The sequence below is a fragment of the Neobacillus vireti genome, from assembly GCF_001026695.1.
Classification (GTDB): domain Bacteria; phylum Bacillota; class Bacilli; order Bacillales; family Cytobacillaceae; genus Neobacillus; species Neobacillus vireti.
The window spans coordinates 1-98,913 of record NZ_LDNB01000005.1 but is presented as its reverse complement, the minus strand read 5'-3'; the positions used below and the strand labels follow the sequence as shown (position 1 = coordinate 98,913).

Genomic DNA, 98,913 nt, shown 5'->3' with positions numbered 1-98,913 from the left:
ATTCTTTTACAAGCATTAACTTAAACTTTTCACTATATTTTGCCATAAAAATACACCCCAAAGGTTAGATTTCACTCTAACTTTTGGGGTGCAGTACATAATCTGGAAGGTGCCTGGCACTTTTTCTTGGTCGAAGGATCACTGGGGCTGGAATTGAAGGAATGGAAGATTCTGCTGAAGGAATAATGGGGAATCTAAACCACTGCAGCTTTGATTTGCTTGGTATATGGTAGTGGTTTAGATTTTTCGAAAGGAGTGAAAAGCATCGATTTGAAAAAAACAGCTCCCATCTTCTATAGCTGGCGCTGATGCCCCCCATGCCGAAGGATTAGATACCTTCGCCTCAGGAATTGCCTCCCACGTAGAAGGAAGAGGCACACAAGCGGAAGGGGAGGGTGTGACCAGAATGGGTGGAGGTGGGTCTAATTGGACAAATTCTTGTACATGATGATGGTACTTGTAAAACCCATGGTTATTGTTGGGCAAATGATGAGGGTATCGCCACTACTTCAGATAAAGGCTATTTTGTATTGAAACGTACAGGAGAAAATCAAATTTTAATTCTAGTAAAATAGTTATTAGCATATTTGGAGGGGGAAAAGTTGAGTAAAGAAATTGAAAAAGAATGGCTCAGCAAGGCTGATCATAGAATAAAAAACGCCCAAAAAATTTTAGAAAATCGAAAAAGAAACAAAATTAAATCTTTAGAAAATAGATTAATCGCTCTTCAACAAAGGGTACCATTCGAATTAAAACAATCATAAAAATGTAAAAAAAGGATCAGTCCTTTGGTGAAATAATTTCCTTAACTCGCCGAGTGTCTGACCCTTTTTTCCGTGCTTCATTAAGCTGCTTTCGCTTCTCGCTGTGGTGTTTGCTTCGGCAAACATGCACTGACAATCGCTGCAAGCATCAATAGGATTGCAGCTGTGACTAATGAACTCGTATAGCTTCCGGCACGGTCAAAGAAAACTCCTGGAAGAAACGAGCCGATTGCTGACCCAAGCTGATGGCTCATGTAAAGGAAGCCAGTCACAACACCTAAGGAAGAACCGCGAAAATAGCCTGCAAGTAATTTTACGGTAGGCGCCACAACGGCAAAATCTACGATACCGAAGGAAATGGAAAAGACAAATAACAGCCAAGGATTTTCTATGAAAAAGCCTAACCATTTTGCACTTGTTAAAAAGATTACTAGAAAGACAATCGTCATTCCTCGAAAAAAATAAATCCAAGCGATCATTTTGCGATTATCAAATCTGTCTGCTAAGATTCCGGCAACAATCGTTCCACCAGTGTTAAATGCAGCCAGAAGGCTTACTGCCGTGCCCGTTACAGCAACAGAAAAGCCACAAGCCTGGGCGAAAGGTATTAAATGTGTATCCATAAGCCCGGTAGTAGTAAATCCACAAATAAAAAACGGAATAATCAGAAACCAGAAACCGCGATGGAAGAGGTATCCCTTTTTTAAAATAGGCTGTGTTTCTTTCGTTTCCATTGAATCCTGTTGCTGTTTTTCAGCGGTCCCTGCAGCTCCTAATGCTTTGATGCCCATTTCAGCAGGATCCGATTTTAAAAAGATTGCTAGAAGCGGAAAAACAATCAGAAGGAGAAAGCCACCTAAAAGTAAAACGGTAGATTTCCAGCCGAACGCATTAATTAAAAACAGCGAGCTCGAAACCATCACCATTTGTCCAGCACCAAAGCCTGCTTCTACTAAACCAAGGGCAAAGCCTTGTTTTTTATGAAACCATTTTGTTACAGCGATGGTGGCGGTCACCCCGGATGCCCCGCCAAACCCGAGCGAAGAAATCACTCCGTATAAAATCAGAAGCTGCCAAATGTTTTGGGAGAAATAGGTGAGAATGGTTGTCACGCCTAACAAAACAATGCTGTAAACAAAAATCCGCTTCACGCCGTGTTTGTCAATGAGCTTTCCAATCACAGGCTGTGAAAGCGCGAAGACAATGAAGCTGACAAATGAAATGGCGGAAACCATGCTCCTTGAAGCGGTAAATTCTTGCTCCCACGGCTCCATAAAAGCACCGAAACAATAACGCAGGCCTTGAGCGGCTAAAACTCCGATAAAACAGTAAAATAACCNAATAACCCAGCCATAATGTATTTTTTTTAACAACCCGAGCCCTTCTTTCCAAACCAAGTTATTCTTCTATTATAAGGAAAAGAGCGCTCTCACGGCAATTAAAATACTTTAATGCAGAAAAGGGGTAAAGGGGTTTAAAAATAGTGCCTGGCAACACCCGATAATTGATGAATTTAAATCGACAAATTCTCAGATCAAACCCTCAGTGCGCTAAAGCGTTAGCACATCGGGGGTCTGACCCTTTTTTCCGCAGTCCTTCAAACCTTTCCATGGCACGTTCATTCATATAACCGTGTGCTGTGATGACCGTTTTCTTGCTTTTTTTGGAAACTGATTTGTCGTCTTTGTCGGGAATGGATGAGTTAGATACAAACCGGATCCCTAATGGGGCAAGAAAAAATAAAGCTGGTGCTGCCAAAAGCGGTTTCCACAGGGACTTACCTGATTTACTTGATTCCCCCTTTTCCTCACTTAACATGAACTCCTCCTTTCCATTTGAAGTCATCGGTACATTATCATATGTAAGTCGACATAAAAATGGAAAACTCTAAAGTCCTATTTTATTCCTGTTTTTGAATAGGAGTGGGGGCAATTGGTTTAATGCAGCTATGACATAAAGGATAAAATTTCCTGAAAACCTCATGATAAGAGGAAATAGAAAAAAGGTGTGAGTATTAAATCAATAAAGACCTAAATTTCGAAAAAAAGCTAACCAAAAACATTATAATAGATATGAGAAGAACACTTAAATGTATTATATTGGCCATATCAATTTTAGATTAAAAACTAGCGATTTTATATGGATCAATAAGAATGAAACTAATAATTTACCATCTGGGGTGATTATATGAAAGTAAGGGATATATTTTCATTAAGTGGTCTCAAGTATGCGTCCATAAAAGCGGGTATTGATGGTCTGGACAATAAAATATCCTCAGTAACCGTTTTAGAAGTTGCTGAGACAAAAGAGCAAAGTTGGTTAATAGAAGGACAACTTTATGTAACTTCTCTTTATGCAATAATGAATAACAAGGAGAAGCAACTAGAAATTTTTGAATCACTTATAGAAGCTAAATCTGCAGGGGTAATTATTTGCCACTTAGAATTTTGGCTTAAGGATATTGACCCAAGAATCGAAGAACTATGTAACAAGATGAAATTTCCTTTGATTATTGCTAAAAGTGAGACAACATATATTGAGATTTTGAATCCAATTATTTTGAAGCTTATGGAAAATAAATCTGATGGATATTTAGATGCAAATCACATGCAGAATAAGTTAATTGAATATGTAGTCTCTAAAAAGGATGTTAATGTGATTTATAAAACAATGACAGATTTTTACGGTGGGGAAATATGGTTTTTAGATATTAACAATAAGCTTATTTATCCTAAATACAATACCGAGTTTAGTGAATTATCAAATTATTTATTCGAAAGAAGTAATGAGATACAAACTATAGATGATGAAAATAAGATTTTAACGATTAATGATAAAAAATACATATTAAAATTTGTCAGATCACGAGGTATGTTTTTTGGTACAATCCTTGCAGAATTTGAGGATAATAATTTACAGGACTCATATTCAATACTTGATATAATATCCAGAATCTATACATTAATATCTACCAAAAATAGCAGAGTATCAGAATTTGAAATGCAAAGGCAACAAGAGTATATTGGGGATCTCATAACATGGAATTTTAGATCTGATGAAGTTGCAATAAAGATGGGGATGGATATAAATTGGGATATACAAAAAATCAGTCAGATTATTGTCCTTAACATTAACAAATTCCAGGAAGATCCTAGGGGGAATCTGAGAGAATTAGAAAGATATATAGAAAATGTTCAGTACCAAAAAACAAACGACATGATTAAAAGAGAGAATAGGGATAATTTAGTTGGGTTAAGAAGTGATTTAATTATTGTACTAATTGCGAAACAAACAATAGAAATAAAAGACCGGATAAATAGAATATGTAACCAGCTGCTTGAATATTGGGATAATGATTTAGCGGGTGACATTTCTATTGGTGTAAGCAATGAATTTAATGATTTCAGGGATATTCCCAAAGCATATATAGAAGCCATAGATGCATTTAAATTTGGAAGAAGATATTTTGGTGAAAATGAATATACCCTATACAAGGACTTAGGTTGCTTTGGATTGATTAGAGAGTTCAGAGAGAATCAAAAATTGACTGCTTCTTTGGATAATATTTTTCAAAAACTTAAAGAATATGATGAGAAGAACAAACAAGATTTGTATAATACTTTGAGCCAACTTATTATTAATGATATGGACGTGGACAAAGTGGCTAACTCTATGTATATTCACAAAAATACTGTCCATTATAGAAAAAATAAAATTATTGATTTATTAGGTTTTGAACCTTGGAAAATGCCTTATTTACTAAATACATTGATAGTAATTGCACTTGAAAATAAGTAAGTATTTTAGATCTTGTGGTTAGCTGTTTGTGTTACAGCACAAATAGCTAACCTTTTTTTGTTTTTTAGAACATTCAAATAGTTCACTCAATTGTTGTAAAATTAGGCTAGATGAATAAAAAATAACGGAGGGAAATCATGGCACAATTTTTAGATATGGAACTTACAAAAAGCGCTTACAAACTAATGCACGATATGGTGAAGGTAAAACCTGGTGAAAGCGTGCTAGTAACTCTGGATTCAATTGGAGATTTCCGAGTAGCTGAGGAAATAGTAAAAATGGCTGATGCACTAGGTGCGAAGGCAATGCTTGCCTGGCATTCAACTCCAAAAGGTTATGGGGCACTTACCATGGAATACTTACCAGAGCCACTTAAAGAATGTGTGGACAAAACGGATGTATGGATAGAACTAAATGACCAATGGCTTTTATACTCTCCAATATGGGATAAAGCTGTTACTAATGGAAGAACCAGGCAAGTTATGCTTGGCGGATTAGGAATAGAAAGAATTGTAAGGAATATAGGTCTGGTCGATATGAAAGCACAAAATGAGTTTCAGACAAGACTTACTCAACTAACCAAAGAAGCATCAGAAGTAAGAATAACAAATAAAGCAGGTACCGACGTAACCTTTCAAAATGATCCAAACAGACCAATAAACAATGAGATCGATTATAGTACACCGGGAGCACATTTTCTTATTGGCCAGATAGGTTGGGCACCCATTGAAGGCAGTATAAATGGCAGAATAGCTTTTGATGGGGCGCTTAGTGGAGGTGGAGATCTCGAATTAGGTGTTCTAAGAGAGACGATCACTTACGTTGTAGAAAAAGGACGAATAGTTGAGTTTGAAGGTGGAGCGCTTGCAAAACGAGTTAAAGATTATTTCGCATCCTTAAATGACCCGAATATGTATATTGCAGCACATGTTTGTTATGGATGCAGCCCTAATGCTAAATTAGAGGGATGTACCACAGAGGATGAGCGAATTTGGGGAAGTACTGAATGGGGGTTTGGTCATCAAGGACCTAATTATTCAGGAGGAGCACCCAGAGTTGCAAAAAGCCATGTTGATGGAATATCATTGGCTTGCTCTGTGTGGTTGGACGGACAGTTAATACTGGATAATGGGATATTCATACATCCGGATCTTGCTAAACTAGCGAAAAAGTTAGGAAAGTAGGGGGTGTGATGAAGAAATATTTAGTAGGGGCTGATCCTTTTCCACCATATCAATTTTATAATGCGATGGGAGTTTTAGAAGGATCTGATTACAGCCATGTAGAAGAAATAATAAATAAAATGGGAGCTACTGCAGAGTTTATCTTGGATGATTGGAGTAGAATTGAAAAAAAGCTTATTGATAAAGAAATTGATATGGCATTTCAGGTTCAAAAGACTCAAGAAAGAGAAAAACTCTACTACTTTTCAAATGTCTTTAGGAATGCCGTAACCACGATCATCTCCCGTACAGATGAAGATATGAAGTTTGTTGAAGAAATTGATCTGTTTGATAAGAAGTTGGCTGTAATTAAAGGCTATAAATATGGAGAAGTGATAGATCTGCTGCCAGAAAGAATAAAAGTTTACTGTAATGATCAACAGGAACAGGTTGAGTTTGTAATGCAAAATAAAGCTGATTTTGCAGTAGTTGATCTTGGAGTCTTTGAATATCAGGCACTAAAGAGAAATTTTAAAGGAGTTAAGATATTAAGACATCTTGACTTCTCAAGACCACTTTACGTTGTATTCAATAACCCTTCTATTAGAGACGAATTTAATAGGTATCTAAGAAACAATTTGACAAGGGAAACGCGGGAGTTTTAAATACTTCAAAACTCTTAATCTAATTTATGAATTTACAATAAGTCTCTTAATCAAAAATACGAATCAAAAAGGGGTGTTTGTATGGCAAAAATGCAAGAAAATTTTGAGTCCCATGATGATCATTCCTTACGTCGTGTTCCTGATTCCGACAAAAGGTCAATGTGGCAGGTATTAGTGGTGAGACTTGGTTTTTTTGCCTGTGTATCCCAATTGATGCTGGGTGCAACATTAGGGTATGGAATGCCTTTTTGGGATGCATTTTGGGCGGTAATGTTTGGAAGTGTAATCTTGCAAATTATAGGCTTTGGAATTGGCTTCGCAGCTGCTAAGGAAGGTCTGTCAACCGCATTATTAACAAGATGGTCAGGGTTTGGGAATATAGGTTCATTACTAATCGGACTAGTTATAGCCATATCATTAACAGGATGGTTTGGTGTTCAGAATGGTGTATTTGCGTTAGGAATTTACGAAGCGACAAATATGTTTAATGTACAGATATGGTCAGTAATTACTGGGTTGGGTCTTACATTGCTAGTTGTCTTTGGATTTAAGGTTTTAAGTTATACGGCAAATATTGCATTGCCTTTATTTTTAGCTGCAGTTGGCATTGCTGCATACAAATTGCTTGCAACTGCTGATATTGGCAGTCTGCTGGCTTCTCCGGCACCTGGTACGGCACTTCCAATGGGGGTTGCGATCACAATGGTTACTGGTGGGTTTGTTGTTGGAGTTGTAACTACGCCAGATATTAGCCGTTATGTACGGACATGGAAAGATGTATTTTGGATGACCGCAATAAGTACTTTTGTAGGAGAGTTAAGTATATGCTTAATTGCGGTATTAATGGCGCATGTTGTTAAATCCCCAGATGTTGTCACAATTATGCTTTCTTTGTCAGGCTGGATTGGAGCTTCAATTGTACTGTTTTCTACTATTAAAACGAATGATCTTAACCTTTACTCATCTAGTCTCGGTTTAACAAATTCTATGAATATATTTTTCAAGAAAAATTTTAATCGTGTTACTATGACGATTGTAGTTGGTTTATTCGGTACTTTCATGTCAGTTGTAGGGATTCTTGACAAATTTATAGGTTTTCTTGTTTTACTTGGGGTAGTTATTCCACCAGTTGTAGGTATAGTTATTGTTGATTATTTTATTTTAAAGCGTAGTAGGGCTGTGCTGGATGAGAGTAGAAGAAATAATGAACTACCAAAGCAATGTGAGAGTTGGAATCCTATATCAATTGTTGCTTGGATAGCCGGTTTTGCTGTAGGTTACTTTGTTACAGATATTGGAGTTTCATCATTAAATTCATTAGTAGCATCTGGTGTGGTTTATTATATTTGCATGAAACTGTTTGGTTCAGCTATAACTATTAATAAAGTAGAAACTGGGATCTCTATTACAAAAGTAGATACAGGAATCAGTAAATAACTGTGATTAGATCGATCACTTGTATTAATGGCTCAAACGAATTACATAAGTGGCCCTTAATATTTTCACTAGTGTCCCAAAATTGTGGATTTCCTGTCTCTTTTTAATGGCATAATACTGGCTATCGTGTGCAAATGGAGGTAGAATTCGGAAAGGTACAGAATCGATGGTGATTGTGGTTCTTCCGGATGCTTCTGTAATAGAACCGCGCAAAAGAGTGAGTGCTACCATCAGTCATTTTTATATGGAACTTTTAGGACACCAGATGCGCGATTTGGCCGGTTACGAATTCGTAACCGGCTTTTTATTATACTTAATTTGCTAAGTAAACGAGAGCTGACAACACTTATCCAATATTGGTAAGTAAGTGAAATTACGAGAAGTTAACAAACTGCATGTCAGAGCGATTAAAAAATACATTTTTGAAAACGTCTTACTTCATTCAAAAAAGCCTATTAAATCACCCAAATTGCAAAAAACGCCTTCAAAAATGATTTTTGAAGGCGTTTTTTGACGTTTTCCTCTAAAAATGCCCTCCTAAAATGAAAAATGGAGATTCGCTTTACCCGGCCTTTCTCGCTATCGTAGAAGTACAGAGACGCGGGCTTTTTACATATTGCGCTCGCAAAGGAGAAGGGGAGGAATAGTGTCATAAAATATTCAGATTCAATTGAAAAATATATGACCATTTTCTTCATTTAACTATAAATAAGTAATGAAGAAATTTAATTAAAAGAAAGGCAGTGGTTAAAGATGGCAAAGTTTAGAATGGTACGTACTGATTTTTGGAAGAATCCAATTGTTTCAGAAGAGATGACCCCGGAGGATAAGTATTTTTACCTATATTTGCTTACAAATCCGCAAACTACGCAAATTGGAATCTACAAAATTACCAAAAAGCAAATGGCTTTTGATTTGGGTTATTCGATTGAGAGTGTTCATTCGTTAATGGAACGATTTATCTCGCATCACAAGTTGATCCGTTACAATCCGGAAACGAGAGAGCTGGCGATGAAAAATTGGGGGAAGCACAACCTTGATAGAGGCGGGAAACCAATGATGGATTGTATTTTTTCCGAATTAAGGGATGTCGAGGATCTCTCACTTATTCAATATGTTTCGGAAGCCATTCAAAAACAGGAAATTCGCAACCTCTTTGAATCGTTTTGTAAACAAGAAGAACTGATATTTGACAACGAAGTGAGTGGACAAGAAGAAAAAAATACATATCTAGAATCTGAAAGTGGAGAGCATGACGATACGTTGACGCATCGTGATACGAGAGGGGGGCAAAAAGAAGAAGAAAATGAAAAAGAAATAGAAAAAGAAAAACAACAACAAGAACAAAAAGCTTTCCATCCAAATTGTGAGTACAATCCAGAATTCGAGAATCCATTAAAGAGTAATCAAAATGATGTGAAAGAAATCATGGAGTTATGGGACAACAATGGATTTGGTTTTTCGAACGTGAATGCGAAACAGCAGCTGTTAGCTTGGTTGGATGATTCTCGTTTTTTACAGCCGAAAGATGTGATTTTAAAAGCGATGAATATTGCCTGTGCCAATAACAAGCGAAGGCTTAGCTATGTGGTTGGGATTCTTAAAAACTGGGAAAATGAATCGTTACTAACCGTAGGAGAGATTGATTCCTATCATGAGAACCAAAAGTCCGTTCCAAAGCATAGGCAAGCAACCGAATCGTTTAAAGCGGGAAGAGATATTCCAAGTGGCTTTGAATACGACCCTACGGCAGGTGAAGAGGATTGAGTATCGCGGAAAAAGCGTTTTTAGGAAGCTTGATGAAGGCGGAGTACTTACTCAAGGACACAGTGGTTCAACCTGAGCAACTGGAAAGCACTCGGCATAAAGAAGTCATGAGAAGAATGGTGGAGTTAACACGAGCTGGCAAGAATATCGATTTGATCACATTGTCAACCCTACCTGACCTCGAATCATTTGGGGGAATGTCTTACCTTGCTGAATTGTTATCGTTTGCGGATCCCGAGAAGTTTGACGGGATGGAGAAGCTCATTCTTGATTTGTGGAAGGAACGGGAAAAGAGAAATATCTTAACGAAAGCGGCATTGAATGATTGGGAGATTGCCAAAGTCATTGCTGAATTGGATAAAATAAACCAAATGAAGATGGATGATCACACGCCCTTACAACAGGCGTTGGTAGATATTTATGAGGCACCATGGGAAGATCTAATACTTCAGAAAAGCGCAACAACGGGCATCAAAGAGCTCGATAAAATGACGGGGGGCTTTCAGGGCGGAGAAGTGACGATTCTAGCGGCAAGACCATCGATGGGAAAAACCGACGTGATGCTTCATTTTGCCAAAATGTCAGGTTGGGCAGGATTTCTGCCACTTGTATTTTCCTTAGAAATGCCTGAAAAGCTGATTACCTCCCGATTAATGGCTTCCACAGGGGGATTTAACCGCACCAAAATGCGGGATCCGAAACGAATGCTAAATGAAAATCAAAAGAATAGATGGTCAGATGTGATTGGTGACCTCAGTGAAACCCATATGCAAATTTTTGATGGGGCTGGACAAACAATTGCCGAAATAAGAGCGAAAACGAGAAAGCTGATGAGTCAATTTCCATACAAGAAGCCGATTATTTTTATCGATTACTTAACACTGATTCGAACAGGCGAATTTTTCGGAGGTAATTCCCATTTACAAGTAACGGAAATATCGAGATCACTCAAAACGATGGCAAAGGATTTTGATTGCCCCGTCATTTGTTTGGCGCAGCTCAATCGATCGGTGGAATCCCGAGCCGATAAACGGCCAATGATGTCTGATATTCGGGAATCGGGCAGCGTTGAACAGGATGCCGACGTCATTTTGTTATTGTATCGTGAAGCCTATTATGACAAGGAATCTGATAACCATTCCCTTGAAATCATTGTCTCGAAAAACCGAAATGGTCCAGTAGGAAGCATCGCAGTGAATTATAACGAGCATACTGGGAGACTAGAGGATCAAAAGGAACAGAATCTTGCATAAGAATAACTTTCAATTGGCACTTTAAGGACGAAGCCGCAGCTAATAAAAAATCTAATATCGAGGTGTTTACACATGCTTGTGAGTGACGTTTATCGGGATAGTTTAATTTATGAAGAATCTGCATTGGCTCATTACATCTACTATCTATTAAAAGAAAAGATCATTTCATTAGATGACGATATATCCAAAATAGACTTAAATCAAGCCAATCACCAGAAAGTGAGGGAAATGATTCAAACAAATGTGCTAGGATTTCATAAAATTTGCGTCTTCTCATTGAAGATGGACCAGAATAATTTTGTTTTTATCTTTGCAGCAAGCGAACAAGAGGCAATCCAATTCTATAGCAAAACCTTTCAGCAAACCCCACTGAACTGTCACGAATATACGCTAGATTACCAGCTCTCTAGAGGAAATGATGTGATTTCGTTTCGGGATCTGAGGAAGGAATTCACTATTTTTCCAGCAATAGCTGGGTATTTTAAGTGGGAGAGATGACACTCCGCAGGCATAGATGCGGCGGCTCATGAAGGAGACATTAAAGGAGACCAAATATCCCAAAATAGATCAAAAATTTAGAAAAAAACTGACCCAATAGAGTCGTCATTCAACGATCTTTTGAGTCAGTTTTTTTTATGATTCATTTAGCTTATTGACCAGAATTGCTATCTTCTTCAGTTTGTGACCCATCATTTTGGGTGCTGTCGTCTGTTTCTTCTGTGTTGGGATCATCTGTTTTTGAAGCATTTGAACACGCAGTTGCAGCTCCGAGTAACATGAATGCGGACATCAAAGTAAATAACCATTTTTTGAAAGATTTCATTTTTATTCCTCCTTGAATGTTGCATTTTGTATTACAGTCTCATCATACAGGCTTACAAGGATAAAAGAAGTCAATTATCCATTTCTTAACACAACTTAAAGTTATCGAAATGTTCCTTTAATAGTTCATATTCAAAATTTACATATAATTCACGATAACTACTTCTTTTTACCTTTGACACGGTGCCGCTCCTATTTAATGGTTGTCATTTTCATTATTTGTAGTGCAGACGTTTTAACAAACGAAAGAGCAGTTACTTATTATTTTCCTTGAGTTTATTTTGCTCTTCCACTTTTATGAATTGAATATCATCACTTATTATCTTCTCATGCTGATTCTTCAATGTGAGTGCTGCCGCCTTCCCGTCACTGGGCGATCCATCCGAAAAATCCATAGGAAATAGCGAGAAAAATATCATATAAAATGAAATATAGACAAACTGATACTAAAAAACTGAATTATCTAGAATTCCTTGAGAAATGAGGGTATTTACCAGAAATATACCTGCCAGATTGAATAAAGACCCGCCAAGGAAAATTTTGGTGTTCGTAACACGGGTATCATGCCTTAACGATTTATACTCACAAGCTCCATTCCAAAAGTAGTATCTTCTTACTTCAATATTCCAAAAGGAAAATAGTCTTTTCCCGCTTCCGATTGTAATTTTTTTCTCTGATCCTCCGAAAAGTGTAACGAAAAAAATATGTCCGCTTAAATGGATAAGAGTAACAATAGGCAGGATCACGAAAAAAGAGATTAGAAATTTAATAATGTCAGCCAATCCAAACATGCTATCTCCCTAAAAAAGTAGAATAGGTCAACTCGTTCGAGTGTGTAAAGCTTCATAAATTATGTACCCTGTAGACAAAGAACATAACTGAAAAAAATGACAGTATAAGAGGAAAGCTTGATACATAGATATTTCTTATCCTTCAAGCCAGATGAAAGCCTCGGCCTGATGTATTAGCGGGACAAGTGGTAGCCTATGTAAAGACAAAAGGCTTTTAAAGTTTACTTTTTCGAAACCCTTAACTTTAGTTAAGATTTACTAACAGGATTGGGAAGAGGTAAATGGAATTTTTGTAGACTGCTATCTATAATTTTGAAATCATTGAAAATTAAAACTACTCTTTATTCGACCAGCTTTATAGCTGTTATTTTAATAAATTTTTAGAAGTAATGTTGAGAAGGAAGAAGGTTTCGGAGGATAAATCTGAAAACTAATGAATGCTGTTTTATAGATTATGGAATTTGACTAAGCATTTTGTTAAAAGGGTTACAACTATATTTGTAGAATTTTATATAAAGTGGATTTTATATAGTGCATGAATATTTTGGTTTTTAGATTTTTATAGGAGATGAATTTATGCTAAATAAGGTAGCGAATGCTTTAGAAATGCGGGGATTTCTTGTAAAGCCAATTGATAACTATATCTACTTTTCACTTGGGAATTCAAAAGAGGAATTAGCGAAATTAGAAGAATTGTTAGATTCGCTTAAATTAAATATAAAAATAGAAGGGAACAAAATTTTCATCAACGATGATTGTGTTGACCAGGACACACTAAATAAAATAATTTGGTATCATACTAGAAATCATGAAACAAATGGCGGCAACGGCTGGTATAGTTGGCGATATTTTATTAAAAGAAATCATGGACCGAAAATTAATACGTTTGTTTTGGAAACTGGAGTTGCCTTGTTGGTTAAAGCGATTAGTGCAGCCGGGATGGTTACAGATTGTAGCTGCGATGGACATGGACGAAGAGCGCCTATGATTTCATTTTGCGGTAAATATAATGCTGCTTGGTTCCATCTTCTTTATCAAAAGCATTTTAAACAAATTGCATTTCATTATGAGTGGTTCCTTAAAAATCCTGAAAGTAGAAGTATTCATTTAACTGCAAGAAGCAGCAATGGAAAATGGGATTTAAATTATGTATTAGAAGATACAATGCTGATGGCACGGTACTTTTTGCATGAGTCCCAAAAACTTAGCCGGATCAAAAAAGAGATCTTTAAGGGAAATTATAAAACGAAGCGAAAAATGGTGAAGGAAATGGATTTCGATGAACTATCAGGGTGGATGAAGAAAAAATATGAAGTATACCTGGATAAGGAGAGGGAAATAAATGGATTTCAGGAACTAGGCTGAATGGTCTGAGACGTTATTCTCTTATTTGACTGCGGGATGGTATGTTTGAAACGTTTCTCGGAAACTATATGATAGGCTCTAAACTTCATGGAATTAGAAGTTTAGAGCTTCTTGAAAACGATAATTCATTTAGTGACTTTCATGAATATTTCGAAACTCGTTTTTCATGTTTGCTAGGTTTTCAAAAATATTGTTATTTGCTAGCTTAGAAAGTGATTTTTTCATTTCATAAAGATCCTGTAAAGAAACTTTACTTGTATGTGCAGCTTTATTTCGTACATGATGAATCTTTTTCCATTCAGATAGAAAAGCTGTTGAATTACTAATGCCCATTAATTCCCATTCGTTTTTGTTTAGGTTAAATTGTGCAATTATTTTTGAATTTCCTAACTCAGGAGGCTGCCAGTTACCGAATTTTTCGAGATTAAAATCAATTGGTTTTCCAGCAGGCCCTGATGGAAACTTTGCTCTTAACTTAACTTCTTTACCTGGTTGAACTTTATTGTAATACTTAGGTAATTCAATGGAGTATTTTTTTCTAAACCAATGGACTATAGAATAATTAATTTCACTTTCAAACATCTTGGCAAGACAAATAGCACTAGGAGAATAATCTATATTAATATTCCTGCTTTGTAGATAGGCTTCTACATCCAACCCTGTTTGTAAAAGGTGAAAGGAATTTTCATCTAAAAAGTCCTTTTTAATTGGTGAAATATAGGATGGTTCAAATTTATTCTTTTTATTCAATAAGGCCAAATAAATTCCAATTTGTATATTTAAATCTTCAATAAGTGGATATAAATTATGATTGCCAATTTCATCTAGATCAACTAATTTTAGATTTTGTTGTAAACGCCCAAAACTTTTAATTGCCTTTTCAAGCGTAATCTTACTTTGTTTATTTGAAATTCGAATAATTTCGCCCTCTTGATTATAATAGTCAGTTTCCCGTTCTTCTTGAATAATGAAACTGAGAACATCAGATAACGCCCTTGCCATGCTTTCATTTAATTCAGTCGTTCCCATCCCCTTACATAAATCAAGGTCCGTGTCGTCTAATAAGCTATATAATATTTCTTGTTTTTTGTCTAAATCCTTTTCAACTTCCTTGTAAAGATACATTCGATTAGCTATTCCAGTAAGTCGATTCATTTGTATTTCGATTTGATTAGGACAGGTCTTATACCATCGATAATTTCTTAATCGAGTATCATGTGTAACAACAATTGCAGGCAGCATTTCCGGTTTGATGTTTAATTTATTTGCTAGTGCGAATGCAGAGTAACTATAATCATACTCATTTAATTGATTATCTTCGAATAGTTCTAATGCATCTCTTACGTCGGTATAAAAGGGTTGATTACCGGTAAGGACAAATTTTTTGGGAGAATCCACTAAGCCAAAAAAGACCAGATGCTTGCCGGAACTATAGTGCAAGTTCGCAAACTGTTTTTCAAAAAAATCATGAAAGTCTTTATGTACTGCAGGATCGTGGAGAATGAAAGCAAAGACACTATAATTTTCCATTGCATCTAAAGCATATTCCAGTTCAAAACTACGTCGATTTTCTTGTTCTCTTTCGGCTCCATCGGCCAATAATTTAAGAACTGTGTAATTTGAAAGAGGTACACCCATAAAGATCACCATCCCAAAAAGAGTATGTTACATCCATTATTTTACACTGATTATATAGTGTGATAAAAGCTTTAATTTACTAAATTTTTTATTTTTGGGTCAATGGTCAAATTGAATACTTTCGCAAGCCTCTAGGGTTTGCCCAAGTTTATCGAAATCAATGCAACACAAGTGAAAAAATAATAAATAAGAATAATAGACTGAAAAAAAATAGATCCGACAAACCATAGCAAAGGGATTGTTTTTTATTTGCTAATAGCAATTATCGATAGATTTGTTTTACAATTAAATAATACAGATATGTTAAAATATATCTATAATTGGGTAAATTAGGGGGCTTTTCCGAAAATGGGTAAGTGGATATTCCAGGGTAATCCTAAACAATTTGATGTAAATACATACGTACAAGAAAATGAAGTAGTAGAATGGTCTATACGTCAAAAGCAATTTGTTGATGAAATAAGTAAAGACGATAATATTTTTATTTGGCGATCAGATGGAGGAAACAAAAACACTGGTGGAATTATCGCATTATGTGAAGCTGTCTCAGATCCCATCAAGGAAGAAGAGGATTATAAGGTTAAATTGAAAATATTGGAACGTCGGTTAACTGTTGAAAAAGGTATGTTACTTCGCCATGAGCTAAAGGAAATTCCAGATACAATGAATCTGCAAATTTTTAAAATCAGTCAACTGACAAATTACAGATTGTCGGATGAAGAATACAATCGAATAATAAACTTATGGAATGCACCAATGGAAGTGAAAGAAAGACTGAAACTTTCGAACGTTGAAAAGTATCTTCATTTATTTAAAGAAGATGCAGCCAATTGGTTCAAAGAAAATGATGATTACATACATAAAAGTTATCATTTTTTTGAACAGTTCAAAGAGAAGGAGAACCTTGAGAAGGTAGAGTGGGAGGAAATACAAGAACTGGGAGAACATATCAATGCCTTTCGAATGCCACTTGCTAAAAAAAGAGCATTAGGCAATATGAATGCTTCTATTGAACATTATCGAAATAGCTTTGATTACTTAATTTACGGTACCGCTCCAATTGTTGAGCGAATTGACCATTTTATCTCAGATGAGAAGTACAAGCTTTTTGGATTTGGGACAAGCGTGGTAAGTGAATTAATTGGCAACCTATTCCCTGAAGATTATTGCTTTTATAATCAAAGAGATAAAGTAGCGGTTGAGAATATCCTTGGACTGGTCCCAAAATACGCTCGTGGTGACACCTACGGCGAAAGATTGTTAAAATTCCAGAACTGTTTAAAGGAAAATGAATTGGTTCAAAAATATGTAGAGATAGTCGGCAAGCAAACAAGCCTTCCAATTTACTATGAAGTCGATCAATTTTTTAGTTTTCTTTTTGAAACCTTTGGAAAAAAGGAAAATCTTCCTGAAGATACGGACAGCCCCCAATATTGGCTTTTGGGTGCCGGTAAGGGGAGTTTTATGTGGGAAGACTTTTATCAAAATGAAATGATTGGAATTGGGTGGGAAGAGATAGGGGATGTAAGGCAATATACTAGCCAAAGAGAAGTAACAGCTGCATTAAAGGAAGCTTTCCAACTTGATCATAACCCGACAAACGATGCACTTGCTAACTATCAATTTGCGAATGAAATGAAAATAAGGGATTATGTATTTATCAAAAAAGGGACTAAAAAAATTATCGCTTATGGAAAGATTATCTCTGATTATAAATACGATCCAACTCGTGAGCTATACCATTCCATACGAAAAGTAGAATGGATTACGACCGGAGAGTGGGATATCGTCCATGAGCAGGATCGTCTAAATACCAAAACTTTGACTGATATTACACCATTTGAAGACTATGTAGAAAGATTGTTAGAAATAATCGGGAAAGAACCAAAAACAGTGGACTATCCAGAAACAGACACACCAGTTGAAATCATATTGGAAAATAGAGCCCCTTATCAGCTTGAAGAACTGCTTGCAGAGCTATTTATAAATGCGGATGACATAGAAGAAATCCTTGAAACACTGGATTATAAGAAGAATCTTATTCTACAAGGACCGCCAGGGGTTGGTAAAACATTTGTGGCGAAGCGCCTTGCATATCTTCACTTAGGGTATAAAGATGATAGCAAAATTGAAATGATACAGTTCCATCAATCGTATTCGTATGAGGATTTTATACGCGGATATAAACCAAATAATCAGGGAAATTTCTCTTTGAAAGACGGGATTTTTTATTCTTTTTGTAAAAAGGCAATCAATGATCAGGAAAACAGTTATTACATGATTATTGATGAAATCAATCGTGGAAATTTATCAAAAATCTTCGGTGAACTTATGATGCTAATTGAAGCGGATAAGCGTGGCAAGAAATTTGCCGTCAAGCTTGCTTATAGTGAGGGTGAGGAAACCTTTTATATTCCGAAAAACCTTTATATAATTGGAACTATGAACACAGCCGATCGTTCTTTAGCTATGGTGGATTATGCACTAAGAAGAAGGTTCTCCTTCATTAATATAGAGCCTGCATTCCATACCGAGCAATTCAAGGAATTTTTAATCAATAAAGGGATCAGTCAAGGATTCATTGATAAAATAGTGACCGCAATAAGTGAAGTGAATAATGAAATTATTAATGACATGATCAATCTTGGAAAAGGATATGAAATCGGTCACAGTTATTTCTGTCCAACAATTGAACAAGTAGATGATGAGCAAAAATGGTATGACCGCATTATTCGGTTGGAAATTGCTCCATTACTGCGAGAATATTGGTTTGATCAGGAGGAAAAAGTGAATGGACTCCTTGACAGACTCAAATAAGATCCCGATAAAAAATCTCTATTACATGCTTTGTTATGCATGGGGGCATTTGGCTGAAAAAGAATTTGCCAAGATAGCACGCGAAGATGAAAAGGATATCAAACACTTATTAACTAGAATCCTGCTGGTTAAATTGCGATCCCTCATTAAGCGTGGTTATTTTAAGGAATATATAGGCTTTCGGGAAGAAACGTCTACCTTAAGAGGTAAAATACTGTTTCAGGAATCCATCAACACTTTTTCCTTTAAACGAGCCAAAATGCATTGTGAATTTGAGGAAATGAGCCATGATATTCTTCATAACCAAATCATTAAATCGATATTATATTATTTAATACAGAGTGTAAAACTAGAGAAAGAGCTTAAAGATGAAGTGATTCAGGTATACGAGCACTTTGGAGGAATTAGCCGATTACAGCTCCATCCTAGTATATTTAATAAAGTGAAGCTGCATAGAAGTAATCAGCACTATCGTTTTGTATTGGATATTTGCCGATTTCTCTATGAGTCCCTTTTAATCAATGAAGGGAATACGGATGAAAAGTTTGCTGATTTTGAAAGAGAACCAAAAGCAATGGCCAGATTGTTCGAGGATTTTGTACGGAACTTCTACAAAAAAGAAACACCTGAATACCGTGTTTTTCGTGAAAATATTTATTGGGAAGCAGAAGGTGAAGATTTATCCTACTTACCGCTAATGCAGACTGATATTTCACTAGAGAGTCAAACTAGAAAAATCATTATGGATACAAAATACTATCAACATTCCTTGACGCAATACAAAGGATCACAAAAACTTATTAGTGGAAACCTGTATCAGCTTTTTGCTTATTTAAGTAATCACAAAAAGGCTAGTGAGAAAGAAACTATTGGTATACTTCTGTATCCGAAAACAGGTCAGGAATTAAATCTTTCATATGTCGTTAAAGGGTACCAGATGCAGGTTTATACTGTCGACCTAAATCAAGACTGGCGGTCGATTCATGAGAGGTTGGTTGAGATTGTAATGAATTGCCAAGAAAGTTTATCTAACATAGCTAGTAAATAATTTCTGAGTAAACAGGAAAGATTTTTGGGATTTTATGGGGAGTGTAATATTTCAACGATAAGAAAGGTCTCAATGGTCTCAAACTCAGCTGTATAAAGTTAAGCTTTCAACTATTGGAAGTGCCAGGTACTATCCAGGAATTTGGATGGTGACTGGCACTGTTTTGTTAGACAGGTAATACCATCAACTTTCGGTAATTTAAAGGTGACAGAATTATGGGAGCACTCTATAGCTTCACCCAGCCGCTTGGTGAAAATCGTCGGAAGTATCCGATTAAAATACATGCTTCATTAGACATCTGGCTCTTTCCAACAAAATCATACAAAAATGAAAATTGCATCTGGTTTGCACTCAATCATGTAAAGGGGATACGACCGCTAGGTATCAAATTCACAAAAGTTTTCTTTAGTTATGGACATACATTTGAAATTGTCATGGGGGAAGTTGCATTTCGTGATAAACGACTGACCGCAGAAGAATTAAAAGAAAAGATCACTTATAACACAAAAAACTCCATGAGGTTTATGGACGAACCTAAGAAAGGGTTTATTATTACGGTGGAAAAAGGTCGGGAAAAATGTAGATCTAGAAAAAGAGAAGGTAATGAAGTAATTATTGGAAATAAACTTTACCTTCATGGTGAAATGATAAATTGGGTGAAAATACCAAGGTTAGATCCTTGATGCCCTAACGCTTTAGCGCACCTGGGGTCTGACTCTTTTTTTGTCAGACCTGAGACAGGGCGGCAAAACCGAGCAGAATGCCGATCTCATTGCTTTTCTCTATCGCGATGAATATTATGATTAGCAATTTAAGAGGCAGGTACAGTGGAAGTGTTGCAAGCCAAGCATCGGAACGGACCGATTGGTATGATAAAACTAGGTTTTGATAAGGATTGCAGCTGGTTTTTCAATCTTGATGGCGGGAGAAAAACATCGTGCTAAAGCATTTCATATAGCTCCCTAATTATAGTAACAATTTTAGTCAGGAACAACCGGTGTAGCAAACCCAGCTAGAATTTGATTGGCACTTTGCCGATTTTTTATTGTCCACTTCATGATCTTTTATAGATGCAGATTATAGCTAGGCTAAGTTTGAAAAAAATAAAATCCTTCTTTTAATCCATAATTAATAGTATTATTTACATATCTATTGGTATAATATTCAAAAAAGATAGAGTGTTTTGTATAGTTTTTAAAGGTGGGGGAGTTTTTTGGGGGAAGTTTTATTTATAGGGTGTATATTGGTGCTTTTGATAATCTATTTTATGATTATATCCGATGTATACTCACCAATTAAAGATGATGAAAATAGGCTATCGGATATAGGGATTAAGGGATTAACCATTTTTGGAATACTTTTGATTATTATCGCAATTGTAATGCCTTTCAGGGTAAGAAACTATTTTATGTCCAGAATAGAAAAATATGAAACAATAGCAGATTTGGGACCAATAGGGGATTTCATAGGAGGGACCACCGTTGCTTTTTTAACCGCAGCAAGTGTCGTCTTATTATTAGCAACCATTATCATGCAGCGTAAAGAAATAAAAATTAGTCAACAAAGTATTGAAGAGTTAGTTAAACAAACTGAAGCTTCGGTTAAGCAAGCGGAAGAAGCGAGAAAAGAAACTCAAATCACTAATGATACAATGAAAAAACAGCAATTTGAAACAACTTTTTTTAATATGCTTAACTTACTCCAAGAAATAGTTAATAATATGAGGGGATATGAATACCCTGATCCTCAAGATTATGAAAAAAAGATTGAATATATTGGAAGGGAAGTAATTAAGAGATTTAAGAAGGCTTACGATACTGTACTTTCTTTTAATCCTATTAGTAATAACTATATTAGCCAAGTGGAACTAGATAATTAATATAATCAATTCCATGATAATTTTGGCAATGAAATTGGTCATTATATGAGGTTTAACTATCGAATCGTAAAATTTATAGTAGCTAACATAGCTAATGATGAAAATGAACAAAAGAAAATTAAAGAAGAAACAGGGCGGGAAACAATAATTGGAGATAGGAGATTTTACTTTGGTATGTTGCGTGCTCAATGGTCGAATGTTGAATTTGAATTAATTCTTGTTAATTCGTTATATAGCGAAAATCATAAGTTCAAAGAGCTGATATTAAAATATGATGTTTTAGATATGGAGGTTACAGATAACCCTACGCCTGAAATTTTTAAACTTAAAGATAGTATGGATAAGTTCGTAGCATATAGGGAGTTAATTGAAATAAAAAAATAAATTTCATAATTAACAGTAAGATACGGAGCAACAAGGTGGGGAAAATCGCTCGAATGTTGCTATTACAAGGGCAAAGGAGCAAATTCATGTTGTGTCTAGTATTGAGCCTAGTGAACTTTATGTTACTAATTCCAAAAATGATGGTCCAAAATTACTCAAGGATATTTGGAATATGCAAAAGCTGTTTCGATGGTAAACAAAGAAGAAGTAGAGACTGTACTTGTGCAGTTTAATGAAGAGTTAAATATGAAGAAGCAATCTGATAAAGCGTTAACTTTTGAATCACCATTTGAAGAACAGGTTTAGCAGCACCTGATTAATTTGAATTATTCAGTTGATACAACAGTCGGTATGTCTGGATATAGAATAGACTTGGCAGTAGTTCATCCAAATGACCCACATCGTTACTTTTTTGGAGTTGAGTGCGACTGGGCTATGTATCACAGTTCGCCTTCGGTTAAAGAAAGGGATTTGAACCGTCAACAATTTTTAGAAAACAAGAGCTGGAATAACACAAGGATTTTGAGCTGTAATTGGTGGAAGAATCGAAGTGTGGAAATTGAGAGGATTGAACTAATTATTAAGGGGATTTTGGAAGAAGAAATGATACTACAAAAGGTGTAGAATAAATTTATTTTGAAAATCAGAAATTTAGCGAAGATAAGTTCAATTTAGATAAGAGCTTGAGAAAAAGAAATGTACATTAAGAAATTGCAACATGAAAATAATATTCAAAAGTGCGAGTGAAAAATTTCCTTTCAAGGTAACTGTTCATGACAAAACTTAGTTTTTATTTTTCTAGATCAATGTACTTATTCATCTTTTTTTAATTCGATATTCCTCTGATTTGTTATAATTTAAGCATTAGACTATTTAAAAGAAAGAGGGGATATTGTCGTGATTGACTCATTATTTGATGAAACAGATTTTGACGAAAGTATTGATGTCAGCGAGAACAATATTCTTCGTGAGTCACCTGAGCTCTTGAATATTTTGCTCAAGGATAGAACAACTAAAAAGAATATTATGTGGGCAACCGATAGTTATGAACGAATGGGGACAGGATTTTCTGCGGAAGATCCGATTAAACCTGAATTGATTACCGGGAAGAATTCAACTATTATTCGTCCTCGAGTTGAGAAAGCTAAGCATGAGCAAAAGGCACGAACGAGAGAACGAGCGGAAGTATTCACGCCAACTTTGATTGTGAAAAAACAAAACGATATCATCGAAAAAGATTTCGAGGGACTTGCTCTTGAAGAATATATAAATAAGTTTTGGCTGGAAATTACTTGTGGTGAAGCACCATACATGGTAACTCGATACGACACCGTGACAGGTGATGAAATAGCTATAAATGAACGGGTGGGCTTTGTAGACCGCAAGTTACAACGAATAAATCATGAAGTAAGTGACAAGGAAGAATGGATAGCATTAACCACTAAATCCTTTCAAACAAGTTTCGGATACGAATTCCAAGGAGACTCGCTATTGCTTGCTCGTGAGAACTTGCTTTACACCTTCATTGATTACTATGAAGACAAGTTCGGCGAAAAACCAGACATGGAAACCAAACAAAAAATTGCCAAAATCATAAGCCATAACGTATTTCAAATGGACGGTCTGCAATATACTGTTCCATTTAAAGAATGGAGAAAATTCAACACATTGACCACGCTTTAGAATGTAAAAATTGCAAAGACGATGCTTTTCAAAAAGTGCAATCATAAGAATGAAAACGACTGTGAGTGGAGAGAAAGAAAGAGTTCGACAAAAATAAATGAAATATTAAAGATAAAATCTGATGAAACCCAAAAAACAGGCTCTTAAGTTCTTATTTGCGCAATTGAATGCAATTGTAATGACATAGAATTCTAAATCAAAATGAAAAAGTGTCAGGTATGTGTAGGATTACTATACACACCTGACACTTTTTTAATATAGGAAATAAGTTAAATGATAACATGATCAGCATGGTCCTGCTAACAATCATCTAAGGAAATTTTGTAGGTGGGTTTTTACCATTTCTATTTTAAAAAACAGGATAATTGTCCTAATTTATCGAATATAATAAATATGTCCCAATAGTATAGTGATAAACATTTTTTATATTCGAGGTGAAAATATATGAAATTATTTACTGAAGATAGCTCACTGAAATCAATGAATGAAGTGTTAGCTGCCCGGATATCTAGTTACAATTTGATTGGGGACTTGCCATTATCAAAGGAAGACTTTATCCATCTAGCTTCAATCGTCACTGCGGTTTATGAAAGTGATGTAGGCTCAAGGATACTTTACAGGTATAAAGAATGTTTGGCAGTTTTCCTTGTTTTTTGTGCTGTATATGAATATGACAATGGAGCTTTCTGGAAACAAATGGAAAAATATATTGGTAATTTAACGTATAACCGAAGAATGGATTTGTATTCTATTTTCTCCGAGGTCGTAGATAAATACCAATTAAATAAATTTGAAAATGAAAGTGAAGACGGGTTTACCTATGTTACGCCAATATTGTGTCATGCGGGTATTCCCATTAATGCTTTGGATAGTTATTTTGCTGCTATTAGTAATACCGTTAATGATTATTTTTATGATGATTTTGACGTCGATGATTTCCTCATTTATTTGAAGAATAAGACGGAAATGCCAGTTAAACGCTATATTAAATTATCTAATAAAAGAGATTCATATAGTTTTATTCAGAATAGCAGAAATTTAATTTTAAACGATTCTGTTGAAAGTGATGTAGAGATAGATAGCGGAAATTATACTCGTATGTTTGATCAGATTTCATCGTGGAAGGAAAAGCCCAAAAACAAGAAAACTCTGCAGGCACGAAGTAATGTTCAAATTACTGCCCCGAAAATAAAGGTTGACCTAGATGGTGTGGGTATTTATTGTGAATTCCCAAGAATAGTCGTTAAGGACTGTTATGATTCTTATCTTATCTGGGAAATCACAAGTGATGAAACAACCAATCTTGTTAAATCTGACTTTTTTAGAAGAAGTGGTGTTTTAGTTTCTGAGGAGAAGATCTTTACCTTACGACCTGCATCTTCTTATACCATTACTTTGAAAGTGGACGATAATCAAATATCCAAATGGGAATTTGAAGGAGTAAAAAATAACTATATTGCCTTTGCCCAAAATGGGAATATCATCAAGTCAGAAGGTCTACCTAATAACTCAGTTATTCTTTTATTAAACAAAGACATAGATATTAAAGGAAAAGAGCAATTATCCATTATCGAATTACCTCCAATACCTTCGTGGACTGCATTTAATGTCTTTAAAGTGGACTTGTCGAATTTGAAGATGCTTGAATGTATTGGATTTACGATACGGGTAAATGCAGAAACTAAACCGTTGATTATCGGGGGGGAAACCTTATTTCATCAGGAAAACTCCAGAGCATACATAACATTACCTTACATAAAAGTCCCTGTTATAAATGAAGGTGAGTGGCATATCGAGATTAAGCATCGGTCAGGGAGCGAAGTGATTACTAAATCAAATGTGGTGGTTCCATCAGATCGTGAAGTCATTCCGCTTAGCTCCTATATAAATAAGGGAACATATGGAGAGTATGAAATTAAAATATGGAATCGAACCGGAATGAATGGAAAGCTGGCTATAGAATATGTGCCATTTGGGACACTTCAAGTGGATAGAAATGATTATTGGCCCAGCAGCTACCAGGGATATGTAAATCAGATTCAGCTATTACGGACCAGTAAAAACGTAGAATTAGAGATGTATAATGCAGAAAAGGTATCGGAAATCCATCAGGATGATTATATTCTTCACCGGTATAAAGTGAATGAAAAGGATCGTTTCTTAATCGGTGAATATAAATATACATACAATGAAAAGGTTTTTTCAACTTCGATTAAAAAAGGTATGTATCCGATTTCATGGGGGATGATTGGGCTTGAAAATGAAATCATCGAATTTTCCAACAAGTTATACACTTTGACAATTGAGGATTTTAGTCAGGCAACTAATCCTTACCTATTGTTTGCGTTTAACTTAGATGCCACTTATGATATTCAAGATTTAAGAATTGATTTGGTTGGCGCGGATAAAAAAATTGTCCAAAGTAATAACATCTCGATTAAAAACAAGGATGGGTTGAGAATCCCATTGAATTCTTACTTATTTGAAGTTCAAAATACCACAACTGAGATTGATTATCATCTAAGGGTAACATTAATCGATTCAAACGAAAATATAGTATCAAGTTTCTTGGTAGCTCGATTTCAGGATGAAGTGGTGGTTAAAAATGCTACATTTAAACAAAATGAGAATGATATTTTCTTTGGATGGGAAGAAACGGGGACACGCTGCGGAAGAGAAATTGTCCTGTTCAATTTCCTAAAACCGTGGTTAAATCCGTATCATTTCAGAATCGAGGATAAAACCAGTGAAGTAAATATTCCTACACAGGTGCTTGAAGAAGGTGTTTATAAATATCTAATACAAAAAGAAACAGATGACTTATTTATTGATGAATCCGAGTCGGAGATTTGTTCCCTACGAGATTTTCAAAAGGGGATCATTGAAGTAAAGGGAAAACAGCATTATTCCACAGATATGGAGAGAATTTTATATCAGATTTTGAGGACTAGATATTTGAAAAGGGAGTCAGCGCTTAAAAAGTTGACGAAGATTGAATCGGAAATTAGTAGTATTCGTATAAGAGTGCCAGAAGATATTACCCTACTGGCAAATGCATATATTCTGCATGATAGATTCTTCTTAGGAAAAGAAGATGCATCCATAGTTATGAAACTATTTGGGATGCTGTTTGATTTGTTTTCAAGTTGCGGAAATGAAACGATGAAATATGTTTTAGAAAGCGATTTCTCCACTAAATATAGGAAAGAATTACTTCATAAGTTTTACTGTAATAATTTGACTTCCCCAACAAGGATGAATGAATTTCAATATAACCTGCTTGCGGAAATTGATGAGGATATGGCTGGATTTATCAATTTAATCCAATCTGAACATAATGCTAAGGGACTGAATTGGGCAGGGATTTCAGGTATTGAAGTCTTGAGGGAAGAAGATATATTTGGAGAAGGTGATTCAAATGCTACGTTTCTTTCCGATGAAAATCTAGGGAAAAGTTCGTATATTACAAACTATTTTCAGTATGTTTCTACCAGTTTGCTGCGTCCTAAAAATATGACGAAAAACACCGCTGATTTTTTAAGAGAATTTCAAAGAGATCATGCCGTTCAGGAGACGTTGATATTTGGAAAAACAAGGCTTCACTTACTTGCGGAATGGAAGAATCATAATAAGTCAGCTTCACTAATCCAAGAAAGACTAGCACAAGTATTAGATTTTCCCTGTGATAGAGATCTAAAAGACCAATTTAAGGATGTATTCAAAGCTATATCCAAGCGACGAGCGGATGATGAATTGGGTTATTATATTGGATTAATTGCGTTATATGCTTCTTTTATTCGAAACGGCAGGATGACGGAAAGAAAAGGGTTCAGCCATTTATTGCATTATACGATTAGATCATGTGAGAAATTATATTATAGAGATGCCATTATTATTGAATTATACATGCATTTAGAAAGGGGATATTCATGGGTTTAAATCCTATTACCACAACTAAGAAAATAAAAAATGAATATGTAGAATACTTAAGTTCGATGTTTTTCTTTCAAGACAAAGATTTAATGAATCAGGCAAGGCAGCAGCTTAGTGAGGAAGGTAAGTTTGTCAAAGGTCCCTTTATTGAAATAACCCAACCGTTTATTACAGGAAAAAGTATCAAGGAGTTAATGGATGAAGAAGTAGTTTCTAATGAGTTTAATGCTTTGAAAGCACACTTCCCTCTTGATAGAACATTATATATTCATCAAGAGACTGCTATCCATAAGGTAGTAAAAGGGAAAAATGTAATTGTTGCTACAGGAACTGGCAGTGGGAAAACTGAGTGTTTTTTACTTCCCATTATAAATGAGTTAATGCGAGAAAAAGAGGCAGGAACTTTAAATAAGGGTATAAGAGCTTTATTACTCTATCCAATGAATGCTCTCGCTAATGATCAGATTGCAAGGTTAAGAGGCATTTTAAAAGATTATCCGGATATCACATTTGGGAGATATACAGGAGAAACCGAGGAAACACAAAAGAAAGCAGAAGAATTATTCGCTAAAACCAATCCGGATATAGAACTAATTCCCAATGAATTGATTTCAAGGGAAAAGATGAGAGAAACACCGCCACATATATTGCTGACAAACTATGCCATGTTAGAATACTTACTTTTACGTCCAAATGATAATGTGTTTTTTGATGAGAGAAATGCAGAAAACTGGAAGTTTATTGTATTAGATGAAGCCCATACCTACAATGGTGCGAAAGGGACAGAAATATCTATGCTTTTACAAAAATTAAAAGAAAGGATATCCAAAAATCAGAAGCAAGAATTAACATGTATTGCTACCAGTGCCACTTTAGGTGGTGGAAAAGATGCCTATAAGGAAGTAGCGAAATTTGCCTCTGATTTATTTCACGAACCTTTTTATCCAGAAGATATTATTGAATCCAAACGAGTAAATCTAACAGATCGGAAAATACATGGTTTAAAAAGAAGAAGCCAAGAATACTTTGACTTAGGAAAAAACAAGACGAACTCTGAGTTATTTGAGTTGCTTAAAGATGATCTAAATGTAATGCAATTACAGGATAGTCTTCAAAAGAAGCCACAGTTACTGAATGAAATAACCAAGGGCTTTTTCCAAGACGAAAATCTATCAAACTCTGAAAAGTTGGAGGCTATAGTAGAAATCGTGAATCTTTGTTCAATGGCCAAAGAAGATGATGACTCGATGCCGTTATTACCCGCTAGATATCATGTGTTTGCTAAAGCCTTGGAAGGAGCTTATGTATCACTCTTTAAAAAAAGAAGATTATTTTTAGACAGAAGAAAAACGTATCGTTTAAATGACGGGAATACTGTTGCTACATTTGAACTAGCAAACTGTCAAAGATGTGGACAAGAATATATCACAGGGCGTACAGAAAATGAAACATTGATTCATGCTGATGCAGATGTGGATATTGAAGGGGTGGTTAAAAGAAAACAAGAATATTATATGCTCAGTGGAGTAGAAGAGGAGATCGATATCTCGTCCATCGATGGTGATGAATCCATCGTAGAAGGCGGCGGGATTTCATTAGAGAGCGATGAGTATATTTTATGCACAGCATGTGGTCATATAGAACCTGACGGTAAAGTGAAGCGGACACGTTGCTGCGAATTCCCAAGTGAAAAGCTTATCAAAGTTCATAAAATTAAAATGCCAGACTACACAGTCAATACGTGCTTGAAGTGTGGAAATCATTCAAGGAACATTGTCAAACAATTTAGAACAGCAGATGATCCGGCAACGGAGGTATTGACTAGATCTTTATATCAATGTATTCCACCAAATAAGCAAAAGGTTAATGATGACGATTTGTTTGGAGAAAGTGAAGATATTGACGAAGATTTACTAGGTAGGAAGCTTTTAGTTTTCTCAGATAGCCGTCAAGAGGCAGCATTTTTTGCTTCCTTTTTACAGACGAAGTATAGCAATATTCTATGGAGAAATGCGATTATCCACGAACTTGGCAATCTCCAAGAATACGATGACATTCGCATAGATAGTCTGAGCCATGCTTTAGTAAAGTATGGAAAACAACATGGCCTCTTTGAAACTGGTCTTGACGATATAGAGAAACAAAAGCAAATACAGACTGTACTTTTAAAAGAATTCATGAACACCGAACGACAGATTGGTCTAGAAGGTTTGGGACTCATAACATTTGTCCCGGAAAAACCGGATAAGTGGTCGAAATTAAATATGAACAAACTTGGGATTAATGCAGATTTAGATCTTTCAAATGATGAATTATGGGAAATGTATAAAGTGTTATTTAATTCCTTGAGAGATACCAATGCGATTACGTTTCCAGATTTAGTTTCCATAACTGATCAAACCTTTGCACCACGAAATAAGGAAGTATATTTTAAGATAGAAGCAGAAGAAAGTGCACGAGGTAATTTGATTCTAGGCTGGTCACCAAAGGAAAAATCGAATAACAAAAGGCTTGATTATATCCAAAAGATGTATAAGTCAAAAGGGTATTCCAAGGAGGACGCCTCTAATAAGGCAAGGAGTCTTTTAAAAGAACTGCTTGCCGGTAAGTTATATAAACAATTCTGGGTGAGAGATGGATACATTTCTGAAACACCACTTGCAAGAGAAGGAACAGTTTTAAAACTGAACTATAAAAAATGGCAAGTAGTGAAACCGGAGAATTTATATATTTGCGATAAGTGTGGGAGCATAGTTTCGAATAATGTAAGAGGAATCTGCCCTACCTTTAGATGTGAAGGAAAATTGGTTGATTACCAAGATGGTATGAGCAGATTCTCCTATTATAAAGATTTGTATACAAAGATGAAACCATTACCTTTAATCGCCAATGAACATACTGCACAATTAACAAGTGAATATGCCTCTAGATTGCAGAATCGATTCGAAAACGGGGAGGTTAATGTATTGAGCTGCTCTACAACTTTTGAGATGGGTGTGGATGTTGGACAGCTCGAAGCCGTATTTATGCGTAATGTACCACCTGAAACGGCAAATTATATTCAGAGAGCAGGACGCGCAGGTAGAAGGACTGAATCAACGGCATTTTCTTTAACTTATGCCAAACGAAGATCACATGACCTAACATACTACCAATTTCCTGAAAATATCATTGGAGGTATGATTAAGGCACCGTATATTGAAATGAACAATGAAAAAATAGTTTTGCGGCACATGTTCTCCGTCGTGTTTGCCTGGTTTTTTAGAAAGTATCAAACGTATTATGGTAAGGTAGATAATTTCCTTAATATTTCTGGCGAGGGTGGAGAAAGTGCTGTTGAAGTATTAAAAGAGGTGTTAAATGAACAACCAGAGGATCTTAAGAATTCATTAAAATATATTGTACCGAACTCAAAGTCGTTACAAACATTTGTAGATATTGAGAATTGGAAATGGATTGATTATCTCGTAAAAGAAGATGAGGGAGCACTGGTTATTGCCGAGTCGAATGTAAAAGAGATTATAGATGAACTTGAGGAATTGAAAAAAAGACTGGATTTGGAAAGAAAACCTAGTGACAATATATTAAGAATTCAAAATACCTATTTAAGAAAGGACGTATTAAGTTTCTTATCATCAAGTAATGTTCTGCCGAAATATGGATTTCCTGTGGATGTAGTGAATTTAAATATTCTTCATAATGGAGAAAATGCCAAAGTAGTTAATATTTCAAGAGATTTAAAACTAGCCATTTCCGAATTTGCTCCAGGTTCTGAGATTGTGGCGAATAAAAAAGTTTGGAAACCGTATGCATTAAATATGAATAGAATGAAAAGCTGGCCAGTTCAAGAGTATGCTATTTGTAAGAACTGCGGCAGATTGTATGGTTATCATGTTGATTTGGGGACACATTATGACGATCGAGAAATGGATTGTTGTAATGTGCCATTAAACTATCATTATTATCTCCAGCCAGTTTTCGGATTTTCAACAAAGGCGGACGATTTACCTGGGAATCCGGGGGAAAGACGTAAAGCCAAACCATTGCCTTCAAGGGTAAAGTTTGATACCTATGTGGATGAAGAATTAGAACTGACTGAGACGATGCAGAATGTAGTGAAGATTGGAACCCATGAAATCGATGTTAAATATTCTTCCAGAGGTAAAATGGTTATTGTTAATAATGGTGGAGGGATGGGATATTCACTGTGTAAACGCTGTGGATATATTACCCAAACAAAATCGACGAGGACTAAAAAGTCTGATGAGAAAAAAATAGAGCACAAAACTAAACTTGGAAAAAATTGCGACAATACCTACTTGCATAATATTCACTTAGGTCATGATTTTATCACGGATGTTGTAGAAATCAACTTGCCCTTAATTTCAAGCAAATATATTCAGAAAAGCTTTTGGCCATCTCTGCTTTATGCAGTAATGGAAGGAGCAAGCATTGAATTGGGAATAGCCAGAAGCGAAATCGGCGGTTGTTTATACCGAGCTGATGGTGTGGATGTAACGAATACGTCCATTATCTTATACGATGATGTACCAGGTGGTGCAGGCCATGCCAAGAAAATATCCCAGCATCTTAAAGGGGTCTTGGAAAATGCTAAAATGAAGGTCGCCGGATCATGTGGCTGCGGCGAAGATACAAGTTGCTATGGCTGCTTGAGAGGCTTTGAGAATCAGTTTTATCATGAAATATTACAGAGAGGTATTGCTCATGAATATCTAACGGAGTTGTTAAAGTTTAATGATAGCAGGGTGGAATTTGATAATCGGGAGCTAATATTGTAAAGCCAATTATTACTTTGTAAAAATGAAATAATAAAAAGGGGAGATGGCTGAATTTCCCCTTTTTTAGTGGAGAAATAATATTATGCGGGAAGTAATAGTAAGAAATTTAAGCTTACCAATAGGGATTTTAAAGAAGTCCAAATAAATGTAATATTGGACAAATTGTTACTCAGTGATTGCCCCCGCTGGGTAAAGCATTAAAACTCCGGGGGCAGTCACCAATTTTTTAACTTATGACCACTTTATTTAATACTGAGATAGCCGTTCCATTTGGAAGGAAGAAGACACTTAAAACTCTTTTTATATGGAAAATAAAGGGGTTACATTCTGGTTCACCGAATATTAAATAAATGATAAAGAGGTGAATGCAATGAACATTTTTCAGTATCAGGGACAAGAGGAAGACCACTATACAAATATCTTGATGTGTATTTTGGATTATAAAGACCAATTAATTCTTCCTCAATTTATTAAGGGATTAATGGCTTACCATGCTAATGATTTCCAATTTTCTAATCAATCAATTAATATTCGAACAAAATATTGTCCCCAACAGTCAAAACCTTACGAATATATTATTGGCATTGCGCCGTATAAAAGTGGGGTAATTCATTCAGATCTAGAAGACAATTCTGGTTCGATACCAGATGTATGGATTTGTGGAAACAATTTTAATTTACTTTTTGAATTTAAAATAAGAGGCACTTTAGATGAAGGACAAATTTCAGCGCATAAAAGATTATTTATTAATGAAGATGTTCAGGTTATACGCCTTACTTGGGATCATGTTATGGAAAGCCTGGAAAAAATAAAAACGAATGATTCCGTTCTTCAATATCTATTAAAAAATTTTTTTGAAATTAAAAATAAATTCAAGTCAAAAAGGCGTTCCTCTGGTATGCCAAAAGAAATTATCAGCCACATAAATCGAAAAAATGAGCTTCATTTTATTATAACAGGAAGTAGAGCGTATAAACCCTATAAAGTAGAGATGGTTTTTAATGAAAAAACAGAATTATTAAGGAATGATTTAATAGGTATTACTGCTGCTAGAAGGTATATTGCCGAATATGTATACCTTAATAAAGATTCTCTTCCTTTTACATATAGGGGTGATAAGACTGAAATAAATGATTATTGTGTTGCTCCTGGAAGAGCCGAAAAAAAGAATTTGTGGAATCAATGGAGACTTGGGTCTTATTTTAACAAGTGATGAGGAATAAACAAAGTAGAAACAAGTGATATTCCAATATACGGAAATAAACGAAACAACAAAATCATTCATTGAATGATCAGAAACTTACCATATTCCGTACGAAACCATTATATTTACAAATCTATATTTCTAATGGTTATAATAGGAATATAACTATATGGGGGTTATCTCAAAATGCCTGTTTACAACAAACTCGTCCGCGACCGTATTCCCGAAGTAATAGAGAGCACTGGTAAAAAGTTTAGCACAAGAATTTTAGCCAACCAAGAATACATAACGGAACTTAAAAATAAAAGTTTCGAAGAATTAGAAGAGTATGTACAAGCTGAAAATGATAAAGATGCAATTGAAGAGTTAGCAGACTTGTTAGAAATTATTCACGCGCTAGCTGAATGTCACGGTGCAACAATTGAGACCGTTGAAGTGGTCCGCCAACTGAAGGCAGAAAAGCGTGGCGGCTTTAAGGAAAAAATCTTTTTAATCGAAGTTGAGGATGAGTAAGGTTCAACTGATAACTGGGGATCTAGGAAATCATTTAATTGAAAAGCTAGAAGAGGCTTCGACCATTTGTATTCTAACCTCATTTATTATGAAATCTGGAGTCCAATTTTTAAAAGAGGGCTTAAAAAGGGCTGCGGTAAATGGGGCAGATATTAAGATTTGTACCGGAGATTATTTATATATTACCCAGCCCGAAGCACTTGATGAACTACTTGTCATTGACGAACGAATAAAAACAAGGATTTGGAAAAGTAGTGGGGTTTCCTTTCATCCAAAGGCCTATTTGTTTCAATCAAGTGAGCATGACTACTTGTTTGTTGGATCGTCTAATTTATCAAAGTCAGCACTAAATCAAGGGATTGAATGGAATCTGGCAGTCAGTGATGAAATAGAGGTTTTTGAGGAAGCACAATCAGAATTTCTGAACTTATTTTACGACAGTCAATCAGTACCATTAAACAAAGAAACTTTAGAAGAATATAGAGATAATTTTTATAAATATCAACGGAAATATCCAAATCTAACACAGAAATGGACCGAGCTTGAAGAACTGGATTTAATGCTACCGAAGAAGAAAGCGATTCCATTTAGACCAGAGGTTATATTTGAAACGTCTGAATCATATGGGGAAATAAAGCCGAGATTTGCACAGATTGAAGCGCTTGAAGAGTTAAATAAAACACTTGAAGAAGAGTATAACAAGGCGCTTGTTGTAATGGCTACTGGTTTGGGTAAGACTTATTTGGCAGGGTTCTTTGCCCAAAACTTTAAAAGGATTCTCTTTATTGCCCATCGTGAAGAAATTCTCATCCAGGCTAGAGACTCTTTTAAAAGAATCATGCCTGAAAAGCAATATGGAATATACAATGGAAAAACGAAAGAAAGCCATGCTGATGCAATCTTTGCTTCGATTTATACACTAAGTATGAAGAAGCATCTTGAGCAGTTTCAACCGGATGAATTTGATTTAGTCATCATTGATGAATTTCATCATGCTGCAGCTGATTCATATCAACGGGTACTTGATTATTTCAAACCGCGCTTCCTTCTAGGAATTACGGCAACACCAGATCGTAATGATAACAAGGATGTTTATGCCATTTGTGATGGTAACGTTGCTTTTAGACTTGATTTCTTAGAAGCTATTAACCGGAAATGGTTAGCGCCATTTAAATATTTTGGCGTTTATGATGATACGGATTACAGCCAGATAACCTGGTTAGGAAATCGCTATGATGAAGAGGAATTACTCCAAGCTCAATTAAGAGAAGATGTAGCTTCTAAGGTTCTAGCTGCATGGGAAAATAATAAACAAACAAGGACATTAGGATTTTGTTCTTCAATCAAACAAGCCAACTTTTTATCACATTTTTTCAATAAGCATGGATATCAAACAATTAGTTTACATTCACAGCAGACCGGTATTAGTAGAGAACAGGCGATATCTGAATTAGCAAAGGGTGACCTGGACATCATTTTTACAGTTGATCTCTTTAACGAGGGAGTTGATATTCCAGCAGTCGACACATTATTGTTTGTCCGCCCGACTGAGTCATTAACCGTTTTTACTCAGCAAATTGGTCGTGGTCTACGTTTACACCCGGGTAAAGAAACATGTGTGATTGTGGATTTAATAGGAAATTACCGAAATGCTGACATTAAGCTCAGTTTATTTGATACCCAACCTACTGAAGGGAAAGTCAGAAATATTCAACCAGCTCTGCCGGAATTCTGTGAGATGAATTTAGATGTAAATGCTATTAATCTCCTCCAAGAAATGTCCCGGAAAAGACAGCCAAGAAGAGAAAAGCTATTTAATGATTATATGGATTTAAAACGGGAGCTTGGCAGGAGACCTGCATATTTAGAATTGCATTTAAAGGGATTTTCAGACTCCCCGCAATACAAACAGGAATTTCATTCTTTTTTCGGATTTCTAAAGTGGGCTGAAGAATTAAGTGAGCAGGAGCTATCGGTATATAATCGATACGAAAATTGGCTTGTTGAAGTTGAAAGAACTGGTATGGCAAAGAGTTATAAGATGGTCGTTTTATTGGCCATGTTTAGTCGAGAGAAATCCAACTGGAATAAACCAATTACATCAAAAGAAGCTGCACCATTCTTTCATCAATACCTAATGGAAAAAGAGCACCGGAAAAGGATTGATTTTTCCGACAAGGGTGCTAGAAAACTATGGGACTATGATGAAAAGGGTGTTAGCAAATTGATTGCTACAATGCCAATGACAAAATGGAGTGGCAGCTCAAAGGGATTAATTTCATTTGAAAATGATATGTTTGTGTTAAACTTTGATGTTGCTGAAGAAGATGAGGAAATTCTTTTCTATTGGACTAGGGAAATATGCGAATACCGTCTTCATTATCACTTTGAACGGAGAGCAAAGAATTACGGAATCCAATACTAGCAAAGGATCTATCCAAGAATAAATCAAGGAAGATTAATTTATCGATTTAAGGGTGAATACAGTACATTATAAAGCAGGTGACGTCATGTTAAATCTTACATATTATCAAACACTTTTTAACGAAGACAACACTGAGATTCGGTGTCGTAATGTGCTTGATGAAGTATCCCCGGCCATAAAACCGTTATTTCAACGATTGATTGACAAAATCGGGATTCGCCTTGGAAATGAGTTTACTATCAAAAGTTATGATACGACTCTTTCAACCACTTACAGTGATGCCAGAAATCCCACTTATGCCGAAAAGAAAAAGGAATCTGACATTGGCCGTAAATATTTTGTTAAACTTAACCGTAAAGTGGAGGAAAAAGAATACAATTTATTGACGCTAGAGCTTGATGGGATTAGCCAAATGATACTTTTTCACATAGAGCTAAATTTCATACCATTTTGGGCATGGGTAAGAAATAATCAAATTCATAATGTTTTAGAAGCTATACCGCCAACTTATTCAATTTTTACAGGATGGAAGGAAAAAACTACTTTAGCAAAAGATGAAATGATTCAGTTCATAAAAGGGTGTGTTAAGCCTAGAAAACGACCTTGGTTCCAAATTGGAACGAGTCTGCCATTAGAGGGACAGGTAGATGAAGAAGACATATTAAAAGAACTTGTTAAGGTCTGGGACAAATTAGCTTCATTCCGCGATTTTTATAATGAAGATATCGATCTTTCAAAAAAGGCGTACGATGCCTTATTGCTCTTAGGAGCGTCGCGAAACATAAATGAAACCCGCTTATTAGGTCGTGAGTATACAGTTGATATTTCTGCCTTAGAAGATTACAAAACAACTGGGAAACGCCAGGCCTTTACTATTCATGATGGGGAACAAATGCTCACGAAAGGATATATTAGCTACCTTGAATATCATGATAAGAATTCACCATTTCAAACCATTATCGTTCAACTTGAAGGTCACAACCATATTTTTACCAGTGCTAGAGAAATTATTGGAAATGGCAATATAGAATGGTGGATTACCAAAGTATTTGCCACCCACAGTCAGGACAACCAGTCAGTAATGAATGGTGCCATGCGATTGTTAAAAGAACATCATTTTCATGTGAACGGAACAAGGTATTGTGTCGGAACCTACAATAATGAAACTCAATCATTTGTTGAAGGTGCTGAGAGTGTTAAGAAACACTTTATAGATTCAGCTTTGTTATTTGCCCATGCAAGTAAAAAATTGGAGCTGCCATCTGATGATTCTTTATCACCAACAGTGGATGAAGAAGGGACAGAATCTGCCGTAGGCTTGGAGCCAAATTTCACCTATCATGAGATCATCAACACCATTTCCAATAGTCAATTTACTTTTTCTAATGAAATTATTCGTGATTTACATCTAAATCTTACCGCATTGGATGATAAACATTTTGTCCTGTTAAGTGGAATTTCGGGAACTGGCAAAACACAACTGTGCCGGTTATATGCAAATGCAGTTTATGGACTAGAATATGAGAGTGAAAATCCATATTTCACGATTATTCCTGTACGCCCGGACTGGACCGATGCTGCTGCACTCTTCGGGTACTATAGTTCATTTGAAAAGCGCTATGTAAAAACAGAATTCCTGAATGTCCTATTGAATGCGTTAAAAGAGCGAGAAAAACCGCATTTTATTTTATTGGATGAAATGAACTTGGCCCGGGTGGAGTATTATTTAAGTGATTATTTAAGTGCTGTTGAATCGCGTAAAGAAATTCCTTTACATCAAGATGATCAGATTACGGATATTCCTAAGAAACTATTAATTCCGCCGAATGTCTATGTTTTGGGAACCATTAATGTGGATGAAACCACTCATTCCATTTCTGATAAAGTCCTTGATCGTGCATTTGTTATGACCCTATCCGATGTTGATTTTGATTCCTATTGGGAACAAGTAAATCAAGAGGTAAGAGCAGCGCTTACAAAAGAATTTCTGCTGCTAAAGGCATTGCATCGAAACCTATCCAACTATAACCTTCATTTTGGCTATCGCTCGATGGGCGAAATGCTGCAAAAATTATATGCCAATCATCAGCTTCCTGAAGAGCATCAGATGGATCCAATCGATGCGCTAGATCGGGTGATCTCTGAAAAGGTGCTAACAAAAGTTCGTGGAGATGAACGGATTACGGAAATGCTGGAACAGATAGAACAATGGCTGACAGGAAATTTACAGTCTTCTTCGATTTCTCTTCAGCATGTAAGACGGATGAAAGAGGAGCTGGAATACTATGGGGCAACACAATTCTGGAGATAATAGTCTGGAATTATGGGATGTCCAGCAAGGATGGATCCCTTTTTTAGATGCCTATCTGACGGAAGCAACGGAATATAGGTTACGTTATAAAGGAACTCAGGTGGATGTTCGGTTTCATAATATTCCCTTGCCTTTTTATCAGGAACAAAGTTGTTGGTTTGCTACGTTAATTACTCCGTTCCAGTCCGGCTTAGTAAAGATTTTCATCAATGGTCAAAACTATGAAACCTTTATTTACCCTGATGAACGCAAGCTGACTGAAGAACAGTTCAATTGGATGCTGGAAGAAATCTTGGAGGAGGCAAATAGCTGCTTTCAGTTAAGCGGCTTAGAGACAAGTGTTTCGGCATTCGGAAGAAATTGGGATATCAGCTGGACACAATGGAGCTATATTGACCAATCCTTCTATCTATTAAAACAAATTTTTTCATGGATTGAAAAGCAGCCCATTCAGCGTTTAGAAAAATTTTCAATGACCATGAAAAGAGAGAAAGTGCAGCACACCGAACACGTAACCTTACGCTGGCTAGATTTTAAAGGCTATGGTACTGATATTCCAAGTAATGTACAAAATGTTAAGACACTTGAAACGAGAAATCTTTATGAAAATCAAGTGTTAAAGCAACAACTGCAAGATTTGTATCGACTTCTCCGGAAATATGAGGCTGTAGAATATGAGGCGATGGCTCGTAAAGCTAGGAAGTATAAGGCGGTTGTCCAACGATGGTTGAACAATCCGTTTATCAAAGAAATTATCGCAAATACCGGTCCTTATACGATTACACAAAAGTTTCGGAAACATCCTGTCTACCGTCTTTGGTATCAATGGTTTGACCGACTCAATAAGCATAATCGCGAGGGTATAGGCTTTGACTATCCGATATCATTAAAGGACACCTTTCAATTATATGAAATGTGGTGTTTCATGAAGATTGTCAAAATTCTTAGAGAGACCGATTTTGTGTTAGATATGAGCGGATTGTTTCGAACAACTAGAGAAGGAATTTTTCTGAATTTAGCTGAAAATAATGAAAGTCGAATTAAGTTGAAGGGAGCCATATCACTCTATTATCAAAGATCCTATCAATATAACTCAAAGACTTTCCATACTTATACGCAGAAAATGATTCCCGATATCGTACTGGAGGGAAACGGAGGAATTATTGTCTTCGACCCGAAATACAGAGTACCCAATAATCTCGGGACGGCTCTTGGGGAAATGCACAAATATCGGGATGGCATCCTTCATCGGGAAACAGGGAATAATGCAGTCCAAGAGGCTTACATCCTAACACCTACTCATGAAGAGCATGCGGAAGGGATGAGGTATTTTCGAAATGATTTCCATGAAAGATTCCGGATGGGCGCTATTCAGATGCTTCCAGGGGACGAGGATCAAAATCTAAAGATGTTGTTGACACTGATACTGAATGGAATGAATAAAAATCCTCAAATCTATTAAAGATTTTGAGGATTTTTTTTTGCTTTTTTCGTAAACATTGTTGTTTTTTATTAAATTGAAAATAATGTTCAATAATAAAGATAAATACAACAAGGTCTATTTATTATTACAAAGATGATTACGGCCATTGAAATGTACCACCTCTGACATAGTTTTTACCACCGAATGACAAAGAATGTACCAGAGAATGACAGACTGTTTACCGCTGAAATCCATCTGGTGATAAAAGATATAAAACCATAGTTTTGAGAATCAAAATGTTCAATAAGAAAAGTCTTCTGCAAACGGTCCAGATTAACTCTTGTTTTACGTAGTAGACCTATACTGCGCAGCAAATTTTTTATTAATTAAAGTTAACATTCGGTCCAATTTGTTAAATAAAGGATTGTTAACATTTTCTAAATTTGAAATAATTGTAATGAACGAGCAGATTAGTTTAGTAACCAATTTATTATTACAAAGTAATTTTTTATCGTCAGCACTTTCCACATGTGCAGAGTGTATGTGGCAACACATGGGGGGGTTGGTGAGTACATTTTTCCTATTACATTCAATTAGCTGCTTACTATCGAATACTTCAATATTATTCTCGTAAACTTCTTTAACAAAAAGGGACAATATTTTCTCAAAGGTAAAAAAATCATTGAATATCATGGAAGTATTGGTGTTAATGGATTTATGAGCTTTTTGAGTTTCTGGTTTTGGAGCCTTGAAATGCTCATTTTCGGGCAAAAAATGTATAGCGAAGATGTTATGATTAAGATAATTCGGCATTACGTGAATAAACTTTGTCAGGAGAGAAAGTAATGGTCAAAGCAGAATTGAGCTATAACCCATATTTGCTTGAAACTAAAGTGAAATTTAATGGGCAAGAACCAAAAGTAAATTGTCTTGTTGAGAAATACCAAGAAGGGAAATTGCATGCTTGGATTACAGAAATTCCTGCTGTTTTCTATAATGAGATGAATGGTTACGATTTTGATCTAGATTTTTCTGGCACAAAAGCAGATTTTGAGGGATTGGAACAAGCATTTTTAGATTCAGGGGTTAGCACCAAGCCCGAAACAAAAGTTAGTGGCGAAACAGCCCCTGCTGATGTGAGAATTTTTTTAAAGAATGAATTAGAAGATTCACGTACAAAAAGTAAAGAGATTGATGATTTATTAACATGGCTGAACGCAACGCCAAACAGAAAATTTGATAATGCTAGTTTTAGATTTAAGAATTCTGAGTTATTCGATGAACCATTTTCATATTTGTTTATTCAAGCTCCAAATATAGATACTTCTATATTTGATGGGTTAGATCTTACCTTAGAAAATGCAAATACTGTTAAAGAGTTACCTAAGGATTTAACCAACACACCTATTCTTTTTTATATTGATGAAAACACCAGAGAAGAATTTCTAAATTTCTTAGAGATTATTCAATCAAGACAAGATGTTAATGAAAAACAAATATTTTTCTTTATCCATCCCGATTTGAATAAGACGCAAATCGAACGAATAATTCAAGATAAAGGAATAGCGCGACCTCAAATTGTTTCTGCTGTGAATGATAAAATGGTAAGCGATTTCTTAGGTGTTTATCCAATTGCAGATTATGTAGTGAAGTCAATAAAGGTCTTTAGGAGAGAGTTTGATTCACTTTCAAAAATTCTTGAAGTGGAAAATGAAGAGTCAAGAATTCAAAACGCCGATGTTCACAAACAAATTGATTCATTGGAAGAATCAATTCAAAAATTAAAGGATGTCAATGAACGCTTCATCCAAAGAGATAATTTGGAAATTCCATCAACGTTAACTGCGGCAAAAATTACACTTTACGATAAGATTCAAAACTGGCGAAAAAAGAAAAATAAATATAATAAAGACGTAGAAGCTACAAATGCAGCAAGAGAATTCTCAGCGGATTTATCTATCTATTTTGAAATCTTTATCACTGAAGTGAATGCTATATTCAAATCTGAAACGGATGAAATTTTCAGATCGTTTTCTGCGTTATATTATTGTGCAGATGCATATGATGGTTTTAAATCGTCGGTAAAAAATGTTTTTGATTTCACTAGATATTATATTAATGATTTAACAAATGAATTCTTATCTTTTAGGGAAGAACGAATGGTAGAACAACCAGAAGATTTGTTTGGTTTGGCAAAGAAATTGTTTGATAAACAAGTGGAACCAAGACCATTAGTGTCTGAAATTACTTATTCGATTAGTAAGTGGCGTGAAAAAGCTAGTGAAATTACTATTCCTAAAGCAGAAGAGATGATAGACGCAGTTTCAGATGCCTTGAAAATATTCTATGATGATGTTGCTAAAGATTATCATGAACACCTTGAAAAATTGATTACTGAAAAGACATCACAAAAAGAAGAGATAACGAATCGACTCTCCGATGAAGAACGTAAATTACAAGAAGATAATGATTGGTTGGCGAAATTTGACGATCAGTTGAAATTAATTGAGAGAGGATAAGTTGATGATAAATAATGAATTAATGCAAGCACAAGGTGGAGAACTTGTTTACCAAGATTTATCACCAGCAGAACAGCTAGATGTCAAGTTAGATATCATTGATGAAACGATTCGTCGGAGAGAACTTTCTCGTTTGACAGAGATGGAGATTGTCCCATTTGAGAATTTGGGATTGCCGGCGCTTGAAGAAGATTTCATTAATAATGTTCGTTTATATAAAATCACGGAGATGGTTTATAAAAAAGGTGAGCCAGTAACCGATAAATTTACGACAGTTTTTAATACGCTTCAAACCTATAAATCATCCGTGTTCGTGGTGATTGACTCTAACGGTAAGCAAACGAATTTTTATTTGGGAGTTCGGTCTAATGGCGATAATCGTTCAACAGTAACATTAGGAGATACCTTGAAAAATACACTTGTGGGGCATTTTCCTGGTGTGAAAATCGAAAATGAGGATCGTTCAAAAATTGCAGCATTATCATCTAGAATAGCTAAGCAACATAATGTAGCTTCAGTAAGTGTTGTCGGTAACAAAAAAAATGATAAGGAACAAGGAAATGAACAGTTTGTTCAAGGGTTAGAGAAACTTGCTCTAGCGATGCATGGTCGTCAATTTACAGGAATAATTGTTGCTCAGAATTCTTCTTCTGATGAAATTCAAAGGGTGAGAAAAAGCTATCAAAGACTTTATACAGAATTATCTCAATTACAAAAAGTACAGTTAAATGACAGTATTTCAAATTCCGAGTCAAAGAGCAAATCATTCTCTGAGATGAATGGAAAACAAAAGGCAGCAATGATTGCTGGAACGACTTCGGGAGTCATTGGTGCAGTAGTTGGTAGTGCCTTTGCTGGCCCAGTAGGAGCTATGGTAGGTGGTCAAATTGGTGGAACATTAGGTGGACTTTTACAATCACTTGCACCAAATGCTCAAGTTACTGAATCATCTTCAAGTTCGGTTACAAAAACGGCAGAGAATAAAGCAATCACGGATATGCTACAGCTTATCGATAGTCAGCTTAAAAGAACAAATGAGTTTGATAGTTATGGGATGTGGAATATTGCGGGATACTTTATTTCCGATGATATGTCTGCTGCCGAGATTGCTGCAAGCAACTATCGCTCGTTAATGAACGGTGAAAACTCTGGTCGTGAAGTGTCTGCTATCAACTCTTGGCGCAGTAACTTCAATAACTTTGGGGACTTGACTCAATACTTGTCACGATTTGTTCATCCACAGTTTGTATATGGTGGGAATGTGCTCACCAATGCGTCAACAGCTGTTAGTGGTAAAGAACTTGGACTTCAATTGGGCATGCCTCGAAATACAGTGCCCGGTATGCCTGTAATTGAACATGCTGAATTTGGTAAAGAGGTTAACTCGTATCAATTGTTCCCGAAGAAGTCTAGTGATAATCCAAAAGAACGCATCACGTTAGGTAAAGTGTTTGATTTAGGCCAAATCACTTACAAAACAGTTGAACTTGATAATAAGAGTTTGAATATGCATACCTTAATTACTGGTTCAACTGGATCGGGTAAGAGTAACACTGTTTATCAATTGCTTAATGAATTACACCATGACGAGATTCCATTCCTAGTTGTTGAACCTGCCAAAGGGGAATATAAGGATGTATTTGGAAATTGGGATGATGTAAATGTTTACTCAACAAATCCAAATATCGCACCTTTGATTAACTTAAACCCATTCAAGTTTCCAGAATCAATTCACGTACTAGAACACGTAGATGGTTTAGTAGAAATATTCAGTGTATGTTGGCCAATGTATGATGCAATGCCAGCGTTTTTCAAAGAAGCAATTTTGAAATCATATGAAGAAGTTGGTTGGGATTTGGGCTCTTCAACTTTTGAAGGCGATGAAGTCGAATACCCTGACTTTGAAATTCTTGCGGAACAACTTGAAAAATTAATAGATGAAACTGATTATTCTGCGGAGGTCAAAGGAAACTACACCGGCGCCTTAACTACTCGAGTCAAGTCTCTTACAGTTGGATTGAACAAATTCATCTTTACAAATGAACAAACCTCATACGAAAAACTTTTTGATGAAAATTGTATCCTAGATATTAGCCGTGTTAAATCTAGTGAAACTAAGGCGCTCATCATGGGGCTTATGGTTTATATTTTAAATGAATATAGGGTTGATCAGAAGTCAGAAAATAATGTTGGGCTTAAACACGTCACTGTACTTGAAGAAGCGCATAATCTTTTGAAGAACACATCAGCTGGTGGAGAATCTGATTTAATTGGTAAGTCAGTTGAAATGTTGACTAACACTATTGCAGAGATTCGTACTTATGGTGAAGGTTTCATCATTGTTGACCAATCACCTTCATCAGTAGATATCGCTGCAATTAAGAATACGAATACCAAGATTGTTTTGCGTACACCTGAAGCAAACGACCGAGAAGCAGTAGGACGCTCTATGGGATTAACGCCTGATCAAGTTAATGAAATTGCTAAATTGCCCAGTGGTGTGGCTGTCGTCTATCAAAATGACTGGATCAGTCCGGTTCTGACGATGGTTGATAAAGCTAATGTCAAAGTGAGTCCATATATCAATGAGAATCCAACTGTAATCAGACCGATTCGTGAGTCTCGAACGGAAATAATTAAAGCAATCATGGAACCGTGGTTGCAACATGATGACCAAATCAAACATGAAGAACTTATTAGTGCTTTGAATAGTTTAGAAGTTTCTCGTGTAAATAGAAAACTTTTGAGTATTATGATTGCAACATATACGAACCATCAAGGTCATATTATATGGGATGAAAGCTCAATCCCTACGCTACAAAATCTGTTAATCGACATTCTTTCATTGTCCAAAACGACATTTGATGGCTTTGTTGATTCAGGCAATCCAGATACATTGAGAGCATTCGTTCAAAAGAAAACTAAAGGTATTATGAAAGAACAAATTGATGAAATTTGTAGTGTGTTAACGATGGAGGGAGCGAAAGATGGGAATTGATTTTGGCAAAACTCTTGACGTTGTTGGCGATGGCGTTAAAAATGTTGGAGAAGTAGCACATAAATCTATGGAAAATTTCCATAAGAATTATGTCTCTAAAATTACTCCTAAGGATGGAAAGTTCGGAGATGCAACGAAGTTTGTGGCAGAAATGGTTCCTGGTGTTTCGGAATACAATGCAGTCCGCGAAGGAGATTGGAAAGCTTTTGCCATAGTGGCTGGTATTGATGTTGCATTGATAGGTGTAACTGTTGCGACTGCTGGCTTAGCAACTGGCGCAGCTGTTGGCGTGAAGGCAGGAACAGAAGTTGGAAAAACTGCGGTGAAAACAGTTATGAGAGTAGAAACAGAAGCTGTTGCTAAAAAGGTAATTAAGGAAGGAAATGAAACTGTTGCAGAAAAAACAGTTCAAGAAGGTGTCGAAGCGATAGCTAAAAAAGCGGTTAAAGAAGGCACTGAAGAAGTAGCTGAAAAAAAGGAAGCTGTTACACTTGAGTCAAAGGAAGTAATTCTTAACGAAGGGAAAAGATTTAAACCTTTAGATGAGGCTTTAAAAGATGCTAGCCCAGAAGAAATCAATATTTATAAGGAAGCTAAATTAAAAGTTGCAACTGTCAATAGACGTGAAGCATTAATCCGAACAGACATTAATTATGAAGTGACAGATCAATTTGGGAGAACCAATTTAGAACGCATAGAAGAAGGCTATGCTCCATTAGTAGACGGTCAACCTATTGAATTACATCATATAGGACAGGGAATGGATTGTCCTTTAGCGGAATTAAAATGGACTGAACATCGTGGAGAAGGTAATTACTCAGTGTTACACGATGTTACAAAGGAAAGTGAAATCAATCGTCCCCTGTTTAACTTAGAAAAAGAAGCGCATTGGAAGGCGCGTGCTGAACAAATTAAGTAGCTGGAGGTACATGATGAATTTAAAAACAATATTTGAAAACAAGAAAGTTCTTTTTACAGGAGGAGTGGATATTCAGGCAGTTGAACAGGCTGAAATGAAGTTAGCATTTAAAATACCTTCCGATTATAAGGAGCTATTACTGCAATATGGAGCACTCGCATCAGGTGGCCATGAAATTGCAGCACTAGGGGTTGATGGCTACTTAAATGTAGTAGAATTAACCAAAAAAGAGAGAGTATTAGCTAATAATCAATTAGATAATTATATCGTTATTGAAAATTTAGCTACAGAAGGGTTGTTAATTGTTCTTGATGAAGAGGGACAAGTGTACCAATATCAGAAAAATGCTCTTGTAAAAATCTATTCTGATTTTAAGGCTTATTTAAAAGAAGAAGTTCTTTAAAATGCGAAAAAAAGAGGTGTTAGCACAACTTGGTGCCTGACACCATAGTTTGAAAAACGGTAATATTAATCTTATTATGGATATGCTAAAAGGATTGCTGAGTTCAGAAATAAAATGGTCAATTTACCAACAGTCAGGATATAGAAATATACAACGAGTTTGATAACGATAAACTCGTGTTTTTTGAAAGTAATAAAACGGCATATTTTTTAATAGGTTTTTCAAAAGAAATTATGGACAAATATATTATTACGATAGAATGAACTTTAAGAAGAACAACTAACAAAACAAAGTCATTTGATGCATAGTACAAATTTACTATTCAATAGAATATAATATTCCACAATCAGAGTGATTGCGGAAGACCAAAAGCCTAAATCTTCAGTAAAAATAAGCAGGATTTAGGCTTTTTAACTTTAAAATTGTTGCCGTTTTTCCATTGTAAAGTACTTTGACAGCAAGTGGTAAATTTCGTGGCAACTGCTGGTAAAAACATGGCAGAGAGGGTACATTCTCGCGGCTGTAATCAGTCAAAAAAAGGACACGATGCACCTCTTGTCAAATGGTTAAATGAATGATAAGATTTTGTTGCAGTAAAAATAAATCGTAATGAGGTGAGGATCATGATAGCAAAAAATTATACGTCTAATCCTCATATTGCTTTTTAGTTATTTTTTATATAAATACATTAGGCTCTGAGGGTAGGATTTACTCTCAGGGCTTTTTATATTTAGGCAGAAGGAGAAGGGAACGGAACGTTTATGCCTTCTTGCCGATCTATGACAGCCACTTATGGAGTGGCTGTCATTTTTTTTGGACAAAAGGTTGGTCAAGGCAACAATAGTGGATTTTTGATATTGGGTAGGATTTAATCCTTTGTCAGAAAAATTGATCTGAACTTTATTAGGGGGAATATGAATTGAACTTGGATTACGTGAGAATATATTCATTTTTCGCGGAAAATTTCAAACAATGCCGGTTTATGTTTGAGCAGGCTTATTCCTGGAGAGTAGGGGTCGACCCGTTTCGTCGTTACCTTGTTCCAAAGGATAAAGGGCCCCCTTCTTGAGATATCGTTTCCCGTTATTCACAGCTTTGCAAATATGAAAGGATGATGCTTTATTAAAAGACTCGCTCAATATTTTCGCTCGTTACAATCCGGACAGTCCTCTTACGGTATGATTTATGAAGATCCAATCTATTGGAATAATGATGTTGCCTATTACATTGAACCGACACATAAACTCACACTGGATAAGCCATGTATCACCATAAAAATACCTTTTGATCGTCTCTGCTTAGATGAACAGATGGGTCAAGTTGTTCTCCCGGATTTTGCATTAAGAGAATGGGTTGATCATATGGAGGTATTAAATAAATCGATTTATAACCGCTCACGTACTGATAAAGAAAATGGTGCTTTTTATTGTTTTCATCCAACCAATGCGGTGTTGCAACGTAATGCATCCTATGTCGAAGTCATCTCGGAAAAATGGTATATATGCTTAATGATTACCGTTCAACTTCCATTTAAGAATAATAATAAAGCGATGCGCATGCTCTGCAAAATGCTTCCAAAAGAAGTGGAGAAGTTTATAGCCAAGTTTGATCTCAACAAATTAAAAGCAGCCTATGAATTGGTAAAAAACCAAACTATGATTCGCGAATGGCTGAAATCCAGTGGTTATTGTGCCTTTATAGGGAATGGCAGCATTTTGCCAAAAAATAAAGACAACAGCGGGCCACTTGAGGGTGCCTTGCCTTTTACATCTCCGGAAGATGTTGAAGTTGAAATTGGTGGTTTGCGAGGAATGGGAATAAAACAGGGTGTTACGGTCATTACCGGCGGTGGTTATTCGGGTAAAAGTACAATGCTGGATGCACTCGATTCGGGGATTTACAATCACATCATGGGTGACGGAAGGGAATTTGTGATCACAGATCAAAGTGCAATGGAAATAGCTGCAGAGGAAGGCCGTTCCATAAAAAATATAAATATTACGCCTTTCATAAAATGGGTACCCAATAGTTCGGCTGAACAGTTTTCGACTGACTTCGCCTCAGGTTCCACTTCTCAAGCTGCCAATATTATGGAGGCAATCAACTTCGGCTGTAAGCTACTTTTAATTGATGAAGACAGAAGTGCGACGAATTTTATGATTCAAGACAGCAAAATGCGTTCATTAATCAAGCATGAACCTATTACACCTTTTACGGAACGGGTCAGGGAGCTTTATGAGGCTGTTGGGGTATCTTCCGTTCTTGTGATTGGCGGTAGCGGTGAATTTTTATCCGTTGCTGATCAAATCATCCTGATGGACAATTTTGTGCCGAAAAACGTAACCCAGGAAGCAAAAGATTTATGTAAACACGACAAACCACGTGAACCTATCGCCCATACAAAATGGGAGATAGATAGAAACATAACCACAGACCACTTTTCGAGCTATCCACAGGGCAGTGGTACAGAAAAGCTGATCGTTTCACCCATGGGATACATGGTGATAGGTGATGAACAAATTGATATCAGAGGGCTTTACAATATTACATCACATGCCCAGCTTGCAGCTATTGCCTTTTTAATTCGAAAAATCGCGATAAGTAATCAGGATCACCACATCTTTCTTCATGAAAAGATTAAAAAAGCTCTCGAAGATATGGAAAGAGAAGGAGTGGATCGTGTATTTTCTTCCTTTTTTCCTGGTTTCGAAAGATGGCTTGAATTACCAAGAATCAATGAAGTATTATCGGTCATAAACCGAATGAAACAGTTGGATTTTATACAGCTTGAGCCTTCTGAACACCGCTAATTACGAATGTTGGGTGGTGCCTGGGCTTTTTTTCGTTTAATTTTCAGTATTTTGTCATTTTTCGACTAGCGCGGTGGGAGTCAGGCACCGATTAATTCGTGGGTTTTTTGTCAGAAAACTCGCATGTAAGGACATCTCCCATAATAAAGTAGATATAGACGGGTGTAACAAGTCTTTTAGTTGTAAAACATCTGGAAAGTTTCGTATGGCGGTAATAAAGAAACCATGGGCTTTTTAAGTTAGATGGGAGGGGTTTAATGTTTCATATTGTAGCCTGTATCAAGCAAGTGCCTGACACTAAAATTATTAAGATGAATCCAAAAACTAACACGATGGATCGGAGGACAGCGCCTGCGATTTTGAATCCGTATGATGCTCATGCAGTTGAAGAGGCCGTTCGTTTAAAACAACGATATGGTGGGACGGTATCGGTTGTCACGATGGGTCCACCTCCAGCGGTGTCCGCTATAAAGAAATGTATTGAAATAGGCGCGGATGAGGGGTATTTAATTACGGATCGCCGGTTTGCGGGTGCCGATACATTGGCAACGAGCTATGCCGTGACAAAGGCGATTGAAAAAATTGCAAAAACCAGACCCGTCGATTTGATCATTTGCGGAAAAATGTCCATCGATGGAGATACCGGGCAAGTCGGACCCGGAATAGCTAGAAGGCTCGATATACCACCACTCACTTCTGTGAACAAAGTCGTGGATATCAATCAAGAAGAAGGATATGCCGTTGTACATCGCAAGCTGGAGGATGGATATGAAGTCGTCCAATCCACCTTGCCGTGTTTATTTTCCGTTGAAAAAACTATTAATGACGTGCCATATTCCCCGCTGCCGAACATGCTCAAAGCTGCGAGATACAAACCACATATCTGGTCTGTTGATGACCTTGAAGATGTAGATATCAAGCAGCTTGGTTTAAAGGGATCACCAACAATTGTTTCCAAAGTATGGGCTCCGCAAAAACCGGCAGGGGGAACATTCCTTGAAGGCAACCCAGCAGCACAAGTAGAGCAATTGCTTCAGATCCTGCTTGAAAAGAAGGAGCTGTTTGAAAGTAAGGAGGGAATGTAATTGGATTTTAACGATTACAAAGGTGTTTGGGTCTTTATTGAACAAAAGGATGGAGAGGTTGCCTCTGTATCCCTTGAATTATTAGGTGCTGGTAGGAAATTAGCTGATAAACGAGGTGTGGAACTAGCTGGTATTCTTATCGGGGAACATGTTAAACCTTTAACAAAGACCGTGTTTGAATATGGAGCAGATACCGTGTATGTCTATGAACAACCTCTCTTTAAGCATTACCGGACTGAAACCTACATGAAGGCCCTGTTAGAGTGCAGTGATAAATATAAACCGGAAATTATTCTCTACGGGGCCACCTCAACAGGAAAAGACCTGGCAAGCGCAGTGGCCACCGATTTGCCGACAGGGTTGACGGCGGATACGACGGAGCTGGATGTAGAAGAGGAAACGGGGTTACTCCTTGCGAGTAGGCCGGCGTTTGGCGGAAATATTATGGCGACCATTTTATGTAAAAAATACAGGCCGCAAATGGCGACCGTACGCGCCAATGTCATGAAGGCGCTGCCCCCAGAGGTGGGGAGAATAGGCAAGGTCGTCGAAGAAACCGTCTCATTAAAGGAAGAAGATATCCGGACAAAAGTTTTGGAAATTGTAAAGGAAACGGTTAAGAAGGTCAGAATCGACGAAGCGGACATCGTTGTGGCAGGCGGAAAAGGCTTAGGCAGCTACGAGGGATTTCAGTTAATACACCATTTGGCTGAAACGCTTGGAGGAGCTGTTGGTGCGAGCAGGGATGTGGTGGAAGCGGGTTGGATTGACCACCCCCATCAAGTAGGGCAAACCGGTGTGACGGTAACGCCAAAGATTTATTTTGCGATCGGGATTTCTGGCGCGATTCAACATATTGTGGGAATGAAAAATTCTGGTTTAATCATTGCCATTAATAAGGACAAAGAAGCTCCTATTTTTCAAAACTGTCATTATGGAATTGTTGGCGATGCATTTGAAATCGTTCCTGTCCTAATCGAACAGTTTAAACATGCACTTTCTAGTAACAAGGTGATGAAGTAAGTTAGTGCTGAATTATTACCATTATTCTTCTCTCATTCGTGAGTGAATTCTTCCCAAGGCTTCTGCTAGCGTTTAGCCTTTCGGATTAACAATATTTGTTTATCCTCCAAAGGCCTTAGAAAATTTCATTTAATCGCTAAACACTTTTTTCTTTACTTCACTAAGGAGTAAAGCTTTTTTTTATGCTATAATTAGTACCAGATAATAGCACTTACTAGTAGGTTTTGGTCCTGTTAAGCAAAATAAATACGCCTAAACTGGAGATAATACTATGTTTGCAAATGCCAAATTAAAATCACAAAGTTTCTCAACCTATTTTAAGTCACTGGGTATCAAGGAATGCCAAACCAAAGAGGACTTCTGGAAGCATGTAACCGAGGTCGATCCCTTCTTGGCTAAGGAACTCCAACCCATTATGGACCGCAAATTAAAAGGGAATATTTATGAGGTGAAAAACCGAACACTGCCCTTCAGTTTGGCAGTAGAATCATGGACGATGAATTTCCATCAGGCCTTGCTCAACTGGGTCAGTCAGCAAACTTATTTAAAGCCGAAACGGATTTTGGAAATTGGCTGTGATAATGGGTTGCTGTCTTGCAGGTACGCCACCATGTTCCCAGATGCCGAGATTGTAGGGATCGACCTGTGTGGATATGGGATTCGATGCGCTCGGGAGTTGGCAATAAAGCAAGGACTGAACAACGTGAGTTTTTACCAAATGGATTTTATGGAGGTATCTGAGCACTTTTCCCTGAATTCTTTTGATTTAATCATTTCTGCACGGACCTTTCATGAGATCATGGGGCCTATCATGATTTCAAACTATTGGTCACTTCTAGCGTACTTGAAGGAGAATCCAACCTATGGTGACAGTCGTTATTTAGAAATAGTCCATCGTTTGTTAACGGAGGATGGATTGTATCTCTCTTGTGAACAATTGAAAAATTCCGCAGATCTCGGAAGGTGGGCGAATGTGCTTCAGGATGCGGGTCTCCATATTCAATGGGATGACAGTGGTACTATCGAATACCATGAAATAGGAGTAGATAGGCTGTCTCCTGTGATTGTGGCCACAAAAAGGGAGACAAATCTCGAAACCTTGGAAGGGATGGAACACCTTTATACGAAAGGTTACCCACTTGTATTTGAGGAGGGGAGGTCTTATAAAGGAGGGACAGCGGAATTTGCATATCAACGGCTGGGGGAGAAAACATTCGTCAAAGGGATTCAATTGAAAGTGACGAACCATTGGCATGTGTTTCGACTTGAGCTTTGGGAGACAGATGGGTTTCTGCTTGTCTATAACTATGGAAATATGGGGTATCATGAATTGGATATTTTACCTGCCTGCGCATATGAAGAGGCACACCAGTTAATGGAGGAGGCGGTCGGTAAGTTCGGTCACCTTGGTCCGCTTGTTTGGTATTACAACCTGGATGAACGACCAGAGTAGTTCAAAAAAACATTTTTAAACTAGAAAGGAATATGGTTTCCAAAATTGTTTCGATTGCCGAGATTTCATATTGCTTATTTTAAGAGATATTTTTGCACTACTTGAATGTATAAACTATTTTCATAGACGCCTAGCAGTCCCCCGGTAATCTAAAGCTTTAACGAACCGGGGGACTGACCCCAATCTTTCCAATTTACACGGAAGGATTTCAAGGTTAATACATACGATAATAGGCGAAAAACGGCTTTGTACAAATGGCAAAGTCGTTTTTTTTATGGCTCCTTTTTTCTCACAAAATTGACTGCAAACTTTTTATCCTCATTTCAAAAGCTAACAAAAATGAATTGATCTACTCTAATTTTCTTTTTCCTGTTTTGATTACAAATAGGCAAGTGACAAAATTTGTGGTCTTAAATAATGTTGCCCTGCATGATAAAATGAATAAACTATATTAAAAAAAGAATGGTATCTTAGATTAAGATCTTCCGATACTAATAGGTGTGATGAAGTTTGAAAAGAAAAAAAGTAATCATCATGATTATGGGTCTATTCACTATGTGTATTCTTCCTTCTATTTTTCTTATAGATCGAAATCAAGCAGGCCTTAAAACAGTTACAACCGTCGCGTCAGTTGAATCTGAACAAGTGGAAAATACTAAGGAAGTTGCTTCTAAAGGAGAAGAGAAACCAGTAGAAGACCATTCCATTAAGCAGGAAAGTCCTAAACCATTCACCGCTGAAATCAAGAAAAAGGTAAGGGAAGTAGTGGATGGTGTCATTGATTTCTTCGAAAAAGATCAAAAGATGGTCGCAATCGGAGACTCACTCACGGAAGGTGTAGGAGATGAAACAAAGAGCGGTGGATATGTCGGGATCCTTAATCACACGTTTGAGGATCACAACCTTGCGATCAAAATAGAAAATTTCGGTAAAAAGGGAAACCGGTCGGATCAATTACTAAAGCGGCTGGAAAATAAAGAAATTGCCACTGCGATCTCAAAGGCTGATATTGTTTTAATCACCATTGGCGCCAATGATATTATGAAAGTCTTAAGAAGTAATTTTACAAACCTTACGCTAGAACCTTTCCAAATAGAAAGAGTGGAATATATTGAACGATTAACGGCCATATTGAATAGATTGCAAGAATTGAACCCAGATGCCCAAATTTATTTAATCGGGTTTTATAATCCTTTTGAAAGTCAATTCGCAAACATTAAAGAATTAGACATGATCATTGATAATTGGAATGAGGCAGGAAAATTATTGACAGAAGAATATGAGAATGTGAGCTTTGTTCCCACAGAAGATCTATTTACTAATTCCACGATGAATTTATTAGCAGGAGATCAATTCCATCCAAACACCAAGGGCTATAAACTTATCGCCCAGCGGGTCTTAGAATATCTAAAAGTGACGGAGGAAACAAGGGTCGCCAAAACCGATTCAGATCCAAACTAAAAAAATAGACGGAATAATTTCGTTAATTTTTTTTAGTGAAAAAAGCTTAATTAGACGGCGAGTTCCGCCTATTGACTCGAAATTAAATATATAAAGAAGGCCCTTATTTCAAGATAAGGGTCTTCATAAACTTTATTTACCAATACTGGTTGGGCTGTATTTACGATCCTAGTCCACCTCCATTAAGGGAACCGTCTTTTGCTGAACTGGACATGTAGCAGCATGTTCGGTCTTTTTTTTTCTGATCATTCCGACCGATATTTGTTCCTTTTCTACCTCATTTCGTAACTTAGTAAATTGATTAGCAGATAATAAATAGGAAGCATTAACTTTGTTTTCTCTTCTAAAAGTTTGTTATCATCAAATTAGTAAAATAAGGGAGATGGAAGCTGATGACCAAACATATTAAAATTGGTAAGACAGATTTATCTGTAAACCCGATTGGTCTTGGAACCAATGCCGTTGGGGGACTTAACCTTTTTCCAAACCTTGATGATAAAGCAGGAAGAGAATTGGTCCGAACTGGTCTGGAACAAGGGATTAATTTCCTAGACACAGCCTATGTCTACGGTTTGGGGCGATCAGAAGAAATAATTGGTGAAGTTGTGAAAGAACGGGGAAATCGTTCAGAAATAGTGATCGCTTCCAAGGCAGCACATCGATTAGACGGTAATGATATGGTTTTAGATAACTCACCTGCATTTCTAAAACAAGCCGTCGAAGAGAGTTTAAAACGGCTTCAAACAGATTATATAGATTTGTTCTATATTCATTTTCCCGATCATGATACACCTAAAGATGAAGCGGTTGGAGCATTAAAGCAATTAAAGGATGAAGGAAAGATTAGAGCCATCGGAGTGTCTAATTTTTCCCTTCAGCAATTAAAAGATGCCAATAAAGATGGCTATGTGGATGTCTATCAAGGGGAGTACAACTTGATCAGCCGCGAAGCAGAGAAGGAGTTATTCCCATACGTAACTGAGCATCAAATTTCTTTTGTCCCATTTTATCCCTTAGCTTCCGGGTTGTTAACAGGTAAATATAATCTAGAAACTGAAATTAGTGAAAAGAATCGAAAAAGACCGCAATTTCAGGTAGGTGTTTTCGAAAAAAACTTGGAAAAGATAGAGCGGGTTCGTCAAATTGCAGCGACAAAGGGTGCGGAAGTTTATCAAGTGATTCTTGCTTGGTATCTGTCCCGTCCATGCATCGACGTAATTATTCCAGGTGCAAAGCGAGCTGACCAAGTACTTCATAATCTAAAAACGTTACAGATTCAATTAACTGATGCAGAGATTCAAGAAATTGAACAGATATTCCCTTTATAAGGAAAATTGTCTTCACACCCTTCCCAATTGGAAACCTGAGGTCGAGTGATTTTTAGATTAACAATCAATCGGTTGTTGTTGAGTTTTAAAAATTTACAACTGTCGGAAGCAATGGATTTGGATTATTCGTGGAAGGAGATTTATCAGAGGGTGATGAGGGGTTTTAAAAGATAAGATTATAACGAACTAAATTTTTTAGCTAAGTAGACCAAAATTTGAAATCTATTTACCCTGATGTAAAAGTGTAGCATGGTTTTATTACTGCACTATTAATCAGTAACATAATTAAGATTAAAAGGACACAATAAATATTGAACTGCACCCCAATTGTTAGACACCACTTAACAATTGGAGGTGCAGTTTTTTATGACCAAATATTCTTTAGAAACAAAATTAGCAGCTGTTAATGCTTACCTTGACGGTATAGAATCCTTTAAAGATATAGCTCATAAACACAATGTAAATATGACGATGTTAAAAAAATGGGTATTATTAAAAGGCATGAGTCCGGTTCAATACCGTACTCATGCCTAGGAAGTTGCCTAAAATTCGTGTCTAACTTTTTGGGTTCAGATCATAATATACGTTCCTTTTATTACTTTGCTGTTGCTACTATTCTATGCTATGCATTAGTAAGCAAACCAGTTAAAAAGTGACTTGAATAAATTATTTCAAACATAAAGTAAAAATAAAAGTTCGCTCTTAGTCTGCAGTGATCAATCGCTTTTTACGAGCAAAGCAGTTTAGTGCGGAAATAGAAATAAATGAAGCTATTTGTAAAAGGAAATAAATAGCTTCATTATTTAGTAAGTTTAACTCAAAAGTGCTTTTAAAGATTTCTTTTTCCAGAAGAATTGATGGTAAGAAGATTGAGCTAAGAAATTGACGATGAACGCAATTGGATAAGCTAGCCATACACCATTTAAGCCCAGAGTTGTGAAATGTGATAAGAAGTAGGCTGCCGGAACTTGGATCAGCAGAATACTAATGATTGTAAATATTGTTGGCCATAACACAGTACCTGTTGCTCTCATTGTTGCTGAGATTGCCTGAGTGTGGCCTAAAATAATGTAACTCCAAAATGAGATCAGTATAAGACTTTTTGCTATATTAATTGTTTCGGTGTTGTCTAAAAAGATTACTAATATAGGATTTGGTATAAGGTAAAGAATGAGAATGAGAATACCACCAAAGAGATAGTTCAAGGAAATCGCTATTTTTTTTATCTCTTTGATTTTCGAAATGTTCCCAGAACCTACGGCTTGTGCAACAAATACTGAAATGGCGATTGAAATACTCATCGCTGGGATTTGAACGTAGCTTGCAATTTGATTCACGATTCCGTACGCTGCTGTTGCATTAGAACCATAATTATTGACAAAAGTGATGACTGCAATTTCAGACAACGCGATCGAAACCATACTAATACTAGTAGGAATGGCTAATTTCAGTAAGGATTTCAACACCGACCCCCGTAAGTGAAGATGTCTCAAAATATCCGAGTCTAATTTGAGTATATGGTTTCTTTTGTGTAAGTACCCTAATAGAATCACAAATGTTATGAAATTGGCTAATCCTGCAGCATATTGCCGATAAAGGCTTCCCAATCGATTCAGTACTTGCTGGTGCAATTGAAGATAACAAGGAAACCCTGTCCAAAACAGCAGCGAAGAACGTCTTTCTGCCAAATGGAAAACCGATTCAAGAGGGAGAAATTCTTGTGCAAAAGGATTTAGCCAAAACTTTCAAATTGATTCGTGCTAAAGGTCCAGATGCCTTTTATAAGGGACCGATTGCTGAAGCACTGGCCAGTACGGTGCAAAAATTTGGCGGTGCTATGACAATTGAAGATTTGAAGAAATATGATGTGACCGTTGATAAGCCGATCTGGGGTGATTACCGCGGCTATCGGATTGCCAGTATGCCACCACCAAGCTCAGGCGGCGTATTCCTATTACAAATGCTGAAAATCTTGGACGGTTTTCATCTTTCACAATATGATGTGAAAGCTTGGGGGAAATACCATCTATTGGCAGAGACCATGCATCTTGCATACGCAGATCGCGCAGCCTATGCTGGTGACCCTGAATTCGTGGAAGTACCGCTGACGGGACTTCTGCATCCGGACTATATTAAGGAACGGCAAAAACTCATTAGTCTAGATCGCGTTAACCCTAATCCCCAATCAGGCGATCCGTGAAAGTATGAATCAACTCAAGCAAACTACCAGCCTAAGAAACAGCCGAATGACCAAAAACCTGGAGAAACGACCCATTTTACGGTTACGGACAGATGGGGAAATGTCGTTTCATATACGACCACCATTGAACAAGTATTCGGGACAGGCTTCATGGTTCCCGGTTATGGTTTTATGTTAAATAATGAATTAACCGATTTTGATGCCATTCCAAGAGGCGCAAATGAAGTGCAGCCCAATAAACGTCCATTATGCAGTATGACGCCAACCATTGTATTCAAGGACGGTAAACCCGTTTTAACCGTGGGATCCCCTGGCGGAACCACCATTATTACATCTGTGCTGCAAACTATTCTGTATACTATTGAGTATGATATGGAACTGAAGCAAGCTGTAGAGGAACCAAGAATATATACGAACAACCTAAACTCCTATCGTTACGAGGATGGAATTCCAACAGAGGTATTCAACCTGCTAACAAGTATGGGCCATAAATTTGGAGCTGAACCTACAACAATCGGAAACGTCCAAAGCATCTTAATAGATCATCAAAACAACAGCTTCAAAGGAGTAGCAGACTCCAGCCGCAACGGAGCCGCAATCGGCATCAATCTAAAAGGTAAAAAGTAACCATGGGAACCATTCCCTGAAGCAGGGGGATGGTTCTTTTGTTTCATAATAGCTTGTTTGCATAGTCAGAAAACGATTCTTTTGATTTGGATAGTAAAATTTTCATTACAATTTTAAAAAAAACGCAAATTTCGCACCAATAAGGTAGAAGTGGATGAATCCTTTACCTGGGATGAATGAATGACGATGGTATTGCTGAACTTGAATTTAGAAGATTCTTTGAAGGAGATTTATCGGAAGTTGATGGGGGATTTTTAAAGGATAATGATATCTTAATCGAGCCTATGATAGAACAAATCTGTCAGTAGGCAGTGTAAAAGATCTATTAGTCGGTTTCCTTTAACTTCCACTATAAAGGAATTAACTTTTGAAAAGAATAGTTGATGAAAACGGCTTTAACGGTTATAAGCGGGTATATTAATACAAAGTTAATCTAGAATTTGCCATAACAGTCGGAATTGATCGTTTCAGTACTAAAATTGCTTTTAAAAGGAGTTGGCTATATATGAAAAACAAGAACAGGAATAGAAATACTGAGCCTTCAATCGCTCCGGGAATGGATGACAGCGAAGAGCTAGAGCAAGCTGCCACAGAGGATGAAATTGATAAAGGCGAATATACGGAAGTGACTATACTATCTTTTGACGAAGTAGACCCAAGTTGAGAACGATTGCCGGTTTTAAAGTGCCCAGCCAAGCTTAGATGGATTTGCGCAGAGACTGAAAATCAACAGGGAAGTCTACTTTATCAAAATATGGCTTAACTAACACAACTTGTCATAGACCAATTAGCTTTATTTAAATTGAAGGGATTGTATTAACCCGGAAACCATAAACCGAGAAATGGATATATCGACTTATAAAAAATGCCCTCTAAAGCAAGGGCATTTTTCCTATTTGGATTTTTGTTGGGGAAAAATTCTTTAGAAAACTCAGTTAATCCAGCAATATTCGGCGTCAGGCTTGTTTTTCCCTTACCAAGATTATTTAATAAATTTTGTATTGGGCGCCCCATATGTCTGTTTCCATATCAGCCTAATCCATATGCTGCAACACTTAATCCCAAACCTGTTCCTTAAGCTACGAATCCTCCTATAAGTTTGAATAAACTAAAAAAGCTCCTCCTCATTTTTAATCCTTGAACTCCCCATATTGCCCAGCTTTTAAAAATTCCAAACGACCCCGTTTTCAATATACTTTGTGTATTTTAAACCTGTCTGGTTGACCAAATAGTCAAATAGCTTCTTTGCTGTGTTTTTGATCATTATGGTTAGGCCTAAACTGTCAAACACACGTGCATAGCAGCGGATAATCAGCGTATCAATTTCTAAAAACAAATGATAATAGACAATTTCTTTCTGCTTTTTTGCAAAACAGTTGATAAATAGATAGTCATCTGTTGGTACGATCGCTTTTATCAAAAATTCCTTTTCAACGATTCGTTTGACTTCCGTCATTTGTACCTCTGATAAATTTATTCTCATATCTGCTTCACCAACTTATTTTTTTAACAATCCATCCTTCTTCTATACGAAATTATTAGTTCGACTGTCGCATAGCCATATTCTAAAATTATATTTCTTGTTATGAAAGAAATTTACCATGATTTAGAGATGTGAGACCATCCCTGTCCATGGGGGCTGTTCTTATGGCTAAGATATCCTTACCAAATGAAGGAGAAATCATTGCTCCGCAAAGTACAAAACGAAAAGGGCCGGAGCCAGGGATCATAAAGGCTGCCAATTTCTTTGATGAAATGAGATTAGTTGCCAGGCAAATGAAAAAACTGCATGAAGAGCGGAAGATTCCTTTTGATGAAATGGTCATTTTGTATCGGGTGAAAAAGAATCATAAATATCCGTTTGTGGATATTATTCAACGGATGTTAAAGGAGTCGGGCTTACCGTTTTATTGGATTACTGAAAATGATGTATCGAAGCGATCCTTTAAAAAGGATGATGGCAAAATTAAAATTAGTACGATAGATAGCAGTAAAGGCCTAGATTTTCAGGCAGTATTTATCGTAAATATTGACTCTATGCCATTTGCGCTTGAAAACGATAAGGAGAGAGAAGTTTCCTTATTTTATATCGGGATGACCAGGGCAAAAGAATATCTTTGTTTGTCGTACTCTGGTGAATCAGAATTTACGCAGTATTTGGATCAAATCATCAATAATAGGCACCGCAAAAAGGCAGAGATAGTGAACATCAATTAAAAATAATCTGGTTCAATTATAAATAAAAAGAGCTTGTTTTGATCAATCTATTTTTTCAAAACACGCTCTTTCATATGGACTATATTACCGTCTAGTTCTGGACAGGCAACATCGTCAACTTACGGTCATTTGGGTATGGCAAAAACATAAAAAGCCTAATCGTATTTTTAGCGAGGAATTAGGCTTTTGATCGATCACAAACGCGCTCTATACTTGAACAAATAATTTAAAATAGAAACCTTAGAAGCAGGATAATCCTGCTTCCTGAATTTCAGATTCTAAGCTTTAATTTTTGGTCCTCAAGCACATACACTTCATCAGCCACCCGCTCAATAAAAGCTCGGTCATGTGATACTCCAACCATCGTGAGCTACGAAACAGGCGGTGGAGGGGCCGGGATTATGGAAGCAGTCGAGGAAAGACTTATCCATATCTTTAAAAAGGGATTAGGAATACTGAAAGCCTGCCCATGCTCAAGTGGCTTTCCGAATTGTACACATTTGCCAATCTGCGAAAAGTTTTTAGCTTCGCTATTCCAATTAAATAATCTTGGTGAAATTGTTGTTAAATAACAATAAATAGAAGTAATGCACCTCGCAAAAAATGCGATGTGCATTACTTTTTTGGCTATCTTTTTGTTCGGGAATGAGTGGTAAGCCTTACCATCGCACTCTACGTTTACTTTTTAAAAGTTAATAGTGTCAAAACCCTTCCCATCTTCGGATTAAAGATGGACTGTTCAAAAACCATTTCATTTTCAACGGCATCGTTGAACCAGCAAGAAGCTGGCACCTCACCTTTTCTAATCTCTTCCTTCACACTTGGGTTATTAAAAAAGCTCGCAGCTTTACTTCTACTATCAATCTCACCAAATGAAATTAGGCTACGCTTTCCTGGAAAACTTTTAATAATTTTAGAATCTTGACTTTGAACCACCGAGTATATTTCATCTGCAAAATCGACTAATCTGTTCAAAAGCACGAACAAAGATACATTATATTTTTTATCAGCAAGTTCTTTTAATTTTTCCATCGTATCATTTTTATCAATAATATCGGATTTTAAATCTTTTGCAGGCATAAGAAGGTTAAAAGCAAATTGGTTCGCTTCCATTTCTTCTACTTCTTCGGTTAAAAGGGTAGAGTGACCGAATAATGTTTCTTCATGTTTTCCTTGTTTGATCTCTTCATTGTGTTTGGTATTTTTATCGTATTTTCTTGAAATATAGCTTGATTTTAAGTGCCATGGAAGAATGTAATGTCCAATTAACAATGCTAACGTAAATTTTCTTCTCGTTTCATATGGAATTTTACGATCCAATAGGATGATGGGGTGGTCTATTTGAATGAGAATTCCCTCACCCTCATCTAAATCATCTTCAAATATCCTTATTCCTAAATCTTTTGCAAGACGATAGATATCGATTGGTAAACTATGCTCTATTTTTTCTTCAAGATAGTATTTCGCATATTCTGAGGGAGTTTCAAATAGAGCATCGATTTTTACTTTTCTACCAGTCGCTAAAAAAGTAGCATACTCCACTAATTTTTCCTTATTCTGTTGCGAAAGTGAATTCACAATCCGAAGCATCACCCGGTCATCATGTTCAAGGGGAGATTGCGTTTGTTCTGTGTTAATACCAGAAACTAAATATTCAGTGGATACCTTCAATGCAAAGGATAATTTCCTTAAAGCTTCATAGGAAGGTCTCCGTGCTCCAGATTCATATTGGCTAATTGCTGGCGGTTTCAGTCCTACTTGATTTGCCAGGTCAGCCTGGGACATATGCAATTCTTTTCTTCTATTTTTAATTCGTTCATTAATCGAATTGGGCATCTCAGAAAACCCTTTCTTAACATTTGTTAAGTCCATAATAACATACAGCAAAAATTATTGACAACAATATTAACATGAGTTATCTTTATGTTAACAGCTGTTATTTTTTTGTTGATTTAAGTAAAGTTGACATCATTTGTTACCGCTAAACATTATAGAGGAGGAATGGAAATGTATTTTAAAAATTATGAGACCAGCCTAAGGGAGCTACCATTAAAAGGGGGATACGAAAAGGAGGATTTACTAACAGAAGAGTTTCTGTATGCAAAGGATGGAAAAGTAGAAGTTTACTGGGCTCCTTTTGAATTTATAAACAAAGATGCGAAAGTCATTATTCTAGGGATTACTCCTGGATGGACACAGATGGAGCTTGCCTTTAATTACGTCCGTCACCATATTCAAGAAGAAGAATATGAACAAATGATTTGTAACGCCAAAAAAAATGCTAGTTTTGGCGGTACCACGATGAGAAAAAACCTCATTGATATGCTGGATGGGATAGAATTACACAAGTTTTTAAATATTGAAAGCTGTGAACAGCTTTTTAATGAGAAGCATTCTTTACTACATACCTCATCGGTTCTAAGATATCCAGTGTTTATTGATGGTGAAAATTATAGTGGCAGCAGTCCAAAGCTTTTTAGTCAAAAACTTTTCTTAAAAATGATCGATGAATTATTAGTTCCTGAACTAAATGATCTAAAAGATGCTGTGATCATCCCTACAGGTAAAGTAGTCTCAGATGTATTGAAGTATTTAGTGGACGAGGGGAAAATCATGAATAAAACGATCCTTTATCATTTTCCACATCCATCTGGAGCGAATGGTCATCGGAAAGAGATTTATGAAACGAATAAAAACATCTTTAAAGACCAGTTGAAAGATGCTGCAAGTAGGGGGCAATTTCAAGAACCAATCAACCAATTAAGACCGAATGAAGATCAAATGGCTGAATTAATTAAGCAATTAAAAATCATTGGGGAGGAGTTAAAAAGAGGGAATGATCTGAGGGAAAGAGATGCCTATTATGAAAAACGTGTAGCACACCTTGCGGACGAGATTGAACCCTTTGATCATAAGATTGCATTGGTCATTGATCACTTGCTGAGATAGACGAAAAGGAGTGTTAAGTAACATGGAAAAGAAGCTGAAAAACATTTACAAAAAGCAATTATTTATTGATTTAGTGAAACTTGGCCATGATTTTCACCACAGCATGCGAAACAAAAACAATCCCAAATATCAAGTTTACGTCATGGTGGATACTCCTAAATTAAGGCAAGACTTGGTTTGGCTTTCAGGTCAAACTTACATCGAAGGTTATTATGGGGAAAAATAAGCTTGCACTCGGGATTGTATTTGCCATTCTTATCTTGGGGATTGGATATTATGTTTCAACTAGTTTCATGGGAGCTAAAGAAATGGAAGTGAAAGAGCCCATCGAAAAAAATGAAAAAAAGGATGGTAAGGAATCCGTGACTACTGTTGCTGATGTTATGGAGGATGACGAAAAAATTGAATCCCAAGTGGAGAAAGAATTCCCTTTAGGAATGACTGAAGCTGAGATTCAAAAGGCGATTCATTCTATGAGTCATTCTAAAGTATACGCCGAGCAGAAATGGACTCATTTAGAACCAACTCAAGAAAGAATTGATAGATTACTAGATGTTCTTGATCGTAATCATCTGGATTTGAATCATCGTGACCTATACATAAGCATTTTAGAAAGATGGAAAGTAGGTGACTTTAGTAAGGCTGTTTCAGACCATAATAAAATTTGGAATCTTCAAGGAGGAACAGTAGGGAAGGCAACAAGATTACTAAGGGAAGAAGAGGAGGCGGAGTATAGAAAAGAAAACTTTGAATAATGAAATCCTTGCTATATTATTTCTTTGGCTAGCGCAATTCAGCAAATGAATAACAATATGCTGAATGCTTCATGCTGTCTTAGTATCCGTCCGAAGTAACACCTGGGAACTTATAGCACCACAATTGTTGTGTTTTTGTATAAAAAAAATATAGCCGAATTCATAACGATTGAATTCGGCTAATTACTATCGTATTTATTTTCAATCGTTCTTCCAGTGAACTTCTCCTATTAGTACAACAAGAAACACGACTTAAATTTTTTTCTATTGTAGTGATTAATTATTAAGATGCGAGGCAAGACCACGACCAATAAGGTTCGCAGAAACAGGCTTTTTCCCTATTTCCCTTGACCAAATGGATAATTGTCCTATATGGTGAATTTCGTGGGCAATGACATGACGGATAACCTCTCCCCATGTATCTGTTACCTTGCTTCCATCTGGCATAGTATCATAAAATAAATTATTTTCCATGCTTACATCCCAGTTGTTTACAAATTCCTCCACTTCCTTACGAAATTCAGCGTCCAATTTTCGTACCTTATTCAAGCTATTGTATTCATCAAAACTCTCCTGAAAGTCTGGTTTACCTTCTAAAAGGCGTATCCAGCTCCACTCCACATCAATAATATGGAATAATGTATGCAATATGCTGCCTACTCCGCCAGTTCGATTGCGTAGTAGTTCTTCTTCACTTAATTCTTCGCACCATCGATACCAATCTTCCCTGACCATCCAGTTGTATTGAAAAAATGTTTGCAATCAAATCCCTCCATATTCTATAAAAAAACAAAACTTACTCCGTTATTACAATTTCAACTAACTTGGTATAATTCCTCCCTTAATTTTTGTTATTTTAACAAATAACCAACGAATTTGTATTTCCCAACCCAACAACCTCAATTCTGATACCTGCCCCCCGGCGTGTTGCTGCATTAACGATCAGGGGAGCAGGAACCGATTTCTGTGTACCGTGTGAAAGGAAACAGCAATTCGTATAACCTTATATTGAATGCTACAATGAAGAAACTAAAGGAGTTGATTTTTAATGAAAAAAATTACACCATTCTTAATGTTTCAAGATGGTAAAGCAGAAGAAGCGATGAATCATTACGCTTCAATCATTGACGATTCAGAAATTACCAGTATTGTTCGCTATGGAGCGAATGAATCTGGAGACGAAGGAACTGTCATGCAGGCTACTTTTTCCTTAAAAGGGCAAGAATTTATGTGCATTGACAGTAATGTGAAGCATCAGTTTTCCTTTACTCCTTCATTCTCAATTTTTATTACTTGTGATTCAGAAGAAGAAATTAACAGCCTATATCAGAAACTTATCGAGGGTGGACAAGCATTAATGCCAATTGGTGATTATGGTTTTAGTCAGAGGTTTGGTTGGGTTAATGATCGGTTTGGAGTATCGTGGCAACTAAATCTTCCTTCGTGAAAGTCTTAAGTAAGCTCTTCCCTGCAATATTATCGAAGTACCTAAAGCCTAATTTCTCACTGTTAACACTGAGAAATTAGGCTTTTAATTTTTGAAATTCCAATGGGTGTAGTCACCTTTTCCTTCATACACCTTTTTTTAACTAGGTTTACAAGTGTTCCTTTATTTTTATACCGATTAAAAGCAATCAATCTATTTAAATCTTTAATGGATAAGGTCGACGGATTAATTGCCAATTCGAATTCATTTTTAATTCTGTCGATTAAAGAAAGGGCATATTCGATTTGTTTCGAGGTTAAGGTGTAATCGTCCCTCTTTCTTATTCTAATTTTTAATTTTTAACCTATCTATTGTTCTGTATTTTGTTAAAATTAATTTATTATCCAATAATTAGGGGGAGACATGGTTGGAAGATAAAATATTAAAAATTGATTATAGCAACTATTTTTGGCAAGACGATAAAGTTAGAATACGTGCGATGCATCCAGAAGATTGGGAAAGAGAATATATTGGACAGTTTGATACTTCTGTACGCCGTCTTTTATTATGTTCTACTGAGCTACCACCTACTATTACAGGTTCTAAAAAATTTGCAGAGGAAAATGCTGATTTTTCTTCATCAAAAGGAAGAATAATGTTTATTATTGAAGATTTTGCAGGTAAAAGCATAGGTGAAATTAATTTAAGCAGGATCGATGAGAGAAATGGAACGTTTAGTATTGGAATTGCAATTGATAAGGAAAACCGTGGTATGGGTTATGGTACCAGAGCGATGAAGATTCTATTAAAGTATGCATTCCTTGAACGAAGGCTTAATAAATTCGATGCCTATGTTCTTGAAGGAAATGATGCTTCAGCTAAGATGTTGAAAAAACTTGGGTGTATCCAAGAAGGTGTGCGTCGACAGGCTGTTTATATAAATGGGAAGTATATGGATTTTATTTTATTCGGATTAACGAAAGACGAATTTATTGAAAACCACAAGGAAGAGTCAAATTTATAAAATGGTATTCTTATTAAACTAACTTCCCTTTAGTTGAAGACAATTTGAATGTTAATTGGTCCATAAATAACGCGAAAATGGCTTGTCAAAACTGATGTCAGTTTACAAGCCAATTTTATTGCCAAGTATATGATATGCACCTCAAAACGGAGCCCTTTATTATTTTACAAGGTCGGTATTTCCTTATAGTAAATTAACATCGTTAATTATCCTAGCTTAGGTTAATTAATAGAGGATTTTTTGGCTTTCATAAAGAAAGAGTAAATAATAAGTAGTGAGGGGATGAAGAAAATTTGGAAGCAAGTAACCATATCATTCAGATAAAACCTTGGGAGGATAATGACCTTGATTTACTTTTTCGTATAAATGCTCCAGAAATGATGCAGCATCTTGGAGGTCCAGAGAGTAAAGAGCAGATTTTGAAACGGCATAAACGATATCTTGAGCTTGGTAATAGGGCACGGATGTTCAGCATTATCATGTTGCCAGAATTAGATCCAGTAGGTTCTGTGGGTTATTGGCAAACTACTTGGAATAATGAAAGTGTATATGAAACTGGATGGAGCGTTCTTTCCACTCATCAAGGGAAAGGAATAGCTACAAAAGCAGTAATGTTAGCAATAGAAGAAGCATCTAGTGAGAACAAATATAAATATATTCACGCATTCCCATCGATAGATAATCCTGCTTCTAATGCAATTTGTCGTAAGCTTGACTTTCAGTTTATCTCTGAATGCGAATTTGAATATCCACCAGGAAGCTTTATGCGGTGCAATAATTGGCGTTATAACTTAATTGGAAAATAGCTAATTTTCAGCTATTTTTTGGCTCTGAAAAATTTAAATGTTGGTTTTTCTCAAATATATAATGAAGTGGTTCCATTACTTTTTTTCATCTATCCTTTTTAACTCTTTTGCACGATTTACGATGAAATTTCTCATATATTTTTCTAAAAATAATCTATCTGCAATTACTCCAAAAATACCAAAAGGAGATTTATAATAAAAAGTATCTTTCATAATAGTCCCTGTGTCACTTTCTATAAATTCGTGTGTATGTGTAAATGAGTGGAATGCTCCCTTTACCATAACATCTGTAAATTTATATGGTTTTTCCATTTCTATTATCTTAGCAGTTAATTTTTATTTTACTCCAAGATGGATGGCTTCCCATGTAACTTATCGCCATTTTCCATCAGTCCAACTGTAACTCCATCAATCGCTCTTTCCTTTGTTTTACTTATTGTTTCTGTGTGTACATCTACGTTTCTCGCAAGGTCAAAACAAACATTGATAGGTGTATTGATAAAAATATCGTGTTTGATTATAGGCATATAATTTACCTTTCATTTATATAGTGTTTGAAATCAGATAAGCTACCTTCAGTTTATATCACGTTCCTTATATACTTCTGCTTCACGTCCATCACCATTGGCATATTGATTATGCACTTTTAGTAAGATTGTTGTTTCAGAAATGGTGGAAAAAACTTAACGAATGACTTTATTCTTATGTTTTCTCCTTAAAATTTCAACTAAAGCTAAAATCGATAGACCTATTATTACTGTTACGATATGAAAAAACCATTTCTTTTCATCGGGAATATTGTCTTTTATAATTCCAAAACCTGCAATAAATGAATTTGCTCCAATAAGAGAGTTCCATCCATGTCCAATTAATATGTACTTTCTATAAAAATGAAATGATGCAATCATAAAAATTACAAAAAATAAAATTTCAAAAATCACAATTTTTCTCCCTAAATTGTTTTTAATAGTTGAATTTTATCATACTAATTCCTTGTTTTTTGTTTGAAAAAATTACCATATCATAATGAATTGTTCCTACCACCATTTTGACTCATGACAGTGCGGTGGGGTGGAAATTCAGGAACAACCATCCGTTTGTTATCGGGTTTGTTAGCTGGTTATTGAAAGAAAAATAGATTGAAAAATATGATAATTACGATTATAATCCAACTATTCAATAAAACCCTTGAATAGTTGGATGGGGTTGCGCTTTCAGAACTTAAAGAACGGATGCTTTTCGTTTAGCGGAAGGTGTCCATGTTTGGGAGAAATAACAGAATAATGAATTGAGGGCCTAACCAATGTCTAGTAAATCTAATGCATTGAACCAGAGTTATATAGATTCCCAAGAAATACAAAAAACGTTATACAAACGTACATTAATGATTGTAAGTATTTCACAAATTTTTGGTGGTGCAGGGTTAGCAGCCGGAATTACTGTGGGGGCACTGCTTGCACAGCAAATGCTGGGTACGGACGCATATTCTGGTCTTCCTTCCGCTTTATTTACTTTAGGGTCAGCGGGAGCTGCTTTATTTGTCGGGAGACTTTCGCAACGTTTGGACGACGTACAGGTCTGACAGTTGGTTTTATGATTGGTGGACTTGGAGCAATAGGAGTCATAATTGCAGCCATATTAAATAATGTTTTTCTGTTATTTCCTTCGCTGCTTGTTTATGGAGCAGGGACAGCAACAAATTTACAAGCCCGTTATGCTGGTACGGACTTAGCAAATAGTAAACAGAGAGCGACTGCTATTAGTCTCACAATGGTGTTTACAACATTTGGTGCAGTTGCTGGTCCAAATTTAGTAAATACAATGGGGAATGTTGCTCTTTCTATCGGTGTTCCATCACTTGCTGGACCTTTCATTTTATCAGCAGCAGCATATATCTTGGCAGGTCTTGTACTTTTCTTAATGCTCCGTCCAGACCCATTAGTGATTGCAAGAACGATAGAGGCCTCCAACCAAGAACATAAAGCTAAAGTCCATTTGGCATCTATTGATCAAGTGGAGAATAAAAGAGGTATTATCGTTGGTGCGACAATAATGGTTCTTACGCAAATCGTTATGGTCGCAATCATGACAATGACACCAGTCCATATGAAGCATCATGGACATGGCTTGGGTGCTGTAGGTCTTGTAATTGGCTTTCATGTATGTGCAATGTATCTTCCTTCACTGGTAACAGGTATCCTTGTTGATAAGTTGGGGCGAATTACAATGGCCATTGCTTCTGGTATTATTTTGCTACTTGCAGGTTTAATATCAGCGATTGCACCAGGTGATTCTATGATTCTTCTAGTAATTGCTCTTTCATTCCTTGGACTAGGCTGGAATTTTGGCTTGATAAGTGGGACTGCACTAATTATTGATTCAACTGTAACTTCAACACGAGCTAAAACCCAAGGTACCGTCGATGTTTTAATTGCATTATCAGGAGCAACTGGGGGAGCCTTATCTGGAATGATAGTGGCTGGTTCAAGTTATGCAACATTATCATTGGTTGGAGGAATTTTATCCTTATTACTGATACCAGTCGTAATCTGGTCTCGCGGCAGTAAAAAATAAAACAACTTTATGTTAACCCTGTTCTATTGTTTTGGATAGGGTCATTTGTAGGGTGAAAAAGGATAGATAAGGCATATTTTATGCTGCTCATCTATCCTTTTTTATTTACCCCTGCTTAACTTATTTTTTCTTTTTGACTTTTACTAATCCTTTTCCAAAATTACCTTTTTCAAAATAGCATATGACCACATCATCGACTTGAATATCACCATCTGATTCGATACTTTGAGTTGAAAAAATGATCCCTGTCCCGTCCTCACTTTTTCCATAGTACTGTTTGCCTTCGATTTTGTTAATTTTATATTCTACTGTAATGTATTCAGAGGAATCATTGCTATTCGTACCTGGATTGTTAACAGGAGCAATTGTATGGTTTCTAAATAAAACTAATGCTATTAACACTAAGGAGAGCACCCCAAGGATGATCACTCTTTTGAACATACTTCTCAACCTCCCTCTATGTATTGTATGAGATGGATGATGAAAGTAAATCCTACTATTTTCCTTTGGTCTTTATACCTAGTGTTTCTTACAAGTCGTGCAAAACCCAGGTTCAAAAAATAATCGCTATAGCCTAGTAATATTTGAACCTGAGCGTTTCCATTTATTCGAGTGCGAAGGGGTTCATGCAGCGATTTTCAAAAATAAGTACGTATCAGTACAACATTTTCACTAGAGTTTTTTGGTTCCATTGGCCGATTAGATGCCGACAACTAAAAGAAAATTGAACAAAATGTGAAAATAGCCCCCCAGATTTTTTAAAGAAGTGGGGTAAAGAGGGATTAGAATCTCTTTTTATTTTCCATCAATTTTTACATCTAGGCCCGTTTCTTCTTATACCTCAAGAATTGCAGCTTCTCAGACTATTTCTTGTTCTGATAAAACCGTCGGGATTTAGCACGGTTCCCGCAGTCGGCCATCGAACACCAACGACGGCTCCGATTACGGCTCGTATCGAAGAAAAGCCAACCACAAGAATCGCCTTCACATTGGTTTACGCGTTTCAGGTCCTTTTCTGAAGTCAAAATCTCAACTGCAGACTGGACAATCGGAGGAAGCATTGTATCAAATGCCCCTTCTGGAATGTCAATTTGCATTGAAAAAACGTTTCCCAGCTGTACAAGATGCATCCGTTGATAATAATGATGTATCACTTTATTAAGGTTTGTCAGGTCCTCTGGATTGATTAGTTCCTCTTTTGTGAAAGAACGAAATATCCGGTAAATCGCTTCCCGCAGTTGAATAGCTTGGGCAAGGGTCTGTTCAGCTTCTTGTGGATCGTGTAAAGATTTTTTCAGGAGGAGCTGAGCCTGCTTCTCCTCTAGAATTCCGGCATGGAGGCTCCAGTCTATTAGTTTATCGTAACTCGTAAACCAATCCCGCCTTTTATCATCACTATCGCGCCAGCTGATCGTATTTACAAAATCGAGACATAAACGCTCGCCGACCATCATATATTTGTTTGTTTCTGACATTGTGAAAACTCCTTTATTTCATATAACCATCATAAACTATATTGACAGTTATATTCAACTTGATTAAAATATAACCATCTAAATGATTTTAGATGGTTAGTTGGAGAATCTCTAGTTTTTATCAAAATTTAGGAGGTAACGAGATGTTAAGGGAATCTTTCAAAGTGTTGTTGAAGGAAACATTTGATGGACCTGGTGGGAATGGAAGCTGGTACACTGAATCAAAGCCAGGAAGCGGCATTTTCGGCACGCTCGAAAAAGTATCTGCAGAAGAAGCATCAATACTGGTCCAAGGTACCACTATTGCAGCACACATAGATCATACCCGATATTATCTGTGGGTGGCGAACGCCTTTATGAAAGGTGATAAACCAGAGCTTGATTGGTCGGAATCATGGAAAATCTCAACCGTGGATGAAAGTACCTGGTCAAGGTTTAAAGTCGAACTTCAAAACGTGTACACTACACTTCTTGAAAACATCAATTCATTCACCTCCTTTGACGAACAGACCTTAAACGGTATCTTAGGGGCATTAGCACACTCAGCCTACCATCTTGGAGCAATCCGTCAAATGACCAAAACCATTAAAGTCCCAAGCCAGACATAAATCACATCCCAAATAAAAACAGCGATCCGTATTCAAACGTTTCGCTGTTTTTAAATTGGTTGTCTCGCTGTATTAATATCGACGAACAGAAAACGGGTCTAAAAAGGCGAAAATATGAAACTATAACAACTTCAAATAGACCATTTGATTAATGAGCTATGATGCAACTGTTTCTTAAATGCTTTACAGAGATTTTTTGTAGGCACGCCAGCTTCACCTCGTTTTTTATCATTTCGTGGATGCCCAGGACAGTTAACGCCTTTGGCAGTCCAGCAGCATAACCGGAATCTGCATGTTGGATGAAAGAATGATACATAAAGAGGGTCCGTAGATCGTAAACGTGGCAGCCTAGAGAATTGTATTGCTATTGAATGGATCAACCAGGAAAATACTAAACTTATATTTTATGGAATTTGTGTTATCATAGAGAAAAGGAGTTGATCAAAAGTGTCTAAAGAAAAGGATGAAAAATCCAGAGAAATTAGAGAAGATAGGTTTACATGGAAAGCCGGTGAAGTGACTTTCATACCACCTAATGAAACCCAAAAAATTATCGAACAAGAACGTAACCAAGAAAAGGATGACAGCAAGGACGAATAAAGAAATTGCCGTTAAGTAGTTTCTTATATCAAATACAAGTAGAATAATCGCTGATGTTATGAGAATGCCCTGCAAGAAATCATTTAATAAATCTATTTTTTAATAAAAGGCTTTGTTAAATTTTAATGTTGATTTTTCTCAAAAAAATAATGAATCGGTTCCATTACTTTTTTTCAGCGATCCTTTTTAACTCTTTTGCACGATTTACAATAAAATTCCTCATATATTTTTCTAAAAACAATCTATCTGCAATTACTCCAAGAATGCCAAAAGGAGATTTATAATTAAAAGTATCTTTCATCATAGTCCCTGTGCCACTTTCTATAAATTCGTGTGTATGTGTAAATGAGTGGAATGTTCCCTTTACCATAACATCTGTAAATTTATATGGTTTTTCCATCTCTATTATCTTAGCTGTTAATTTTTGTTTTACTCCAAGATGGGTGGCTTCCCAAGTAACTTTATCACCATTTTCCATCAGTCCCACTGTAACTCCATCGATCACTCTTTCCTTTGTTTTACTTGTTGTTTCTGTGTGTACATCGACGTTTCTCGCAAGGTCAAAACAAACATTGATAGGTGCATTGATAAAAATATCGTGTTTGATTATAGGCATATATAATTTACCTTTCCTTTATTTAGTGTTTGAAATCCGATAAGCTTAAACTATCATAAGTATCGGTCATTTCAAATACAAATGATGATAATAGAAAAACTTCTATTACCTCAACGATACCTTCAAATAGCTCAAAGTCCATTTGTTTTAAGCCACTCAACAATTTGTACCTTCAATAAAAAAGTGTAACATAAGTAGCTCCTATGATTTCAATAGATTTTCGTAGGGAATAACATTTAATGATACAATTGTTTTCATGTTTCCATTGGGGAGATTGACTATTGAAATTCTTACTTCAATTTGCTGTTTAGCTTTGATTGGTGAGAATTGTGGATATTCTCGAAAAGAATTTTGTAATTTATGTAACGATTTAGGTCTTCATTTCGTTTTAAATAAATGAAAGGGGGGTATATATAAGACAATATTCCGAAAGCTTCCTCAATGGATTACTTGAAAATCCCTGAACTTACGTGACGAACTTCTTCACTTAATGAGGGATTGAGAGTGGAAGGAATAATCCATTTTACTATGTAAACAAACTTCTTCAATTATTTTTATAAATTGATCGAAAGGATGTAAAAAAATTGAAAAGAGTGGTAAAAGCTAGTTTTATTTCATGTTTATTAATACTTCTAGTAGGCTGTACTGGTAATCAAGAAAGCCAAGCTACTACGTCTCCTCCTAAGCAATCCACGCCTAGTCCAAGTCCAAGTCCTCCCAATCAAAACCAACAAAATAATGAACCAAAAAATCCTGCCAACAATCAATCAAATCCACAAGAAAACGCGGTTGTTAATAAAAATGCGGCATTGATACACGAAATTGTCTCACTTGCGAAAGTTGGAACGGTCAAAAATTGTAGTTTTCCTGCACATACAACGGTTATTGATCAGGTAATTTCAAAGTGGGGTACTGCGGATCAACAAGATTTTGTTGCAGGAAATCGATATTTCACGTATACCAGTCATGGAATTGTATTCGGTGTGAATAAAGGAGAACAAATCTTTGATGTACGCTCTTATTCCAAAGAGATTCAACAAATCACATTTGACGAGATAAAGGACGTACTCGGCAAACCAAATGAAGTTCACAATAATGGCGCGGACAAAATTTGGGTGTATAACGTGAATGAGAAATTCCAATTAAAATTCGTAGGTTCAAAAACTACTATCGACCATATTTTAGTCTTCTGTCCAGCAGATGCAAAAAATCAAATGGCAGGATGAAAAAATAAAACAGGTGAACATTGTAAACCTTTTTGCACCTCATAAGTAAATTGAGATAGTTAAAGGTTTTGTTTGGAAAATATTGTATAATTTAATCGAGGCTTAGATAATAGGAGTGATTTTTTGTTGAAACACACGAATATTTACCTTATCATCAGTATTATTTTCGCAATGTTTCTAATAGGCTGTACAAACAAATCTCCGAATGAATTTAAATTAAATCAACTTATTAGAGTAGATGTTGAAGTGGTTAAGGCAGACGAAAGTTATGAAAAAGCTGTAATGATTACTGATGAAGAAACTATAGATGTGTTAAGAAAAACATTTAAACAAATTAAGTGGGAACCAAATACAAAACCTAAAATGGCTAGAAGAGAAGATGTAAAGGCAATTTTATTTTTTAAGTTTGATGAAAATATGTCTGAAAGGTTATTTGAATACGAGATTTGGTTCAATCAAAGCAATGGTACCGCAACAATTATTAGTAATAATGAAAAAGAAGGGTATGGAACTTTAGATAAAAATAATGCAAAGACATTAGAAAATATTTTACTCAATAAATAAAGAACAGGAACATAAATAATACAGTTGCTAAAAAATAACTAGGGGGATTGGATGAAAGAGTTTAGGTATACTAAAAGTTTAGGAGAGAAATTAATAATCAATAGAGGTATTCAATGAAGGTATATAGACTAAAAAGGCAGTTTCATGGATAGAAAAAAGGAGCACAGTTTTACCTGGTAAGCGAATCAGAATTTATCGGGGTTAAAGAGTTTGTATTTTAACGGAAGAATTAACAAATAGGATAATAATCAATGAAAGCGATTTTAGTAATAATTTTAAATACATAAAAGAAATCTTTTAACGAATGAAAGATTTGTATTGGTATTATCCTAAATGCTTATGAAAGTATTCAAAAAGAAGTCGATAAGGGAAGGCTTGGTTTTAAACGCAAGTATGTTAGATGTTAAAAAGAGCCTTGCGATCGCGTAACAACGTACCTGTCCCTTAAGAGATTTTTTGATGGATTATTAAGGAAATGCCCCGTTTTACTGGTCCTTTTTACGTAGAACTTTTCCAAGAAATATTGGTTTAAATTTTATATCCTTAACGATAAAGTCCTTTGGATCAATTTGTTTCCCTGTTGGCGGAGGAGGAGTAGGGGGAGCGCCAACTTTTCTTTGCAATGTTATCCCATCGGGTTCATGAAGTGGCGGATTATGTTCGTCGGGATCAAAGATCTTTGGCGGTTTGATTTGCCCCGTTGAAAGTGCACTGGCATGATCCATCACTGCATTGATGAGTTTGGTGTAATCTTGAATTGCTTTATTAATATCCTCTTTTGCAGGCAGATTCTCAAAAAATTCTGGATTTCGGTCTGCAAATTGAAGATCATTTTTCGCCTGGATAAAATGCATCTTCTGATTTCGCGCGTCACGAATGGCAAATAGGAAATTTTCTTGTTCTTCCAGGGGTGGCGTAGGCAGCGGCAACGTATCATAGGTTGCAACTTCCGTCTCGTATGGAAAAGCGCTTGCTTTTGCAATTGCGGGAAATGCCTTAAATCGAGCGAGAACTTCACTTATTTCAACGGTGGGAGAGATTTCAGGTCCGCTCCCTGCACATTGATACATCGTTGCATGATACTCCGATTTCGTTTCTTCTTTACTGTTTGCATTTATAAAGCTGGTCTTAAAACTTCCTGCTGCAGCTAATCCGTTAAATTCTGCCTCTAATCCCAATGATAATTTGCTCTGTTGGCTTGAATTGACTGAAGTGATTCTTATGACAGCGTAAAATTCTCCACCGGTTTGAAGACCTCTTACAAAACTGTCTCCAAAAGCCCTCTTAAATTCATCAAATCGGTTTGCATTTAGAAGTGCTTTTGCCGTGTCCGATACTTTAAAATTCTTCCCACGGGAAATTGGGTTTTGGACGGTAACACCGGCTACAAGAAATGTTGATGTTGAATTGTAATTGGAGGATTCGGAAAATTTAGCTTTCAGTGAACCAGAAGCCAGCCCATATCTTCCTGAAGCTTCGAACGACATTCCGAGACTTTCCATCAGTTCTTCATGTGAGTTGATGATTGAAATGGATGAAAAGACCTGTTGCCCGTTAAAGACTGGGTCGGGAATGGTAAAACCCTCAAGTGCCGTACCAACGGCCAGTCCTGTCTCGCTATTAAATCCCATACCAATCTCTTCTTTGTTAAACACTAGATTTCGAATCTGCTTCACAGGCGGCATTGAATCTCCTCCCTTACCTTTTTATTATTATCATTTTATGTAAGAGTTTTCCTTAAAAGAACTAGGGTTTTTTAGAAACCAAGCTCAGCTTTTTTTTCATAGGCATCCGTGTCTTTGAACGCACAAAAGCAATTAAAGATTCGATTGAAAAATGTCAGGAGAAAAATATTTGCTAGTTTTTCAGGGTCCTTTTCTTCAAAATAAAATCTCTTACAAGCAATCGCGGAACTAGTTTATAATAGAATGATGACCGAACAAAAATAGGGTTTAATTCCTATGATTTTAGAAGATGTAAGTAGGTGGGCACAATCGACATCATTGAAACACGGGTGAGAGGTTTTATTGCAGATATCCAACACCCTAGTCAAAAAAAGAGAATCAATATGAATGATTTAGAACTGCAATTACGCAAGCTGATGGATGATTATTTTGAAATGGATGGGTATTCGCTATTTTTTAAGACCATTCAAACGTTACAAGCGGAAGGGGAGCTGATCCCGATTCAAAATAAACAATACAACGGGAAAACACCCGCGCTTGCATTGTATTACTGGGTGAATATCAAAGCTCAAGCAGCCAAATGGAATCGTCTTGAGATGATGAAATTAAGTGATCAGTTTGATTTTTCCTATTATGAACGGCATCCCGAATGGCAAACGAAAGAGGAATGGAATCGAATCCAGAACGTCTATTCATTCTTACAATCGAGTCATCAGCGGGAATGGGTGTCAGTCGAAGAAAGAAGCTTGGAGCTTTTTGGCCATGAAAAATTCCTGCTCGATGGTGAACAGTTTTCGGAGGGCAGAGGCTTTTTAACGAGAATAGGTATCACAGATGCTCAGCTTAAAATGGTGAGCTACGGCGAGCCATTTGTGTTTTGGCTGAAGCAAGGAAAAGCAATCGATGAGATTCAGCGGATCCTTATCGTTGAAAATCTATCATTCTTCCATACTTCGATTCAATTATTGGAAGCAGGCCAGTTGGATTATGAGCCTGATTTACTTATTTATGGGGAAGGCACGAAAATTGAACGAAGCTTTTCGTTTTTCTTTCGCATGTTTCCGCCGAAAAATTATCTTTTTTATTATGCAGGTGATCTTGATGCGGCAGGGTGCGGAATCCTTATCCGGCTGATTGAAAAATATCCAGACAGTTGTATTCAGCCTGCCTTAAAAATATATCGCAAAATGCTTGAATGTCTTGAACAAAAAAATGATCAAAAGCGAGGTCAAACACAAAATCCAAAAACTCGTGATGCCTTCTTTCAGTGGTTTACAGAGGAGGAGCAAGCCTTACTCATGGGGTTATGGCAGGAAAATAAGCGAATTCCACAGGAAGTCCTGACAATCGAATCATGGAGGCGATGGATGTGAACGAATCATGGGAAGGCTTCGCAGGAAGAATGCAGCGATTAAATCCATTGTTTGAGCTTGGGAGGGGGATGGATGTAGGAGAGCTGAAACCCTATGTTCAAACGATTCTCATGCAAGTGCTCCTCGCCATCTTTTACCGGGAATTAAATGATGATGAGCAACGAAAAAAGTCTGATATTAAGTATATGGTGGAAGATGCGATTAAACAAATGAAGCTGCTTGCAGACGATAAGCAAATTGAGCGGATCACTAGCGGGCTTTTATATTCCGGAAAAGAAGAGTACAGCCAGCCGTTTGAAGCGTTATATTACGATGAAATCAGGCAGGTCTGGGAGACTCAGGTATTTCGCTATGTCACAATGGATGAGTTATACACGAATTTAGAGATGGGCGGATCCATTGTTTATAAACTAACCGAGATTTCACAGGAAATGATTTTTATGAGCAGGGAAATGGCGGAGGAATTCTCGATAACCATCGAACAACTCTACAGTATGCAGCTGATTAAAAACGGAAATTTTCGTAAAGCGACTCGAAACCTCGATCACCTCATTTCACGCGTCAACCGCTTAATGGCAAAAGAATTCTCCTTTCAAAAGGAAATGATCAACAATCCGAAAATCTTATTGATGGAAGAAGAAATGCAACGGGCAGACAATCGTGCTGAAATCGAAAACCAATTTGAAGAGGAAAAAACACATTTCCGGACCATTACGAGTATGATTGAAAAAACGAAACGAAGAAATGAAGAAGATGATGATGTCCAAAAAGAATTGCATCTTCTCCAAGAAAAAGTGGGCCATACGAGACAACTGCATGATCGTTTTGCGAAACTCGTTATTCAAAACATTTCCTATGAGATGAAATTAAAGGCGGAAAATCCATCGTTATTTTGGGAAAATAGCTTGGTGTCATTCCGCGAGCATTTTTATGAAAATCTGTTCATGAAGGAAGGCGTTCGTTCTTTTAGGGAAATCGAAACCGTACTGTCTCCTTTGTTTTCACCGAAAAATGAATTCATCCTGCCACTTGATTGGATTTGGGGTGAACAAGAATTCGATGATAAACAAGTGACCAATGTGGTCATCGAAGAGGAGGCCGAGGAAGAAATTCCTCAGGTACGTGTGACGGATTGGAATTCTGTTAGTAAGGCTTGGAGTTATGTTTTTCAACAATTACAAGCAGCGGGGGAGTTTTCATTAGCTGAACTATCCACCTTTCCATTAGAAGTGCAGGATCTATGGCTGGAAGAATCGGAAACAATCGATCTATGGATGATGTTTGACAAGAAGCCGCTTAAGGTTCAAGTGCTGCATCGAAAGGAAGAAACCTTAAGCGATGAAAGGGAAATTCTTCTTTATAAACTAATGAACGAATACCCGCAATTTCAAGTGTTTGAAGGCATGAAGCTCTATACGACGTTTGATCATCGAGCGGAGCCTTTACTGTGGCAGCGAACGAAAATAACCCCTTTTAAACTATGTATTCAGGAGGCACGATAAATGAGTGCTGAAACGACCAAGAGAGCAGCGGCTGTCTATTTTACTCTATTAAAAGATAAAGTGATCGATGAATATAGTGAACACTTCCAGACGTATTTTGAGCCGGAGGTACGACAAACCGTTCTGTTATTAGCAGACGAATCTGGTACCTATATCATAGAATCGCCTAAACGCATTCAGTTGGTTGTCCAGCCAACCGGCTCCGTCTTTGCGACCAATTTTACGCATATGAAGGAAAAGCATAAGCATATCGAGACGAAAAGACATTTTCATCTGATAAGCATTGTGATTATGTCCTTTTTAGCCAGCATCGACCGCAACCAAGCAGCCAAAATCCGGACGCAGCGGGAAGGGATTAGCTATTATACATTAGAGCGGCAAGTAAATGATCTAATCATGAATTGGGACGGCATTCTGAAAACAAAACCTAACTTTGGTGAAGAAGAGCGCATTGATATGAAGGAAGTTGTCACCATGTGGAAATACATGGAAGTGGAAACGGACGATTATGGCGCCAAAAAAGCCAATCGCCGAACGAGAATCGGGTTAATTGCCGGTGCAATAAGGTTACTGGAGACGGAACGGTTAGTAGTGATACTGGATCGGGACGATATTCCAAAGGTGATCCCAAAGCAAGAGCTTTTTGAACGGATTGAATACCTGTATCATGATTATGACCGCTACGAATTATTGAAACAATTAATGACATTAGAGGAGGATGGGCATGCCGAAGATTCATCGAATTAGAATTGTTGGCCTTAAGTACGATGGCATGCAAAAGCAATATAAAGATACCACGTTTAACTTCCATAATGAGGAAACATCGACAAATGGTCTCATTTCGATGATGAACGGCGGTGGGAAAGGGGTATTCCTTCAGACCATCTTCCAAATTCTCAAACCAGGAACGGCGTGGGGGAAACAAAACAATCGCTATTATCAGCAATTCTTCTTTAATAACAAGGAGCAATTTATTCCTTATACCTTTCACGTGGTGATTCAGTGGGAATTAGATGGGGCGGACCGCCGTCATCTCGTCACGGGGGGAATGTTCTCAGCAGAACAGCGGCTCGCGATAAATGAAGAAAGTGGAAATGAAAGCAGGACACTGGAACAGGAAGCAAAAATCCTCCCTGTTTTTACGTTTTATACAAGAGAGTTTGAACGGAAAGAAGAGGCGGCCCTCGAGCATATTCCGCTTGTTGAAAATGAGGAAGTTGCGGACACGGAAAGCTTGAAGGACTATTTAAAATGGAACGGATATGATGTTTACAAAGATACGAAAAAGCATTATCGGATTCTGGATACATACGGAATTAACCGGAAAGACTGGGATATCTTGAAGGACATTAACAAGGATGAAGGCGGTGTTGGAAAATACTTTGAGGGAGCAGAGGATGATCATTCCTTGTTCCAAAAACGAATCATTCCAACGGTTAGTCAAATCTTACATCGAACAGACCATCAAAAAAACGATTTAGTAGAAATCTTCAAAAGCCAGGCAAGTATTGCAAAGGACCTGCCTGTACTTTTAAAAAGAGAGCAAGCCCATAAGGAGTTCTTAGAGGATATTGTCCCTTTTGACGAGCACCTAGCAAAGGGGATTGAACATAAAGAATTCATAGAAAATAGCATTAAAGTTGGCCGGCAGCTGCTGGGTGCTTTAGAGCATTTGAAAAAAACAGAGGAAGAGACGCTCCTTACCTTAGAAAAAGACATTGAAAAATTAACCTTAAAACAAGCAAATTTACGCTTCCAAAAAGACAATTTGGAGTTTGCCAAAGCGCATAGAGAAGTACTAGATTGGGAGAAGAAATTAAAAGAAGAACAGAAGAAACACACCTCCTTACAAGAAGATGTGAAGGAAAAACAGGAACGAAGAGAAGAGCTTGCCTTTCAGACAATTTTAAAAGAGTGGTATGAATACGAACAAACGATTCGCTCACTTTCCCAGCAAATTGCGAAACTGGAGCAAAACAGCGGCTTAGTGCAGGTTAATCAAAGAATGGATGAAATTAAAAAGGAAGCGTTACTGCAATGGGAAACTTCTTACCAATCGATACAAGAGGCCATGAAGCAGTATGATGGCTACCAAAAGTTCTTAAAGAAAAAAGAAACCGAACTGTCCCGCCAGGATAAACACATGACGAAGGAGTTTGCTCAGCTCAGCGCTGAAATTGATCGTCTCTATACGCATATGCATGCGTTCGAATCTAAGGAAGAAACGCTTATAACCGAGTTTGGCGACCGCATCACCTATGATTTACAGGGTACTATCGAAAGCCTATCCAAACAAATTGAAAACAAAAAGGTTCAGTTAGATGAGCTGGATACCAAAGATCAAGAATCTACGGAAAAGCAAAAGCAGTTAGCTGCATCACACGGTACACTTGCACAATCGATTACGTTTTTAGAAGAAAAATGTGAAGAGTTAAAGCGAGCAAATGAAGTGCAAACGCAAAAAGAAGCAAAACTAGTTGAGAAGCTTCGTGGTTTACTCATGGATGTCACGGTGCCGTTAAGTCACGCTCAATTATCGAAGTATGCCCTTCAGATAGAGGAACTGCTGGGCAAGAATAAGCACCAAGGGGAACAAATAAAAAAAGAGCTATGGGAAACACAGCTCGACCATTCCTTAAATGATGAGCCTTTCTGGATTGCCAATAAGGATGTGAAAGAGTTAAAGGAATGGATTGATGAAAAAACGGGGATTGATGTGTTTTATGGAACCCAATTTCTTCAATCTTTAAGTCCTGAGGATCTAGCGAAATACCTATTGACTTATCCGCTCCTCCCATATGGTTTGGTCGTCAGCCAGCATCAATGGCAAAAAATTAATCAGCAGGTTCTTTCCGGAAGATTGTTTAATAGTCCAGTTCCGATCTTCCTGCGTGAGGAAATGAACAAAGAAAAGGACCAAGCTTCCTTTGTCATTATTAACGGAACCGAAAATGCGCTATTAACGGATAAAAATCAATTCACTAGCTGGAAAATTAGTATTGCGAAACAAATAGAGGAAAAGCAAGAAACGCTTGTAGAAATGGAAAAAACAGAAGCGTCCTTCCGTCGTATCTTAAAAGAAATCGATCGATTCCTATCAAGCGAGCTTTCCATTGATCTCGAACGAACGCTCAGTCAGGAACAGAATGCTCTCCTTTCTGAGAAAACAAAACTGCAAGAAATTATCACCCAAGTGGAAAGAGAGAAGGAATTACAGCTTCAGTTAAAAAAACAGCTGGAAAAAACGAAACGAAAACGTAAAGAACTTTCTACTGATGTGGAAACATTAGCTAAATTTGCTGAAGAAAAAACGCGTCATCAAGAAAATAAACAGGTGAAGCTAGAGAGAGAGAACCAAAAGGAAGCTTTGACCATCAAGCAGGAGGAAATAGGTAAAGAGTACCAAACGTTTGTTGAATTGCAAAGCAAGTGGAAGCAAACCTATTTTGAATGGAAGCTAACCATCGAACAAACGATCAAAGAAATTGCCGCATTTATCGAGGTAGCGGCATTTCCTGCAGAGGAAAAAGCGGACCTAAGTGAAGAGGTTCCGCGTCTTTCACCACATCTTTTAGAAGAGATGAATGGCAGTATTGAAGAGTTAAAGCAGCTGCAAAAATCAAAAGAAGAGCAAGCTAGTGAATTATTGGTGATTCAAGCGACAAAAGAATCAGAACAAAAGCAGCAAAAGAAATTAGAGAAAAAACTGATGGCTCATCCTCAGGATTGGAAAGAAGTTCCTGAACCAGATGAACCGATTAGTATATTGGAAAATATGCTGCAAACCGCACAGAAGGAAGCAAAGACAGCGGAAAAAGAAGAACGTGATCAAGGTACGGCTGTAACGGTAGCAGAAACCTCCATACAGCATGTGATCGAGCAGCGTGAAAAGTTAGCAAAAAAGGTCGCAAAACATGAATTGCAGCCTGAAGAATGGGAAGATCTTGACTTAGAAGTTAAGGCCGTAGAAATTAATGACCAAACGAAAATCGCGAAGGATGAATTAAAGAAAACAGAAAAACAGCTAAAGGAAACAGAAGCCAGTATTACAGGCTTTGAAGGAGATTTGTTAACCTTATCCGTTATTCTTAAGGAGGAAGCAGCCGTATTCACGGATCAGGATGTCGAAAAAATTAAGAATCAAGGTAAAGCGTGCATCTTGTCCTGGTGTGGAGAGCATCAAGCGATTCAGGAAGAAGGCAAAGAGAAGCATGCGAAGATCGAACAATCGTTGCGCAATTTAAAGCTTGCGATTGAAGGGAAAGATTGGGAGATTCGGTTTAAAAAAGAAGTGTTAACAACACTTGACCATATGGATACAAGGCATTATTCCCATATTCAAACCATTGTTAAAAATATGAAGCGTTTTTCACAAAGCGGATTGGAGCAATTAGAACGGGACAAAGAACGAGCTGAAAAGGCACAAAACTTCTGGGCCAGCCGTGCCAGCATGAAGGTGATGAGTATTTCAGAGTCGATTCGTTCGATGATTGCGAAAATGAAGCTGAAAAATGAACGAGGAACGTTTCCACTGGTCCAGCTCAAAGAGGACATCCTGCCGAAAAGGGCAGAAGAGATCGAGCCATTACTGAAGCAGCATTTTGTAACGGCCATTAACAAAATTACCAAACAGTTTGATATGATTGATCACAACAATCTCTCATTAGATCAAGAAATCAAACAGCTTATTAGTGATGAACAAATTTTATTTGTATCGCTTCGAAATCGATATCCTGAACTGCTTGTTTATAACATGCGAACGGATAACGCCTTTATGTATGGTAAGCCAAAAAGGGAGCATTATTCGACCTGGCAGACGATTAATCAAGGATCGAAGACGAAATCGGACGGAAGCGGCGGACAAAAGCTTTCCGCTCGGATGGTCATGATGATGATGTTATTGTCAGTGAAAAGCGAAACCGATCAAAGCTGGGTGCCTTTAGTCTGTGATAATCCATTTGGACAAGCCGCATCTGCGCATGTTCTTGACCCGATCTTCGCTGTCGCCGAGAAACTGAAATTTCAATTCATCGTCGTCACACCACCTGAACTGGTGAAAACGGAAATAAGCCAACGATTCGATGCCTACTATAAATTGGACTTTATTCGGGAAAAAGGGAAAGAAATCGTTTCAGACACCATTGTTCCGGCATTTCGGATCTATCAGGGGGAAGAAGTTATTCAATAGAGGTTATTCAATGAAGGTATATAGACTAAAAAGGAAGTTTAATGGATATAAAAAAGGATCACAGTTTTATTTGATTAGCGAATCAGAATTTATCGGGGTTAAAGAGTTTGTTTTGAGAACGGAAGATTTAACGAATAGGCTCTCGCTCAACGAAAGCGAACTCCTAAAGAATTTTATTTTCGTAAAAGAAATCTTCTAATTTAAAAATTCGTGCCAGGCATTATCCAATTTCCGGGTGGTGCCTGGCATTTTTTTAGGGATTTTTCTAATTTGTCAATTATTGACCAATTTTTCCTGTTAGTTGATTAATAAGCCTTTGAGAGAAAGTGAACCTAACGGAATCATGGATTTCAGGTTCTTTCTGCATTCTGGCGCTTGTTAAATCAAAGTAATCTAAGTAAAAATAAAATTAATTTGTAATTTTATATAAGTTTACTTTACTTTTGTGAAAAGTAAGTTTATTATTTGATTCAAGAGGTGATGGTCATGAAGAAAGATTTTGGTGATTCGATATCAAATAAGGTGTATGAATATCGTGTACTTTCCAGAATGTCTCAGCAAGAATTAGCAGAGAAAGTCGGGGTTTCCAAACAAACCATCTTCGTAATGGAAAAAGGAAATTATGTTCCGACGCTGCTGTTAGCATTTCGAATTGCAGAATTTTTTAGTGTTGATGTAAACGATATTTTTACTTATATGAAAGGAAATGATCAAAATGATAAATAAGTTTTTCTCAGATATCCATAACACAATTTTTTCCACTTTAAAGTCCTGGGTTGAACAATCTTCGGGAAATTGGAATATTCTCATTGGAGTTGGTTTTTTTCTGGTTATGGGTAGTGCGATTTTTGCCTATGTAATGCATAAGATGATTGGGCCAGACGATGAACGGACAAATAAAATCTTTTTGAAAAGCAGTTACTGTGTGTTGTGGGTAATTATTCTTTGTGACATGATTTTTCCTAAAGACTATATGTGGAACATCTTCTTCATGTTCAAATATGGGCTGGCATTTTTAACTGGTGGAATTTATCTGGCCGTCCAATATAAAAAGGATTTTTCATAAGGAAAGGTCGAGGAGCGAGGCTTAGCCATCGATGTAAAATGAGTCGAGAATCGAAAATCGGGTGAAGGGGAGGGAGTGGAAATTCGGACAGCAATCAAAATTCGGCAGCCAATAACGATTGCGATTATTTTTCTTGTCGGGATAACAATGTCGATGAATGGATACTTTCGTCTGGAAGGAAGCATAATATACCCTTCTGTTCAACCAATATTAGACGGATTTATCCTACTATGAATTCTGTGAAGAGCACTTAATCTCAAGGAGGTATAAGATATGAAGATCAATAGAATAGATCATGTGAGTATAAACGTAAATGATCTTTCAGAGGCTAAAGCGTTTTTTCTTAATTTAGGACTGGAAGTGAAAGCTGAATGGGAATTGGATGGAGAACAGTTGGACAGAATAGTCGGGCTTAAAGATGTTAAAACGGCATGTGTAGGATTGGGGATGCCAAATGGTCAGGCATGGATAGAACTAGTCAAATTTTATTCGCCGTCAGATGAAATAGATATTCAGCAACCTTTTGCAAATACTTTGGGTATCCGACATATTTGCTTTGCTGTTGAAGATATTGAAGCTATTGTTGCAAAGTTGAAAAAGAAGGGCACGGAAGTCTTTAGTGAGATACAGCAATATGAAGAAAGTTATAAGTTATGCTACGTTCGTGGTCCAGAGGGAATTATTTTAGAGTTGGCGGAGAAAATCAAATAAACAGAGGATTTGCTGACATATATAGAGAAACACACTGATATTTGAGATTGGACGGCTGCCTTTATTAGGGGTAGCTGTTCTTTACATATATTACCTTTACATAGACCCCGAAAATCAGGAAAGACTTAATGTGTATGAAGTAGAAGGGGGTTTATTTATGTCTATAACAAAATTAGAAGATAAAAATGCTTGGCAAGATGTTCTAAAAACAATAAAAGCGCTAGATCCGCAAAAATAAGCGTCAAATGAGAAGACGCGATGGAACACATTCCTGCAGGAATCGTTTCTTCTTATTTACATAAACATCATTATCATGATAACAACAATGAATGATCTGAATAAAAAATCTTTAAAAAAGAAACAAGAGCTTTTACATGAAAAACTCCTGTTTCACAAAATGGCTGATAACCATTAAGGTCGGTTCCACTATGAGCTAACACTTTACCGTGCCCGGGAACGCTTGATAAGGAAATCTTTATCTTTTAATTTCAGCATGACGATAGTCGCTGCCGACAGCATAGACTTCATACCATTGATATGTCGGCGATTTGAACCACTCGTACCCCGGCAAATAGACTACGTATCCCTCATTGCCCTCAGCGTCAAGGATTGATTTGAATATTTTGACCTTTCCAAATCCAAACGTTTGATCCAAATATCCCAGCACGCCATCTCGGATAATCATTTTTTGCTCTTCTTTCTCCGTTTTATATTGCTCCATGAGCCCGGTAATAAACATACTTAACAAGACCAAAGTAATCGTGATTAACACAAAAATAAACAACTGGTACATAAAAACAACACATCCTCCGGTATCATTTTTTATTCAAACAACTATTCGTGTATTGCAGCAAAATCAATAAATTTTATCAAACTCGGTCACCACCGCCCCTTAAATGGAATGAGTTCTTTACGATTGTACATTCAATTGACAGACAAAAGTGTGATGCAAATTATAAGTGCATACATATAGCAGTTAAATTGAAAAAATGTAACAAAACTTTCGAATTTTATCCTCCAAGAAAAAAAAGAAACCAACTTGGTTTAATTCCAAGCTGGTTTCTAATGTTAAGTCATTTTATTTGTAAATAGTTCTTGCTCATTCCGTAGGCATTTCGTTAAAGAACGCTACGTCCTCAATTGGAAGGCGGGTAGTCGGATGCCCTGGTTTTGTTGCTTTTCCAATCGCAATAAGCATCACTGGCACATATTTTTCGTCAATTCCGAAAGCTTCAACAAACTTTGCTTTGTCGTATCCTCCCATCGGAACTGTGTCGTACCCTTTGGAACGGGCGACAAGCATGAGCTGCATGGAGATCAATCCACCATCCGTATATACGACTTGGCGCGCTACTTCTGGTGGGAAGCTTGAGTATGTGCCGACCGTGCGCTCAATGAATGATTTAGCCGTATCAACCGGCATAAACCCAGCTTCAACTGCTTGTCCATAAATTTTTTCAGCGTTCTTGTAGCTTTCCAGGTCACCAAGAACAGCAATAACAGCAGAAGCCTCGACTACTTGTTGTTGGTTAAACGCGATCGGCAAAAGCTTGTTCTTAAGCTCTGGCTTATCGATGACTAAAAAACGCCATGGCTGCAGGTTCGAAGACGAAGGAGCCAATGTTGCTAATTCTAGTATTTCGGTCATTTCTTCGCGTGAAATCTGCACTGTTGGATCATATGAACGAACAGAACGGCGTCCCTGAATCACATCAATGAACGTTTGCTGTTCCTGTTTTTCAAGAGTTTGTAAGTTTGACATAATCATGCCTCCTAGTGATGTAAGGATAGTTTGTTTCCCCCAATTATGAACATTCTAGGGAATTCATATATAGGTAGGTTATAAATCCTTTTATGGTAAATGTGAAAAAAATCTATCAATTTTTCGCATTCTACTAGGTTACATTACTTAAATTAAAACGACTTGTCAAAAATAATGGTTGGGATAAGGGGGCTGGAACTCTGACCTGGACCAATGATTATAAAATTCATAATATTTCTAAATCATATGTATATAGTGTAAAATTATTGAAGAGGAGTGTGATTAACAAATGAAAGCACAGGTAATTAAAAAATTTGGAGATCCATCTGTTTTTGAGATTGCTGAAGTTCCTAAGCCTGAAGTAATTCCTGGGCATGTGGTTATTCAAGTAAAAGCAACAAGTGTTAATCCAGTTGATACCAAGGTACGCAGTGGTTTGGTAGCAGCAGTTGCACCAGAATTTCCGGCGGTGTTACACGGCGATGTAGCAGGAGTTGTTACAGAGGTTGGAGAAGGGGTAACAGTGTTTAAGGCCGGTGATGAAGTTTATGGCTGCGCAGGTGGTTTTAAAGGAACAGGTGGTGCTCTTGCCGAATATATGCTTGCGGATGTACGGCTTCTAGCTCCTAAACCAAAAAACGTAACGATGGCACAAGCGGCGGCGATCCCTTTAGTCACCATTACTGCATGGGAATCACTTTATAATCGTGCAAATGTACAAAACGGACAAACGGTACTTGTTCATGGAGCCACAGGCGGGGTAGGTCATGTGGCCATTCAGTTAGCAAAGCTAGCAGGTGCGAAAGTGTTTACAACGGCTTCTTCTACGGAAAAGTTAATCATTGGAAATCAATTGGGTGCAGATGTGGCTATTAATTATCGGGAACAGTCCGTAACAGAGTATGTAAAGGAACATACAGATGGAAAAGGATTCGATATTGTATTTGATACTGTCGGCGGCGAGAACCTCGATCGGTCTTTCCAAGCGGCGGCCATTAACGGAACAGTATTAGCAATCGCAGCGCGCTCAACACATGATTTGTCTCCTCTTCATGCTAAGGGACTATCCTTACATATTACCTTCATGCTATTAAAAGTATTGGATAAGGACCAAAGGAGGGATCACGGGAAAATATTACGAGAAGTAACAAATCTTGTAGAGGAAGGGAAGCTTCATATCTTAGTCGATGAAAAAACGTACACTTTTGATCAAGTAAGTGATGCGCATACTTTATTAGAATCTAACAAGGCAATTGGAAAAGTCGTATTAATAAATGAATGGTAACTAGTGGAGAATTTACCCCCTTCATGAGTAGAGATGTATGTATTATTTATACGACTCTACTCTTTTTTGTGTTTTACGGTTAAAGCTTTAAAAGTTGAATCCAATAATGATGCTGTCAAACGACTTGTATAAATGGTACGAAAAGGCAACGAAATTGCTATTCAACTTAGTGGATTCAGTAACGAAGGATTGTCTTTTTTTATTGAAGTGTCGAAACAGATTAGCAGAAAAAAATTCCAAAAATATAATATTTCAAATATAATAAAAACAGGGATATATAGAAAGTATATCCATATTTGGGTCGAGACGTTTTTAAATGAAAAGTAGAAAGACATTTCCGTTTATATTGGATAGTCGTGTACTAAAACACAGAAAAAGGCTTTCTTAAGGGGAGAAGAAACATGATAAAAGGGAAAATAGTAATGGGGGTTGGTTTACTCTTAATGGCAATAGGAGTATATATTCAAACTTTTTTATCACCTCATTGGTTTATTATCGGCACAATAATTGCTTTATTTGGATGCCTTATAGGAGGAATTAGCTTATATCTGTCTAAGTCTAATGGGGGTGCAGGAATAAAACTTAAAATAATCAATGTCTTAGGCTGGGTAATTTTTATACCTTGGTGTATATGTGTGTACTTTTTTAAAGAAGAACTATCTATCATAACGACTGGGTTAGGTGGAATTATTTGTCTGATGATGGGAACGGCGTTAATACATTATAAAGGAAAGAAAGGATTAGACAAAAATTAAATCATTATGTATATCATACTTAGTTTTGAAGTATCGTTCTTAAGCTAACTGGTGCGATAATCAAAGAAGGATTAACGCTTTTTTTGTTGAAGTTATTAAGCTAACGGGGCAGTTTAGTTGAAGGGAGTTTTCTAAACATTCAGACTGTTAATAGACACTATTTATTTCAAAGGTGTTTAGTTTGAAAAAAGCGATATAGAAAAAAGAGGTGCAATCTATGCTTTTTCATTATCATTTTTGGACGCCATTTGTAGAAGAAACGGAGAAATTCTATGTAGAAAATGGTTTTGTCATATCCCAGCGTATAGGAAGATACGAGGGTGAATTCCAAAAGTTTAATCCTCCCTTAAAATGGGATGACTTTCGGGAGAAAAATATCCTATTTCGTATTATTGAGGCAAGGAAAGGAACTATAAATATTACTTTTGGATACGGAAAAAAGATAATGTTTGACCATATTGGTTTCTTTGTTTCTAAAAAAGAACAAATGAAGATATGTGAAAATGCGAATAAACTCAATTGGAAAGTTGATAAAGGAGAACGAAGAACCTTTTTTGCAACACCATATAATTTTAGAATTGAGCTTCAAACCAATGAAGACGCAATAGACTCCTTGAATCACCAGGTAAAAATCCAAGAATTAAAATTGGCAACAAAAAAGGCAGGATTAGAAAGCGACCTTTTTGCTTTGTTCGGTAATTCTTCATATAATATTAGCTCAGAAGTTGGAGATGTAGTTACAATCAAACAAGCAGTAATAAAAAACCTCGTTTCATCACCTATTGTAGACCCTAATGGCGTTGAAATTACAATCGATTAAGGTTTTAAATTTGTGAAGAAATATACTTGAGTTAACGGGTAGCTTGAGTTTAAGAAAGCTGCCATTTTTGACGGCTTTCTTCTTGTGCTAACTGAGCAGGATAGTTTAACGAAAAGAAGGAAATTTAATGGAAAATTTCGATTGGGTTATTTTGAAATTACCACCCATATTGGTTTAGCTTATTTATATAATAACGAATTAAACGGACAAGAAGATTATGATTACAAGAAGAAAATTGAAGAATTCCTGAATGATGATTCTCCGATAATTTATAATTATATATATCCGAGAGATGATGAAGATTTATTGTATCAAGTTGACCATTTTGCACCTTTAAACAGAAATAATCATAAACCCATTTATATTGATATGTGGAATAAACTTTCAGATGAGTTAGACATAAATGAAATTAAGAAGTGTGTAAAAATATTAGTTAAAGAATTCTTACACGAAAATATTCCAAATGTTGAATTGCTTGATATTCCAACATACGATGAAACTAAAAATGCATAAGATTATTCGCATTTTCAAGAATCAAAAGAAAGATGGGAATAAAATTATTAAATTGTGAAGTAATTCACTTAAAGTAACGGGTGCTTGAGCAAAAGATGGGGACGCTGCCACGATTCATTACTAAAATACAATTTTTCAAAGAACTCATGATAAAATAACAATGAATGGAGGGATATTTTTGAAAACGTTTGAGGAAAAATTAAAAAGCTATGCAGAATTGGTTGTAAAAGTGGGATTAAACGTTCAACCGAACCAAATCCTTTATGTAAGAGCTAGTGTGGATACGATTCCATTTGCTAGAGCTGTCGCTCACGAGGCTTACAATGCAGGTGCAAAAAATGTGTATGTGGACTATAGTGATCCTGAAATCACACTCTCACGCTATTTGAGAGCATCAGATGATGTTTTTACAGAGTTTCCTGAATGGGAGCGAATTCAACGTGAAATGTTGATTGATAAGGATACGGCATTTTTATTTATCGTTTCCGACGATCCGGATTTATTGTCCAAAGCTGATCCAAATCGTATTGCGAATTACCAAAAAGTAAGCGGAGAAGCCATGGTAAAATGGCGAGAGCAGCATGATGATGTTAGTTGGGTCATCTGCGCAGCTCCAAGTCAAGCATGGGCAGAAAAGGTTTTTACAGGCGAAACGAATAGCTTGGACAAACTTTGGGATGCAATCTTCAATTCAGTACGTATAGGGGAAGTTGAACCTGTAAAGGCATGGAAAGATCATATTGGAAACTTGCTCCAAAAGGTTACTTATTTGAATGAAAAGAAATATAAGAAGTTACATTACAAAGCTGAAGGCACAGATCTAACGATTGAACTTCATCCCCTACATCTATGGAGAAGTGGTGGAACCAAAAATCGACATGGTGTTCAATTTGTTGCGAATATGCCAACTGAGGAAGTATTCACATCGCCATTACGTTCAGGTGTTAATGGTTTCGTTTCGAGTAAAAAACCACTTAGCTATGCAGGTAATTTAATTGATGAGTTTAAATTAACTTTTGAAAATGGTCGAATTGTTGAAATTACAGCTAAGAAGGGAGAAGAGGTATTAAAGAACCTAGTAGAAACAGATGAAGGCTCCCATTATCTTGGTGAAATAGCTCTGGTTCCACATGATTCACCTATTTCTAACACAAACGTACTTTTCATAAATACATTATTTGATGAAAATGCTGCAAACCATTTAGCATTAGGATTCGGTTTCCCTAACTGTATTGAAGCTGGAGAGAAAATGACGAAGGAACAGCGTGAGGAAGTAGAACTTAATTCGAGCATAACTCACGTTGATTTCATGATTGGTTGTGCGGATATGGATATTGATGGTGAATTACCTGGTGGTACACGTGAGCCAATCTTTCGTAAAGGGAATTGGGCTTTCTAATTGATTTTGTTGGAAACCCCTTATTCGTTAGTGCATAAGGGGTTTCCGGACTGTAGGGAAATGGGACGTTCTTTTCATTATTAGCATAAGTGCCTGAGCTACTTCGATATGTTTTCAGTTTTTCTACAACTATCATCTGGTTAAGATTAAGGTTTGTCTGCTCTTATGCCACAACGGGTGCTGTGCGTTTGCCTCAGCAGGTCTTCTTATTGTTTCCATCATATTAAATGCACATACTCAGATTATAAAAAGGTTATCGAACCTCGATTTGTGAAATGGTTTACTTAATGGGTGCAATAGTTTAAGGATTTATCTGTTATTATGGCAGCTTTTTTTATTGTACAACGTGAAGGATAGTGAAAATTGCAAAGTTTTAAGGACAGATTTTAAATTCGAGTAAATATGTCCTTATAGGGAAAAATATGTAACGGTATTGTGCTGGCAAGCACTTGCCTATTCTAAATAAGGAGTGAGATGAGTGGCTGATAAAAACGAACGTAGCCGTGCCGATAATGATGCTGGCGAAGCGGTAGGAACTGGTGTCGGTGCTGCCGCTGGAGCTGCTTTGGGTTCTGTTCTTGGTCCACTTGGTACCGTTGCAGGAGCTGTTGCAGGAGGAGCGATGGGTAACAAAGTCGGCGAAGGCGCCAATGAGGCTAATGAGAGTGTTGCGAACCGAGAAGATTAGACTTTAACCAAAGAGGCACTGAATGAATTGGATTCCCAAAAAGGGAGTCCTTTTTTATTAAGTTAATTCTGCTTTTTTAGGTAAATTTTCAGTAAAATTGTGAATCAATTCACTTAAAGTAATGGGTGCTTTAGTTGCACAGTAGGGGTTGCTTATGCAACAATTTTCTTATTCCACTAACGCGGCAAGTTAGTTGAACAAGAAATGGTAAAATATTGGAGGAGGGTGTCTATGATGGCAATGCACTTTAAAAAAACAGATTTTTTAAAAGTAATAGCAGTTTTGTTGATATATACAACTGTTGGCTACCTTATGAATGTTGATGTATTAAAGATTTTTATTATCCGAACAGATGAATTTAGCATTAGCATATTTGGTGTTGTCCTATGGGTATTAACCTTTATTTTTATACAGTACATTGGCAGGTATTTCTCAAAAACAAAAGGAAATAGGTGAAATATGGCTGATTTTCCTTGTTTCACTAATGGGGTATGCTTGAGTCGAACAAATGGGTGGTTTTCTTAAGAATATGATGACTTTGATGATGAGTAAAAAGTAAAACCTTAATAAAGTAACGGGTGCTTTAGTGAAAAAAAAAGACTGTCTTTTTTTAACGGGTTCCGTTTCCTATGGCAAACATTAAAAATGTAATGCAAAATGACCTACAAATTGTATGCTAATTTGTAGGTCTGTTTTTGCTGATATAAAGGGATTTCAGTTATTATTTTGGGTAAATTTGTAATACAATTTGTATATGAAAATGTAGGGGTACAATAGGGAGTGTACCCCTACAAATTACATACATTTTTACTTACAAATTAGCATACAGAAATGTACCATTTAGTGGGAGTTGATTGATGTGAAATTAAGCCAAATATGTTTAAATATGAATAGGAGGTGTTTTAATTTATGTTCAGCAATATAGGAGTACCAGGATTAATTTTAATTATAATAATCCTCGCTATTGTAATAGCAGTACCAACCGCAATAATATTTTTCATTATTAAAACCCAAAAAAGACATAATAGTTTAAGAAGAATTGAAGAAAAGTTAGACCAAAGCCTTTCTAGTAAAGGAAAGTAATGCCGTTTATTGATATGAAATTACAAGGGTAAACCCCAAAAAGGAGTTGCTAGAGGCAACTCTTTTTATTATGGCTTAACTTTTTTCAAAATGACAAAATGCACTGCAAATTGTAGTGCATTTTTGTGTTCATTTATAGTTACATTTTGGAATGCAATTTCAAGTTTTGCGATAGGGAACGGAACCCGTTAGTCTTTTTGACGGTCCTTTTTTGGTGAGATTAACACAAATACATTTTTGTAAAGTGCCTGCTACTTATTTATAGAGTTATTATTGCTCTCTTCACGATTTGTGGAAGCTGTTTTGTCATCGACTTCAGCCCCCTCTACGATCTGGTTACCAATAGCACCGCCTGAAACACCGCCTATTACAGCACCAATTAGTCCAAATGGAGCACCTATCATAGCACCCGCAACGGCTCCATTTAAAGCTCCTGTTTTTTCACCAAAGTCACTCGCATCCTGATTAGAATTACTACCAGCTTGATTGTTGCCACTTTCTTCTACATTTTCACCAAAGTTATTGCGTTCGTTACTCTGATTCATCTATTCACTTCCTTGTATATTAATGGAGAATATGCTGATGATGAAAGCACACCATCCCAAACATATACTACCCAGCTGAAGTATTTTTACTCACTATGTTGGTTCAAGATATACTTGTCTAATCGGCAGTCATTTTTTCTTGTTCAACTAATGGGTGCGATGTTTTAAGAAGGCAACGTATTTTCTTTCTTCGACTAACGTGGCAGTTTACTTGAAGAAGGGTTTTCATATATTATGGCGAATTTCACTGTATTTAGGGAGGGGCAAAAATGAATGACCTATATGGTAGACTTAAAACCAAAAAAATAAAGATAACAGAAATTCCAAAATGGGGACCTTATTTACGAAAGAAATGGGAAAATAATTTTGCTAATCATTTAAGTGATAAAGATAAAAAATTAATTTACCTATTTGATACGGGTGGTTATTGTGGCTATTTATGGCACTTGTTTAGTTATGAGAAGAAGAATTGTTTAGAGGGGGAAAAAGCTGAAGCCGCATTCAATAATCAACCAATGAATAATTGTTATGTGTTTTATCAACATTCGGATTATGCTTTTTTTCTAGAAAATGCCTCTATGTTTAATACTGATGACCTTATAAATGAACAAGATATTTATATTGTAGATAAAGGATTTAACTGGACTTACATACAAACTCACGAAACTGGATGGTGTGGACCATATTTTAGCGTTAAATGAAAATCAGGTTGTTTCTCTAACGGGTGCTTTAGTTGAACAGCGGGGGTTGCTGCGGCAATCCTGTTTTATTGAGCTAAATGTGCAGGTTAGTTCAAGAAAGATTGTATAGTTGGTGTATAATAATTTTAAATAAATGGGATAAAAATTGGGGGAATCAAATTTTGTTTTCATTTCGTACCATCGACATACCAAAAGATAGTAAAACTATTACTACATTTAGAAGAGATTCTTACATTATTAGTTTCGGTGATGAGAGTTTATTTGGGGATGATGACAGTTATTTAAATAAGATATCAGAAAGGCTTATAAAATATCCAAATGGACTTGTTTTAGTTGAAGTAGACCGTAAACCAGTAGGTCAAATTGAGTTGCAGGTTAAGTTGTTTGAGAATAAAGAAGTTGGATATGTTAATTTATTTTATTTAATCTCTGAATATCGGGGAAAAGGTTACGGGGCTAAACTAATAGAATATGCGGAGAATTTCTTTCGCAAATATAATGTGGATGAATATCAATTAAGAGTATCTAAAACCAACATCAGTGCAATAAGTTTTTATAAAAAACACGGATTTGAGGTGTTAAAAATAGAAGAGGAGGATACAATTCCGAGATTTAGAATGCAAAAATTATTAGATTAATGGGTGCGATGTTTCAATAACAAAGGCTTACTTTCCTTATTGTATTAACGGGTAGCATTCCTGTAATAAGAGCAAAGTTTGTGAAGAAATGTACTTAAAGTAACGGTGCAAGAGTTGAAGATCCAGCCGCCTTATTTTGGCGGCTTTCTTTTTGTGCTAACGAGCAGGATAGTTTAGGAAGAAGTTAAATAGGAGAGAAGAAGGTTTGCCTGATTACTTTAATAGGTTTTGTTAAATATGATTGTTGTTTTTTAGGTATAAAATATGTGAACGTCCAAATCGGACGTTCCCGTTCTTATTCCTTTAAAGCCCCCTATAATGGAATAACTGTTAAGCTAATAAATCTTTTTAAAAACTGCGTTTTGCTGCCCAAGCTCCTTGCATTTTACTAAGGAATACAATTTGGCCAATATGATAGGCGTCGTGCATTGCTAAGCTCTTCAGTTCAATCATTAATGGATTGTCTTCAGGGATTTCTCTATACAAATCTTCTAGTTCTGATGTTGCTAGTATTTTTTCTAGTTCACGATGAACATAAAAGTATTCTTGTTTTGTTTTCTGCCAATTTTGAGACGTCTCAGTTGGTAATCGATATGTAGCGTCATTATTTTCTGCCTTTGGTTCATTTGTTGTTTCACCAAGAAATCGTAACAGAATTCTTTTTTCAAAGAAAAGCAAATGACAAACTAATTCCCAAATGGAATGTGCCCCCTCAACTGGTTTCCAAATTGCCTGTTCAAAAGTGATATCCTCTAGCACTTTTTCAAGTGGTGGAAACCAGTCTTCTTGATCTAAGCAACTTGCCCATTGCTGTAACAAAAGTGCCCTTACATCCATTTTCTATTCCCTCCAATTTAATCCCTTTAATAGATAATCTCTTGGTCAAAATTCATTTGTGGCGTGTTGTATATAGCTATTAAACTACCCTTCAATGGAACTATGAACGTTCCATTATTCGGAAAATTCTAATAACACTTTATCATATGTTGTGTTAAATGTAAAAGAACAGCTGTCTTAAGATTGGGATGGCTGCGGCAATCCTTTTTTATTGCACTAACGTGGCAGGATAGTTGAACAAGAAACTGTTAAAATAGTGATAAAAAAGGGATGGGAAAATGGCTATATTTCCAGAAGAAAACGACTATCTTTCGTTATTCGAATGTGAACCAACGTTATTAGATAACACTTCGAAAGACTTGCCTTTTTATAATAATAAAGCAACGTACCGATTTTCTAATGAAGAGGAAGACTTTATTGTTACTCTTTCTCCCTCATATGGTGAAGTCAAAATACAAGTAACTCAGCGTGCTTCAAAAAGATTGTTATCACTTTTGGACCTAAAACGGGTTGATAAATTTGAAATTACAGCAGATAAGAAAGACCATTCAAGTGTGCTATTAACAGTTGTTAATGAGGACACTCAACAAATGATTGAAATTGATTTTAAGCCTTATTTTAAACAGATTTTAAAAGAACATTTTACTCGGTAAGTACAAATTCTTATTAAGCTCTAACGGGGGCTAAAGTTTAAGATGGGTATTGCTGCGGCGATCCCTTTGCTTCTTCAGCTAACAAAGCAGGCTAGCATTCCTGTAGATCGTTAAATATCAGGTTTGAAAAAAACAGAGCCCCTCAGTAAGATACGAGTATA

General features: G+C 36.5%; 85 protein-coding genes and 6 pseudogenes. 72 read left to right on the top strand and 19 right to left on the bottom strand.

The features are described from left to right. Positions 1-404: 404 nt before the first annotated feature. Together AA980_RS26165 and AA980_RS27150 are read left to right on the top strand one after the other, a co-directional pair. Positions 405-575: pseudogene (locus AA980_RS26165) on the top strand (peptidase G2 autoproteolytic cleavage domain-containing protein); the annotation flags it as partial. A gap of 27 nt (positions 576-602) precedes the next feature. After that, the gene (locus tag AA980_RS27150) at positions 603-764 is read left to right on the top strand and encodes a hypothetical protein (RefSeq protein WP_156351221.1); all 162 of its coding nucleotides are present in this window, start codon (positions 603-605) and stop codon (positions 762-764) included. 80 nt (positions 765-844) lie between these two features. Here the strand turns inward: AA980_RS27150 and AA980_RS06240 are convergent, their stop codons facing one another. Both AA980_RS06240 and AA980_RS06235 read right to left on the bottom strand, forming a co-directional pair. After that, positions 845-2,086: an MFS transporter gene (locus AA980_RS06240; protein ID WP_269083498.1), complete on the bottom strand. Its 1,242-nt coding sequence runs from the start codon at positions 2,084-2,086 to the stop codon at positions 845-847. A gap of 220 nt (positions 2,087-2,306) precedes the next feature. After that, positions 2,307-2,582 carry a hypothetical protein gene (locus AA980_RS06235; RefSeq protein ID WP_024027760.1) on the bottom strand — a complete coding sequence of 92 codons (276 nt, stop codon included), beginning with the start codon at positions 2,580-2,582 and terminating at the stop codon, positions 2,307-2,309. Between the two features lie 369 nt (positions 2,583-2,951). On the opposite strand from AA980_RS06235, the gene AA980_RS06230 reads away from it, so the two are divergent. From AA980_RS06230 to AA980_RS06200, 7 genes are all read left to right on the top strand, one after another. After that, a complete protein-coding gene (locus AA980_RS06230; protein ID WP_024027759.1) occupies positions 2,952-4,562 on the top strand; it encodes a PucR family transcriptional regulator in 1,611 nt (536 codons plus the stop codon). A 137-nt stretch (positions 4,563-4,699) separates the two neighbouring features. Continuing rightward, entirely contained in the window at positions 4,700-5,746 is a 1,047-nt protein-coding gene (locus tag AA980_RS06225) for a M29 family metallopeptidase (RefSeq protein WP_024027758.1), read from the top strand. An 8-nt stretch (positions 5,747-5,754) separates the two neighbouring features. Then, positions 5,755-6,390, top strand: a complete 636-nt coding sequence (locus AA980_RS06220; RefSeq protein ID WP_024027757.1) for a transporter substrate-binding domain-containing protein — start codon at positions 5,755-5,757, stop codon at positions 6,388-6,390. 81 nt (positions 6,391-6,471) lie between these two features. Further along, the gene (locus AA980_RS06215) at positions 6,472-7,827 is read left to right on the top strand and encodes a purine-cytosine permease family protein (RefSeq protein WP_024027756.1); all 1,356 of its coding nucleotides are present in this window, start codon (positions 6,472-6,474) and stop codon (positions 7,825-7,827) included. A gap of 753 nt (positions 7,828-8,580) precedes the next feature. Then, on the top strand, positions 8,581-9,594 hold the full coding sequence (locus AA980_RS06210) for a DnaD domain protein (RefSeq protein WP_024027755.1): 1,014 nt from the start codon (positions 8,581-8,583) through the stop codon (positions 9,592-9,594). Beyond that, positions 9,591-10,847 carry a replicative DNA helicase gene (locus AA980_RS06205; RefSeq protein WP_024027754.1) on the top strand — a complete coding sequence of 419 codons (1,257 nt, stop codon included), beginning with the start codon at positions 9,591-9,593 and terminating at the stop codon, positions 10,845-10,847. Before AA980_RS06210 ends, AA980_RS06205 begins: the two co-directional genes overlap by 4 nt. 72 nt (positions 10,848-10,919) lie before the next feature. Next, positions 10,920-11,345 carry a hypothetical protein gene (locus AA980_RS06200; protein ID WP_024027753.1) on the top strand — a complete coding sequence of 142 codons (426 nt, stop codon included), beginning with the start codon at positions 10,920-10,922 and terminating at the stop codon, positions 11,343-11,345. 151 nt (positions 11,346-11,496) lie between these two features. Here AA980_RS06200 and AA980_RS27470 read toward each other — a convergent pair whose 3' ends face one another. Next, the gene (locus AA980_RS27470) at positions 11,497-11,670 is read right to left on the bottom strand and encodes a hypothetical protein (RefSeq protein ID WP_162837340.1); all 174 of its coding nucleotides are present in this window, start codon (positions 11,668-11,670) and stop codon (positions 11,497-11,499) included. A gap of 1,366 nt (positions 11,671-13,036) precedes the next feature. Between AA980_RS27470 and AA980_RS06190 the strand changes: the two genes are divergently transcribed. Further along, positions 13,037-13,825 carry a hypothetical protein gene (locus tag AA980_RS06190; RefSeq protein WP_024027751.1) on the top strand — a complete coding sequence of 263 codons (789 nt, stop codon included), beginning with the start codon at positions 13,037-13,039 and terminating at the stop codon, positions 13,823-13,825. 129 nt (positions 13,826-13,954) lie between these two features. Here AA980_RS06190 and AA980_RS06185 read toward each other — a convergent pair whose 3' ends face one another. Beyond that, a complete protein-coding gene (locus AA980_RS06185; RefSeq protein WP_024027750.1) occupies positions 13,955-15,463 on the bottom strand; it encodes a hypothetical protein in 1,509 nt (502 codons plus the stop codon). A gap of 348 nt (positions 15,464-15,811) precedes the next feature. On the opposite strand from AA980_RS06185, the gene AA980_RS06180 reads away from it, so the two are divergent. From AA980_RS06180 to AA980_RS26150, 26 genes are all read left to right on the top strand, one after another. Then, on the top strand, positions 15,812-18,280 hold the full coding sequence (locus AA980_RS06180; RefSeq protein WP_024027749.1) for an AAA family ATPase: 2,469 nt from the start codon (positions 15,812-15,814) through the stop codon (positions 18,278-18,280). Further along, a complete protein-coding gene (locus AA980_RS06175; protein ID WP_024027748.1) occupies positions 18,255-19,328 on the top strand; it encodes a 5-methylcytosine restriction system specificity protein McrC in 1,074 nt (357 codons plus the stop codon). Before AA980_RS06180 ends, AA980_RS06175 begins: the two co-directional genes overlap by 26 nt. 215 nt (positions 19,329-19,543) lie before the next feature. Further along, positions 19,544-20,011: a competence protein ComK gene (locus AA980_RS06170; protein ID WP_024027747.1), complete on the top strand. Its 468-nt coding sequence runs from the start codon at positions 19,544-19,546 to the stop codon at positions 20,009-20,011. Between the two features lie 40 nt (positions 20,012-20,051). Then, complete coding sequence (locus AA980_RS28225; RefSeq protein ID WP_407937454.1) at positions 20,052-20,135, top strand: DnaB-like helicase C-terminal domain-containing protein; 84 nt, start codon at positions 20,052-20,054, stop codon at positions 20,133-20,135. A gap of 406 nt (positions 20,136-20,541) precedes the next feature. Then, positions 20,542-21,207 (top strand): hypothetical protein, encoded by a 666-nt coding sequence (locus tag AA980_RS25700; protein ID WP_024027746.1) that lies wholly within the window; start codon positions 20,542-20,544, stop codon positions 21,205-21,207. Between the two features lie 33 nt (positions 21,208-21,240). Further along, positions 21,241-21,591: a putative phage abortive infection protein gene (locus tag AA980_RS25695; RefSeq protein WP_268926630.1), complete on the top strand. Its 351-nt coding sequence runs from the start codon at positions 21,241-21,243 to the stop codon at positions 21,589-21,591. A gap of 351 nt (positions 21,592-21,942) precedes the next feature. After that, positions 21,943-22,215: a hypothetical protein gene (locus tag AA980_RS28220; protein ID WP_152681100.1), complete on the top strand. Its 273-nt coding sequence runs from the start codon at positions 21,943-21,945 to the stop codon at positions 22,213-22,215. A gap of 273 nt (positions 22,216-22,488) precedes the next feature. Continuing rightward, positions 22,489-23,274, top strand: coding sequence for a hypothetical protein (locus tag AA980_RS06155; protein WP_024027743.1), 786 nt, complete (start codon positions 22,489-22,491; stop codon positions 23,272-23,274). Positions 23,275-23,718: 444 nt separating this feature from the next. Next, positions 23,719-27,213: a hypothetical protein gene (locus AA980_RS06150; RefSeq protein WP_024027742.1), complete on the top strand. Its 3,495-nt coding sequence runs from the start codon at positions 23,719-23,721 to the stop codon at positions 27,211-27,213. A 188-nt stretch (positions 27,214-27,401) separates the two neighbouring features. After that, positions 27,402-32,006 (top strand): DEAD/DEAH box helicase, encoded by a 4,605-nt coding sequence (locus AA980_RS06145; RefSeq protein ID WP_160310243.1) that lies wholly within the window; start codon positions 27,402-27,404, stop codon positions 32,004-32,006. 370 nt (positions 32,007-32,376) lie between these two features. Continuing rightward, on the top strand, positions 32,377-33,219 hold the full coding sequence (locus tag AA980_RS06140; RefSeq protein WP_024027740.1) for a hypothetical protein: 843 nt from the start codon (positions 32,377-32,379) through the stop codon (positions 33,217-33,219). A gap of 177 nt (positions 33,220-33,396) precedes the next feature. Then, on the top strand, positions 33,397-33,723 hold the full coding sequence (locus AA980_RS06135; RefSeq protein WP_024027739.1) for a nucleoside triphosphate pyrophosphohydrolase: 327 nt from the start codon (positions 33,397-33,399) through the stop codon (positions 33,721-33,723). Further along, positions 33,716-36,148, top strand: coding sequence for a DEAD/DEAH box helicase family protein (locus AA980_RS06130; RefSeq protein WP_024027738.1), 2,433 nt, complete (start codon positions 33,716-33,718; stop codon positions 36,146-36,148). The genes AA980_RS06135 and AA980_RS06130 overlap by 8 nt, the downstream gene beginning before the upstream one ends. Before the next feature lie 85 nt (positions 36,149-36,233). Then, entirely contained in the window at positions 36,234-38,459 is a 2,226-nt protein-coding gene (locus AA980_RS25690; RefSeq protein ID WP_024027737.1) for an McrB family protein, read from the top strand. Then, positions 38,434-39,921, top strand: coding sequence for a DUF2357 domain-containing protein (locus AA980_RS06120; RefSeq protein WP_024027736.1), 1,488 nt, complete (start codon positions 38,434-38,436; stop codon positions 39,919-39,921). Before AA980_RS25690 ends, AA980_RS06120 begins: the two co-directional genes overlap by 26 nt. Before the next feature lie 806 nt (positions 39,922-40,727). Next, the gene (locus AA980_RS06110; RefSeq protein ID WP_024027734.1) at positions 40,728-42,401 is read left to right on the top strand and encodes a hypothetical protein; all 1,674 of its coding nucleotides are present in this window, start codon (positions 40,728-40,730) and stop codon (positions 42,399-42,401) included. A gap of 4 nt (positions 42,402-42,405) precedes the next feature. Continuing rightward, the gene (locus AA980_RS06105) at positions 42,406-45,399 is read left to right on the top strand and encodes an ATP-binding protein (protein WP_024027733.1); all 2,994 of its coding nucleotides are present in this window, start codon (positions 42,406-42,408) and stop codon (positions 45,397-45,399) included. Next, positions 45,389-46,318, top strand: a complete 930-nt coding sequence (locus AA980_RS27570) for an HNH/ENDO VII family nuclease (RefSeq protein WP_024027732.1) — start codon at positions 45,389-45,391, stop codon at positions 46,316-46,318. Before AA980_RS06105 ends, AA980_RS27570 begins: the two co-directional genes overlap by 11 nt. A gap of 10 nt (positions 46,319-46,328) precedes the next feature. Further along, positions 46,329-46,721, top strand: a complete 393-nt coding sequence (locus AA980_RS06095; protein WP_082195652.1) for an SMI1/KNR4 family protein — start codon at positions 46,329-46,331, stop codon at positions 46,719-46,721. Between the two features lie 1,178 nt (positions 46,722-47,899). Then, positions 47,900-49,531, top strand: coding sequence for a P-loop domain-containing protein (locus tag AA980_RS06090; RefSeq protein ID WP_024027730.1), 1,632 nt, complete (start codon positions 47,900-47,902; stop codon positions 49,529-49,531). A 257-nt stretch (positions 49,532-49,788) separates the two neighbouring features. Continuing rightward, a complete protein-coding gene (locus AA980_RS06085; RefSeq protein ID WP_024027729.1) occupies positions 49,789-50,616 on the top strand; it encodes an electron transfer flavoprotein subunit beta/FixA family protein in 828 nt (275 codons plus the stop codon). Next, the gene (locus tag AA980_RS06080; RefSeq protein ID WP_024027728.1) at positions 50,617-51,639 is read left to right on the top strand and encodes an electron transfer flavoprotein subunit alpha/FixB family protein; all 1,023 of its coding nucleotides are present in this window, start codon (positions 50,617-50,619) and stop codon (positions 51,637-51,639) included. Between the two features lie 271 nt (positions 51,640-51,910). Continuing rightward, positions 51,911-53,092, top strand: coding sequence for a class I SAM-dependent methyltransferase (locus tag AA980_RS06075; RefSeq protein WP_024027727.1), 1,182 nt, complete (start codon positions 51,911-51,913; stop codon positions 53,090-53,092). A gap of 510 nt (positions 53,093-53,602) precedes the next feature. Further along, on the top strand, positions 53,603-54,553 hold the full coding sequence (locus AA980_RS06070) for an SGNH/GDSL hydrolase family protein (protein WP_024027725.1): 951 nt from the start codon (positions 53,603-53,605) through the stop codon (positions 54,551-54,553). Positions 54,554-54,945: 392 nt separating this feature from the next. Beyond that, positions 54,946-55,881, top strand: coding sequence for an aldo/keto reductase (locus AA980_RS06065; RefSeq protein WP_024027724.1), 936 nt, complete (start codon positions 54,946-54,948; stop codon positions 55,879-55,881). Between the two features lie 366 nt (positions 55,882-56,247). After that, entirely contained in the window at positions 56,248-56,415 is a 168-nt protein-coding gene (locus AA980_RS26150) for a transposase (RefSeq protein ID WP_024027723.1), read from the top strand. A gap of 278 nt (positions 56,416-56,693) precedes the next feature. On the opposite strand, the gene AA980_RS06060 is transcribed toward AA980_RS26150, so the two are convergent. Beyond that, positions 56,694-57,344, bottom strand: coding sequence for an MATE family efflux transporter (locus AA980_RS06060; protein ID WP_024027722.1), 651 nt, complete (start codon positions 57,342-57,344; stop codon positions 56,694-56,696). 122 nt (positions 57,345-57,466) lie between these two features. Here AA980_RS06060 and ggt point away from each other — a divergent pair. From ggt to AA980_RS27465, 3 genes and pseudogenes are all read left to right on the top strand, one after another. Beyond that, a pseudogene (gene ggt, locus AA980_RS06055) lies at positions 57,467-58,708 on the top strand (gamma-glutamyltransferase); the annotation flags it as partial. A 176-nt stretch (positions 58,709-58,884) separates the two neighbouring features. Continuing rightward, positions 58,885-59,016 carry a hypothetical protein gene (locus AA980_RS28000; protein WP_268926628.1) on the top strand — a complete coding sequence of 44 codons (132 nt, stop codon included), beginning with the start codon at positions 58,885-58,887 and terminating at the stop codon, positions 59,014-59,016. A gap of 197 nt (positions 59,017-59,213) precedes the next feature. Beyond that, positions 59,214-59,372: a hypothetical protein gene (locus tag AA980_RS27465; RefSeq protein WP_024027721.1), complete on the top strand. Its 159-nt coding sequence runs from the start codon at positions 59,214-59,216 to the stop codon at positions 59,370-59,372. A 498-nt stretch (positions 59,373-59,870) separates the two neighbouring features. On the opposite strand, the gene AA980_RS06045 is transcribed toward AA980_RS27465, so the two are convergent. Then, positions 59,871-60,191 carry a hypothetical protein gene (locus AA980_RS06045; RefSeq protein WP_024027719.1) on the bottom strand — a complete coding sequence of 107 codons (321 nt, stop codon included), beginning with the start codon at positions 60,189-60,191 and terminating at the stop codon, positions 59,871-59,873. Positions 60,192-60,355: 164 nt separating this feature from the next. On the opposite strand from AA980_RS06045, the gene AA980_RS06040 reads away from it, so the two are divergent. Both AA980_RS06040 and AA980_RS28215 read left to right on the top strand, forming a co-directional pair. After that, positions 60,356-60,925 (top strand): 3'-5' exonuclease, encoded by a 570-nt coding sequence (locus tag AA980_RS06040; protein ID WP_024027718.1) that lies wholly within the window; start codon positions 60,356-60,358, stop codon positions 60,923-60,925. Positions 60,926-61,176: 251 nt separating this feature from the next. Further along, complete coding sequence (locus AA980_RS28215) at positions 61,177-61,497, top strand: DUF1998 domain-containing protein (protein ID WP_152681098.1); 321 nt, start codon at positions 61,177-61,179, stop codon at positions 61,495-61,497. A gap of 106 nt (positions 61,498-61,603) precedes the next feature. On the opposite strand, the gene AA980_RS25675 is transcribed toward AA980_RS28215, so the two are convergent. Beyond that, on the bottom strand, positions 61,604-62,797 hold the full coding sequence (locus AA980_RS25675; protein ID WP_082195649.1) for a helix-turn-helix domain-containing protein: 1,194 nt from the start codon (positions 62,795-62,797) through the stop codon (positions 61,604-61,606). Positions 62,798-62,932: 135 nt separating this feature from the next. Between AA980_RS25675 and AA980_RS06030 the strand changes: the two genes are divergently transcribed. The 3 genes from AA980_RS06030 to AA980_RS06020 are packed head-to-tail and all read left to right on the top strand — an operon-like array spanning position 62,933 to position 64,629. Then, positions 62,933-63,874, top strand: a complete 942-nt coding sequence (locus AA980_RS06030) for a hypothetical protein (RefSeq protein WP_024027715.1) — start codon at positions 62,933-62,935, stop codon at positions 63,872-63,874. Positions 63,875-63,896: 22 nt separating this feature from the next. Beyond that, positions 63,897-64,100: a hypothetical protein gene (locus AA980_RS06025; RefSeq protein ID WP_024027714.1), complete on the top strand. Its 204-nt coding sequence runs from the start codon at positions 63,897-63,899 to the stop codon at positions 64,098-64,100. After that, complete coding sequence (locus AA980_RS06020) at positions 64,087-64,629, top strand: DUF6241 domain-containing protein (protein ID WP_024027713.1); 543 nt, start codon at positions 64,087-64,089, stop codon at positions 64,627-64,629. The genes AA980_RS06025 and AA980_RS06020 overlap by 14 nt, the downstream gene beginning before the upstream one ends. A gap of 276 nt (positions 64,630-64,905) precedes the next feature. On the opposite strand, the gene AA980_RS06015 is transcribed toward AA980_RS06020, so the two are convergent. Further along, positions 64,906-65,391, bottom strand: coding sequence for a DinB family protein (locus tag AA980_RS06015; protein WP_024027712.1), 486 nt, complete (start codon positions 65,389-65,391; stop codon positions 64,906-64,908). A gap of 286 nt (positions 65,392-65,677) precedes the next feature. On the opposite strand from AA980_RS06015, the gene AA980_RS06010 reads away from it, so the two are divergent. From AA980_RS06010 to AA980_RS06000, 3 genes are all read left to right on the top strand, one after another. Continuing rightward, the gene (locus tag AA980_RS06010; RefSeq protein ID WP_024027711.1) at positions 65,678-66,076 is read left to right on the top strand and encodes a VOC family protein; all 399 of its coding nucleotides are present in this window, start codon (positions 65,678-65,680) and stop codon (positions 66,074-66,076) included. A gap of 406 nt (positions 66,077-66,482) precedes the next feature. After that, positions 66,483-67,079, top strand: coding sequence for a GNAT family N-acetyltransferase (locus AA980_RS06005; RefSeq protein ID WP_024027710.1), 597 nt, complete (start codon positions 66,483-66,485; stop codon positions 67,077-67,079). Positions 67,080-67,372: 293 nt separating this feature from the next. Continuing rightward, on the top strand, positions 67,373-67,885 hold the full coding sequence (locus AA980_RS06000; protein ID WP_024027709.1) for a GNAT family N-acetyltransferase: 513 nt from the start codon (positions 67,373-67,375) through the stop codon (positions 67,883-67,885). A 75-nt stretch (positions 67,886-67,960) separates the two neighbouring features. Here the strand turns inward: AA980_RS06000 and AA980_RS05995 are convergent. Together AA980_RS05995 and AA980_RS05990 are read right to left on the bottom strand one after the other, a co-directional pair. Continuing rightward, positions 67,961-68,412, bottom strand: a pseudogene (locus tag AA980_RS05995) (SRPBCC family protein). A gap of 156 nt (positions 68,413-68,568) precedes the next feature. After that, positions 68,569-68,826 carry a hypothetical protein gene (locus AA980_RS05990; protein ID WP_024027708.1) on the bottom strand — a complete coding sequence of 86 codons (258 nt, stop codon included), beginning with the start codon at positions 68,824-68,826 and terminating at the stop codon, positions 68,569-68,571. Between the two features lie 362 nt (positions 68,827-69,188). Between AA980_RS05990 and AA980_RS05985 the strand changes: the two are divergent. Then, a pseudogene (locus AA980_RS05985) lies at positions 69,189-70,459 on the top strand (MFS transporter). A 120-nt stretch (positions 70,460-70,579) separates the two neighbouring features. Here AA980_RS05985 and AA980_RS25670 read toward each other — a convergent pair. Together AA980_RS25670 and AA980_RS05975 are read right to left on the bottom strand one after the other, a co-directional pair. Then, positions 70,580-70,900 (bottom strand): hypothetical protein, encoded by a 321-nt coding sequence (locus AA980_RS25670; RefSeq protein WP_024027707.1) that lies wholly within the window; start codon positions 70,898-70,900, stop codon positions 70,580-70,582. A gap of 422 nt (positions 70,901-71,322) precedes the next feature. Further along, positions 71,323-71,934 (bottom strand): CGNR zinc finger domain-containing protein, encoded by a 612-nt coding sequence (locus tag AA980_RS05975; RefSeq protein WP_024027706.1) that lies wholly within the window; start codon positions 71,932-71,934, stop codon positions 71,323-71,325. A 143-nt stretch (positions 71,935-72,077) separates the two neighbouring features. Between AA980_RS05975 and AA980_RS05970 the strand changes: the two genes are divergently transcribed. Then, a complete protein-coding gene (locus AA980_RS05970; RefSeq protein ID WP_024027705.1) occupies positions 72,078-72,542 on the top strand; it encodes a hypothetical protein in 465 nt (154 codons plus the stop codon). 447 nt (positions 72,543-72,989) lie between these two features. Continuing rightward, positions 72,990-73,142: a hypothetical protein gene (locus AA980_RS27140; protein WP_156351173.1), complete on the top strand. Its 153-nt coding sequence runs from the start codon at positions 72,990-72,992 to the stop codon at positions 73,140-73,142. Positions 73,143-73,305: 163 nt separating this feature from the next. Here AA980_RS27140 and AA980_RS05965 read toward each other — a convergent pair whose 3' ends face one another. Both AA980_RS05965 and AA980_RS27735 read right to left on the bottom strand, forming a co-directional pair. After that, the gene (locus AA980_RS05965) at positions 73,306-73,758 is read right to left on the bottom strand and encodes an SRPBCC family protein (protein ID WP_024027704.1); all 453 of its coding nucleotides are present in this window, start codon (positions 73,756-73,758) and stop codon (positions 73,306-73,308) included. 82 nt (positions 73,759-73,840) lie between these two features. Beyond that, positions 73,841-73,999 (bottom strand): annotated as a pseudogene (locus tag AA980_RS27735) (IS1595 family transposase); the annotation flags it as partial. A gap of 352 nt (positions 74,000-74,351) precedes the next feature. On the opposite strand from AA980_RS27735, the gene AA980_RS05960 reads away from it, so the two are divergent. The 3 genes and pseudogenes from AA980_RS05960 to AA980_RS26805 form a co-directional block, all read left to right on the top strand. Beyond that, the gene (locus AA980_RS05960; RefSeq protein WP_235815127.1) at positions 74,352-74,984 is read left to right on the top strand and encodes a YjgB family protein; all 633 of its coding nucleotides are present in this window, start codon (positions 74,352-74,354) and stop codon (positions 74,982-74,984) included. A gap of 126 nt (positions 74,985-75,110) precedes the next feature. Continuing rightward, positions 75,111-75,548: a hypothetical protein gene (locus AA980_RS27730; RefSeq protein WP_024027702.1), complete on the top strand. Its 438-nt coding sequence runs from the start codon at positions 75,111-75,113 to the stop codon at positions 75,546-75,548. Between the two features lie 329 nt (positions 75,549-75,877). Beyond that, positions 75,878-75,955: pseudogene (locus AA980_RS26805) on the top strand (DNA alkylation repair protein); the annotation flags it as partial. 78 nt (positions 75,956-76,033) lie between these two features. On the opposite strand, the gene AA980_RS05950 reads toward AA980_RS26805, so the two are convergent. Then, positions 76,034-77,233: a hypothetical protein gene (locus AA980_RS05950; RefSeq protein WP_024027701.1), complete on the bottom strand. Its 1,200-nt coding sequence runs from the start codon at positions 77,231-77,233 to the stop codon at positions 76,034-76,036. A 299-nt stretch (positions 77,234-77,532) separates the two neighbouring features. On the opposite strand from AA980_RS05950, the gene AA980_RS05945 reads away from it, so the two are divergent. From AA980_RS05945 to AA980_RS05910, 8 genes are all read left to right on the top strand, one after another. After that, positions 77,533-78,606, top strand: a complete 1,074-nt coding sequence (locus AA980_RS05945) for a Wadjet anti-phage system protein JetD domain-containing protein (protein ID WP_024027700.1) — start codon at positions 77,533-77,535, stop codon at positions 78,604-78,606. Beyond that, positions 78,597-80,108, top strand: coding sequence for a hypothetical protein (locus tag AA980_RS05940; RefSeq protein WP_235815126.1), 1,512 nt, complete (start codon positions 78,597-78,599; stop codon positions 80,106-80,108). Before AA980_RS05945 ends, AA980_RS05940 begins: the two co-directional genes overlap by 10 nt. Then, positions 80,109-80,855 (top strand): DUF6063 family protein, encoded by a 747-nt coding sequence (locus AA980_RS05935; protein ID WP_024027698.1) that lies wholly within the window; start codon positions 80,109-80,111, stop codon positions 80,853-80,855. Beyond that, entirely contained in the window at positions 80,833-85,296 is a 4,464-nt protein-coding gene (locus AA980_RS05930; RefSeq protein ID WP_024027697.1) for a coiled-coil domain-containing protein, read from the top strand. Before AA980_RS05935 ends, AA980_RS05930 begins: the two co-directional genes overlap by 23 nt. Positions 85,297-85,782: 486 nt before the next feature. Beyond that, positions 85,783-86,022 carry a helix-turn-helix transcriptional regulator gene (locus AA980_RS05920; protein ID WP_024027695.1) on the top strand — a complete coding sequence of 80 codons (240 nt, stop codon included), beginning with the start codon at positions 85,783-85,785 and terminating at the stop codon, positions 86,020-86,022. Continuing rightward, positions 86,012-86,362 (top strand): hypothetical protein, encoded by a 351-nt coding sequence (locus AA980_RS05915; RefSeq protein ID WP_024027694.1) that lies wholly within the window; start codon positions 86,012-86,014, stop codon positions 86,360-86,362. Before AA980_RS05920 ends, AA980_RS05915 begins: the two co-directional genes overlap by 11 nt. 75 nt (positions 86,363-86,437) lie before the next feature. Next, a complete protein-coding gene (locus AA980_RS27135) occupies positions 86,438-86,596 on the top strand; it encodes a hypothetical protein (protein WP_156351172.1) in 159 nt (52 codons plus the stop codon). A 39-nt stretch (positions 86,597-86,635) separates the two neighbouring features. After that, positions 86,636-87,073, top strand: a complete 438-nt coding sequence (locus AA980_RS05910) for a VOC family protein (protein WP_024027693.1) — start codon at positions 86,636-86,638, stop codon at positions 87,071-87,073. A 475-nt stretch (positions 87,074-87,548) separates the two neighbouring features. Here the strand turns inward: AA980_RS05910 and AA980_RS05905 are convergent, their stop codons facing one another. Then, positions 87,549-87,866 (bottom strand): hypothetical protein, encoded by a 318-nt coding sequence (locus AA980_RS05905; protein WP_024027692.1) that lies wholly within the window; start codon positions 87,864-87,866, stop codon positions 87,549-87,551. Between the two features lie 306 nt (positions 87,867-88,172). Then, a complete protein-coding gene (locus AA980_RS05900) occupies positions 88,173-88,835 on the bottom strand; it encodes a nitroreductase family protein (RefSeq protein ID WP_024027691.1) in 663 nt (220 codons plus the stop codon). A gap of 289 nt (positions 88,836-89,124) precedes the next feature. On the opposite strand from AA980_RS05900, the gene AA980_RS05895 reads away from it, so the two are divergent. From AA980_RS05895 to AA980_RS27130, 8 genes are all read left to right on the top strand, one after another. Beyond that, entirely contained in the window at positions 89,125-90,120 is a 996-nt protein-coding gene (locus AA980_RS05895) for a zinc-dependent alcohol dehydrogenase family protein (protein ID WP_024027690.1), read from the top strand. 401 nt (positions 90,121-90,521) lie between these two features. Next, complete coding sequence (locus AA980_RS05890) at positions 90,522-90,875, top strand: hypothetical protein (RefSeq protein WP_024027689.1); 354 nt, start codon at positions 90,522-90,524, stop codon at positions 90,873-90,875. Between the two features lie 217 nt (positions 90,876-91,092). Beyond that, positions 91,093-91,695, top strand: a complete 603-nt coding sequence (locus AA980_RS05885; protein ID WP_024027688.1) for a hypothetical protein — start codon at positions 91,093-91,095, stop codon at positions 91,693-91,695. Between the two features lie 141 nt (positions 91,696-91,836). Then, a complete protein-coding gene (locus AA980_RS05880) occupies positions 91,837-92,208 on the top strand; it encodes a hypothetical protein (protein WP_034723683.1) in 372 nt (123 codons plus the stop codon). A gap of 178 nt (positions 92,209-92,386) precedes the next feature. Further along, positions 92,387-93,607 carry an aminopeptidase gene (locus AA980_RS05875; RefSeq protein WP_024027686.1) on the top strand — a complete coding sequence of 407 codons (1,221 nt, stop codon included), beginning with the start codon at positions 92,387-92,389 and terminating at the stop codon, positions 93,605-93,607. Between the two features lie 478 nt (positions 93,608-94,085). Continuing rightward, entirely contained in the window at positions 94,086-94,295 is a 210-nt protein-coding gene (locus AA980_RS05870) for a glycine zipper domain-containing protein (RefSeq protein ID WP_024027685.1), read from the top strand. 231 nt (positions 94,296-94,526) lie between these two features. Continuing rightward, positions 94,527-94,751, top strand: coding sequence for a hypothetical protein (locus AA980_RS05865; RefSeq protein ID WP_034723679.1), 225 nt, complete (start codon positions 94,527-94,529; stop codon positions 94,749-94,751). Between the two features lie 453 nt (positions 94,752-95,204). Next, positions 95,205-95,378, top strand: coding sequence for a hypothetical protein (locus tag AA980_RS27130; RefSeq protein ID WP_024027683.1), 174 nt, complete (start codon positions 95,205-95,207; stop codon positions 95,376-95,378). A 251-nt stretch (positions 95,379-95,629) separates the two neighbouring features. Here AA980_RS27130 and AA980_RS05860 read toward each other — a convergent pair whose 3' ends face one another. Then, on the bottom strand, positions 95,630-95,923 hold the full coding sequence (locus AA980_RS05860) for a hypothetical protein (RefSeq protein WP_024027682.1): 294 nt from the start codon (positions 95,921-95,923) through the stop codon (positions 95,630-95,632). A gap of 269 nt (positions 95,924-96,192) precedes the next feature. Between AA980_RS05860 and AA980_RS05855 the strand changes: the two genes are divergently transcribed. Continuing rightward, the gene (locus tag AA980_RS05855) at positions 96,193-96,624 is read left to right on the top strand and encodes a DUF4275 family protein (protein ID WP_024027681.1); all 432 of its coding nucleotides are present in this window, start codon (positions 96,193-96,195) and stop codon (positions 96,622-96,624) included. Between the two features lie 161 nt (positions 96,625-96,785). Beyond that, positions 96,786-97,262, top strand: a complete 477-nt coding sequence (locus tag AA980_RS05850; RefSeq protein ID WP_024027680.1) for a GNAT family N-acetyltransferase — start codon at positions 96,786-96,788, stop codon at positions 97,260-97,262. A 348-nt stretch (positions 97,263-97,610) separates the two neighbouring features. Here AA980_RS05850 and AA980_RS05845 read toward each other — a convergent pair whose 3' ends face one another. Beyond that, positions 97,611-98,099, bottom strand: a complete 489-nt coding sequence (locus tag AA980_RS05845; protein ID WP_024027679.1) for a DinB family protein — start codon at positions 98,097-98,099, stop codon at positions 97,611-97,613. Positions 98,100-98,377: 278 nt separating this feature from the next. Between AA980_RS05845 and AA980_RS05840 the strand changes: the two genes are divergently transcribed. Further along, on the top strand, positions 98,378-98,752 hold the full coding sequence (locus AA980_RS05840) for a hypothetical protein (RefSeq protein WP_024027678.1): 375 nt from the start codon (positions 98,378-98,380) through the stop codon (positions 98,750-98,752). The last annotated feature ends 161 nt before the right edge of the window (positions 98,753-98,913 follow it).

What these genes read in the sequence shown, in the direction of transcription:
- AA980_RS06235 (WP_024027760.1), bottom strand. Translation starts at nt 2,582, where the DNA reads ATGTTAAGTGAGGAAAAGGGGGAATCAAGTAAATCAGGTAAGTCCCTG.
- AA980_RS06230 (WP_024027759.1), top strand. Translation starts at nt 2,952, where the DNA reads ATGAAAGTAAGGGATATATTTTCATTAAGTGGTCTCAAGTATGCGTCC.
- AA980_RS06225 (WP_024027758.1), top strand. Translation starts at nt 4,700, where the DNA reads ATGGCACAATTTTTAGATATGGAACTTACAAAAAGCGCTTACAAACTA.
- AA980_RS06220 (WP_024027757.1), top strand. Translation starts at nt 5,755, where the DNA reads ATGAAGAAATATTTAGTAGGGGCTGATCCTTTTCCACCATATCAATTT.
- AA980_RS06215 (WP_024027756.1), top strand. Translation starts at nt 6,472, where the DNA reads ATGGCAAAAATGCAAGAAAATTTTGAGTCCCATGATGATCATTCCTTA.
- AA980_RS06210 (WP_024027755.1), top strand. Translation starts at nt 8,581, where the DNA reads ATGGCAAAGTTTAGAATGGTACGTACTGATTTTTGGAAGAATCCAATT.
- AA980_RS06200 (WP_024027753.1), top strand. Translation starts at nt 10,920, where the DNA reads ATGCTTGTGAGTGACGTTTATCGGGATAGTTTAATTTATGAAGAATCT.
- AA980_RS27470 (WP_162837340.1), bottom strand. Translation starts at nt 11,670, where the DNA reads ATGAAATCTTTCAAAAAATGGTTATTTACTTTGATGTCCGCATTCATG.
- AA980_RS06190 (WP_024027751.1), top strand. Translation starts at nt 13,037, where the DNA reads ATGCTAAATAAGGTAGCGAATGCTTTAGAAATGCGGGGATTTCTTGTA.
- AA980_RS06185 (WP_024027750.1), bottom strand. Translation starts at nt 15,463, where the DNA reads ATGGGTGTACCTCTTTCAAATTACACAGTTCTTAAATTATTGGCCGAT.
- AA980_RS06180 (WP_024027749.1), top strand. Translation starts at nt 15,812, where the DNA reads ATGGGTAAGTGGATATTCCAGGGTAATCCTAAACAATTTGATGTAAAT.
- AA980_RS06175 (WP_024027748.1), top strand. Translation starts at nt 18,255, where the DNA reads ATGGACTCCTTGACAGACTCAAATAAGATCCCGATAAAAAATCTCTAT.
- AA980_RS06170 (WP_024027747.1), top strand. Translation starts at nt 19,544, where the DNA reads ATGGGAGCACTCTATAGCTTCACCCAGCCGCTTGGTGAAAATCGTCGG.
- AA980_RS28220 (WP_152681100.1), top strand. Translation starts at nt 21,943, where the DNA reads ATGTCTGGATATAGAATAGACTTGGCAGTAGTTCATCCAAATGACCCA.
- AA980_RS06150 (WP_024027742.1), top strand. Translation starts at nt 23,719, where the DNA reads ATGAAATTATTTACTGAAGATAGCTCACTGAAATCAATGAATGAAGTG.
- AA980_RS06145 (WP_160310243.1), top strand. Translation starts at nt 27,402, where the DNA reads ATGGATGAAGAAGTAGTTTCTAATGAGTTTAATGCTTTGAAAGCACAC.
- AA980_RS06140 (WP_024027740.1), top strand. Translation starts at nt 32,377, where the DNA reads ATGAACATTTTTCAGTATCAGGGACAAGAGGAAGACCACTATACAAAT.
- AA980_RS06135 (WP_024027739.1), top strand. Translation starts at nt 33,397, where the DNA reads ATGCCTGTTTACAACAAACTCGTCCGCGACCGTATTCCCGAAGTAATA.
- AA980_RS06130 (WP_024027738.1), top strand. Translation starts at nt 33,716, where the DNA reads ATGAGTAAGGTTCAACTGATAACTGGGGATCTAGGAAATCATTTAATT.
- AA980_RS25690 (WP_024027737.1), top strand. Translation starts at nt 36,234, where the DNA reads ATGTTAAATCTTACATATTATCAAACACTTTTTAACGAAGACAACACT.
- AA980_RS06120 (WP_024027736.1), top strand. Translation starts at nt 38,434, where the DNA reads ATGGGGCAACACAATTCTGGAGATAATAGTCTGGAATTATGGGATGTC.
- AA980_RS06110 (WP_024027734.1), top strand. Translation starts at nt 40,728, where the DNA reads ATGGTCAAAGCAGAATTGAGCTATAACCCATATTTGCTTGAAACTAAA.
- AA980_RS06105 (WP_024027733.1), top strand. Translation starts at nt 42,406, where the DNA reads ATGATAAATAATGAATTAATGCAAGCACAAGGTGGAGAACTTGTTTAC.
- AA980_RS27570 (WP_024027732.1), top strand. Translation starts at nt 45,389, where the DNA reads ATGGGAATTGATTTTGGCAAAACTCTTGACGTTGTTGGCGATGGCGTT.
- AA980_RS06095 (WP_082195652.1), top strand. Translation starts at nt 46,329, where the DNA reads ATGATGAATTTAAAAACAATATTTGAAAACAAGAAAGTTCTTTTTACA.
- AA980_RS06090 (WP_024027730.1), top strand. Translation starts at nt 47,900, where the DNA reads ATGATTTATGAAGATCCAATCTATTGGAATAATGATGTTGCCTATTAC.
- AA980_RS06085 (WP_024027729.1), top strand. Translation starts at nt 49,789, where the DNA reads ATGTTTCATATTGTAGCCTGTATCAAGCAAGTGCCTGACACTAAAATT.
- AA980_RS06075 (WP_024027727.1), top strand. Translation starts at nt 51,911, where the DNA reads ATGTTTGCAAATGCCAAATTAAAATCACAAAGTTTCTCAACCTATTTT.
- AA980_RS06065 (WP_024027724.1), top strand. Translation starts at nt 54,946, where the DNA reads ATGACCAAACATATTAAAATTGGTAAGACAGATTTATCTGTAAACCCG.
- AA980_RS26150 (WP_024027723.1), top strand. Translation starts at nt 56,248, where the DNA reads ATGACCAAATATTCTTTAGAAACAAAATTAGCAGCTGTTAATGCTTAC.
- AA980_RS28000 (WP_268926628.1), top strand. Translation starts at nt 58,885, where the DNA reads ATGAATGACGATGGTATTGCTGAACTTGAATTTAGAAGATTCTTTGAA.
- AA980_RS27465 (WP_024027721.1), top strand. Translation starts at nt 59,214, where the DNA reads ATGAAAAACAAGAACAGGAATAGAAATACTGAGCCTTCAATCGCTCCG.
- AA980_RS06045 (WP_024027719.1), bottom strand. Translation starts at nt 60,191, where the DNA reads ATGAGAATAAATTTATCAGAGGTACAAATGACGGAAGTCAAACGAATC.
- AA980_RS06040 (WP_024027718.1), top strand. Translation starts at nt 60,356, where the DNA reads ATGGCTAAGATATCCTTACCAAATGAAGGAGAAATCATTGCTCCGCAA.
- AA980_RS25675 (WP_082195649.1), bottom strand. Translation starts at nt 62,797, where the DNA reads ATGGACTTAACAAATGTTAAGAAAGGGTTTTCTGAGATGCCCAATTCG.
- AA980_RS06030 (WP_024027715.1), top strand. Translation starts at nt 62,933, where the DNA reads ATGTATTTTAAAAATTATGAGACCAGCCTAAGGGAGCTACCATTAAAA.
- AA980_RS06025 (WP_024027714.1), top strand. Translation starts at nt 63,897, where the DNA reads ATGGAAAAGAAGCTGAAAAACATTTACAAAAAGCAATTATTTATTGAT.
- AA980_RS06020 (WP_024027713.1), top strand. Translation starts at nt 64,087, where the DNA reads ATGGGGAAAAATAAGCTTGCACTCGGGATTGTATTTGCCATTCTTATC.
- AA980_RS06010 (WP_024027711.1), top strand. Translation starts at nt 65,678, where the DNA reads ATGAAAAAAATTACACCATTCTTAATGTTTCAAGATGGTAAAGCAGAA.
- AA980_RS25670 (WP_024027707.1), bottom strand. Translation starts at nt 70,900, where the DNA reads ATGTTCAAAAGAGTGATCATCCTTGGGGTGCTCTCCTTAGTGTTAATA.
- AA980_RS05975 (WP_024027706.1), bottom strand. Translation starts at nt 71,934, where the DNA reads ATGTCAGAAACAAACAAATATATGATGGTCGGCGAGCGTTTATGTCTC.
- AA980_RS05970 (WP_024027705.1), top strand. Translation starts at nt 72,078, where the DNA reads ATGTTAAGGGAATCTTTCAAAGTGTTGTTGAAGGAAACATTTGATGGA.
- AA980_RS05965 (WP_024027704.1), bottom strand. Translation starts at nt 73,758, where the DNA reads ATGCCTATAATCAAACACGATATTTTTATCAATGCACCTATCAATGTT.
- AA980_RS05950 (WP_024027701.1), bottom strand. Translation starts at nt 77,233, where the DNA reads ATGCCGCCTGTGAAGCAGATTCGAAATCTAGTGTTTAACAAAGAAGAG.
- AA980_RS05940 (WP_235815126.1), top strand. Translation starts at nt 78,597, where the DNA reads ATGGATGTGAACGAATCATGGGAAGGCTTCGCAGGAAGAATGCAGCGA.
- AA980_RS05935 (WP_024027698.1), top strand. Translation starts at nt 80,109, where the DNA reads ATGAGTGCTGAAACGACCAAGAGAGCAGCGGCTGTCTATTTTACTCTA.
- AA980_RS05930 (WP_024027697.1), top strand. Translation starts at nt 80,833, where the DNA reads ATGCCGAAGATTCATCGAATTAGAATTGTTGGCCTTAAGTACGATGGC.
- AA980_RS05920 (WP_024027695.1), top strand. Translation starts at nt 85,783, where the DNA reads ATGAAGAAAGATTTTGGTGATTCGATATCAAATAAGGTGTATGAATAT.
- AA980_RS05915 (WP_024027694.1), top strand. Translation starts at nt 86,012, where the DNA reads ATGATAAATAAGTTTTTCTCAGATATCCATAACACAATTTTTTCCACT.
- AA980_RS05910 (WP_024027693.1), top strand. Translation starts at nt 86,636, where the DNA reads ATGAAGATCAATAGAATAGATCATGTGAGTATAAACGTAAATGATCTT.
- AA980_RS05905 (WP_024027692.1), bottom strand. Translation starts at nt 87,866, where the DNA reads ATGTACCAGTTGTTTATTTTTGTGTTAATCACGATTACTTTGGTCTTG.
- AA980_RS05900 (WP_024027691.1), bottom strand. Translation starts at nt 88,835, where the DNA reads ATGTCAAACTTACAAACTCTTGAAAAACAGGAACAGCAAACGTTCATT.
- AA980_RS05895 (WP_024027690.1), top strand. Translation starts at nt 89,125, where the DNA reads ATGAAAGCACAGGTAATTAAAAAATTTGGAGATCCATCTGTTTTTGAG.
- AA980_RS05890 (WP_024027689.1), top strand. Translation starts at nt 90,522, where the DNA reads ATGATAAAAGGGAAAATAGTAATGGGGGTTGGTTTACTCTTAATGGCA.
- AA980_RS05885 (WP_024027688.1), top strand. Translation starts at nt 91,093, where the DNA reads ATGCTTTTTCATTATCATTTTTGGACGCCATTTGTAGAAGAAACGGAG.
- AA980_RS05865 (WP_034723679.1), top strand. Translation starts at nt 94,527, where the DNA reads ATGATGGCAATGCACTTTAAAAAAACAGATTTTTTAAAAGTAATAGCA.
- AA980_RS27130 (WP_024027683.1), top strand. Translation starts at nt 95,205, where the DNA reads ATGTTCAGCAATATAGGAGTACCAGGATTAATTTTAATTATAATAATC.
- AA980_RS05860 (WP_024027682.1), bottom strand. Translation starts at nt 95,923, where the DNA reads ATGAATCAGAGTAACGAACGCAATAACTTTGGTGAAAATGTAGAAGAA.
- AA980_RS05855 (WP_024027681.1), top strand. Translation starts at nt 96,193, where the DNA reads ATGAATGACCTATATGGTAGACTTAAAACCAAAAAAATAAAGATAACA.
- AA980_RS05845 (WP_024027679.1), bottom strand. Translation starts at nt 98,099, where the DNA reads ATGGATGTAAGGGCACTTTTGTTACAGCAATGGGCAAGTTGCTTAGAT.
- AA980_RS05840 (WP_024027678.1), top strand. Translation starts at nt 98,378, where the DNA reads ATGGCTATATTTCCAGAAGAAAACGACTATCTTTCGTTATTCGAATGT.